Below are 92,531 nucleotides of genomic sequence, written 5' to 3'. Positions count from 1 at the left end.
GGAGGGAGCGCCGTCGTCTGGAGGAGGAGCGACGCAGGAGCGACGGGGGAAGACGGCGGCATAGGGCGACCGAGCCGCCTCACGAAGTGAGGCCGTGAACACTGCGAGGGAGCGCCGTCGTCTGGAGGAGGAGCGACGCAGGAGCGACGGGGGAAGACGGCGGCATAGGGCGACCGAGCCGCCTCACGAAGTGAGGCCGTCACTGCGCTGTCGGGGTTTTGGAGACGGTGTGCGATCATCGACGGGTGTTGCGGCGTCTTGGTGTGCTCGACTGGATCAGGATCGGGCTGCTGGTTCTGGGTCTGGTCTTCGTGGCGACCGGGTTACTGCCGTGGGACGACGCGGTGGCGAGCATCGACGAGATCGGGCCGCTGCTGATCTTCCTCGTCGCGATCATCGTGGTGGCCGAGCTCACCAAGGAAGCCCAGGTCTTCGACGCCATCGCGGCGCGGATGGCGGTGCTGGGCCGCGGCAATTACGCCGCGCTGTTCTTTCTTTGTGTAGCTTTCGCGTCTTTTATCACGATATTTCTGAATTTGGACACCACGGCGGTGCTCCTCACCCCCGTCATGCTCGCCCTCGCCCCCAAGGCGCGCATCGCCGCCCTGCCCCTGGCCATGACCACGATCTGGCTGGCGAACACCGCGAGCCTGCTGCTGCCGGTCTCCAACCTGACGAACCTCCTCGGCATGGACAAGATCGGCCTTGACGCCCAGGAGTTCGCCGCCCGCATGTGGGCGCCCCAGATCGCGTCCATCGCGGTGACGATGGTCTTCCTGTGGGTGTTCTTCTGGCGGCGCGGGGAGCGGCGCGACCTGCGCTACACGCCGCCGGTGCTGGAGCCGGTCGCCGACCGCGTGCTGTTCGGCGCCGCGGCGGCCGGGTGCCTGCTGTTCATCGCCCTGCTGCTGCTCAAGGCGCACGTCGCCGTGGCCGCCACCGCGGCCGCCGCGATCGTGGTGGGCGCGTTCCTGCTGCGTGCCCGCGAGCGGCTGACCTGGGGCCTGATCCCCTGGCAGCTGGTGGTCTTCGTGACCGGGCTGTTCCTGGTGGTGCCGACGCTGAGCCGGCACGGCCTGTCGGATCTGATGACGTGGATGATCGGCGTCGAGGGCGATCCCTACCGGACGGCCGCCGTGGGCGCCGGGCTGTCCAACGCGATCAACAACCTGCCCGCCTATCAGGCGGTCGAGACGGTCATCCCGGCCGCCGACCAGGACCGCCTGCTGGCCCTGCTGGTCGGGACCAACGTGGGCCCGGTCGTGACGCCGTGGGCGTCGCTGGCCACGCTGCTGTGGTTCGAGTCGTGCCGCCGCCACGAGGTCAAGGTGCCGATGCGCCGGTTCCTGCTCACCGGCACCGGGCTGGCCGTCGTGGGGGTGGTGGTCACGGTATGGGCGCTGTGATGGATCCGCAGCGCGGCGCTCACGCGGCCAGCGCGGTGTCGTAGGCGCCCGCCACCGCGCCGAGCGCCCAGCGCATCCGCGCCACGTACGTCTCCGGGTGGTCGCCGGCCTCCTGCGCCACGAACGCCGCGCACCACGCCGGGTCGCCGCCGCACGCGCACAGCCGCTCGTCCACGGCCTCGCGGATCCGGTACGGGGACACGTCGTCGGACGGCTGGAGGGTGGTCGTGAAGAGCACCTGCGCCAGTTCGGTCGTGGTCATCATGTCGGGCTCCCATCGGCGTGTGCCGTTTCTCCGGCACCCTCTAAATAGACGTCGAACGGCGACAGAACTCATCGACAAAGGACACACATTTTCTGCGTACTTTTCCTCAGGGGACGAGGGAGAGGAGCCCGGCGATGGCCCGCGGATGGGCGGCGACGAAGCTGCGCCGCTCGGCCGGGGCGTCGATGCACGCCTCGAACGGACCGCCGTCCAGCGCCCTGATCTCGATGCCGGCCTCCCTGGCCAGCAGCGCGCCCGCCGGCAGGTCCACGGCCTCGGCCCGGTAGCCGACGATGCCGTCGATGTCGCCGCGGGCCAGCATCGCCCACGACAGCAGCGGCGCCCACAACTGCAGCACCCGGCGGGCGCCCCGCTCCAGCGCCGTCTTCAGCGCGTGCACGGTCGCGTCGTCCCTGGTCACGCCGTACCCCTGGGTCCAGGCCAGCAGCGGCCCGTGCGGGCTCGGCGCGTACGGCGGCGCCAGGCGCGCCCCCTGCGACGAGAGCGCGCCGCGTCCCCTGATGGCCGACCAGGTGCAGGCGGAGACGGGATCGTGCACCACGCCGACCACCGGACGTCCGTCCCGGCACAGCGCCACGCCCACCACGAACGCGGGCAGCCCGATCGCCACGTTGTTGGTGCCGTCCAGCGGGTCGACGAGCCACGTCCACTCGCCGCCCCCGTCGCCGACCAGCCCGGACTCCTCGGCGATCACCGCGTGCGAGGGGAAAGCCGTCAGGATGCGCTCCAGCAGCAGCTTCTCCGAGGCCAGGTCCAGATCGGTGACCACGTCGCCGGCGTCGCCCTTGGCCCGCACCCCGACCACGCCGCGCGTGCCCTCCCTGAGCAGCGCCCCGGCGGCCTCGGCGGCCTCGACGGCGACCGTGCGAGCGTGGTCCAGGTCCATCAGGTGCCCCTCAGGTCAGGTGCGCGGTGATCAGTCGTACGGCCAGGGCGGTCTCGCCTGCGTCCAGCGGCTGCCTGGACACGTGGTGCGGCCCGGCGCCGAGCGGGCCGAGCGACAGGTCGCGGCCGCCGGGGCGGCCCCTTCCCAGCGCGATCGTGGCCGCCTCCCCGCCCTCGGGGACGACGCTGCTGTGGAAGCGGTCGGCCGGAAGCGTGTACGTGTCCCCGGGACCGAACACCTCCACCAGCCCCGTCGCGTGCCGCACGGTGCGGCCGGTGGGCGAGATGCGGTCGCCGTCGGCCCCGCTGACCACCTCGAACACCCGGTGCGTGGCGTCCGCGCCGGCGTCGGTGACCACCGCGTGCACGTTGCGCACCTGGCCGTAGAGCACGTGGCTGACCAGGTCCCAGCTGTGGCAGTGGATCTGCGAGGTCGTGCTCTCGGCGTGCGCGAGCGAATCGGACCACAGGTGCAGGCATACCCCCTCGCCGCCGTCCCGCTCCAGCGGCAGGCACACGAATCCCAGCGGGTGACGCACGGCGCGCACGTCGCCCGAGAGCGCCTCCAGTGCCCACTCCCTGGCCTGGCCCTCCAGGACCCGGTGGTGGACGTCCAGGTAGCTCATGGTCGGTTCTTACGTTCCGTCTCGATGGAGAGCCGCTGGACGCGGCTCACCATAGGGATCCATGGCGCGCAGTGCCTTGCGGGCGATGTCCACGACGTCGCGGCCGTTGTAGGACTTGGGCAGAGGCATCCCGATGCGTTCGAACAGCTCCTGCACCTCCTCGATCGTGGGCTCGTCGCTCAGCGGCGCCTTCTTGTACATCTCCAGCGGCACCCGCCGCGCCTGTTCGAAGCTGAGCCGCAGCTCGGTGTCGCAGTTCTCGTAGTAGAACGTGCCCGCCAGCGCCGTCATCGCCATGTTCGGGTCCTCGACCGTCATGATCAGGCGGGTGGTCGACAGGTCCCAGCGGAACGTCGTCATCGTCCGCGACAGGCCGACCGCGATGTCGAGCAGGCCGTAGCGCTGGCGGTGCCAGAAGGCGGCCAGGATCGTCGCGTACGACTCCTTCCTGACCCGGTCGGTCGTCCACGTCTCGCCGGTGCCGTCGGGGACGTCGGACAGGGAGCGGCGGTAGTGGGCGTACGTCTCGCACACCTCGGCGTCGGCCGGGTCGATGACCTCGATCCTGACCGTGAGGTGGCGCTTGTCCCTGCGGGCGGCGGCGACGCACTCGGGCAGCGTGACCGCGCGCATGTAGGTGCCGGTGCCGCCCTTGAAGCTCCACCGGGCGGTGTCCTTGCGGGCCTCGGCGTGCGACTGGGCGATCTCCTGCCGGCTGCCCAGCACCCGGACGAGCTGCAGCGCGTCCAGGGCCCTGCGGGTGCTGTGGGCCAGGGTCTCGATCTGCTCCAGGCGGGCCAGCCGCACGGGCAGCTCGGCCAGGGCGCCCGAGGTGATCGTCTTCTCGACGGGGGCCTGGCGGGCGCGGTCGCGCAGCAGCGCGGTGGCCACCAGCGCCATGATGACCAGCGTCGCGGCGCTCACGAGCTGGCGCTGGATGTCCTCGCCCTGCGGGCCGAAGATCTTGTCGGGCATGATGCCGAGCACGCCGACCACGATCGCCAGGCAGAGCGCGATGGCGCCGTCGGCGTTCCGCGCCGCCCATGGGGCGACCCTCTTCACCGCCGCCGTGAACCGTGCCATCGTTCGCCCCGCCGTTCGACGATCGGTCAGTTCCCGAGATCATGGTAACGACCGAGCCAGGCGACCACCAGAGAGCGATCACCTGGCGAAAAGTGCCGGGGACTGTCGCGTCCGCGTCGCGACGGTCCCCGGACGGGGTCCCGCGGTCAGAACCAGCCGCGGTTGCGGGCCATCTGCTCCAGGCCGCGCTGCAGGGCCGCGTCCGCCGAGTTCGGCGGGTCGTCGTAGCGGAGGGTGAACCGGTTGTAGGAGTCGTGGCTGGAGGTCAGGAAGCCGCCCCGCTTGTCGGCCTCCAGGATGACGTCCATCTGCCGCGGCCCGGCGATGAACGTCAGCTCCAGCTCGTTGAAGTGCCGTCGCCACTGCCCGCCGGCGTAGTACTCGATCTCCTGGAAGAACGGCATGGTCGAGCCGTACAGCGTGCCGCGCTCCAGGTCGGCCTTCTTGAAGCGGAAGCCCATCCGGTCGAGCGCGCCGATGACGTGCTCCTGAACCGGCAGCGGGCTGACGAACAGCGGGTCGAGGTCGCCCTTGTCGAGCGCGCCCGCCAGCGCCAGCTCCGTCTGGACGCCCAGCCTCATCCCGTGCAGCGGGTGCCCGGCGATCGCGCTGATCGGCGTCTCCCACGGCATCATGATCTCGAACTGCTGCTGGTGCTGTGCGCCCGCAGCCAGCTGGAACGTCCCTGCGACCTGCTGGCGCAGGAAGCTGTAGGTCGTCTTGTACTCGTTGTCGCCCGACTCGACTTCGACCACCGCGGTCAGGTCGATGTAGATGCCTTCGACCTTGTAGTCGGAGCTGCCGCCCCGGAAGTGCACGACGCCACGCAGCGGCTCGCCCGGACGCACGCCCGTGTTCGTCAACACCGTGTCTACCTCGACGCCCGCGCCGAACGCGGCCATCAACTTGCGGAACACCATGGGGTTCTCCTATGCGGAAGGTGTGTGGCCGTTCACTTGACCTGTTCCCGTGCCCGAGATGCGGGGGAGCAACTGGGCCAGGAGGAGGGTGGAGAGCGCGGAGTCCGCCTGGCCCTGCTGGGTGCGTACGACCAGCGCCTGGGGGGCGTTCTCCGCCAGTTTGGCGCCCACGTCGAGGCGCCTGCGGGCCAGCTCGTACTGCAGCACGGCCCGGTTGTCCCGGTACGATTCGGCCAGCCGGCGCAGCGCCTTGGCCTCGTTCTCGGCGGAGGTCAGGTCGGCCCTGCCACGCGCCTCGATCTCCCATGTGACCCGCTGGGCCTCGGTCTCCTGCTCCTCCAGCATGCGCGCCACATTCTTGCGCGCGTTGTTGTGGGCGGCCTTGACCTCGACGACGCGGGCGTCACGGGTCTTCTTGGAGCGCTCGATCTCCATCAGCAGGGTGTCGATGCGGCGCTTGCGGGTCAGCTCCCACTCGCGCTCGTACGCCGACAGCTCCTTGGCCACCTTCTCGCGGGTGGCCAGGTGCTGCTGGTACTGGTCGGGCAGCTGCACGTCGGGGATGTTCGCGCCCGTGATGCGCACGCCGTAGCGGCCGAGCTGGCGGTTGAGCGCGTCCTGCATGTCGCCGACGTCGGAGCCGCGCAGGTCGTACGCGCGCTCGGTGTTGACCCGGCGGCTGCGCTGCCTGATCGCGTCCTGCACCGCGCTGGACAGCACGAGGTCGAAGTTGCCCGCGCCGATCGTGCGGACGAACGCGACCGGGTCCACGATCCTGAACTTCAGGAAGAACTCGATCGACTTCAGCGGCACGTTCTCGGCCGTGGGGCAGGCCACGATCGGCGCCGAGTACGGGATCTCGGTGGAGGTGTCGACGACCGCGTCCACCCGGTCCCACGGCAGCCACAGATAGTGGCGGCCCGGCGGGAGCGTGCCGGTGATGGCGCCCCAGCGGCTGCGCACGCCGGTGGTGCCCTCCTCGATCTCGATGATCGCCTTGCGCCACATCGTGAGCAGCGCCAGGAGCAGGAAGGCCAGCGCGGCCAGCGCCGCGATGATCGTGTAGTCGCCCAGCACCGCCATGCCGGCGAAATAGACCGCCAGGAACACCAGCGACATCCACGCGAAGCCGCGCCGGTCCTTGGGGATCACGACGGGCACGAGCTGGCCCTGCTCGCCGCCGCGCAGAAGCTGGCGGATCTCGCCCCAGGAGGCCAGGGATTCCTTGATCTTGGAGAACTCGCGGCTCATGTCAGATCTCCTCCTTGCCGGGCAGCAGGCGTTCGACGGTTCGCTCCAGGTCCGCGTCCGGCGCCGGCGTGGCCTGCGGCTCGGTCACGTCCGCGGCCGCCTTCTTGAGCAGGGCGGCGATCTCGGCCTCGCGGCCCTGGACACGTGCGCCGATGTCGTCGAGCCTGTCGCGGATGGCGGCCATGTCCTCGGCGGAGAACAGCGCCGCGCCCTTGCCGCCCACGAGCTGCTGGGCCAGGGCCAGGAAGTCGATGTCGGTCTGCTCGCCGACCTGCACCACCTGCGGCAGGCTGGTGGCGACGGACTCCAGTTTGTTCAGCAGGTCCTGCTGGAAGCGGTAGTCGAGGATCTCCGGCGCCTCGGCGGCCGACAGCGCCCTGATGTCCAGCGCCTGCGCCTCCAGGAGCGCGGAGTTGGCGTTGGCCGTGGACTCGGCCTCGACCAGGCGCTGCCTGGCCTGCGCCTTGGCCTGGTGGCTGGCGCGTTCGAGCGCGGTGTCCATGCGGGCCTGGTAGCCGGCGATCTCGGCCTGGATGGCGCTCAGCGTCTCCTGAAGGCCGGCCAGCTCCTTGACCAGGTCGCCTTCGTTCTGCTCCTTGCGCAGCTGGAGTTCATACTCGTACGTGTATGCCTCCTTGGCGACGCGGACCATCTCGGGGGCCGCCAGGTCCATGCGGTACTCCTGGCTGGACGGCTCAGCGTGGGTGATGTTCACGTCGGTGAGCCGGACGGCGGGCAGGAACTGCTGGTTGAGGCTCTCCAGCATGCCCAGCGTGCTCTCGCCCACCAGGTCGTAGATGTCCTCGGCCCGCTGGGCGTAGATGAGGGAGCGGGTGACCTCGCTGATGGCGTTCTGCAGCTTGGACTGGAAGCCGCTGACCGAGCCGAGCACGAAGATGAACTCCGCCGGGTTCTCGATCCTGAACTGCAGGAACAGGTCCACGCTCGCCTTGACGCCCTGCTGCGTCGGCGCCTCGCTGATCGGCGCGTTGAACGGGTACTCGCGGGTGGTGTTGACGATGTAGCTGACCCGCTTCCACGGGTTGAACAGCGTCACCCGGCCCGGGTCCGCGATGTGCACCAGCTTGCCGAACTTGGTGATCAGTGCCTTGCAGCCCTCGGGGACCATCACCACGCTGCGCCGCCACCACAGGAACACGGCGGCCAGGACCAGCACCACCCAGTAGTGCGGCCCGAAGATCACATCGGAGCCCGGCACGATGTTGCCGAGCGCGCCGATGAGGCCGAGCACCACGAGGATGCCCAGCGGCACGATCACCTTCGCCGTGGTGCCCTTGGGGATCACCACCGGCGAGATGACGTGCATGCCGTTCTCGGCGAAGCTGCGGTTGACGATCTCGCCCGCCTCGTTCAGCGACGCCGACCTGGCCTCGATGAGGGTGCCGACGGACACGCCGCCGTCGCGGGCCGCGGCGAAGTCGCGTGGGTTCAGCGTGAAGCCCGGGGCCTGGCCCGCGAGCTGCCCTGCTTGGTCGACGACCTGCCCCACGGCCTGCCCCATCGCCTGTCGTACGTCACCCCCTTGGGCGACCGCGTGGGCTATGCCCTGACCTGCCTGGATCAGTGCCTCTCTGGGTCGTGACATGGAACCTCTCTTTTCCGCTACAGGCGAATCCGACCGTATCGGGTGCGACTTACTATTCGCTTGCAATGCGGTGTCACAGGTCTATTGCTATTTGTAGTAGGTGTGCTATTGATGTAGTAGAGGTACTACTTGGAGGTCTCATGGGGGCAGTGAGAGAGCTTGTGGGCGGCCTCGATCAGGTGGATACGGAGGCCGCGATCGAGGTCCGCGACCTTCGGATGGCCTACGGGCCGAAGCAGGTGTTACAGGGCGTCGGCTTCACGGTTCGCGCCGGCGAGGTGATCGCCCTGCTCGGCCCGAACGGCGCGGGCAAGACCACGACGATCGAGATCCTGGAGGGCTTCCGCGCGCCCTCCGAAGGCCACGTGCGGGTGCTCGGCACCGAGCCTGTCCACGGCGGTGAGCGCTGGCGGGCCAGGCTCGGCGTGGTGCTGCAGTCGTGGCGCGACCACGGCCGCTGGCGGGTGCACCAGCTCCTTCAGCACCTCGGCCGCTACTACGAGCCTTACGCGGACGCGGACCGGCGGCCCTTCGACACCGGCGAGCTGATCGACGCGGTCGGCCTCACCGAGCAGGCCGGCCAGCGGGTCAGCCGGCTGTCCGGCGGTCAGCGGCGCCGGCTCGACGTCGCCATCGGCATCGTCGGCCGGCCCGAGGTGCTCTTCCTCGACGAGCCGACCGCCGGCTTCGACCCGCAGGCCAGGCGCGACTTCCACGACCTCGTCCACCGCCTGTCCGACCTCGACGAGACCACCATCCTGCTCACCACGCACGACCTCGACGAGGCGGAGAAGCTCGCCGACCGGATCCTCATCCTGACCGGCGGCAAGATCGTCGCCGACGGCAGCGCCGACCGGCTCTCCCGCGAGGTCTCGCGCGACGCCCAGGTGCGATGGAGCCGCGGCGGCGAGCACTTCGTGCACGCCACGGAGGACGCCACCGGCTTCGTGCGCGGCCTGTTCGAGCAGTACGGCACCGAGATCGGCGACCTCGAGGTGCGCCGGGCCACGCTCGAGGACACCTACATGGCGATCCTGAAGAGGGAGGAAGCATGAACCCGGCGCCGCACGCCGCGAGACTTGGTCTGGCCAGGGGCTGGATCGAGTTCAAGCACAGCCTGACCAACCCGCAGGACGTCACCTTCAACGTGGTCTCCACGGCGATCTTCGTGGCCGTGCTGTACTTCCAGCGCGACGCGACGGCGCCTGGCTCCACCATCCCCCTGGCCATGATCACCATGCCGGGCATCCTCGGCATGCTGGCGACCTTCAACGGGCTGATCGGCACGATCGGCGCGATGTCCGTCGAGCGCGAGGACGGCACCCTGCTGCGCGCGAAGGCCGTCCCGCAGGGCATGCTCGGCTATCTCGTCGGCCGGATCGTGCTGCTGACGCTGCAGGCCATGGGCAGTCTGGTCATCATGGTCGTGGCCGGGCTGATCCTGGTGCCGGGGGTGGCCGACGCCGGGATCGGCGGACTGCTCGCCGTGATCGGCCTCACGCTGCTCGGACTCGCGGCCACCATGCCGCTCGGCGCGGTCATCGGCTCGCTGGTCAACAGCCCGCAGGCGGGGACCGGTCTGTCGATGCTCGCCGTCGGCGGGCTCACCGCCATCTCGGGCATCTTCTACCCGATCTCCGCCCTTGCCGGCTGGGTGCAGGTGATCGCCCAGGTGTTCCCGCTGTACTGGCTGGGACTGGGCATGCGCTCGGCGCTCCTGCCGGACTCCTCGGCGGCGCTGGAGATCGGCGGGTCCTGGCGGCCGGTCGAGATGCTCCTGGTGCTCGTGGCCTGGGCGGTGGCGAGCCTGCTCCTCGCCCCGCCGATCCTGCGCAGGATGGCCCGGCGCGAGTCCGGCGCGGCGATGCAGCAGCGCAGGGACCGCGCGATGCAGCGGGTCGGCTGAGAAGATACGCGGTGATGAGCGAGACCGTCTTCAACCGCATCGCGCTGCTGCGCGCAGAGCGGAACGTGACCCGCAGGCAGCTGGCCGACGCCCTGGGGGTGCACTACCAGACCATCGGCTACCTGGAACGGGGAGAGTACAGCCCGAGCCTCTACCTGGCGCTGAAGATCGCCGAATACTTCGAGGTCCCGGTCGAGGTCGTCTTCTCCACCACGCCTTTTCCCCGGATCGGGGAGCGGTCGGCCTGACGGCCGATTCTGTCGGACCGGCCGCCTACAGTTGGCATTATGCGACCGGTCACAGATTTGCAGCGGAGGGTGGCGCCGTTCGAGGTCGTCACCGAGATGACTCCTTCCGGCGACCAGCCGACGGCCATCGCCGAGCTGGAGCGCCGCGTCAAGGCCGGAGAGAAGGACAATGTCCTGCTGGGCGCCACCGGCACCGGCAAGACGGCCACGATCGCCTGGCTGATCGAGCGGCTGCAGCGGCCCGCGCTGGTCATGCAGCCCAACAAGACGCTCGCCGCCCAGTTCGCCAACGAGCTGCGGGAAATGCTGCCCAACAACGCGGTGGAATACTTCGTCTCCTACTACGACTACTACCAGCCAGAGGCGTACGTCCCGCAGAGCGACACCTACATCGAGAAGGACTCCTCGATCAACGACGAGGTGGAGCGGCTGCGCCACTCGGCCACCAACTCGCTGCTCACCCGCCGGGACACGATCGTGGTCGCCTCCGTGTCCTGCATCTACGGCCTGGGCACGCCGCAGGAATACGTCGACCGGATGGCCAGGCTGCGCGTCGGCATGGACGTCGACCGCGACCAGCTGCTGCGCCGCCTGGTCGACATGCAGTACACACGCAACGACCTGGCCTTCACCCGGGGCACGTTCCGGGTGCGCGGCGACACGATCGAGATCATCCCGAAGTACGAAGAGCTGGCCGTGCGCATCGAGATGTTCGGCGACGAGATCGAGAAGCTCTCGACCATGCACCCGCTGACCGGCGAGGTCATCACCGATGACGAGGAGCTCTACATCTTCCCGGCCTCCCACTACGTCGCCGGCGAGGAGCGCATGACGGCCGCGGTGGCGGGCATCGAGGTGGAACTGGCCGAGCGGCTGTCGGAGCTGGAGCGGCAGGGCAAGCTTCTGGAGGCACAGCGGCTGCGGATGCGCACGACGTACGACATCGAGATGATGCGGCAGATCGGCACCTGCTCCGGCATCGAAAACTACTCGCGCCACATGGACGGGCGCGAGCCCGGCAGCGCGCCCAACACGCTGCTCGACTACTTCCCCGAGGACTTCCTGCTGGTCCTGGACGAGTCGCACCAGACCGTGCCGCAGATCGGCGCCATGTACGAAGGCGACGCCTCCCGCAAGCGCACGCTGGTCGAGCACGGCTTCCGGCTGCCGTCGGCGATGGACAACCGGCCGCTGAAGTGGGAGGAGTTCCTGGAGCGGATCGGCCAGACCGTCTACCTGTCCGCCACGCCGGGGTCCTACGAACTGGGGCGGGTCAAGGGCGAGGTCGTCGAGCAGGTCATCCGCCCGACCGGCCTGATCGACCCCGAGATCGTCGTCAAGCCCACCAAGGGGCAGATCGACGACCTCGTCCACGAGATCCGCGAGCGCGCCGACCGGGACGAGCGCGTGCTGGTCACGACGCTGACGAAGAAGATGTCCGAGGACCTCACCGACTACTTCCTGGAGCTCGGCATCCGGGTCCGCTACCTGCACAGCGAGGTCGACACGCTGCGCCGCATCGAGCTGCTGCGCGAGCTGCGCACCGGCGAGTTCGACGTGCTCGTCGGCATCAACCTGCTGCGCGAGGGCCTCGACCTGCCCGAGGTGTCGCTGGTGGCCATCCTCGACGCCGACAAGGAGGGCTTCCTGCGCTCCGAGACGTCGCTGATCCAGACCATCGGCCGCGCCGCGCGAAACGTGTCCGGCCAGGTCCACATGTACGCCGACAAGGTCACCCCGTCGATGGAGCGGGCCATCGACGAGACCAATCGGCGGCGGGCCAAGCAGATCGCCTACAACGAGGCCAACGGCATCGACCCGCAGCCGCTGCGCAAGAAGATCGCCGACATCCTCGACTCGCTGCAGCGCGAGGACGCCGACACCGACAAGCTGCTCGGCGGGGGCGGCCGGCAGCAGTCGCGCGGCAAGGCGCCTGTGCCGGGATTCGGCTCGCGGCAGGCCGGGCAGCACGCCAAGGCCATCGCGGGCGAGATGCCGCGGGCCCAGATGGAGTCGCTGGTCGAGTCGCTGACCGAGCAGATGCACCAGTCCGCGGCCGATCTGCAGTTCGAGGTGGCCGCCAGGCTGCGCGACGAGATCAAGGAGCTCAAGCGCGAGCTCAGGGACATGCGCGAGGCCGGCGTGCAGTAGGCGCACCGCGCCGACGTGGGTTCCCTAGGCGAGGAGGGTCCTCAGCGTACGGGCGAAGGCCTCCGGGTCGTCGAGCATGATGGTGTGGCCCGACTCCGGGATGGCGATCACCTGGACGCCTGCCGCGCTCAGGTCGCCGGCCGCCTCCGGCGCGTCGCCCTCCGGGTGCAGGAAGGCGCGGGGGATCGGCAGGGCCTTCAGCAGCTCACGTATCGCGGGCTGGGTGCCCTGGGCGAGGCTGACCGCCGTACGGTGCAGGCCACGCAGGTCCGCCAGCCGCATCGTCGACCACCAGTGCGGCCCCACCCGGTCACGGACCTCCTTCCACCCGTGCGCGACGAACTCCTCCTCCGTGTAGCCCGCGATGCCGCTGCTCCCCGGCCGTTCCGAGAGCGGGGGAGCTGGGTCGAGGTCGGCGTCGACGAGGACCAGGGCGGCGACGAGCTCCGGGTGGCGGTGGGCCAGCACGACGGACACCGCGCCGCCCATGCTGTGGGCGATCACCGACGCGCCCGCCACCCCCGCCTTGCGCAGCGCCTCGGCCAGCGTGTCGGCGTGAGCGTCGATCGTGTACGGGAAGTCCTGGGGCCGGTCGCTGATGCCGAAACCGAGCAGGTCGATGAGCAGGGAGCGGTGGCGCGGCAGCAGGGGATGTGCAGCGACCTCCGCGTAGTAGGGGGCCGAGGTGGCTCCGAGGCCGTGAACGTACACGCGGGCCGGATCCGCGCCCGGCAGCTCCACCCAGCGCATGCGAGCGCCGCCGGGATGAACGATGGCATCATGCATGACGGCCTCCTCTCATCTGTCGGGGTCCAGCATCACCGGTTGAGACCTGCATAAACGTGTGGCGGTCCGGATACGGTGCGGACCGCCACGCGTCTCATCGGACGAGTCCGGCCTCCGCGCTCAGGAGCGCGGCCAGGGACTCCGGGCCGGCGGCTGTGACGCCCTTGGCGGCGAACCAGGTGGCCACGTTGCGGGCGTCGCGGTCGAGGAACGACGGGCCGGCCGGGTGGGCGATCACGTCCACGATCTGCGGCAGATCGATGATCACCAGCCTGCCGTCGTGGACCAGCAGGTTGTCAGGGGACAGGTCGCCATGGGCCAGCCCCTCCCTGGCCAGCGCCACCATCGCCGCCACCAGTTGCTCCCACAGGTCGTCCAGGCCGTCGGAAACCTGGGCGAGCCGCGGGGCGGCATATCCGTCCGGCGTGCCGATGAACTCCTGCAGGATCTCCGTCCCCAGGATCTGCACCGGGTACGGCACCGGAACGCCCAGCTCCCACAGCCGGCACAGCGCCCCGAACTCGGCGACAGCCCACTGGGCGGCGATGACCTGCTTGCCGAAGGCGGTGCGGCTGGCCATGGCCCGGTTCATGCGGTCGTCGCGGGTCGTGCGGCCATCGGGATCGACCGTCCGGGCGTTCCGCCGGGGAACGAGCACGCGCTGCGGGTGAACGTGGCCGTGGCGCGCAGACCGTACGGGATCTCGGAATCAGAGGTGCTGCTGCGGCGGCTGTCGCCGCCTGTCCTCCTCGACGGCCTGCTCCCTACGACGGCGCAGGCCCAGGCCACCAAGGCGATGGCCGGCAACGGTGCCACGGAGGCCGAACTGGCAGCGGTCATCTACGCGGAGTGGGGCCGTGTCTAGTCCTACGGCTACTTCAACGTGAGATCGATGTCCACGTCGAAGCCGATGTCGGTCTGCAGGCGCTTGCGGTGGATGCCGGTAGGGACGTAAGCCTTGACTGCGGGTTCGAGCTCGAAGGTGTAAGCCACGGGGAGTCCGTCTTCCTCCTCCACGCGCCAGAAGTACTTGATTCCGGCGTTCGAGTATTTGATCGGCTTCGTGGTCCGGTCCCGCTCCCTGGACTCATCCGAGACGACTTCGACCACGAGGTGCACGTCCTCCGGCTTGAAGGAGGTGAGCTTCAGAGAAGTGGTCGCCGACCTCTTCACCACGAGGATGTCGGGCTCCGGCCGCTGGCGCAGGCCCAGAGTGACCGTCATTTCGCGAAGGACCTCCAGGTGCGCGGGCGGTTTGAGGGAGTGCTCAAACAGCCGGATCGTATACAGGTGAAAGAGTGTCTGCGGCGACATCATGATGAGTGACCCATCGATCAGCTCGACGTGCCGAGGCGCGTCAGGGGGGAGATGATCGAGCATGTCGGCTGTCCAGCCGCCAGGAGGGCCGGGATAGAACCACTCGGGAAAGGCCGTGGTCATGGAGCCGCCTCCTCGGTGCTCTCACGTGACGAATCCATTCTGCCACGTTGCGTAACCGTCAGGGGAGGTCTTTGCGTTCCTCCATCGAGCGTTCCTGCATCGAGCGGCGGTAGAGCTCGTCGATCTCGTCCAGCGGGTCCGGTGCGCGGCGGCGGGCCTCGATCTCCAGGTCCGTCCGCGAGCTGAGATCGGCGATCCCCGCGCTCGTGTGGCTGACCTGGTCGCCGAGGAGGTCGGCGCGGATGCGGGCGCACATGGCCGTCAGCTTGGCCTGGTGCTGGCGGAGCCGGTCCAGGGTGGCGTGGTCGACGTACGGCGACACGCGGCGCTGCTGGGCGTACATCCCCAGCTGGCCGTCGTGCACGTCGGCCTGCGCCTCCAGGTCGGCCAGGAGCCGCGGCAGGTCGCCCAGGCCCCAGCCGCGCTGCTGGGCCTGCTCGACGGCCTGGCGGGTCAGGGACACCTCGCGGCGCAGGTCGAGGCGGAGGCGCTCGACCTCGGCGGCGTCGCCGGTCCCCATGGCGTTGACGTGCGTGGTCAGCCGGGATGCCGCCTGCTTGGCCTTGCCTGCCGCCTTCCTGCCCAGCTTGACCAGCAGGTAGACGCCCACGCCGGTCAGCAGAAGGAGGAACGCCAGGATCACCAGCACGATGACAAGGACTTCGCCGATCTCCGCCACCTCCTGTTGGGGTTGATGTCTAGAGAATAGTCGGCCGCGGCGGACTTGGCGCGCACGCCCAAGCAAGCACTTGATCTATAGGGATGGCTGTGTTTCAGTGCACACATATTTGCGGAAGGGGTGTGGCGCGTGCTGGACGGCAAGGTTGTGATCATTACCGGCGGGGCACGGGGGATGGGGGCGGCCACGGCGCGGCGGTGCGTGGCGGCCGGCGCGCGGGTCGTGCTCACCGACGTGCTCGTGGAGGAGGGCACGGCAACCGCCAAGGAGCTGGGCGCCCGCTTCATCCCGCACGACGTGACGGACCAGGAGCAGTGGGCGGCGGTGGTCGCGCGGACGGTGGAGGAGCACGGGCGGCTCGACGGTCTCGTCAACAACGCCGGCATCGCCACGTCGCTGCTCATCGAGCAGCAGTCTCTGGAGGAGTTCGAACGCGTGCTCCAGGTGAATCTGGTGGGCGTCTTCCTGGGACTCAAGGCCGTGATCGGCGCCATGCGCGCATCGGGCGGCGGCGCCGTCGTGAACCTGTCGTCGGTCGCGGGACTCTTCGCGCTGCCGGGCACCGGCGGGTACGGCGCGTCCAAATGGGGCGTGCGCGGCCTCACCAAGATCGCCGCCCTGGAGTTCGGCCGGGACCGCATCCGGGTCAACTCCGTCCATCCAGGCATGATCGTCACGCCCATGACGCAGCAGTTCGGCGCCGTGTCGGGCGAGGGCACCTTCCCCTTCGCGCCGGCCGGGCGCTGGGGCGAGCCGGAGGAGGTCGCGGAGGCGATCGCGTTCCTGCTGTCCGACGCCGCCTCGTACGTCACCGGCGCCGAGCTCGCCATCGACGGCGGCTGGACGGCGGGGGAGTCGGGGCTGCTGGCCCGCCCGGTAGAGGGCCCGGCAGAGGACAGGGTGGGATGAGCCATGCCGTACGCGGACGTCGGCGGGGACATCAGGCTCTTCTACACCGACGACGGAAGCGGCGAGGGGCCGCCGCTGCTGCTCGTGCACGGCTGGGGGACCGACTCGCACCAGTGGTCCTGGCACATCGACGCGCTGACCACGGCCGGGCGCCGCGTGATCGCCGTCGACCTGCGCGGGCACGGCTACTCGTCGGTCCCGGAGACGGGCAACACGCCGCGCATGATGGCCGAGGACCTGAACGTCCTTCTCGACCGCCTCGCCATCCCTGAGGCGATCCCCGTCGGGCACTCCATGGGCGGCCAGGTCGTGTCCATCCTGGCCGTCGAGCACCCGGAGCGCGTACGCGCGCTCGTCGCCCTCGACCCCGGCTACGGCATCACGGACGACATCGCCCGGGGCTTCCCCAAGATGATCGCGGGGCTGCGCGGGGAGCGCCCCCACGCCATGGCGGAGGCGATCGACCAGTGGTGCACGAACGCCGCCACCCCCGCCGTGCTGCGCCGCTGGCACAAGCGCCGGCTGTACGGCATGCCGCCGCACGTCCTGGCCCAGGCGTTCGAGGCCATGTTCCTCGAGGACGGCGCCATCGGCCTGCGGCCGGCGACCGACGACTACCTGGCCCGCAGGCGGTGCCCGGTGCTGTCGATCTGGGCGGATCAGGAACGGGCGAACTGGGAGGCCGGGCTGCTCAAGGACCCGGCGTCCAAGGTCGTGTGCTGGGAGGGATCCAGTCATCGGCTGCACGAGGAGCGCCCGGCCGAGTTCGTGCACCTCCTGGGCGGCTGGCTCCGCAGCCTGCGAGTGTGAACCGTAAGGGCGCGCGGGCGCGGCGGCCGGATCAGCCTGCCGGCTGACCGCGGGCCGCTCTCCTGCGGGCGCGGAACCGGCGTACCTTCCTGATCAGCCACCACGCCAGCCCTGCGAGCAGCAGCAGGGCGACGATCACCAGGATCGGGGTGAACACCGCGATCAGGCTCATGCCGAGCGAGCCCGCGTCCTCCACCGTGCTCAGGACGGGAGCGCCCACGCCCGCCGTCCCCGCGTTGACCACCGGACGGGCCGCGGCCTTCACGGCGTGCACGGCCAGCGCCAGCACGATCCCCAGCAGCCATCCGGCCCAGGGGTTCTCGGTCATCCAGGTGGAGTTCTCCAGTTCGGCGGCCGCGCTCGTGGCGGAGAAGACCACGCCGCCGGAGGCGGGGCGGACCACGGTCTGGATGGCGTCGTTGACGCTGTCGACGGCGGGGACCTTGTCGAGGACCATCTCGGCGAGCAGGAGCACGGCGATCACCGCGAGCACGCCCCAGTTGGACAGCCATGCGTAGCCGTCGGGGAGTTTCACGGCGTCGGTGACGTTCGACAGGACACCCACGACCAGGAGCGGGATATAGGCGTTCAAACCGGCGGCCGTGGACAGGCCCGCGCCGGTCAATGCGGCGAGCATGCCACCCAGTCTGCCCGGCCTAGTCCGTACGCGCGGCTTCGTCCATGATGTCCGCGAGGCCCGATCCAGTGAACTCGGCCACGGCTCGCTCGTACTTCTCCATCCCCCACGACCAGAAGTCGAAGTCGATGCTGTCGTTGGCGCCGTCCTGGATCGAGGCCCACAGCGTCCAGCCGTACTTGGACATGAGGCCGAGCAGCCGGGCGCGGGCGATCTTGTGGCGGAGGCGGCGGCCGTAGTACGCCGTGACGAGCTCCTCCAGGTGGCCGAGCGGCAGGTCGGACTCGCTCCAGATGTTGCCGAGCTCGAAGCAGGGGTCGTTGTTGCCGGCGTACTCGTAGTCGATCAGCCAGAGGCGCTCGCCGTCGTCGATGATGTTGCCCGGGAGCAGGTCGTTGTTGCAGGGGACGGTGCCTTCGTCGCGTGCAGCCAGACATTTCTGGATTTTGGCGACGGTGGGCATGAAGTCGAGATATTTCGCAGGAAGTCGGAAGCCGCGGCTCTGGACGATGTCCAGATACCGCCGCTGGACGTCGAACATGTCGAAGTCGCTCACGAACCGGGGTCCGGCGTGGAGCCTGCGGCAGGCCTCGGCCACGCGGGGCAGGTTCGCCTGGTCCCGCAGATCCGCCTCCGTGAACGTCCGCCCCGGCAGGAATCCGACGACCAGCACACCCAGGCCGGGCAGGTAGTCGTGCACCGGCGCCCCCACCCCGGCCGCGGCCGCCGCGATCGAGTTCGCGTGCTCGGCGTCCCTGTCGATGGCCAGCAGCGCGCCGTCGCTGGCCCACACGCGCGCCACGTACGCCCCTCCGGGTGTGGTCACCTTGTAGTTGCGGTTGGTCAGCCCGCCCGGCAGCTCCTCGACGGTACGCCGCACGCCGGACAGCAGGGGGATACGATCGAGCACCTCGGGCACGGCCATGGTCGATGCTAAGGCGGTCCGCGCTAAACGGTCTAGACCTTTTAAACAACGGCGGCTAGCCTCGCGACCATGAGCGACTCGGCCCGCATCGTGATCATCGGCGGCGGCGTCGGCGGCGCGTCCGTCGCGTACCACCTCACCCAGCTCGGCGAGCGCGACGTCGTCGTGCTGGAGCGGGACGAGCTTACCAGCGGCTCGACCTTCCACTCCGCCGGGCTCGTCGGCCAGCTGCGTGCCGACCCCACGCTGACCAGGATGAACCAGTACTCCGTCGAGCTCTATCGCACCCTCGACGCCGGCTGGACGGAGTGCGGCGGCATCAAGCTGGCCTCCACGCCCGAGCGGATGGCGGAGATCCGCCGCCAGATCGGGTGGGCGCGCACCTTCGGGCTGCCGCTGGAGGAGATCTCCGTGGCCGAGGCCGTGACGTTGTTCCCGCTCATGGATCCCGAAGGCGTCGTCGGCGCCGCGTACCTGCCCACGGACGGGCAGATCGACCCGTCGCAGCTGTGCTACGCCCTCGCGACCCGCGCTCGCGAGGGCGGGGCCACGCTGCGCACCCGCACCCGCGTGCTCGGCATCGAAACCGCGGGCGGCCGGGTCACCGGCGTGCGCACCGACCAGGGCGACATCGACTGCGAGATCGTGGTCAACTGCGGCGGCATGTTCGCGGCCGAGATCGGCCGCATGGCCGGCGTGCGGGTCCCGATCGTGCCGATGTCGCACCAGTACGTGGTGACCGACGCCTTCCACGACCACGCCGGCCTGCCCACGCTGCGCGACCCCGACCTGCTCGTCTACTACCGGCAGGAGGTGCAGGGCCTGGTCATGGGCGGGTACGAGCGCACGTGCGCGCCCTGGACGGCCGGCGCCAACACGTACGACACGGTCCCCGGCGACTTCAACGGCCGGCTCCTGTCCGAGGATTGGCCCAGATTCGAGGAAATTTCCGACAACTCCAGGATTCGGGTGCCCGCGATGGCCGACGTCGGCATCCGCAAGCTGATCAACGGCCCGGAGGCGTTCACCCCTGACAACGAGTTCTGTCTCGGCGAGACGGAGGTCCGCGGGTTCTTCGTGGCCGCCGGGTTCTGCGCGCACGGCATCGCGGGCGCGGGCGGGATCGGCAAGGTGATGGCCGAGTGGATCGTCGAGGGCGAGCCGAGCATGGACCTGTGGCACATGGACGTCCGCCGGTTCGGCCGCCACTACCGCTCGCCGTCGTACACGCTCAAGCGGGCGGTCGAGAACTACGAGACCTACTACGACATCCGCTACCCCGGGCACGAGCGCTCGGCCGGGCGGCCGCTGCGGGTCTCGCCCGCCTACGCCTGGCACACCGCCCACGGGGCCGTCTTCGGGGAGAAATCGGGCTGGGAGCGGGTCAACTACTACGCCGCGAACGAGAACGGGGAAGGGGAGCGGCCGAAGGGGTGGGCCGGGCGGTCCTGGTCGCCCGCCATCGGCGTCGAGCACCGCGCCACCCGGACCGCGGCGGGGCTGTTCGACGAGAGCTCGTTCGCCAAGATCGAGGTCACCGGGCGCGACGCGGCCGCGCTGCTGGAGTGGGTGTGCGACAACCGGGTCGCCCGCGAGATCGGCGCCGTCACGTACACGCAGGCGCTCAACCGGCGCGGCGGCATCGAATGCGACTTCACCGTCACCCGGCGCGGCGAGGAGGAGTTCCTGATCGTCACCGGCACCGCGTTCGGCGCGCACGACCTGGGATGGCTGCGCAAGCAGGCCGCGCACACCGGCTCCACGGCCAGGATCGCCGACGTGACCGGCCAGTACGCCTGCTTCGCCCTGTGGGGGCCGAGGGCCGGCGACATCATGCGCGGGCTCACCCCGGACCCGATGGACTTCCCGTTCATGTCCTCGCGGGAGATCACCGTGGGGGACGTGCCGGTGCTGGCGCTGCGGGTGACGTTCGTGGGGGAGCACGGCTGGGAGTTGTACTGCTCCACCGAGTACGGGCTCGCGCTGTGGCAGGCCCTGTGGCGGGCGGGGGAGCCGTACGGGCTGGTGGCCGGCGGCTACCGGGCCGTCGACAGCCTCCGGCTGGAGAAGGGCTACCGGGTGTGGGGCGCGGACATCGGGCCTGAGACGACCCCGTACGAGGCGGGGCTCGGCTTCTGCGTCAAGCCGGACAAGGACTTCCTCGGCAGGGACGCGCTCGACCCCGCCCCGAAGCGGCGCCTGCGGTGCGTGACGCTGAGCGACCCGGGGGCCGTCGCGCTCGGCAACGAGCCCGTCCGGGTGGACGGCCGGGTGGTGGCCCGCGTGACCTCCGGCGGTTACGGCTACACCGTCCGCGAGTCCATCGCGTACGCCTACCTGCCGGCCGAGCCGGGGCCTGAGAACGAGCTCGCGGTCGAGATCGAGGTCGAGGGCGCCTGGGTGGCGGGCACGGTGGTCAAGAGCCCGCTGGTCCCGTGACGCCGCTGCGTACCGAGATCCGCACCCGGTCGGGGCGGAACAGGTCGCGGGCGAACTCCACCGGCGTCCCGTCCGCCGCGTACGCCGTGCGCTCGATCAGCATGAGCGGCGTGCCCGGTTCGATGCCCAGCTCGGCGGCCTCCTCGGGACGGGCGATCACCGGGGCGAGGTGCTCGACCGCGGTGCGCGGCTCCAGGTCGTACCGGCCGGCGAGCAGCGTGTAGAGGGAGCCGGTCAGGTCCTGGCCGAGGAAGCCGGGCAGCGAGGGGAAGAACGAGCGCTCCAGCGCCACCGGCCACCGGCCCGCCGACCGCACCCTCACCACCTCGTGCACCGGCGCGCCCGGCTCCACCCGCAGCGCCTCGGCCGCGGCGCGCGGCGCCGGCACCGTGGCGGCCACCAGGATCCTGGCCTCGGCCCGCAGATGTGCGCGGCGCATCTGCTCGGTGAACCCGGCCAGGCCCGTCAGATCGCACTCGATGCGCGGCTCGGCCACGAACGCCCCGCCCGCCCGGCCGGGCACCCTGACCAGGACGCCGTCGCGCTCCAGGGTGGCGAGGGCCTGCCGGAGCGTCATCCGGCTCACGCCGAGCCGCCCGGCCAGCTCCCGCTCGCCGGGCAGCCGGTCGCCCGGCGCCAGCTCGCCCCCGTCGATTGAATCGAGCAGCCACCGCTCGATCTGCACGTGCGCGGGGACGCCGGTGCCGCGCTCGAGCTCAGGCGGTGTCCCGACCACACGCGCATCTTGACACGGGCTTCGGCATGAATGCCAAAAAACCGGCTCCGGCCACCCTTTCGGCCGACCGAAGGGGCGGACCGGCCGACCGTGGCCGGGGTCCTTCGGGGAGGCGGAGCGGTGCGGTCAGCCCTTGATGGCGCCCTGGGTGATGCCGCTGACGAAGCTGCGCTGGAAGATGAGGTAGACGACGACGATCGGCGCGATGACGATCAAGCAGGCCGCCGCCAGCAACGGGATGTCCGTCGTGTACTCGCCGACGAAGAGTCCCAGGCCGCTCGGCGCGGTGCGCCGGTCCGGGTCCTGCATCATCACCAGGACCAGCATGAACTGATTCCAAGACCACATGAAGTACAGCACCGACAGCGTGGTGATCGCCGGCCACGAGATGGGCAGCAGCACCCGCACCAGCACGACGAGATCCCTGGCGCCGTCGATGCGGGCCGCCTCGACCAGTTCGCCGGGCACGCTCGAGAAGTGCGTCTGCATCCAGTACACCCCGAACGGCATGAACAGGGCCGCCTCGGCGAGGATGATGCCGGTGTAGGAGTTGGTGAGCCCGACCTCGCGCAGGTTGAAGTAAAGCGCCACCACGATGAGCTCGATCGGCAGCGTGAGCCCCATCACGAACCCGAACGACAGCGTCCGGTGGCCCCACACCTTGAGGATCTGCAGCCCATAGCCGGCGAGCGTGGCAAGCACCACCGCCAGCGGCACCACGAAGGCCGCGATCAGCAGGCTCGATTTCATGAGGGCGGTCATGTTGCCCCGCTCCCAGGCGAGCGCGAAGTTCTCCCATGACCACCGATCCGGGATGCTGAGCCCGTCGAGTTGCGAGCCGGGGGGATGCAGGGCGGCCAGGACGATGCCGACGAGCGGCACCAGCACCATGGCCGCCAGCAGGACGAGTACCCCGTATCGGAGGCTGACACCGCCGCGCATGCTCACTTCTCATCATCCCTGGTGACGTATCGGATGGCGCTGACGATGGCGATCACGAGCACGGTCAGCACCACGGCCAGCGCGCTGGCGCCGCCGATGTCGCCCTCGTTGAAGGCCAGCCGGTAGACCAGCAGGCCGGGCACGTTGGTCTGCCCCGCCGGGCCGCCGTTCGTGGTGGTGAAGACGAGGTCGAAGCTGGCCAGCGCGGCGATCGTGGTGATGACGCCGGCGACCGTGATCTCTCTGCGCACCCCGGGCAGGGTGACGTGGCGGAACTGTCGCACCGCCCCGGCGCCGTCGAGCTTGGCGGCCTCGTACAGGGAGGGGTCGATCTTCTGCGCGCCGGTCAGGAAGAGCATCATGCACAGACCGCTCATCACCCACGTCCCGATGAGCCCGAGCGCGACCAGTGCCAGACCGTAGTCGCCCAGCCAGGCGCGGGTGATCGACCCCAGCCCGACCAACTCGAGGAGCTGGTTGACGACGCCGGACTCGCTGTAGAGCCACCGCCAGGTGATGCCGACGGCGACCAGCGGCAGCACCTGGGGGAGGAAGAAGACGATCCGGAAGAACGTCATCCCCCGGCGCACCTTCCCCATGAGGAGGGCCGTCATGAGCAGCCCGACGGCGATGGGGATGAACGAGAAGAAGACGATCAGCACGAGGCTGTGCAGGATGGCCTCGTACAGCGCCGAATCACGAAAGATCTTGACGTAGTTGTCGAGGCCCGCCCAGGTGGCCGGAAGGATGCCGTCCCAGGTCAGAAGCGACAGGCGCAGCGTGTTGATCGCCGGCCAGATGGCGAATCCCAGGTACACCGCGAGCGCGGGCAGCACATACAGCCAGCCGCGCGCTTTCCGGCTTCGCCAGGCGGCGGGGCGGGCGCGCTCGTGGGTGGCCTGCCCCCCGCCGCGGGCCGTGGCGGCACGCGGCGGGGCGGCGGGCGAGCTCAGATCACGAGCCATGGTGTCCGTCCCACGACTCCTGCAGAGACTTCAGGTAGTCGTCGACGCTCGTCTTGCCGCTGATCACGCCCTGGATTCCCGGGGTCAGCTTGTCGATCATGCCGGGGGAGGCGTAGTCCGGGAACGGTACGATCCCGTTGCTCTGCGCCACCGGCGTGAAGACCTCCGCGATCTCACCGCGCAGGCCCTCGGCGCCCAGCTCGGCCTTGGTGTCGACCGGCATGAACCCGCCGTCGAACTCGATCTTCGCCGCCTCCGGCGAGCTCAGGTAGTCCAGGAACGCCGCGGCGACGTTCGGGTGCTTGCTCTTCGCCGAGATGGCGTACGCGACGCTCGCGCCCGAGGCCACCTTGGCGGGCTCGCCCGACGGCGTGGGCATGAGGAAGAAGCCGGCGTCGTCCCCGAGTTCCTTCTCCACAGCGGTGGCGCCCCAGTTGCCCGTCACCAGGAACGCGCTCTTGCCCTTGGCGAAGCTCGCCAGCGCGTCGGCGTCCGCCGTGGCGCTCGCCGACGCGGGGAAGAAGCCCTTCTTCGCCCAGTCGGCCATCATCTGGGTGGCCTTGCGCGCGCCGTCGTTCTCGATCGTCGCGCCCGGCTTGCCGTACACCCAGGACCGGTAGTCGGCGACGTTGCCCGTGACGTTGAGCAGCGCGTTCCACAGGTGGAAGCCGCCGACCTGGAGCGCTCCGAGCATCAGCGGGGTCTGGCCGGAGTCCTTCACCTTCTGCATCGCGGCCTCGAACTCGGCCAGCGTCTTCGGCGCCTCCTTCACCATCTTCTTGTTGTAGTAGACGCCGACCACGGACAGCCCGCCGGGCACGGCGTACAGGCCGCCGGTCCCGAACTGCTTGGCCGACTTGTCGGAGCTGAGGATCTCGAGGGTCGACGGCGGGAACTTGGTGGTCCAGCCGTAGGCCTTGGCCCACGGGCCCAGGTCCAGGATGAGGCCGGCCGGGACCAGGGAGTTCATCGCACCCGGGTTGTACTGGGCGATGTCCGGTGCCGCGTCGCCCGACATCGCGAGCTTGATCGACTTGATGTAGTCGTTGAACGGCGTCATCTGGGGCTTGATGGTGACGTTCGGGTGCTTCTTGGTGAAGCCGTCGATCAGCGTCTGGGTGGGCGGGTCATTGCTGTAGGCCAGGGTGAGCGTCACCGGGTCGCTGGGGATGGTCGTCGACACGTCGACTTTCGGCGCTGTGCCTCCGCCCGTGCTACCACTGGTGCCCGCGCAGGCCGTCAGAGTTAATGCCGCCGTGAGACCGAGCGCCACGAACGCTACGGGCCGCCGGGCTGGTGTCGTCATTCTCATGACCTTTCTCCTCTATCGGATGGGGGCGTCGGCCGGCGCGTTGGAGTCTTCAACGGGCCTCATGACGACCGCTTCTCACCAGGCCGAACCTGGTTCGCTCGACCTCGTCCAGCGAGTGGAGCAGCGCTCCGTGGACGACGGCGTCTTCCTGGAGCGTCGAGACCTCCAGGGCCGGCTGGTCCAGCGGCTCACCGGACAGATGCCGCCGGAGCGCCGCCGGCAGCGTCTCGCCGCACCTGGCCATGGGGCCGCCGATGACCACGAGCCGCGGGTTGAGGATCGCCCGGATCACGGCGATGCCCTTGGCGAAGCGGCGGGCCACCACGTCGATCGCCTCCAGGGCCGCCGGCCTGCCGTCGACGACGGCGTCCAGGACGGCCTCGAACGCGCGCTCTCCCGCGGCCTCGATCCGGGCCAGGAACGCGCTGTCGCCCGCGCGCTCCGCCGCCGCCGCGGCCTGGCGCACGATCTCCGCGCCGCCTACCCGGTCCTCGAACGGGCCGAGGCCGTGCGGGTGCCGCGACTCCGCGGGGCCGGCGCCCGCCTCGCCGGTGAACAGGTCGAGGAAGCCGACGTCGCCGGCGTCGTTGGAGGCGCCGCGGTAGAGCTCGCCGTTCAGCACGATCCCGGCGCCGACGCGCTCGCCCCAGTGGAGCATCACCAGGGAGTCCTCACGCCGCTCCGGGTCCCGCCAGCGCTCGCCCTGGGTGGCCAGCTTGACGTCGTTGTCCAGGTAGACCGGGCAGCCGAGCGCGTCCTTGAGCCGGCGGACGAGAGCGTCGCCGGCCAGGCCGGGCATGCTCGGGATGAGCTTGATGACCCCGGCCGCCGGGTCGACGATGCCGGGGGTGCCCACCGAGGCGAACCAGAGGTCGCCGGTCGTGATGCCCGTGGCGCGCATCGTCCGTTCCACCGTGGACAGGAGTGTCCGCACCACCTGGTCACCGCTCGGATCGGCGCCGAGCGGGACCGCGTCGGCCGCGGTGACCGTACCGGCCAGATCCGACACCGCCACGCGCACGTCCTGCGGGCTGATCGAGAGGCCCAGCACGTGGCCGGCCTCCGCCCGGAAGCGCACGAGCTGCGCGGGCCGCCCCGCCCGGGTGGAGTCGCGATCAAGGGGACCGAACTCGGCGAGTCCCTCCGCGGCAAGCGCGTTGAGCGAGCGAGTGACCGCCTGGCGGGAGAGCCCCACGGCCTTGGCCAGTGCGGACACGCTCATGCTGGTCTCGGTCCGCAGCGTCCGGAGGACGGCGGCGGCGTTGACCTCACGCATGAACTGCGTGCCGGCGGCGACCACCTGCTCCATGCTCTCTCCCTGGCATCGATTGGCGGTACGCTAGCATATTAATTATGGATCGTACGGAACTAATTCGTCGAGGGGTGTGACCTGCGATGTTGCCCGGTGACGGCGACCACGCACCGCTGTGGGCGGATACCGTCCACGGCCTCGCCCAGCGCGTTCTCGGGCCCGTCGCGGGGTCGGTCCGGTGGGCCGCGCGTGACGGCGGGGGACGCGCGTACGCGTACGAGGCGAAGGGCGGCGTGCTCACCGTCGCCGCGACGGACGGGGTGAGCGCGTCCGTCGCGCTCCACCACTATCTCCGGGAACAGTGCGGCATGTCCGTGGGCTGGGACACGGTGCTGCCCCTGCCGCTGACGTCCCTTCCCGACGCCCCGCTCCGCCAGGGCTCGGCCCGGGTCCGGGAGGGCTACTACTTCAATTTCTGCACCTTCAGCTACACGACGCCCTACTGGGACTGGGCCGACTGGGAGCGCGAGATCGACTGGATGGCCCTGCACGGCATCACCATGCCGCTCGCCGTCACCGGTCACGAGGCCGCGGTGCACGCCGCGTACTCCCTCTTCGGTCTCGACGACCGGCAGATCCGCCGCTTCCTCGGCGGGCCGGGTTACCTGCCGTTCCAGTTCATGGGATGCCTGGACGACTTCGCCGGTCCGCTTCCCGCGTCGTGGATCGACAGCCACCGCGAGCTGGGAGCGCGCATCCTCGAGCGCGAGCGCGCCTTCGGCATGACGCCCGTGCTCCCGGCCTTCACCGGGCACGTCCCCCGGGAGATCGCCTCGACGGCGCGTGCCGGCCGCCGCCAGTGGCAGGGATTCGAGACCTGGGTCCTCGACCCGGCCGACCCGCTGTACGAGCGGATCGGCGCCGAGATCGCCCGCGCCCAGATCAAGCTCTTCGGCACCGACCACCTCTACGCCGCCGACCCGTTCATCGAGATGATCCCCATCGACGCCGACCCGGCCTTTCCCGGGGCCGTGGCGGCGGCGACGCTGGCCGGATTGCGGGCCGCCGACCCGGAGGCGGTCTGGCTCATGCAGGCCTGGCCGTTCTCCTACCAGCGGGACTTCTGGAGCGAGGACCGCGTCACCGCCTTCCTCGACGCGATCGCGGACGACCGGATGCTCGTGGCGGACCTGTGGGCGGAGCACGACCCGCTGTGGGGCCGCTTCGAGGAGTTCTCCGGAAAACCCTGGCTCTGGTGCGCGCTGCTCAACTTCGGCGGCCGCACCGATCCGGGCGCCGACCTGCGCGGAGTCCCGGCCGGGATCGAGGCGGCCCTGGCGGCGCCGAGCCCGCCCACCGGCCTCGGCCTGTCCATGGAGGCCACCCGCAACAACCCCGTCTTCTTCGAGCTGGTCGCCGACCAGATCTGGAACCGGGTCCCTGACCTCGACGCCTGGCTGGACGCCTTCGTGACCCAGCGCTACGGAGGCCGGTGGACGGCCGAGCTGCGGGCGGCCTGGCGCGGGCTCCTGGACACTGTCTACGGCGCCCAGGGCGTGCCGATCCTCCCTCAGGAGTTCGAAGGCGTCATCACCGCGGTGCCCTCATACGAGCGCGGCCCGGCGGAGCTCCGTGCCGAGGCCGCCGGTGTCCTGTGGTACCGGCCGGAATCCCTCGCCGCGGCGTGGGAGCGCATGATCGAGGTGGCCGAGCGCGATCCCGGCCTGGCCGCGGGACCGCTCGGGCACGACCTCGTCGAGGCAGGCATCGCGTACATGGCCAGGGTCGCCGACCGCTTCTGCCTCGACGTCCTGGAGTCGGCGGGCGACCCGGCGCGTGTCGCCCGGTTCCTGAAGGTCTTCGAGGACCTCGACCGGATGCTGGCCTGCCGGCCCGAGTTCACCTTCCAGCACTGGGAGTCCAAGGCGCTGTCGTGGGCCGACGACCCGGCCGACCGCGACGTGCTGCTGGACAACGCCCGCCGCATCATCACCGTGTGGGGCACCGCGGACAGCCCGCTGCTCGACGACTACGCGGGCCGGCACTGGAGCGGGCTCGTCGGCGGCTACTACCGCGACCGCTGGGCGCTGTGGGCGGACGGGCTCGACCGCGCGCTCGCCACGCCCGGCGACGGCCCCGAGGCGGCCCTGCGGGAACGGCTGCGCGACCGCGCCGAGCTCTTCCTGCGGGAAGGCCCGGCGCCGGCGCCGCGGGACCTGGCCGGTCTGGCCACGGAGTCACGCCGGCTGTTCACCGCCTACGCGGGCCGGGCCGGCTCACTCGCCCAGCCGTACGAACACAATCCATGAGGCACGATCGATGAGGAGCACGATGCCCCAGGTGGCACCACCGACCGAGCGCCGCAACCCGCGCACCGCCGCCATCGACACCCTGGAGTCCGGCGACGTCCTCCGGCTGCTGCTGGACGAGGACGCCAGGGCGGTCGAGGCCGCCCGCGCCGCGACCGGGCCGCTCGCCCGGGCGGTGGACGCGGCGCATCTCCGGCTGTCCCGGGGCGGGCGCGTGCACTACTTCGGCGCCGGCGCGTCGGGGCGGCTGGCGGTGCTCGACGCCACCGAGATCACGCCGACGTTCGGGGTGGCGCGCGAGCTGTTCACCGCCCACTTCGCCGGCGGGGCGGCCGCCCTCACCGACTCGTCCATCGACCAGGAGGACGCCGAGCCGCTGGGGGCCGCCGACGCCCGGGACCTCGGAGAGGGGGACGTGGCGGTCGGGATCACGGCGTCCGGGTCCACCCGGTACGTCGCCGGCGCCCTCCGCGCGGCCCGGGCCGCCGGGGCGCTCACGGTGCTGGTCACCTGCAACCCGGACGCGCCGCTGCGCGACCTGGCCGAGATCGTCGTCGCCGCCGACACCGGGCCGGAGGCGCTGACCGGCTCCACCAGGCTCAAGGCGGGCACGGCGACCAAGGTGATCCTGAACGCGTTCTCCACGGCGCTCATGATCAAGGCCGGCCGGACGTACGGGAACCTCATGGTCGGGCTGGTGGCCACGAACGCCAAGCTGGCGGAGCGGGCGGTGACCGTGCTGGCGGAGGCGAGCGGCGCGGGCGCGGACGCCTGCCGCGCCGCCCTGGCCGCAGCGGACGGGAACATCCCCGAGGCGCTCGTACGGCTGCTCACCGGCTGCCCGCCCGAGCAGGCGCGGGCCGCGCTGGAGGCGCACCCGGGCGTCCGGGCGGCCGTCGCCGCGCTCTCTCGCCCTTCCCACCCCGGGCACGCCGGATGAGCAGGACCGGATTCGCCGGCGTGGACGTCGGCGGCGGGGGGATCAGGGTCCGCGTCGAGGCCGGAGAGACCGTCGCGCACGGCGCGGACACGGCTCCGGTGCCGCGCGAGCGGGGCCACGTCGACCTTGACCGGCTCGCCGCACGGATCGCCAAGGTCGTCGAGAACGCGACCCCGGCTCCAGACCGGATGGCCGGGACCGGCGGCGATGCGGCACCGATACCCGACCGGTTCGCCGGCATGGCGATCGGCGTGACCGGGCTGCCCGGCCTCGTCCGGGACCCCGGCACGCTGTGGGAGGCGCTGGGGGAGCGGTTCGGGCTGGACTCGCTCGTGGTCGCCGGCGACATGGTGACCACGCACGTGGGCGCGCTCGGGTTCCGGCCCGGAGTCGTGGTGGCCGCGGGCACCGGCGTCATCACGCTCGGCACCGACCTGGACGGCGTCTGGAACCAGTCCGACGGATGGGGGCACCTGCTCGGCGACCACGGCGGCGGCGCCTGGATCGGCACCCAGGGCCTGCACGCCGCCCTGCGCGCGCACGACGGCCGGGCCGGCGGCTCCGCGGCCCTGCTCGAACACCTGCTCGCCCGCTTCGGCGACCCCCTCGACCTCGTGGCGCTCGTCTACGAGTCGGACTCGGCGGCACACCACCTGGCGTCGTTCGCACCGCACGTCGCGGACGCGGCCCGCGCCGGCGACCCGGTCGCCCGGCGGATCTGGGACGAGGCCGGGCGGCAGCTCGGTCAGACCGCCGTCGCCGCCGCGGCCGGGCTCGACCCCGTCTTCTCCTGGGGCGGCCGCCTCTTCGACGCCGCCGACCTGCTGATGGAGCCGTTCCAGAGCACGGTGCGGGAGTCGCTGCCCGGCGCGAGGTTCACGCCGCCGCTCGGGACCTCCGCCGACGGCGCGCTCGCCCTGGCCAAGGCCGCCGCCGACGGCACCGCCCGCCCGCGCCACCCCTACCTGTACGTCTTCACTCGGACAGCCGGGACAGGCGCTCCACCGCCTCGCCGAACTCGCTGATCATGTCGTAGACCACCTGGCGGGCCGGCTTCACCTGATCGAGCTGGCCCACTACCTGCCCCACGTAGTAGTTGACCAGCTCCACCGCCCCCGGCTCGCCCTTCTCCGCCGCCGCGCCGATGCGCGCCATCGCCCCTTCGGACAGCAGGATCTGCAGCGGCATCCCCAGCGGGCCCGGGCTCTCCGGCCCGGAGTCCCACTCCTCCGTCCAGGCCGACTTGAGCTGCCGGGCCGGCTTACCCGTACGTGACCTCGACCGGACCGTGTCCAGCGACGACGCCGCCAGCATCTTGCGCTTGACCGCGGGCGTCGTCTCCGCCTCCTCCGTGGTCAGCCACACCGACCCGCACCACACGCCCTCCGCGCCGAGCGCCATGGCCGCCGCCATCTGCCGCCCCGACGCGATCCCGCCGGCCGCCAGCACCGGCACCGGGGCGACCGCGTCCACGACCTGCGGCACCAGCACCATCGTGGCGATCTCGCCGGTGTGCCCGCCCGCCTCGGTGCCCTGCGCCACGATCAGGTCCGCGCCCGCCGCCACCTGCCTGCGCGCGTGCTCCACCGTGCCGACCAGCGCGGCCACCGGCACACCGGCTTCCCTCGCCTTCGCCACCATCTCCGGCGGAGGCGGGCCGAGGGCGCTGGCGATCAGCCCGATCGGGTGCTTCAGCGCCACGTCGATCAGCCCTGTCGCCCCGGCCGCCGTCACCCGCCTGCCGAGCTCGTCCGCCGCCGCGGTCAGCGGCTGCGCCGGCGCGCTCACGCCGTACTTGCCCAGCAGGTGCGTGACGAAGTCGCGGTGCCTATCGGGGATGAATTCCAGGAGATGCGCGCGCCGGTCCAGCGCCGAGTCGTCGATCTTGCCCGGCACGAGCACGTCCACGCCGTACGGCCGGCCGCCCACGTGCTCGTCGATCCACGTCAGCTCGGTGTCGAGCTCCTCCGGTGAGTACGCGATCGCGCCCAGCACCCCGAACCCGCCCGCGTTCGTGACGGCCGCCACCACGTCCCGGCAGTGGCTGAAGGCGAACAGGGGGAACTCGATGCCAAGGCGCTCGCAAATGGCGGTCCGCATGACACGACGCTAACGGTCAGAAGGATGTTCGGTCCATCCCCGAACACACGATCGTGACCCGCTCCCCGCCGGCGCGCCGTCCGGTGGCCGTGTCCGGCAGGTGGTGCTCCATGCCGGGCACCGGCCGGGGGAAGGCGCGTCCGGCCGTGTCGCAAGTGTGGTCTGGGAGGCGGGGGCGGGCCGGACGAGTGGATGCGGCCAGGTGAGCGGGGTGGGCCGGACGGAGAGGTCAGGAGGCGGTGGGTTGCGGGGTGATGGGGGCGCCGCCGTTGGGGACGCCGCCGTTGGGGGCGCCGCCGTTGGGGGCGCTGCCGTTGGGGGCGCTGCCGTTGGGGGTGTGCCAGCCCAGCTCAGGCGTATACCCGCGGACCCGCCTGGCCGGCACCCCCGCGACCACGCTGTGGTCGGGGAACTCGCCGCGCACCACCGCCCCGCCCGCCACCACGCAGTGCCGCCCCAGCGTGGTGCCCGGCAGGATGATCGCGCCGGTGCCCAGCCAGGAGCCCGAGCCGATCGAGACCGGGCTGTTGCGCGGCCACTGCCGGCCGATGGGGACGTCAGGGTCGTCGTAGACGTGGTTCTGGTCGGTGATGTACACGTACGGGCCGGTGAAGACGTCGTCGCCGATGTCGATCGACTGGTGGGCCACCACGTGCGTGCCCCGGCCGATCGCGCAGCCGCGGCCGATGCGCAGGATCGCGTCAGGGCCGAGTTCCAGCCCCGGGTTCATGCCGCACGAGATCGACACGCGCTCGCCGATCAGCGTGTGGTCGCCGATCTCGATCCACTGCTCGCCGAAGATCGCGCCCGGGGGGAACGCGATGCTGACTCCGTCGCCGATCCGGCGGAACCGGTACCCGGCGGGAGAACCCGGTGTGATCGCCCCGGCGTGACGGATCGCCCTATAGGCACGGTGAATCAGCGTGCCCACGGTCCGCCGTACTAATGACATAGGGACCAAAGTTACCGCTAGGTCATAACTGTTCGGGCATGTGAGGGGCGTTGTTTGATATCCTGAGAGCCCGTGGACACTTCGACCACACCTCGAGCCACGGGAGCCCCTTTGCGCAGCGCATCGCAAACCAAGCATCTGTTCGTCACCGGCGGTGTCGCCTCCAGTCTCGGCAAGGGGCTCACGGCATCCAGCCTCGGTCGCCTCCTCAAGGCACGCGGTCTCCGGGTCACCATGCAGAAGCTCGACCCGTACCTCAACGTCGACCCCGGAACCATGAACCCGTTCCAGCACGGCGAGGTCTTCGTCACCGACGACGGCGCCGAGACCGACCTCGACGTCGGCCACTACGAGCGGTTCCTCGACACCGATCTGCACGGCTCGGCCAACGTGACCACCGGGCAGATCTACTCCAACGTCATCGCCAAGGAGCGGCGGGGCGAATACCTGGGCGACACCGTCCAGGTCATCCCGCACATCACCAACGAGATCAAGGACCGGATCAGGGGCATGGCCGGTCCTGAGGTGGACGTGGTCATCACCGAGGTCGGCGGCACGGTCGGCGACATCGAGTCGCTGCCGTTCCTGGAGGCCGTGCGGCAGATCAGGCACGAGGTGGGCCGGGACAACGTGTTCTTCCTGCACGTGTCGCTGCTGCCGTACATCGGCCCCTCCGGGGAGCTCAAGACCAAGCCGACGCAGCACAGCGTGGCGGCGCTGCGCAGCATCGGCATCCAGCCGGACGCGATCGTGCTGCGGTCCGACCGGCCCGTGCAGACGGCGATCAAGCGCAAGATCAGCCTGATGTGCGACGTGGACGAGGACGCGGTGGTCTCCGCCGTGGACGCGGCCTCCATCTACGACATCCCGAAGGTGCTCCACTCCGAAGGGCTCGACGCGTACGTCGTACGGCGGCTCGGCCTGCCGTTCAGGGACGTCGACTGGAAGGAGTGGGAGCAGCTCCTGCGCCGCGTGCACCGCCCGGCCAAGGAGGTCACGATCGCGCTCGTCGGGAAGTACATCGACCTGCCCGACGCGTACCTGTCGGTGACCGAGGCCCTGCGGGCCGGCGGGTTCGCCAACGACGCGCGGATCAACATCCGCTGGGTCAAGAGCGACGACTGCGAGACCCCCGACGGCGCCGAGCGCGAGCTCGACGGCGTGGACGGCGTGCTCATCCCCGGCGGGTTCGGCGTACGCGGCATCGAGGGCAAGATCGGCGCCATCCGCCACGCCCGGGAGAACAAGATCCCGCTGCTCGGCATCTGCCTCGGCATGCAGGGCATGGTCATCGAGGCCGCCCGCAACATGGCCGGCATCGCCGACGCCAACTCCGCCGAGTTCGACCCCGACACCAAGCACCCGGTCATCTCCACCATGGCCGACCAGGAGGACGTCGTCGCCGGCGAGCGCGACATGGGCGGCACGATGCGCCTGGGCAGCTACACCGCCAAGCTCGGCGAGGGGACGCTCGCCCGCCGGCTGTACGCGGGCAAGGCCAAGGCCGACGAGCGGCACCGCCACCGCTACGAGGTCAACAACGCCTACCGCGAGCAGCTGGAGAAGGTCGGCCTGGTCTTCTCCGGGCTGTCCCCGGACGGCCGCCTGGTCGAATACACCGAACTGCCCGCCGACACCCACCCGTTCTTCATCGGCACCCAGGCCCACCCGGAGTTCCGCTCCCGCCCCACCCGCGCCAACCCGATGTTCAAGGGCCTCATCAGCGCCGCCCTGATGTACGCCGACAGCCGGCTCGGTGCGAAGGTGGGCCCGTGAGGATCACCGGAGCGGCGAGCCTGGGGCGGAGAGCGGTGGCTTGTGTGACCGACGAGGACCGGAAGCGAGTGCGGCCATGATCGCAGACACGCCCGAGGCGTGGAACGTCGTCGAGACGAAGGAACGGTTCGAGGGCCACGTCATCCGCGTGGTCACCGACACCGTCAAGATGCCCCGCGACGAGGTCGCCGACCGCGACTACGTGGTGCATCCCGGCTCCGTCGCCGTCCTCGCGCTCGACGACCGCGACCGCGTCCTGATGATCAGGCAGTACCGCCATCCGACCCGGCAGCTCATGTGGGAGCTGCCGGCCGGGATCCGCGACGTGGAAGGCGAACCGCTGGTCGAAGGGGCTGCCCGGGAGCTCGCCGAGGAGGCCGGCTACCGGGCGGGTGCCTGGTGGACGCTCGTCGACCTGCGCTCCTCGCCCGGCATGAGCGACGAGCGCATCCGGGTCTTCCTCGCCCGTGACCTGACCAAGATCCCCGAGGAGGAGAACGGCTTCGTTCACCGGCACGAGGAAATCGACATGCCGGTCGAATGGGTCCCCCTGACCGACGCGGTCGAGAAGGCGCTCATGGGAATGATCCACAATTCCCCGGCCGTGGCCGGTATCCTCGCCGCATATGCGGCTTCGGTCGAGGGATTCGCAACGCTGCGCCCCGCCGACGCCCCGGAGGCGTGAACGGAAGGACCGGTTCGTGGAGGCAGTGCTCTCCAGCTACCTCGCCCATCTGGCGGTGGAGCGGGGCCTGGCTGCCAACACGCTCGCGTCCTACCGCCGTGACCTGCGCCGATACTTCGAGCACCTGCAGGCGCGCGGCCGCGCCGAGCTCGACGAGGTGGGGGAGGCCGACGTCCAGGCCTTCCTCGCCGCGTTGCGCGAGGGCGACGGCGAGCACCCGGCGCTCGTCGCCAGCTCGGCCGCCCGCGCCGTCTCCGCCGTGCGCGGCCTGCACCGCTTCGCCCTGCGCGAAGGCGTGACCGCTCACGACCCCGCCCACCAGGTACGCCCGCCGCGCCAGCTCCGCAGGCTCCCCAAGGCGATCGCCGTGGACGAGGTCGAGCGGCTCATCGCCGCCTCCGGCCCCGACGGCGCGCCCCTGACGCTGCGCAACCGCGCCCTGCTGGAGGTCCTGTACGGCACCGGAGCCCGCATCTCCGAGGCCGTCGGCCTGGCCGTGGACGACTTCGAGGACGACCAGGTACGCCTGCGCGGCAAGGGCGGCCGCACCCGGGTCGTGCCCCTGGGGCGCTACGCCCGCTCCGCCCTGGACGCCTATCTGGTGCGGGCCCGCTCCGGTCTGCTGGCCCATGGACGGGGCACCCCGGCCGTGTTCCTGAACGCCCGGGGCGGCCGGTTGACCAGGCAGGGCGCCTGGGAAGTGCTCCAGGCCGCCGCCGAACGCGCCGGACTCCACGGGATAAGCCCGCACGTACTCCGGCATTCCTTCGCAACCCACCTCTTGGACGGCGGCGCGGACGTTAGGGTGGTCCAGGAACTGCTCGGCCACGCCTCGGTGACGACCACGCAGGTCTACACCCTGGTCACGGTCGACAAGCTCCGCGAGGTCTATGCCGCGGCGCATCCCCGCGCCCGGCAGTGATCTATAGTCTTTTGCGACGTGCGGCACCCACGGCGTGCCGCCTTGCCGCGTTAAGTGGTGACGCCATAGTGTCCGTCCGGACGGTCCGGTTCGGGATCGTCAGGGAGGTTCGAGCTGGTGACTGTGACGACCAAGGGTTCGACCCCGGGGACCCCCGACAACCCCTGGGGCGGCACGAAGAGCAACGCGCCTTCCAACGGCGTCAATCTTGGGCCCACACGGCGGCCCAGACCGGTGTTCCCCGAACCGGTCCCGCCCGCCGTGCACGGCCCGGCGCGCGTGGTCGCGATGGTCAATCAGAAGGGCGGGGTCGGCAAGACCACGACCACCATCAACCTGGGCGCCGCGCTGGTCGAATACGGCCTCAAGGTGCTGCTGGTCGACTTCGACCCGCAGGGCGCGCTCTCCGTCGGCCTGGGCATCAACCCGCTCCAGCTCGACCTGACCGTCTACAACCTGCTGATGGAGCGCGGCGTCACCGCCGAGGACGTGCTGCTGGAGACCGGCGTCGAGGGCCTCGACCTGCTGCCGAGCAACATCGACCTGTCGGCCGCCGAAGTCCAGCTGGTCACCGAGGTCGCCCGCGAGCAGGTGCTCGGCCGCGTCATCAAGCCGTTGCTGCCGCACTACGACGTGTGCCTCATCGACTGCCAGCCGTCGCTGGGCCTGCTCACGATCAACGCGCTGACCTGCGCCCACGGGGTGATGGTGCCGCTGGAGTGCGAGTTCTTCGCACTGCGCGGCGTGGCCCTGCTCATGGACACGATCTCCAAGGTGCAGGAGCGCCTCAACGAGGACCTCGAGATCGAGGGACTGCTCGCCACCATGTACGACGCCCGCACCCTGCACGGGCGGGAGGTGCTGGCCCGCGTGGTGGAGGCGTTCGGCGACAAGGTGTTCCACACCGTGATCAACCGGACCGTCCGCTTCCCCGACGCGACCGTCGCCGGCGAGCCGATCACCACGTTCGACCCGTCGTCCCTCGGTGCCAACGCCTACCGCGAGCTGGCCCGCGAGGTGCTGGCACGCTGGCCGGAGCCTGCCACAATGGCCAGGTGACCACCGCCGAGGAGACCGAGCCGCAAGGATTCCAGGTCCACCTGGACGTCTTCGAGGGCCCGTTCGATCTGCTCCTCGGCCTCATCGCCAAGCACAAGCTGGACATCACCGAGGTCTCGCTCTCCAAGGTCACCGACGAGTTCATCTCCTACATCCGCTCGCGTGGCCCCGAGTGGGACCTCGACCAGACCAGCCACTTCCTGCTGGTCGCGGCCACGCTGCTGGACCTGAAGGCGGCCCGGCTGCTGCCGTCCGGCGAGGTGGAGGACGAGGAGGACCTGGCGCTGCTGGAGGCCAGGGACCTGCTGTTCGCGCGGTTGCTGCAGTACAAGGCGTACAAAGAGGTGGCGAAGATCTTCGCGGGGCGGATGGCGGAAGAGGCGCTGCGGTTTCCGCGTACCGTGCCGATGGAGCCGCAGTTCGCCAACCTGCTGCCCGAGCTGATCCTGGGCATCGGGCCCGAGCAGCTCGCCAGGATCGCCGCCCGCGCGTTCACCCCCAAGCTGCCGCCCACCGTCAACGTCGCGCACATTTACCAGCCGCTGGCCAGCGTCAAGGAGCAGGCGGCCATCCTCGTCATGCACCTGCGCCGGATGCGCCGGGCCACCTTCCGCGCCCTGGTGGCCGACTGCGACGGGACCTTCGAGGTCATCGCGCGCTTCCTGGCCGTGCTGGAGTTGTTCCGGGAGTCGGCGGTCTCGTTCGATCAGATCGAGCCCCTGGGGGAGTTGCACGTGACCTGGACGGGGTCTGCCGACGGGGACGTGGCGGTGGGGGACGACTACGAAGAATCCGCGGAGAAACCACGTAATGAATGACAACCCCAACCCCCTGCCCAACCCTCGCAGGTCCCCGGACTCCGAGCCGCCGCTGCCCGCCTGGATGATCCTGCCCGGCTCCCTTGTCCAGCCGTCCGCGCCGGCACTGGAGGATGTGGAGGCTTCGGAGGACGACGACACGCCGGGCGGCACGGTCGCCGGTGCGGCGCCGGAGGGCGGGGCGGGCGTGGCGGATGACGCGGCGTCCGAGCACACGTCCGGTGTGGCGGATGGTGCGGCGGCTGAGGATGCGAAGGGTGTCGCGGATGGCGTGGCGTCCGAGGACGAGGCGGATGGCGCGGTGTCCGAGGACGAGGCGGATGGCGCGGCGTCGGCGGACATGCCGGGCGCGAGCGGTGGCACGGCGTCGCGCGAAGCGGCGAGCGTGGAGCGGGGCGCCACGTCGGCCGACGTACGGGGCGCGTCCGGGGGTGCCGATGCCGGTGACGACGGGGTTGGCGCGACCGATGCGGGCGACGAGCCACAGAAGAGCGATGGGGGGCCGACGCTTGAGGCGGCCTTGGAGGCTATCCTTCTCATAGTTGACGAGCCTGTGGCCGAGGTGACTCTGGCGCAGGTGCTGGAGCGGCCCACCCATGAGGTGGCCGCGGCGTTGCGAGGGCTGGCGGCGGAATACACGGCCGCCGGCCGGGGTTTTGACTTGCGGGAGGTCGCAGGCGGTTGGCGGTTTTACACCCGCTCCGACTGCGCGCCGCTGGTCGAACGATTCGTACGGGACGGCCAGCAGACGCGGCTGACCCAGGCCGCGCTCGAAACGCTCGCGGTCGTGGCTTACCGGCAGCCGGTGAGCCGTGCCCGCGTCGCCGCCGTACGCGGCGTCAACAGCGACGGCGTCATGCGGACGCTCGTCGCCAGGGGGCTGGTCGAAGAGGCCGGCACCGACCCGGAGAGCCAGGCAATGCTCTACCGGACAACGTCATACTTCCTTGAACGTCTGGGACTGCGGGATCTCAGCGAGCTCCCCGAGCTCGCTCCCCTCCTCCCCGACGACGTGGAAAATCTCGAGGAGACAACAAAGTGATCAACAGGCGAAGCACCCCGTCCGGTGATGGACGCGGTCGTGGACGCACCGGCGGCGCGGGCCGTAGTGCCGGCCGCGGTGGACGTCCCGCCTTCCGCTCCGACCGCGACGACTTCCGCGGTGACTCGCGCGGCGACTCCCGGGGCGCCTCTCAACGCGACGACCGCGGCAGTGGCCACGGCCGCGACTCCGTGAGCGACGCCCGCCCCTCCCGCGACTCCCTCCGCGCCGACCGCGGCGGGACTCGCGCCCGGTACGGCAGGCCCGGCGGGCGCGACGGCGACGCCCAAGGCCGTGACTCCCGTGGCGGAGATCGTGAGGAGCGCTACTCCCGCAATGATCGGGACGACCGTAACGCCCGCGACGATCGGTACGCGGGCGGCGGTGACCGTGGCTCCTCGTCCCGCGGGGACCGAGACGACCGGAACGCGCGCGGGGACCGCTCCGAGCGTCCCCGCGGCGACCGGGACGGCTACCGTTCCGACCGCCGGGACGACCGTGGTGGTTACAGCGCCGCGCGTCGTGATGACCGTGGTGGCGGTGGTTACAGCGCTGGGCGTCGTGATGAGCGTGGTGCTGGTGGTTACAGCGCTGGGCGTCGTGATGACCGTGGCGCTGGTGGTTACAGCGCTGGGCGTCGTGATGACCGTGGCGCTGGTGGTTACAGCGCTGGGCGTCGTGATGAGCGTGGTGCTGGTGGTTACAGCGCTGGGCGTCGTGATGAGCGTGGCGCTGGTGGTTACAGCGCTGGGCGTCGTGACGAGCGCGGTGGCTTCGGTGGCGAGCGGCGTGATGACCGTTCCGCGTTCCGGGCCGACCGTAGCGGGCGCAGGGAGGCCGACCGCCCCACGCGGGGCCCCAGGCAGGACGTCGCCCCCGGCGCCGCCTCCTCCGGCCGGTCCCGCTACGGCAAGCGCGACGGCGACGCCCGTCCCGCTCGTACGGACCGCGCGCCCAAGCGCGACGACGTGCAGACGGTCGGCAAGAGCTACGGCAGCCCGCAGCGGGACCGGATCAAGGCGGCCCGCCAGCCCATCCGCGACCGCGACCTCTACCCCGAGGGCTACACCGACGAGCGCGACACCACCGAGGTGCCCGACGGCGTGCGGCTGCAGAAGGTGCTCGCGCAGGCGGGCGTGGCCAGCCGCAGGGCCTGCGAAGAGATGATCGGCGACGGCCGGGTCACTGTGAACGGGCAGGTCGTACGCCGGTTCGGCGCCAAGGTCGACCCCGCCAAGCAGGTCATCCACGTGGACGGCAAGCGCATCCCCACCGCCCCCGACCTGGTTTACTACGCGCTGAACAAGCCCATCGGCGTCGTGTCCACCATGGACGACCCGCAGGGCCGGCCGTGCCTGGCCGACTACGTGCAGGAGCTGGCGCCGCGCCTGTTCCACGTGGGCAGGCTCGACACCGAGACCGAAGGCCTGCTGCTGCTCACCAACGACGGCGAGCTGGCCAACAGGCTGACGCACCCCAGCTACGGCGTGCAGAAGAAGTACTGGGCCAAGGTGCCCGGTCCGATCCCCAGGGACCTGGGGCGCCGGCTCAAGCAGGGCATCGAGCTGGAGGACGGCCTCGCCAGGGCCGACGGCTTCAGCATCGTGCAGGAGCATGGCCAGCAGGCGCTGATCGAGATCGTGCTGCACGAGGGGCGCAAGCACATCGTCCGGCGCATGCTGGAGGAGGCCGGGCACCGGGTGATCGACCTGGCCAGGATCGAGTTCGGCCCCGTGAAGCTGGGCCGTACCAAGCCCGGAACCGTCCGCGCGCTGAGCCTGAAAGAGGTCGGCGAGCTGTACGCGGCCGTAAAGCTGTAATCTGGCCGGAACGTAGGAGCCCGTGCGAATCTCCGCACGGGCTCTCCCGCTTATCAGAAGGGGACGAAACCACATGGTGCGGGCGATCCGTGGGGCGATTCAGGTGGGCGCCAACGATCGTGACTCGATCATCGAGGGCACGACCGAGCTGGTCAGCGCGATCATGGAGCGCAACGAACTGACCACGGACGACGTGATCAGCGTGCTGTTCACGGCCACGCCTGACCTGACGGCCGAGTTCCCCGCGCTGGCGGCGCGGAAGCTGGGCTTCCACGAGGTGCCGCTGATCTGCTGCACCGAGATCGACGTGCCCGGTGCGCTGCCCCGCGTCGTACGCCTCATGGCCCACGTCGAGACCGACCGCTCCCGGGCCGAGATCCAGCACGTTTACCTGCGTGGCGCCGTGGCGCTGCGGCAGGACATCGCGCAGTAAGCGGACGGCAAGCACGACCAGAGACACTCACCACCCCAACGGCCCGACAAATCAGGACATCGAGATGGAACTTCGCACCGTGCTCGTCGTGGGCACCGGTCTCATCGGCACCTCAGCGGCGCTGGCGCTGCGCAAGCGCGGCGTACGAGTCCTGCTCGCCGACCGGGACCAGGGAGCCGTACGGCTGGCGCGGGAACTCGGCGCGGGCGAGGAGTGGGTCCCCGGCACCCTGCCCCCCGAGGGCGTGGACCTGGCGATCATCGCGGTGCCCCCCGCCCACGTGGCGAGCGAGCTGCTGGAGCTGCAGCGGCACGGCACGGCCCGCTTCTACACCGACGTGGCCAGCGTGAAGGCCGAGCCCATCGACCGGGCCGCGCAGCTGGGCTGCGACCTGGCCACATACGTCGCCTCCCACCCCCTCGCCGGGCGCGAGAAGTCGGGTCCCGGCGCGGCGCGGCACGACCTGTTCCTGGGCCGCCCGTGGGCGCTGTGCCCCACCGAGCAGGCAGCTCCGGACGCCAAGGCGGCCGTGCTGCGGCTGATCGAGTTGTGCGGGGCCAACCCGGTCGAGGTGGACGCCGACGACCACGACCGCGCGGTGGCCGTCGTCTCCCACGCGCCCCACGTGACCGCCTCCGCCGTGGCCGCGCGCCTGGCCGACGCCACGGACGTCGCGCTCGGCCTGGCCGGGCAGGGCATACGCGACGTCACGCGGATCGCCGGCAGCGACCCCGGGCTGTGGCTCGGCATCCTGTCCGGCAACGCGGCACCGGTCGCCGAGGTTCTCGAGGCCGTCGCGCGCGACCTGGCCGAGGCCGCGAGCGCACTGCGGGCCATGGCCGAGGGCGACGGCACGGCCACCGGCGAGATCACCCACCTGCTCAAGCGCGGCGTCGCCGGCCACGACCGCATCCCCGGCAAGCACGGCGGGCCGGCCTCCGCGTACGCCGTCGTCCAGGTCGTCATCGGCGACCGGCCCGGCCAGCTGGCGCGGCTGTTCCAGGTGTGCGACGAGGTCGGGGTCAACGTCGAGGACGTGCGTCTGGAGCACGCCCCCGGGCTGCCCCTGGGCATCGCCGAGTTGTCGGTGCAGCCGGACGCCGCCGCCCCGCTCACCGACGCTTTGCGCGAACGCGGCTGGCAGGTTCCCTGAGGGTCCGCCTCGCGCCTACCGGCGATCGGGCGTCTCGACGGCTGTCGGCGTCCCTGCTTCCCTGCGTCCCTCGCTTACCGGCCGCGGTGCGGTCGTTCACGGCATCGCCACCAACCTGATCGCCCTGCACCGGCGTGCCGAGACACGCCGTGAGCGCGCAGGGACGGCTCGCGGCGGAGCGTCCGCATGCGGTGGGTGGGCACCGGCTACCGCTGCCGGTCAGCCAAGCCGCCGTTCCCGCGGCACGCTGAGCCCGGGATGTCACATCCGCGCCTCCTCGATACGTCCTCTGCTGTGAATCGAGGAGGTAAGGAAAATGACCGACATTCTCGTACTGGGCGGCGGTTACACCGGCATCGCGGCGGCCATCAGGGCCGCGGTCAGGACCCGTCGCGCCGGGGGCAAGGTCACGCTGGTGAACGCCTCGGCGCGGTTCACCGAGCGGCTCAGACTGCACCAGACGGCGGCCGGTGAGCCGCTGGCGGACTACTCGATCGAGGAGGTGCTGGCGGGCACCGGAGTCCGGTTCGTGCGGGGCCGGGTGGCCGGGCTGGACGCCGGGCGGCGCGAGGTGCGGCTGGACGACGGGCGGGTGCTCGGCTACGACAAGCTGATCTACGCGCTCGGCACCGTCACCGACACCTCGGTGCCCGGCGTGGCCGGCCACGCGTACACGTACGACGACCACGCGAGTGCCGTGCGGCTCTCCGAGCGCCTTGACGCGCTGGCCGGCGGCGGCACGGTGGTCGTGGCCGGCGGCGGGCTGACCGGCGTCGAGTCGGCGGCCGAGCTGGCCGAGGCCCGCCCGCACCTGCGGGTCGTCCTCGTCACCAGGGGCCGGCCCGGCTCCATGATGGGGGAGCGGGCCCGCGCCCACCTGGACAAGGCGCTGGCGCGGCTCGGCGTCGAGGTGCGCACGGGCGTGGACATCACCAAGGTCCTGCCCGACGCGGTGGAAGCGGCCGGAGGCGAGCTGATCCACTCCGACGCGACGCTCTGGACCGCCGGGACGAAGGGCCTCCCCCTGGCAGGCGAGTCGGGGCTGACCGTGGACGCCCGCGGCAGGATCGTCGTGGACTCAGCGCTCCGCTCGTCCCACCCCGACGTGTACGCCGTCGGCGACGCCGCCGCGGTCAGCCGGCCGTTCGGCGTGCTGCACGGCACCTGCCAGAGCGGCATCCCCACCGGGCTGCACGCGGCGGACTCGCTGGCCGCCACGCTGCGCGGCAGGATCCCCAAGCCCTTCAGGTTCGGGTACATCCATCAGCCCGTCAGCCTCGGGCGCGGGGACGCGGTCATCCAGTTCACCCGGCCGGACGACAGCCCGCGCAGGGGGTATCTGGCCGGGCGGGCGGCCGTGATCTACAAGGAGATGGTGTCCAGCAGCCCGATGCCGACGTTCAAGCTGCTCAAGCGCGGCTTGGCGCCGGTCTGGGCGCTGGCGTTGACCGCCGGGCTGAAGTGAACGGAAAAGCGCGGCGGACGAGCCGGCGATCTCGTCCGCCGCGCCACCACGTCACAGCCCGGCGACCGCCTGGCTGACGGCGTTGGGGCCGTCGTACTCGCGGTCCGGCAGGGACTCGAGGGCCTTGACGATATCGTCGCCCGCGCCGTGGTCGCGGGCGACCTTGACAAGATCGTCCTTTCTGGCCGGGTAATCCACGCCGCCCAGGTGTTTTTGCAGGTCGATCGGGTTCGGTAGCGTACTCATACCTGCCTGCTGCCCCACGCTCAGGAGACGTAACGACGGGCCCGGGAGCGGGCCTGCGACGCCTCCAGGCTCGCCAGCCTGGCCTCCACCCGCGGCGGCACGGGCCGCCGCTCGGCCAGCACCCACGGCAGGCCGCGCAGCGCGTCCAGCGCCGCCAGCGCCGAGATCCGGTCGCGCGGCACGGTCCTGGCCAGATAGGCGGTGCGCCGCAGCGCGGCCCCCACAGGCCGGCGCAGCCAGGTGAACCAGAGCGTGTTCCGCAGCCCGACCCGGCGCCTGGCGTGCGCGTCCCTGCTGCGCGACGCCTGGTGGTGCACGGTCAGCGCGCCGAGGTAGCACAGCTCCCATCCGGCCGTGGCCAGGTCCACGGCCAGCAACTCCTCCTCGCCGCCCAGCCACAGCCGCCGGTTGAAGCCCCCGCACTCCAGGAACGCATCCCGCCGCAGCACCGACGCCCCGGCCAGGAAGCTGCCCAGCGCGGGCCCGGGAAGCCAGGCGGGGCCGGGTACTGGCGAGTCGCGCAGTTCCTCCACGATCGGGTCGTCGCGGCCGCCGGGCTCGGCCAGGATGCGGGCCGTGACGACGGCCAGGCGGGGATGCGCGTCCAGCACGTCGGCGGCCCGCGACAGCGAGCCCGGCGCCCACCACGTGTCGTCGTCGGCGAAGGCCACGTACGGGGTACGCAGCCGGGCCACGCCCACGTTGCGCCCCACGGCCCCCAGGTTCTCCCGCAGCGCGACCACGTCCACCTCGGGGTAGGCGGCGGCGACGGCCTCGGCGGTGCCGTCCACGGAGCCGTTGTCGACGAGGACGACATGCGGGCGCTCGGGCAGCGCGACGAGCCTGCCGACCGAGGTCAGCGCCTCCTCACGGCGGTTCCACGTGATCATGACCGCCCCGACGCGCGGGTCACCCATCGACCAGCCCCCGCCGGTGTTCATCCATCGGCCCGCTCCAGTGTGCGACGGGCGCGTTCCACCGCCACGGGGAGCTCGCGGCGTTCGGCGAGCGCGCGGGGCAGCCGCCGCACCGCCGTACGCAGCCCCTCCCACCCGGCCGGGCCGCCGCGCAGGGCGTCGAACGAGCGCCGCGCCACCACCCGCCACGGCCGGCGCAGCACGGCGGTCAGCACGGCGTTGCGCGCGGCCAGCACCTGCCTGCCGCGCGGGTCCCGGGCGGGGGAGGGATGGTGGTGGGCCACGACGTCGTCCACGTACGCCAGTCCCCACCCCCGGGCGGCCAGGTCCACGGCCAGCCGCTCCTCCTCGCCGAAGAAGAAGATCACGTCGTCGAAGCCGCCCGCCTCCAGGAACGCGTCCCTGCGGACCACCGCCCCGCACGCCAGGAATCCCAGCACGCTCGGCCCCGGCAGATCCGGCTCGACGCCGAGCGGCGAGCGGCGCATCTGCTCCGACACGGGGTCCAGCCGCTCCTCGGGCCCCACCAGCACGCGCGCCCCCAGTACGGCCAGCCGCGGATGGGCATCCAGCACGTCGGCGGCCCGCTCCAGCGCTCCGGGCGCCCACCAGGAGTCGTCGTCGGCGAAGGCCACGTACGGCGTCTCGGCCAGCCGCACGCCGACGTTGCGGGCCGGCGCCCCCAGGTTCGCGCCCGCCTCGACCACCTCGACGCCGGGGAAGTGCCGCCGGACGAAGGCCGCGGTCCCGTCGGTCGAGCCGTTGTCGACGAGGATCACCGGACGCGGGTGCAGCGGGAGGGAGCGGGCCAGCGCCCGCAGCCGGTCCTTGCTCGCCACGACGACCGTGACCCGGGCTCCGTCTGTCCTCGTCACACGAGGTCACTTACCGGCACGACCGCGCTTAGTCCTTCCGCAGGGCATTGACGTGCGGTCCAGGCCGGAGTACAAAGGCGGTAACAGCGTTACCTAGAAGAAACGGCGTTACCGACATGGCGGTCACCGCGTACCAGCAAGCGCAGCGGGAGGGGCAGGAGGTCGTCCGGGCGGCGATCCTCGACGCCGCTTTCCGCCTCCTCGTCTCCGAGGGCCCGGCGGCGCTCACCGTACGGCGCATCTCCGGCGAGGTCGGCTGCTCCACGAAAGTGATCTACACGCTCTTCGGCGGCAAGGAGGGGCTCGGGGAGGCGCTCTGGCGTGAGGGGTTCGGCAGGTTCGAGCGACGGCTGCTCGCCGTGCCCTGCCAGGACGATCCGCTGGCCGACCTGCGCGCGGGCCTGGGGGCCTACCGCGACTACGCGCTGGCCGAGCCCGACTACTACCGCGTCATGTTCATGGGTGCCATGCCGGGGTTCAAGCCGGGGCCCGAGGCCGCGCAGGCGGCCAAGCGGACCCTGGAGATCCTGGTCGTGGCCGTGCGGAACTGCCTGGAGCCGGGCCTGCTGCGCGGCGGCACCGCCGAGGAGATCGCCGAACTGCTGTGGATGGCCGTTCACGGCGCCGTGAGCCTGGAGATCTCCGGCTTCTTCGATCCCGCCGAGGCGGAACGGCGCTACCGGGCGCTCTGCTCCTCGGTGCTCACGCCCTACCTTTTCCCTCCGGACGAGAGGAACGAACCGTGACCACGACCCCCTTCAGAGGCGGATTCGCGCCGGTGGCCGAGGAGGTCACCGCCTTCGACCTCGAGGTCACCGGCCGCATCCCGGCCGAGCTCAACGGCCGCTACCTGCGCAACGGCCCCAATCCGCTCAGCCTCGACGACCCGAGCGCCGGTCACCTGTTCCTGGGCCAGGGCATGGTGCACGGCGTGCGGCTGCGCGACGGCCGCGCCGAGTGGTACCGCAACCGCTGGGTGCGCAACGCCGAGGTCGCCCGGCGGCTCGGCGAGGAGCCCAGGCCCGGGCCCGTGCACGGCGGCATGGACTTCTCGGCCAACACGCACGTCATCGGGCTGGCCGGGCGCACGTTCGCCACCGTCGAGGCGGGCCCGCTGCCGTACGAGCTGAGCTACGACCTCGACACCGTCGGCGCGTGCGACTTCGACGGCGGCCTGCCCGGCGGGTTCGCCGCACACACCCACACCGACCCGGCCACGGGCGAGCTGCACGCCATGGCCTACTTCTTCGGCTGGGACCACCACCAGCACATCGTGATCGACGCCAAGGGCGCGGTCACACAGGTCAGGGACATCCCGATCGCCGACGCGCCGATGCTGCACGACTTCGCCCTCACCGAGCGGTACGTCGTGATCTACGACCTGCCCGTCACGTTCAGCATGCCCCACGCCGAGAAGGGCGTCCTGCTCCCGTACGCGTGGAACGACGCCCACGCCGCCAGAATCGGCCTCATGTCCCGCCAGACCGGCGACGTGCGGTGGTTCGAGGTGGAGCCGTGCTGGGTGTTCCACACGCTCAACGCCTACGACGACGGCCACGAGGTCGTCGTGGACGCGGTCCGCTACCCGAAGCGGTTCGTGGACGCGCGGCTCGACCTGGGCGGCACGCCCACGCTCGACCGGTGGCGGATCGACCTCCGCTCGGGCAAGGTCACCGAGACGCGGCTGGACGACCGGGCGCAGGAGTTCCCGCGCATGGACGAGCGGCGCACCGGCCGGGCGTACCGGTACGGCTACACCGCCGCGACCAGGGATCTCGCCGACGTCATCTGGCCGAAGGACACCGAGCTGGAGGACTTGCCGGACGAGGCGTTCGACAACACGCTCATCAAGCACGACCTGGAGCGGGGCACGCAGGAACAACGGCAGTTCGGGCTTGGCGCGTACGTGGCCGAGCCGGTCTTCATCGCCTCCGGCGACGCCGAGGACGACGGTTACGTGATCACGTACGTCAACAACCCGGCCAGGGGAGCGGCCGACCTGGTGATCCTTTCCGCGCAGGACTTCACCGGCCGGCCGGTCGCCACCGTGCACCTGCCCGCCCGGGTTCCGCTCGGCTTCCACGGGAGCTGGATCGCCGACTGAGCCGGGGCGGTGGCGCTTCCCCGGTGCGTCGCCGGCAGGCGGTGGGCCGGTGTCCGAGGCGTCCGGCTCGTACGGTGACTGGATAACCGACCGGCCCGGAGGCGGTAACCTCTTCAGGTTGGACAAACGTGAAGAGGGAGAGGCCGTGACCGGTCTGGTCGTCGCCATGGACGGCCCTTCGGGGTCGGGTAAGTCGAGCGTGTCGCGCGGAGTCGCCCGCGCGCTGGGCCTGCGTTACCTCGACACCGGGGCCATGTACCGCGCGATGACCTGGTGGATGCTCCAGCAGGACGTCGACCTCGCCGACCCCGCCGCGATCGCGGCCCGCTGCGGCGAGCCTCGGATCGTCTCCGGCACCGACCCCGACGGCCCCTCCATCCATGTCGACGGCGTCGACGTGGCGGGGCCGATCCGGCAGACCGAGGTGACCGGCGCGGTGTCCGTCGTCGCCGCCGTCCCCGAGGTGCGGGCGCGCCTGGTCGCGCTCCAGCGGGAGATCATCGGCGCGGGCGGCATCGTGGTCGAGGGCCGCGACATCGGCAACGTCGTCTGGCCCGAGGCCACCGTCAAGGTCTACCTGACGGCCAGCGCGGAGGCCCGTGCCATGCGGCGCAGCGCCGAGCTGGCGGGCACCACGGTCGAGGCGCAGCGCGAGGCCATGGCCAAGCGGGACACCCTGGACTCAACACGTAAGACTGACCCACTCTCGATGGCGGATGGCGCCGTCGAGCTCGACACCACCGCGCTGAGCCTCGACGAGGTCATCGCGGAGGTGCTGAGGCTGGTCAAGGAGCGCACCTGAGCGGTGCGGTACTCACATGAAGGATGAAATTTCGTGTCAACGGGGGACTGGGTCGAGGCTGAGCTCGACGACCTTGAGATCACCGAGCACGGCGACAGCACGCCGCTGCCCGTCGTCGCCATCGTAGGACGGCCGAACGTCGGCAAGTCCACGCTGGTCAACCGCATCATCGGCCGCCGGGAGGCGGTCGTCGAGGACGTGCCGGGCGTCACCCGCGACCGCGTCACGTACGACGCCAACTGGCGTGGCCGCCGCTTCACCGTGGTCGACACGGGCGGCTGGGACCCCGACGCCACCGGCATGAACCTGCGCATCGCCGAGCAGGCCCAGATCGCGGCCGAGCTGGCCGACGTGATCGTGTTCGTGGTCGACGCCACCGTGGGCGCGACCGACGCCGACGAGATCGTGGGCTCGATCCTGCGGCAGTCCGGCAAGCCGGTCATCCTGACCGCCAACAAGGTCGACAACCAGCAGCTGGAGCTGGAGGCCGCCGCGCTGTGGTCGCTCGGCCTGGGCGAGCCGTACGTCGTCTCCGCCCTGCACGGCCGCGCCAGCGGCGACCTGCTCGACGTGGTGCTCGACGCGCTGCCCGAGACCCCGCAGCTCACGTTCGAGGCCCAGCGCGGCCCGGCCAGGGTGGCGCTGCTGGGCAAGCCCAATGTCGGCAAGTCATCGCTGCTCAACAAGCTCGCGGGGGAGGAGCGCGTGCTGGTCGACCCGATGGCGGGCACCACGCGCGACCCCGTCGACGAGCTGATCGAGCTGGGCGGGCGCACCTGGCGCTTCGTCGACACGGCCGGCATCCGGCGGCGCGACCGCGAGCTGCAGGGCGCCGACTTCTACGCCTCCGTGCGCACCCGCTCCGCGCTGGAGCGCTCGGAGGTGGCGGTCGTGCTCGTCGACGCCAGCGAGCCGCTCACGGAGCAGGACCTGCGCATCATCGGCCTGGTCATCGAGTCGGGGCGGGCCATGGTGGTCGCGTTCAACAAGTGGGACCTGGTCGACGAGGACCGCCGCTACTACCTGGAGAAGGAGATCGACCGCCAGCTCGTCCGCACGCCGTGGGCGCTGCGCGTCAACATCTCCGCCAAGACCGGGCGGCACGTGGACCGGCTGGTCCCGGCGCTGGAAAAGGCGCTCGACTCCTGGTCCACGCGGGTGCCGACGGCCCGGCTCAACGCGTTCCTGACCGAGCTGGTGCAGCAGACGCCGCCGCCGGTGCGGGGCGGCAAGCAGCCGAAGATCCTCTTCGCCACGCAGGCGTCGATCGAGCCGCCCAAGTTCGTGCTGTTCACCTCGGGCTGGCTGGAGGACACCTACCGGCGCTTCATCGAGCGGCGCATCCGCGAGGAGTTCGGCTTCGCCGGCTCGCCGATCGAGGTCACGATGAAGATCAGGGAAAAGCGGTCCAAGAAGGACAAGTAAGTGCTTGGCAGGCGTTCCGTCCACGGCGGCGAGTGGCCGCCGGCTACGCCGCGGAGCCTGGCTCGCCGTCCGAGGCCGTGCTCGGGCTGCCCAGGAGCGCGGCCTCCCCGGCCTGAGTCCGGCTGCGGGGCATGAGGAGCGCGACCGCCGCGCCGAGCAGGCAGATGAACGCCGTGACCAGGAACATCTCGGTGTACTCGGTGTGCAGCGCCGCCTGCACCTTCGCCGTGTAGTCGGCCAGCCGCCGCTGGTAGGTCTCCGGGTCCACGCCGAACGGCAGCGGCGTGTCCAGGTGGGCGGTCAGCGACTGGAACCGGTAGAAACCCCACGCGGACACGGCCGCGATGCCGATCAGCATGCCCATCATCCTGGCGACCACGATCGCCGCCGACGCCACGCCGTGCTGGGCCGCCGGACTCACCCGCAGCACCGCGGACGACACCGGGGCGATGACCACGCCGAGGCCCAAGCCCGCCACCACCAGGGCCACGTCCACGACGAGCCCCGCGCCGGCCAGGTCGAGCGGCCAGCGGCTCATCAGCCAATAGCCGGCCGCCGCCACGGCCATGCCCGCCACCGCCACGGTCCGCTCGCCCAGCCTGCGGGCCGGCAGGCCGCCGAGCAGGGCGCCGACGGTCAGCGCGGCCAGGAACCTGGCCAGGACGAGCGCCGCGTCCAGCTCCTCCTTGCCCAGCAGGGTCTGCGCGGTGAACTGGACGAACACCATGGTGATCAGGAGCGCCGCGCCCGCCAGGAAGCTCACGCCCAGAGTCGCCAGCAGCGGGCCCTTGCGTGTGCCGGACAGGTCGAGCAGGCGTACGGGGGAGCGGATCTCCCACCAGACGAAGACTCCGGCCGCCACCGCTCCCGCCGCGATCACGGGCAGGCCCCACGGCGGCAGGACGGCCTTGGCCGGATCGGGGTTGTAGAGCCCGACGACCAGGAGCGCGAGCGCCAGCGCCAGCAACGCCCCGCCGGTCACGTCCACCCGCGCCACCGCCCCGCGGGAGGCCGCGGGCCGGCCCGTCGCGCCGCGTCCCGGGACCGTGAGCTGGACCGCCACCGCCGCCAGCGCCGCCAGCGGCACGTTGATCCAGAAGATGGCGTGCCAGCCGCCCAGCTCCACCCCCGCCACCATGACGCTGGAGATCTGCGCCACCAGCCCGCCGTACAGCGGCCCCAGCGCGCTCCCCAGCTCCTGAGCCGCTCCCACGGCCCCCAGCGCCAGGGGCCGCTCGCGCTCGTCCCAGAGGTCGCCGATGAGCGCCATCGTGATCGGCAGCAGCGCCCCGCCCGCCACCCCCTGCACGGTACGCCCGGCGACCACCATCACCTCGTTCGCCGCCAGCGCCGTCAGCACCGAACCGAGCGCGAACGCCGCCAGGCAGGCGTGGATGAGCGGCCGCCGCCCGTACCGGTCCGAGAGCTGGCCGAGCAGCGGCATCGCCGCGACGTACCCGAGCAGGAACCCGGTCACGATAGGCGTGGCGCGCTCCAGATGGTTCAGCGGGACGCCCACGTCGCCGGCGATGTCGATGAGGACGGTCACCACCACGTACGCGTCGAGCGCGGCCAGCAGCACCACCGCGCCCCCCGCGCCGAGCGCGATCCGGCGGGCGCGCCTCATCCGGCGGCGGGCGGCGTGATCGTGATCGGCGCGTCGTAGTCGCTGAACGACACCGTGACCGTGCCGTTCTGCAACGGCAGGCTGGCCTTGGTGAGCCTGCTGCTGGCCTGATCGAGCCAGACCTTGCCGTTGACGCCCTGCGTGACGCCCGGCACGATCTGCCCGACCACCTGGCCGGGGAACGTCGTGGCGACCCGGTACGAGCCGTCCTCCACGCCCTCGACCTTCGGGTCCGTGGCCGAGGACAGCAACTGCGCGATGCCCTTGGTCGGCTCCAGGATCACCGACGGGTCATAGAACTGCGCCAGCTGCTGCCTGGTCATCTTCTGGAACCCGCCCGTCGGGCCCTTGAAGTGCACGGTGTCCCCGATCAGGGCGAAGGTGACCTCCTGCAGAGTGCCCAGGATGTCGAGCGTGATCGTGCCGTCCGCGTCCCCGGCGGCGGTGAGCCGTCCGTCGGCCTTCTTGACCGGCACGTTCGGCTTGCCGTCGGTGGCGATCGAGAAGCTGGCCGACTTGACCGTCTTCATGGCCTCCGCGGACTTTTTCATCAGGTCGGGACCGGCGGGCAGTTCGGTCCCGCCGCCCCCTGACGAGCACGCCGACACCAGCGCGAGAACCGCCAAGACGAGCAGCTTTCTGAGCATGACCGGATCGTAGCGAGCGCTTGGGACGTCCGTGAGCCGTCGCCGATATCAGTTGGATGTCAGCGCAGCTTCTTCAGGTGCTCGACGATCGGCGCGAACGCCGCCTCGAACGCGTTGAGCTGGTCGTCGGTGAGCCGGTCGACGAAGTGCTCGCGCACGCTCCCCACATGGAACGGCGCCACCCGCTGGATCGTCTCCCAGCCCTCGTCGGTCAGCACCGCGAACGTGCCCCGCCGGTCGTCCCGGCAGTCCTCCCTGGTCACCAGGCCCTTGGCCTCCATGCGGGAGATCTGGTGCGACAGGCGGCTGCGCGACTGGATCGTCGCGTCCGCCAGGTCGCTCATGCGCATACGCCGCCCCTGGCTCTCCGACAGGTTGACCAGGATCTCGTAGTCGTTCAGCGAGAGGGAGTGCTCCTGCAGCTCGCGGTCGAGCCGGTGCATGAGCAGCTTGTTCAGCGCCAGATGCGTACGCCAGGCACGCTGTTCGGCGGGAGATAGCCAGCGAGGCGCGCTCATGATCTCCAATCTAGCGCACGCGGGGTGAACGGCCCGGCCTCAGTCAGGTCTTCCGCGGCCCGCCACGCTACGAGAACTCCATCACGATCGCGAGCCCGACGACGTGCATGAGCACGACCGCCACGATCAAGGAGACGAACACGAACTTGGCCGGGCCGTGCTCGAAGGTCTTGCCCTCCTCGAGCGGCCGGCGCTTGGCCATACGATCGGCGATCCGCTCCTCGACCGATTTCCGGTAGAACATGCCATCAGCCTATCCGCGGGATGGGCGCCCTTTGCGCGGGAGCGTCCGTGATGACGGCCACTCTGATGTCCGGCCCGGCGGTCCACTCCAGCAGATGACGGCCCGCCAGGTCGTCGTCGACCGAGCCGAGCCGGTCGAGCGACAGCTCGCCGCGCTTGACCAGCGCCTCCTTGCGCGTCCAGTGCCGGATCAGCTCGTCGTTCCCGGTGACCAGCGCGCGTTCGCGCGGGGTGAGGACCCGGTCGGCCAGCAGCTCGTCCAGCGGTCCCCGCGGCACGTGCTCGGCGTCCACGCCGACCTTGCCGGGGCCTGCGGCGGCGCACACGTACCCGCGCGTGTGACTGAGGCTCACGCCGAGGCCGGGGGACTGCTCGACGTACGGCTTGCCGTGGCCGGGGCCGTGCAGGTGGCAGCGCTGCAGGAGCGTCAGCCCGCCGGGGTCGGCGTCGAGCGCGGCGGCGGCGCAGAGCCGCACCAGGAGATGGGCGGCGACGAAGGCGGCGCGGTCATGCTCGAACCTGAACCGCGCGGCCCGCTCCCGCTCCACCTCGGTGAGCCATTCCTCGGGGGCGCGCACCTCGTCGGGGCGGCCGCCCATCGCTATGGGGCCGATCGTCAGTCCTTCTTCTTGCTGTCGCCGCCGTCGAGGGTGTACTGGTCCTCGGAGGCCGCGCCGAGCACGGTCACGTCGTGGACCTTCCAGATGCCCTTTTCCTTCACAAGAGCGATCTTAAGGTGCGAATCCTTCACCGAGCGGATCGCCTCCGAAGTGTTCACCTGCTGGTCGACGACGACGATGGCGTGCGCGGTGGCCTCGTCGACGTCGGCCAGGTACACCTCGCGCACGGTGGCCTGCGAGGTGGCCTTGAGCTTCACGATCACCTGCGCCATCGCGCCGCCGAACGCGGTGTCGTACGTGGCCAGGAAGTCGCCCGTGGCCTGGGCGGTGAGGGTGGCGCGGGTGGTCTGGAGGTCCCGGTAGTCGTAGCTGAGCAGGGCCTTGCTGAAGGCGCTCGCCGCACCGGACACCTCCAGGCGCAGGGCACGCTCGGTCTCCAGCCTGGCCCGGGCGTCCTCGGCCTGGGCGGCGCCGATGCCCTGCAGCACGGCGGTCGCGGCCACGGCGGCCACCAGCATCGCGGCCACCGTCCAGACGATCCGGGCCCGCGTGACCCGCCTCCGCCCGGGGTGCTCACCCCCGGAAGGCGTGCCGGTGCCCTCCGGTCGCGTGCCGTCGGAGGACACACCGGCGTCCTTCGGCCGCGCGTCACCGGCGGGAGCGTCGCCGGACGCCGGTGGCGCGCCGGACGCCGTGTCTGCTCGCGGCTGCTCGTCGTCGGGCGTGGCGTCCGTGGGCGGTTGCTCGCCGTCGGGCGTGGCGTCCGTGGTCGGCTGCTCGTCGTCGGTGGTCGCGTCCGCCGGCTGGGCGTCGGCCCGATGGGGCGGGGGCGCGGCGGCGGGGTCCTGCTCGGGGATCATGGCGACTCCTCACGGCGGCGGGCGGCCCGGCCCGCCGCGATCCAGCCCACGATGCCACCACTCGCCACGACGGCAAGAAATATCGCGACAATCAGCGGGACGGGGTTCGGTGTGGTGCGGGACGACGCGGCGCCGGTGGCGGCCACGCCACTGGGCGACGTCTCGGCTTCTTTCGGGTTGTCGGTCTGCTTGCCCGCGGGACGCGGGGACGCGGCGGCCTGCTGGGGCCGGTCGGCCGTGGCGGTCTCCCGGGGCCGGTCGGACGTGGCGGTCTCCCGGGGCCGGTCGCTCTCGCGGCCTCGCACGTCGTCGGCGGGATCCGCGGCGGGCGCACGATCGGGACAGGCCCGCAGCCGGGGCACCGTCGGCGGCCCCACCGGCCCGGCGTACTCCTCGGCCGGCGTCGGCCCGCCCGGCACGCTGAACACGAACGCCGCCTTCCCGTACACGGTCCCGTTCCGCCGGTCGCTGATGTCGTCGGCCAGGCTCAGCGCGGTCGGCACGATGCTCAGCAGGCGGTGCGCGTTCCGCTCGGTCTCCGGCGAGAACGCCGGCCGGTGCGGCAGGCCCGCCGCCGTCAGCAGGCACGAGAATCCCGGCCTGGACGCCCTGACAGCCGAGTCGAGCTGCCCGAACACTCCGGGCCCCTGGTCGAGGAAGGTGTTCAGGTCGGTACGGGACGCGCGTAGCGTCGCCGTCACCGTGCTCAGGTCCGTGATCCCGGAGGCGAGCTGGTCTTTCTTCCCGGCCAGCGTGTGCGTGAGCTGAGTGAGCTGCACCGACAGGTCGTCGAGCACGTCGGCGTTGTCGGCCAGCGTGCCGGTCAGGGAGTGCGCGTCGTCGATGAGGTTCCTGATCGACGGCGCCCGGCCGTCCAGCGCCACCGCCAGCTCATGGGTGATCGTCTTGGCGTCCTGAGGCGGGACGGCGTTCAGGAGCTTGCCGACGCCCTCGAAGAGTTTCTTGTAGTCGAGCGGCACCGACGTCTTGGTCAGCGGGATCGTGTCTCCCGCGGCCAGAGTGGGGCCCCGGACGCCGGTGGCGGCCGGCGAGAGCTCCACGTACGGCTCACCGATGGCGGACTTGCGCCGCACCTCGGCCGTGACGTTCTTCGGCAGCCTGATCTCCCTGTCGATGTCCAGGCCCACGACGATCTTGCCGGGCGCCAGCCGCACATCGCCGATCTTGCCGACCCGTACCCCGAGATAGGCCACGTCGAAGCCGCGTACGAGGCCGGGCGAGGAGACGAACTCCGCCGACACCCGGTACGGCCGCTCGATCGCGTCCAGCCGGATGATCGTGCTGAACGCCCAGATCGTCATGACGATCCCCAGCGCCACGAAGAACCCCAGGTTCAGATAGATCCGGTTCTTCATCGCGGCGGCTCCAGCAGCAGGCGGAAGTCCTCGACCCGGTTGGGCCGCGGCCCGCTGTCCGACCTCTGGGGCAGCATCACGCCCTTCAGCCAGACGTAGATCAGGACCTGGCCGTTGGCCGTGATCGGCGGCGCGTCGAGGAACTTCTGGATCTTCGCCACCAGCGCCTTCAGGTCCTCCTTGCCGCGCTGCATCGCGGAGGAGATGGCCGCCAGTTCGCGCAGCAGCGTGCGCAGCCGGGCGGCGTGGCGCGGGTAGACGGTGAGGTTGGCCTCCCTGGCCAGGTTCGTCAGCGCGACGATGGCTTTCTTGATGTGCTTGCGCCCGTGCGCGACGCGCGAGGTGGCCGACGCCAGCGTCCCCGGGAGCCGGTCCAGCTCGGCGCTGCCCTTGGCCAGGTCGTCACCCAGCCTCGCCAGCGCGTCGATGCTGGTGGCCAGGTCGCCGCGGGCCGCGGAGTACGCGTCGGTGACCTCGGCCGTCTGCTTGATCAGCTTGTTGACCTCGTCTCCCTGTCCGGCGAACGCGGTCGAGGCGGCGTCCAGGATGGCGTTGACGTCCTGCGCGCCGAGCGCCTCGATGAGCGGCCCGGCCTTGGCGGTGACCTGCTCGATGTCCGGCTCGACCGACGTGTCGGCGATCGTGGCGCCGCCGGCCAGGTAAGGGCCCGTGGACAGGTCCTTGCCCTCCGGCGGGGTGAGCAGCACGTAGTTCTCGCCCAGGACCGACGTCTTGGCCACCGTGGCGGTGCTGCCCTGCGGCACCCGGTGTTCGGACTTGATCGACATCGTCACCCTGGCCCGGTAACCCTGCAGCCGGATGCCGGTGACCGTGCCCACCCGTACGTCGGCGATCTGCACGCTGTGCCCGGCCACCAGGCTCTGCACGTCGTCGAAGACCGCGTGCAGCGTCAGGCCGCCGGTGGGCGCGCCGAGCGTCTGCAGCGAGCACGACGCGGTGAGGAGCAGGGCGAGGCAACCGGCCACGATCCTCATCGGCGCCTCCCTCGCTGCTCGAAGGGGCAGTTGCTGAGCCCGCCGGGCAGGCAAGGCACCCGTCCCAGGTTCAGCGACTCGAACAGCGGCGTCAGCCAGGCCCTGGTCATCGCGTTGAGCACGACGCGGATCTTCAGCACGTGCTGCTTCCTGTCCCACGCCTCGATGATCACGTCCGCGAAGTCGGCCGCGCCCTTGACCGCCTGCGCCATGGACGCGCTGTTGGCCCGTACCGTCAGCAGCAACTCGGCCAGCGTCCCCGTGGCCTGCGGCAGCCGCTCCGAGTACTGCTCGATGAGCACGTCGCCGCGCCGGACGAAGTCCGCCATGCTGGACACGAAGCCGCGCAGCCGCCGCCGCTCCTCGGCCAGGACCGCGCTGGCCTCGGAGAACGCGTCGATCGCGCCCGTCACCTGGCTCTCCCGCTCGTTGAGCGTGGTGGCGAGCCGGTTCAGGCCCTTGGCCAGGTCGATGAGCTGCTGGTCCTGCTTGGCCAGGGTGCCGGTGAGCTCGGCGGTGTCGGCGATCGCGTTGTTGATCGTCTTGCCGCGGCCCCTGACCCCGTCGGCCAGGTCGCCGGCCACGTCGCCCAGCTTCTCGTCGTCCAGCGCGTCGGTCAGTTTGGTGAACGCGTCGAGCGCGTCGTCGATCTCCACCGGGAGGTCGGTGCGCTCCAGCGGGATGGTCGTCCCCGGTGCGATCTTCCGGTCGCCGGGTTTCCACGGGGGGTAGAGGACGACGTTCCGCTCGCCGAGGGTGTTCTGCGGCGCGACCACGGCCTTCACGCCGGCCGGGAGCGGCACGTCCCGGTCCACCCGCAGTCCTACCCGCACCTTGTCGCCGTCGATACGGATGCTGTCCACGTACCCGGCGTCCAGGCCCATGACCTTGATCCGCGCCTCCTCGTACAGGGAGGGCGCCTTGCTGAAGACCGCCACGAGCCGGTACGGCTCCGCCCCCAGCACGGAGCATCCGGACGCCAGGAACACCCCGGCGGCCAGCACCGCCACGAGCCGCCTCATCCGCGCTCCTCTCCGCCGGCCGGCCGGGCGGGGCAGGGCGCGTCCACCGCGAGGGCAACGGCCCATCCCCGGTCCCGCCGATGGCGCACGCACCGGCCTTCGTGCCGGGGACGGCGCCCTCGCCACGGGCGCCGCGGATGCGCCGCGCATGCCCAGTGCGGGGTGGCCGGGTGGTGTGCGCCGGCGGGTGGGACGGACTGGTGATCGGGGTGGGGGGTCAACGCTCGTTCCTCCTGTCCTTGGCGATGGCCGTCAGCACCTCCGGGTCGATGGGGCCCAGGCCCGTGGCTATGGCCTCGAGCCACGGGCCCTGGCCGCCCATCGTGGACAGGCCGGTGAACGTCGGCCCCGCCCACGCCAGGAGCGAGTTGAGCTGCTCGTTGCCGCCCTCGAGCCGGGTGGTGATGGCCGCGTTGTCGTCGAGGACCTGGACGAGCGAGCGCTCGTGCTCGTTGATCAGCCGGGTGGTGCTCCGCACCAGGTCGCTGCCGTCGCCGAGCAGGACGCGCAGCTCGTTCCTGCGTTTGCGCAGCTCACTCAGCATGATCTCGATGCCGTCGATGAGCCGGACGAGCTGCTTGTCCTTCTTCTCCAGGATTTGCATGATCTTGGTGCCGTTGTCGAGGAGCCGCTGGAGCTGCGGCTCGCTCTTGCTGATCGTGTCCGACAGGTCGCCGATGTTCCTCATCAGCCGGGTGATCCGCCCGCGCTTGGCGAGGTCGACCTTGCCGAGCTCGGTGAGCAGGTCGTCCACGGCGTCGGTGTCCAGGCGCTCCACCAGGCGGGTCGCGTCCTTGATGGCGTCGTTGATCAGCGTGGGCACGCCGGTCCGGTCCATCGGGACGCGCCGCTGCGCCTCGGGGATCTGGTCCATGTACGGGGCCGCCACGGCGCCGGTCAGCTTCAGGTAGCGGCCGCCGAGCAGGTTGGACAGGGCGACGTCGGCGCGGGTGCCGCGGCCGAGCCGCACACCGTCGTCCACCCGCCACGTCACGATCACGTGCCCCTGCGCGTAGTCGGCGCGCACCTCGGTGACCTCGCCCACACGTACCCCGGCGACCCTGACGTCGTTGCCGGTACGCAGGCCGCCGGAGTCGGCGAACACCCCCGACATGGTGTAGCCGCCCTCCAGCAGGCCGAGGTTGCCGACCAGGAACGTGGCGACGAGGATCGCGGCGAGCGTGGCCATCGACACCAGGCCCACGGCGTACTTGTTGCGGTCACGGAAGGACTTGAGCGCCATCACCGGCCACCCACCATGAGCTTGCGCAGGTCCTCGGTGCTCTGGACCCGGGTGTTGCGCAGCGGTGGCGGCGTCTTCATCCCGTACGGGCAAGGCGCCGGGCCCAGGGCCAGGCAGGGGACCGCGGTGATGAAGTAGTGGCCCCGGTTGACGGTGGAGTAGCCGCGGGCGAGCGAAGGCTGCAGCGTGCCGACCGCCTTCTCGATCTTGCCGACGTTCCGCCGGATGCCGCCGGTCAGCCCGGTCAGGTTGTCGACGAGCGCGCCGAGCTCGCCGGCGTTCTTGCCGAGCACCTCGTTCTGGGTGTGAATCGTGGTGGACAGCTCCACCAGCGACTCGTCGATCAGCTTCCGGTTGCCGGCGAAGGCGTCCGACAGCGTGACGAGGTTGTCCACGAGCTGTTCGATCTGCTTGTCCCGCCGGGCGACCACGCCGGTCACGGTGGCGTAGTCCTCCAGCAGCTGCTCGATGGTCTTTCTGCGGTCGTTGACCGTCGTGGTGATGGCGTTGACGTTGTCCAGGAGTCGCGGGATGTTGCGCTGGTTGCCCTTGAGCGACTTGGCGGCGGCCGTGAGGAGCTGGTTGATCTGCTCGGGGTCCAGGCTCCGGGTGAGCGGCCCGAGGTCGCTGACCAGCTCGCCGATGTCCACCACGGAGGAGGTGCGCGTGATGCGGCCGCCGGCCGGCAGCCGGTCCGGCGCGGTGCCGGGCAGCAGGTAGACCACGCGCTGCCCGACGGCGTTGCGCCAGCGGATGGCGGCCTCGGTGTCGGCGGGCACCCTGACCGCGTCCTGCACCTCCATGGCCACCTCGGCCCGGCCGTCGACGACCCTGATGCCGGAGACCTGCCCGACCGGCGCCCCGGCGATCTTGACCTGGTCGCCCTCGGTCAGCCCGGACACGTCGTCGAACGTGGCCACGATCCGGTAGCCGCCTCCCGTGCCGATCCGCTCGATCTGCACGCTGATCAGCACGATCAGCGTCAGCGTCAGCCCGATGAACAGGGCGAACCTGGCGAACAGCCATCCCCGGCGGGCCATGTCACCGCCTCCCGTCGGTGGGGCCGCAGACGCCGACGATCAGCTCGCACACGTCGGTGGCGACGAACGCCTCGACCTGGAGCTGGCGGGTGTTGCCCGGGCCCTGCGCCTCGATCAGCTCGTTGAGCAGGTCGACGAGGCGGTTGAGCCCGCGTACGCCGTCGCCGGCCAGGCCGAGCTGGGCGTAGATGAGGGCGGCCACCCGCTCGCCGGAGCGCACGCCGGCCCGCAGGTTCTGCCGGTGCTTGCGCAGGCCGTGCGCCGTCTGGCCGGAGACGGAGGTGACCTCCTGGAGCAGGACGCGGACCTTGTCGGCGCGTTTCAGCAGGTCGGGGGTGATGACGTTGACGTCGGACGAGATCGACACGATCTCGTCGCCCTTGTCCGACAGGGCCGTGCCGAGCGTGGCGGCGTCGCGCAGGAACTGCCTGGCCCGCCCGCGCTGCCGGTGCGCGACGCCGACGACGGTGCCGGCGTCGCCGATCAGCTCGCGCAGGTGCTTGCCCTCGCCGTCGAGTCCTCTGGCGAGGGTGTGCACGATCACCGTGACCTCGCGCGGATCGACGGCGTCCAGGCCGCGGTAGGCGTCGCCGAGCGTGTCGGACAGGTCGATCGGCCCCTTGGTCGCGGTGATGACCGCGCCGCTGGCCAGGTAGGGGCCGGTGGTCTCGCCCGTGCCCGGCGTGAGCGCGACGAACTTGGGGCCGAACACCGACGACGGTTCGATGGAGGCGACCGCGGACTCGGGCACCTTGACGCCGGGCTCGATGTGCATGGTCACCACGGCCCTGCCCTTGGGATCGAGTGTGACGGCCGTCACGTCGCCGACCGTGATGCCGCGGATCTTGACCGGCGAGTTGGTGTCCAGGCCCTGCCCGGAGCGGGCGAACACGGCGTCGATCCGCGTCCCGCTGATCTCGGTGGCCGTGCGCACCACGAATACCGTCGCCGCCGCCAGCAGGGCGAGCATGGCGAACGCGATGCCCACCCGGGCGGCGAGGGAGAGTTCGAATCGGCCCACCGGCTCACCCCGTCAGCGGTATGTTGCCGCCGCCGCCCCAGAACAGGTACGACAGCAGCAGGTTGAGCAGCACGATCGTGACGATCGACTGCCGGATGGCGCGGCCCGCCGCCACGCCCACGCCGACCGGGCCGCCGGTGGCGTGGAAGCCGTGGTAGCAGTGGATCACGACGACCGCGAACGCGAACACGCCCACCTTGGCGACGCTGAACAGGATGTCGCTGACCGGCAGGTACAGGTAGAAGTAGTAGTCGTAGACCCCGGGCGCCAGCCCGAACAGCGCCGTGCACATCAGCCGCGTGGCGAAGAAGCTGGCGAACAACGCGATCAGGTAGATCGGCATGAGCGCCAGCAGCGCCGCCACGACGCGGGTGCAGATCAGGTAGGTGAAGGCGTTGATGCCCATCACCTCGAGCGCGTCGATCTCCTCGGAGATCCGCATCGCGCCCAGCTCCGCCGTGAACGACGAGCCGACCTGCGCCGCCAGCGCGGTGGCCGCGATGATCGGGGTGATCTCGCGGACGTTGGCGAAGCTGCCCACCAGGCCCATGAACGACTCCGCGCCGATCGCCTGCAGGCCCTGGTAGCCCTGCAGCCCGACGGTCGCGCCCACGACGAACGCCATCGTGAACACCACGAAGATCATGCCGCCGCCGATGACGGTCGCCCCGACACCCACCACGACGTCGCTGACCTGCCGCAGGACGACCTTGAAGTACCGCAGCCGCAGCACGACGTCGCGGACGGAGTAGTAGAGCACCTTCCACACGAACAGCGGCCAGTCGGACAGCGTCGCGAACCGCTCGGCGAGATCCCGCCCCCGGTAGGCGAGCTGAAGCCCGGCCGACCGTGTCAGCATGGTGTCACCATCACAGGGACCTCGGCGGATAGGCGAGGAAGTAGACCGCGGAGATCACATAGTTGAACGTGAACACCAGCATGAACGTCACCACGGTCGACTGGTTGACCGCCCGCCCGACGCCGACCGGGCTGGTCGCGCAGGTCATGCCCTTGTAGCAGGCGACCGCCGCCGCGATGAACCCGAAGATCCACGCCTTGAACAGCGTGACGTACAGGTCGGAGGCCGCGACCAGGGACAGCGCCCCGTCGAAGTACGCGCCCGGGGTGACGCCCTGCACGACCACGTTGAAGAAGTAGCCGCCGCTCGCGCCCGCCACGATGACCAGCGGGCACAGGCACACGGCGATCGTGCTGGCCGCCCACATGCGCGGTGTGACCAGGCGGTGGATCGGGTTGACCGACATGACCTCCATGGCGCTCAGCTCGTCGCGGATGTGCCGCGCGCCGATGTCGGAGGTCATGGCGCTGCCGCCGGCCCCGGCGATGAGCAGCGCGCTGGCCAGCGGCGCCACCTCGCGGATCAGTCCGACGAAGACCGCGCTGCCGGTGGCCGAGCCGGCGCCGAGCTGCCAGGCCAGCTCGCCCACCTGTAACGCCACGGTGGCGCCCAGCGGCAGTGAGACGAGCAGGACGGGCACGCTGGTGACGCGGGCGAGGAACCAGCACTGGTCGACGAACTCCCACCACCAGCTCTTGACGTCCCAGCTGCGGCGCAGCCCCTCCAGGGCGATGACGAACAGGTCGCCGACCTGTCCGAGCACCGACCCGGCCTTGCGTCCGACGTATCCGGACAAGGCCATGAGCTGACCACCTCCGCCGCCTACGGATCAGTCACCCTACTGACGCCTTGTCCAGTAGTCGACGCGTTCGGAGGAATTTGAGGAAAAGGTATGAGACCCAGCTCACACCTTGTCAGCCCAGCACTAAACGTGACCGCTTCGTTACGACAGGGCATCCATCCAAGACTCGATCTCGTCCGCGCGGCGCGGCAGCCCGCCGGACATCATGGCGGCGCCATCGGCGGTGACGACCAGATCGTCCTCGATGCGGATGCCCATGCCGCGCAGCTCCTCGGGCAGCGTCAGGTCGTCCGGCTGGAAGTAGAGCCCCGGCTCGACCGTGAGCACGTGGCCCTGCTCCAGGACGCCGTCCAGGTAGACCTCCGCCCGCGAGCGCGCGCAGTCGTGCACGTCCAGGCCGAGCATGTGGCCGCTGCTGCACAGCGTGTAGCGCCGGTACAGGCCCGTCTCCATGAGCTCGTCCGACGAGCCCTTCAGCAGGCCCCAGTCGCGCAGGCCGTCGCAGATGACGCGCATGGCCGCCAGGTGGAAGTCGCGGAAGCGGGCGCCCGGCCGGAGCGTGGCGATGGCCGCCGTCTGCGCCTCGTACACCAGCTCGTACGCCTGCCGCTGCACCGCGCTGAACCGCCCCGACAGCGGGAACGTCCGGGTCACGTCGGCCGTGTAGAGCGTGTCGGACTCGACGCCCGCGTCCAGCAGCAGCAGGTCGCCGGCGCTCAGCGCGCCGTCGTTGCGGATCCAGTGCAGCACGCACGCGTGCGCCCCGGAGGCCACGATGCTCTCGTAGCCGACCGTGTTGCCCTCCAGCCGCGACCGCAGCCCGAACACGCCCTCCAGGTACCGCTCGCCGCGCGGATGCCCGAGCGCCCGCGGCAGTGCGCGCACGACGTCCTCGAAGCCGCGCACGGTGGCGTCCACGGCGGATCGCAGCTCGCCGAGCTCCCACTCGTCTTTGACCAGCCGCATCTCCGACAGGAACGACTCGAACTCGGCGTCGTCCCCGTCGCGGGGCGCCCGGGCGTCGACCGAGGCGTCCACGCCGCGCAGCACCCGGGCGGGCCCCTTCAGGTCCAGGTCGCGGATGTGCCGGCACTCCACCTGGTACAGCTCCGCCGCCTCCGTCAGGTCCGGGCGGCGGCCGGCCCAGAACTCGCCGTAGCGGCGGTCGCGGTAGAACTCCTGGCCCTCCTCCCGCGGCGAGCGCGGCCGCACGTACAGGACGCTCTCCCCGGACGGCTCGACCACCAGCACGTCGTCCGGTTCGCTCGCGCCGGTCAGGTACGAGTACGCGCTGTGCGGCCGGAATCGGTAGTCGGCGTCGTTGCTGCGGACCTTCAGCGTGCCCGCCGGGATCACCAGCCGCTCGCCCGGGAAGCGGGCGGCCAGCGCGGCGCGCCGCTTGGCCGCCCAGGGCGCGATCGGCAGCGCCGTCACATCGAGGCGCCGGGTGTCCGCCCACCCGGTCCGCATGAACGCGGCCAGCTCGTCGGTGACGGGCAGGTCGTGGCTTCCGATGTTGAGCGGCTCGGTCATCTGGCGGCATCCCCGATCTGCTGTTCATGGCTTTTGTGTGGGATTTAGTACGGCAGCAGCCTATGTGACGGTTGACGCCGTCCCTATGGGCTTGTTTGCCTGGGCCTAGCTTTGGAACACTGAGGGCAGAGGTGGTGCACATGCTCATCGGAACGATCCTTCGCAACAAGGGCAGCGACGTGACGACCGTGGCACCGGAGTCGTCCGTCCGGGAGCTGCTCGCCGAGCTCGCCGAGCACAACATCGGCGCCGTGGTGGTGTCCACCGACGGCGTCACCATCGCGGGGATCGTCTCCGAGCGCGACGTCGTGCGCCACTTGCACGACCGCGGCGCGGCGGTCCTCGAGGAGCCGGTCTCCGCGATCATGACGACGGACGTCCGCACGGTCGGCCCGGGTGACAACGTCGACGCGCTGCGGCAGATCATGACCACGCAGCGCTTCCGCCACATGCCCGTGGTCCAGAACGGCCGGCTGGTCGGCATCGTCAGCATCGGCGACGTGGTGAAGAGCGCCATCGAGGAGCTGGAGACGGAGAAGGCGTCCCTCGTGGACTACCTCCACCGTTGACAGGGATGGCACGCTTGGGTCCGTGATGTACGGGCCCCCTCCTGGATACCCGCCCGAATACCCGCGGGCGACGAGCAGTCCGCCGATCATCCTGCTCGTCTCCGGGCTCGCCGCGGTGCTGGGCTTCCTGCTGGGCATCTTCGTGGGGTTCGGCGCGGGGTCGACGTCGTCGGAGTCGCCCGACCCCCGGGTCACGGTGACGGTCGACGACACCGAGCCGCCTCCTGACCAGCAGACCACCGAGCAGCCCCAGGCCACGCCGTCGCAGCCCGCCACCGGCCAGCCGGGCGCCACCCAGCCCGGGGCCACGGAGCCGGGCCCCACGCAGTCAGGAGTCACCCAGCCCGGTGCCACGCAGCCCGGTGCCACGCAGCCCGGTGCCACTCAGCCCGGCGCCACCGGAAGTGGCTCTCCCGGGGGGACGGGCACCGACCCCGCCCTGCGCATGCTCGTCGTCGGCAAGGACATCCAGCCGGGGATGTACCGGACGACCGGGCCGGTCGCCGGGTCCACCGCGTGCTTCTGGGCCCGCATGAAGGGCACCTCCGCCAGCCCGGCCGATGTGATCACCTCCGGCATGCCGACGGGTCCCGCCACCGTGGTCATCCTGGCCACCGACAAGGCCTTCTCGACCGGCGGATGCGCGGAGTGGACCCGGGCATGAGCTTCTCCCGCTTGAAGGAGCCCGTGGGGGAAGAGAGGATGCGCTCAGCCAACCGAGGAGGATGCCATGTCGGTATTGAAGAGCTTCGTGGACCACGTGCGCAGCGGTGCCATTGAGGTGATCGACCTCACCGCGCCCCTCTCGTCCGACACGCCGATCCTCCAACTGCCCGCGCCGTTCGGCAACACGATCCCGTTCCGGCTGGAGGAGATCAGCCGGTACGACGACCGCGGCCCCGCCTGGTACTGGAACGACATCCACACCGGCGAACACACGGGCACCCATTTCGACGCCCCCATCCACTGGGTCACCGCCCGCGACGGCGAGGACGTCTCCCAGGTGCCCGCGGGCAGGCTGATCGCGCCCGCCGTCGTCCTCGACTTCTCCGCCGAGGCCTCCAAGGACCCCGACTTCCTCCTCCAGATCGACCACGTCAAGGAGTGGGAGCGCGCCAACGGGCCGCTGCCCGACGGCGGCTGGCTCCTCTACCGCACCGGCTGGGACGCCCGCTCCTCCGACCAGGCCGCCTTCCTGAACGCCGACGAGACCGGCCCTCACACGCCCGGCATCTCGGTCGAGTGCGCCTCGTGGCTGGCCTCCGCCACCCCGATCATCGGGGTGGGCGTCGAGACCGTCGGCACCGACGCCGGCGCCGCCCACTCCTTCGACCCCGCCTTCCCCTGCCACTCCTTCCTGCTCGGCGCCGGCAAGTACGGCCTGACCCAGCTCCGCAACCTCGACCGCCTGCCCGCGACCGGCGCCGTCGTGGTCGCCCCGCCCCTGCCCATCGTGGGCGGCTCGGGCAGCCCCGTCCGCGTGCTCGCCCTGGTCGAACGTTGATCGTCGCGGAGGCCGTGGGCCGCGCCCTGGCCGCCTGCGGCGCCGGGACCGCCTTCGGCGTGGTCGGCAGCGGCAACTTCCACGTCACGAACGCCCTCGTGGCCGGTGGCGTGCGGTTCGTCGCGGCACGGCACGAGGGCGGGGCCGCCACCATGGCCGACGCCTACGCCCGGATGAGCGGGCGGGCCGGGATCGTGTCCGTGCACCAAGGGCCCGGGCTCACGAACGCCATGACCGGCATCGCCGAGGCCGCCAAGAGCCGCACTCCGCTGATCGTCCTCGCCGGGGAGGCCACCGACGCCCGTTCCAACTTCCACATCGACCAGGACGCTCTCGTGGCGGCGGTGGGCGGGGTGCCCATGAGGGTCACGTCCGCGGAGGGGGCGTGGGAGCGGGCGGTGGAGGCGTACCGCGTGGCCGTGGAGGAAGGCCGCACCGTCCTGCTCAATCTCCCGCTCGACATCCAAGCCCTGCCTACCGCCTCCCTGCCCACCGCCTCCGTGACCACCGCCTACGGGCCCGCCAGCGCCCGGACCTCGAGCGCGTCGCCACTCCGGGGCGGTGAGCCCGGCCTTTCACCCGCAGCCGATGGCGGGGTGAAGGAGCTGGCGCGCCTGCTGGCGGAGTCTCGACGGCCCGTGTTCATCGCGGGGCGCGGCGCCCGGCACGCGCGGACGGAGCTGGAGGCCCTGGCCGGCCGCGTGGGGGCCCTGCTCGCCACCTCGGCGGTCGCCAAAGGGCTGTTCCGCGGCGACCCGTGGGACCTGGACGTGAGCGGCGGCTTCGCGACCCCGCTGGCGGCCGAGCTGATCCGCGGCGCGGACCTGGTCGTCGGGTGGGGCTGCGCGCTGAACATGTGGACCACCCGCCACGGCTCCCTGATCCCACCGGGGGGAAAGGTCGCCCAGGTGGACCTCGACCAGGCGGCACTCGGCGCCCACGTGCCCATCGCCCTGGGCGTGACCGGCGACGTGGCGGCCGTCGCGACCGCCCTCACCGACCACTCCGCCGCGGCGGGTGCCGGAACCGTCCCCGGGTACCGGTCGGCGGAGGTCGCGCGGCGGATCCAGGCCGAGGGCCGGTGGCGGGACGTGCCGTACCAGGACGAGAGCGGCGGCGGCCGGATCGACCCCAGGACGCTCTCCATCGGCCTGGACGACCTGCTGCCCATCGAGCGAATTGTGTCCATCGATTCCGGAAATTTCATGGGATATCCGTCGATGTTCATGGATGTACCGGACGAGGGCGGGTTCTGCTTCACGCAGGCGTTCCAGTCGATCGGGCTGGGCCTGGCCACGGCGATCGGCGCCGCCGTCGCCCGGCCGGACCGGCTTCCGGTGGCCGCCCTCGGAGACGGCGGCGCGCTCATGGGCGCCGCCGAGCTGGAGACCGTCGTCCGGCTGGGGCTGCCGATGGTGATCGTGGTGTACGACGACGAGGCGTACGGCGCCGAGGTCCACCACTTCGGACCCCACGGCCACCCCCTGGACACGGTCACGTTCCCGTCCGCCGACCTCGCCGCCATTGCCCGGGGGCACGGCTTCGCCGCCGTGACCGTCACCGAGACGGCCGATCTGGCGGGCGTGGCCGACTGGCTCAAGGGCCCGCGGGACCGGCCGCTTCTCGTGCACGCCAAGGTCACGAGGGACCGCGGCTCCTGGTGGCTGGAGGAGGCGTTCAAGGGCCACTGACCCCGGCGCTCGGACCCGAGCTTCTAGAGCTTGCGGAAGGCACGGGCTTCCTCGGCGGCGGCCAGCACGTCGGCCAGCGGCGCGCCGGTGCCCGCCATCACCGCCGCCGCGATCGCGCCCTCCACGAACGGCACATCCGCCACCACGACCCTGCCGGCCTCCTCCACCAGGCAGGCGGTCAGCACCGAACTGCCGAGATCGGGCACGAGCAGCACCCCGTCGCCCTGATCGACCGCCCGCAGCGCCGCCTCGATGAGATCCAGGCTGGTGCCCAGGCCACCGTCTTCCGTCCCACCGGCCGCCGCCACCGGCACGTCGTCACCGGCGATGCCCCGGACCAGCGCCACCGCCTCCGCCGCCAGCCCCGCACTGTGCGACACCAGCACCAGCCCCACCATCACCCGGCCGCCACGGTGGCCAGAGCCGCCATGAACAGCGCCGCCGAGGCCGCGCCCGGGTCCTCGTGCCCGATGCTGCGCTCGCCCAGGTAGCTGGCCCGGCCCTTGCGCGCCTGCATGGGGATCGTGGCCTTCGCGCCCTCCGCGGCCGCGCGCGCCGCCTGCTCGAACGCCTCTCGTACTCCCACCCCATCCCGTACGGCCAGTGCCAGCGCACGGGACGCGGGAGCCAGCGCGTCCACCATGGTCTTGTCGCCGAGGGCCGCCTTCCCCAGCCTCTCCAGCGCCACAACCCCTTCCTCGAACGCCGCCGCGAACCCCGCCAGCCTCACCGGAGGCTCCAGCGCCTTGCTGATCTGCCGGAACACCGACCCGTACAACGGCCCGGAGGCCCCGCCCACACGGCGGATCAGCGTCGCGCCCGCAGAGCTCAGCGCCTGCACCGGCGAGCTCGGCGGCCACTCGGCCAGAACCTTGGTGACCTCGGTGAGCCCGCGGTCGAGGTTCGTGCCGTGGTCGGCGTCGCCGATCGCGGCGTCCAGGTCCGTCAGCCGGTCGCGATCCCGCCGCACCAGCCTGGCCGCCTCCTCGAACCACGCCACGAAGAAGGCGGTGTCCAAGGTGTCCAAGGTGTCCATCACCGCCCCCAGCGCAGCCCCGGCGTCTCGACCGGAGCGTCCCACAGGCGCGTCAGCGCGTCGTCAAGCCGGCAGACCGTCACGGAGAAGCCCTGCATGTCCAGGCTCGTCACATAATTGCCGACGAGCGACCGGGACACACGCGCCCCCTTCCCCTTGACGAACGACGCCACCTCGGCGAACACCACGTACAGCTCCATGAGCGGCGTCCCGCCCATGCCGTTCACCATGACCAGCAGGTCGCCGTGGAGCGGCATGTCCCCGTGGATCGCCTCCATCGCGATCCCGGCCAGCTCGCGCGCCGACGCCATCGGCGCCCGCGTGCGCCCCGGCTCGCCGTGGATGCCGATCCCCAGCTCCACCTCGTTGTCCGGCAGGTCGAAGGTCGGCTTGCCGGCGTGCGGCGTCGTACACGAGCTCAGCGCGATCCCGAACGACCGGCTGCGCTCGTCCACCTCGCCCGCCACCCGGGCCACCTCCGCCAGCGGCGCGCCCTCCTCGGCCAGCGCCCCCGCGATCTTCTCCACGAACAGCGTGGCCCCCGTGCCGCGGCGGCCCGCCGTGTAGAGGGAGTCCTGTACGGCCACGTCGTCGTCGACCAGCACGCTCGCCACCTCGACGCCCTCGACCAGTTCGGCGGCCATCTCGAAGTTCAGCACGTCGCCGGTGTAGTTCTTGACGATGTGCAGGACGCCCGCCCCGCCGTCCACCGCCTTCGTCGCGTCGATGATCTGGTCGGGCACCGGCGAGGTGAAGACCTCGCCCGGGCAGGCGGCATCGAGCATGCCGAACCCGACGAAACCCGCGTGCAGCGGCTCGTGCCCGGAGCCGCCGCCCGAGACCAGGCCGACCTTGCCGGGGCGCGGTCCCTCGGCCCGGTAGACCACCTGATCGTGGATCCGCAGCGAGGGGTGGGCCGCGGCCATGCCGTTCATCGCGTCCTCAACGACGGAATTGGCCGTGTTGATGAGCTTCTTCATGGTCACAAGATCTGCCCGTTCTCACGATGGCGCAAGCGTCGTAGCGTGGACGGGGTGGATGTCGTCTGCACACCCTTCGATCCGTCGATCAACGACGATCCGTACCCCGTCTACGCGCGGTTACGCCGGGAAGCACCGATCTATCACAACCCGGACCTCGACTTCTGGGCGCTGTCCCGGCACGCCGACGTCTCCGCCGCGTTCACCGACAGCGCCCGTTACTCCAGCGACCACGGCCCCATGCTCGACCGGGGCGCGTGGGGGCCGCAGGCGCGGACGTACCTGTCGTTCGTGGCCATGGACCCGCCCGAGCACACCCGCATGCGGGCGATCGTGTCGCGGGCCTTCACCCCGCGCCGGGTGGCCGCGCTCGAACCCCTGATCAGGAAGCTCGCACGGGGCTACATCGAGCAGGGACTGGAGCGGGGCACGTTCGACTTCGCCCGCGACCTGTCCGCCAAGCTGCCGCTCGACGTGATCTCCGAGCTGATGGGCGTGCCGCCGGCCGACCGGGCCGACGTGCGCCGCAAGTCCGTCACCCTGGTCAGCTACAACCCGCAGGGCAAGATGGCGGACGACGCGCTCCAGGGCATCATGTCGCTCGGCGAGTACTACACCTCGATCGTCGACGACCGCCGGGTCGCCTTGCGCGACGACCTCGTCTCCGCACTCGTCGCCGACGGCGGGCTGACCGCCGAGGAGATCGTGGCGTTCATCTTCCTGCTGATCGGCGCGGGCTCGGAGACCACGACGCACCTGCTCAGCGCCGCCTGGTACTGGGCGTGGCGCAACCCGGACCAGCGCGCCGCCGCCTTCGGCGGGGCGATCACGCCGTGGGTGGAGGAATCCCTCCGGTACGACACCCCGGCCCACGGCCTGGCCCGCCGCCTCACCGAGCCCACCGAGCTGCACGGCACGCTCGTCCCCGAACACGCCAAGATCTGGCTCCTGATCGGCTCCGCCAACCGGGACGAGTCCGTCTTCCCCGACCCCGACGTCTACGACCTGACCCGCGACACCTCCCGGGGCATCAGCTTCGGCGTCGGCCGCCACTACTGCCTCGGCGGGCCGCTGGCCAGGCTGGAGGCGAGGGTGACGCTGGAGGAGCTGACGAAGGCGGTCTCACCCGGCTACGAGATCCACGAGGGGATCAGGCGCACCGCCCACGGCAACGTCCGGGGGATGGTGAGCCTCCCCGCTACCGTCACAGCCGGCTGAATAAGCTACGTTCTGCACATGGCTGAGATTGTGTACCCGCCGGTGATCGCCGCCGCGCGGACCTTCTTTCGCGCGCTCGACATCCGTTTCCACCTGGAGGGGACCGAGCACGTGCCGCGGTCCGGAGGAGCGGTGCTGGTGAGTAACCACATCAGCTACCTCGACTTCATCTTCGCCGGGTTCGCCACGCTGCCGTCGAAGCGGCTCGTCCGGTTCATGGCCAAGCAGGACGTGTTCGACCATCGGATCTCGGGGCCGCTGATGCGCGGCATGCACCACATTCCGGTCGACCGGGGGGCGGGTGCGGGCTCGTACGCGACGGCGCTGCGGATGCTCAAGGCCGGCGAGGTGGTGGGCGTCTTCGCGGAGGCCACGATCAGCCGCTCGTTCACCGTCAAGGACATCAAGAACGGCGCGATCAGGATGGCGCAGGCCACGAACGTGCCGCTGATCCCGGTGGGGTTGTGGGGCAGCCAGCGGCTCTGGACCAAGGGGCGGCCGAGGAAACTGCTGCAGCGTCACGTGCCCTTGACCATCCTGGTGGGCGAGCCGATGTACCCGAAGCGGGGCGAGGACGTCAACCAGCACACCGCGGATCTGCACACGCGCCTGTCGGAGCTGGTCGACCGGGCGCAGCGCACGTATCCGGAGGTGCCGCCGGGGGTGTGGTGGCAGCCCGCCCACCTGGGCGGCTCGGCCCCGACCCCGGAGGAGGCGGCCGCCATGGACGCGGCCGAGGCGGAGGCCAGGGCGAAGAAGGTCTGACCGTCTGGAGAGTGCAGGGGCGGATGCCCAGGTGTTCGGGTCAGATGGCGGTCTGGTAGGTGCTGGCGCGCATCCCGGCCAGCAGGCCCGCCGTCTGCTCCGGTGTGAAGCGGCGTACCGGGTCGTGATGCAGCAGCCCTTCGATGAGCGGCCGCATCACACCGGCCCGGCGGGGCGGCGGGTAAGGGCCGCTCCGTGCCATGCCGAGGACCGTGGCGGCGTCCTGGCCCGGGTAGGGCGGCTGGCCCTCCACGGCGCTGTAGAGCGTGGCGCCGAAGGACCACATGTCGGCCTCCTTGCTGGCCGGCCCGCCGTGCAGGCGCTCGGGCGCCATGAAGGCGGGCGTGCCGCGCAGCCGCCGCGAGGTCGTCATCCGGATGTCGCCCTCGGCCGTGGCGATGCCGAAGTCGGTCAGCACCACCCGGTCACCGGTCAGCATGACGTTGGCCGGCTTCACGTCGCGGTGCAGCACCCCGGCCTGGTGGGCCGTGCGCAGCGCGGCGAGCAGGTGCTGCCCGATTGCGGCCACCGACTGCGCCGGTAGCGTGCCCACCTGGGAGAGCAACTGGTGCAAGGAGAGCCCGTCCAGGTATTCCATCACGATCCAGAGCTTGCCGCCCTCTTCGATCAGGTCGTGCACCGTGACGATGTTGGGATGCGTCAGCCCGGCGGCCATTCTGGCCTCGCGCAGCACTCGGCGGCGCACCATCTCGACCTCACCGGCCAAGGTCAGCTCCTTCAGCGCCACCGTACGGTGGAGGAGCTGATCGAAGGCGCGCCAGACGACTCCCATACCCCCACGACCGGCCTCCTCGTTCAGGAGGTACCGTCCGCCGATCTCCCGCATACCATCCCCTCATGCTCGGGGATAATCATGTCACTTCAGCACAGGCTCTTGGGTGCCTAACGTTGCTTGGATATGTCGGAAAGTGCGGCTTCGCTGGTCAGCGGCCTAGAAATTCGATCCGGTAACGTGCGCCACACCAGCCCGACCGCCGCCAAACACACTCCTGCGGCGCCCGTGAGGACGGCTCCGATGCCCGCGAACTCCGCCACCACGCCCCCGAGTGCCGCCCCCAGCGGCATGCCGCCCATCCCGACGAGGCGGTATGCCGAATTGACCCGCCCGAGCAGCTCCGCCGGGATCAGCCGCTGCCGCGCGGAGATCACGAGCACGTTGCCCGCCGCGCCGACCACGCCCCACAGCACGGCCGTCGGGTAGAGGGTCCACGGAGACGGTGCGGCCACCGGCACGAGGAGCAGGAGGCTGCTGATCAGCCACGCGCCCGCCAGCGTGCGGTACTCCCCGAAGATCCCCGCGGCGCGCCCGGACAGCAGCGACCCGAGCACCGCCCCGGCACCGAACGCCGTCAGCATCAGGCCGTAGTGGCCCGGCTCCAGCCCGATCATCGACCCGTCGCCCACGGCCCACAGCACCAGGACGGCGAAGTAGGCGGCGTTGGCGAGATTGAGCAGGCCCGCCGTGATTGCCAGGCTCCGGAGTATCCGGTGAGACCGCAGGTAACGCAGCGCCTCGCCGATCTCCCGCCGCAGCGGCCGGCGCTCGGAGCGGGGGTCGGGTAACCGGTAGGCGCCGCGCATGCCCAGCAGGAGCAGCCCCGCGGCGCCGTACAGCAGGGCCGGGGCGCCGAAGACCGCGGCGGGGAGCACGCCGACGAGGAGCCCGGCCACGGGTGCGCCGGCGAAGTCGTTGCCGACCAACTGGGCGCTGGACACCCGGCCGTTCGCCCTGGTCAGGTGGTCTGCGGGCACGGTCATCGGCAGGACCGCCTGCGCCGAGACGTCGGCGAAGACCTCCGTCACGCCGGCCGCCAGCACGGCCGCGAGCAGGATCCACAGGTCGAGCAGGCCGAGCGACGCCAGGAGCGTGACCGCGGCGAGGATCGCGGCCCGGGCGGCGTTGGCCGCCACCATGACGCGGCGGCGGTCGGCCCGGTCGGCGATCGCGCCCGCGGGCAGCGCCAGCAACAGCCACGGCAGCGTCGCGGCGGCGCCCACCAGGGAGACCAGGGTGGGCGAGCGGGTCATCGACACCGCCAGCAGGGGTGCGCCGATCTTCAGCACGCCGTCCGCGAGGTTCGACAACGCGGTGGACGACCACAGGAAGGCGAAAGAGCGCCCGAGACCTGACACGGCCGGCTCCCTTAGGATAGAAGCGTACAAGGAAAAGTGTGCATGGATTTCTTTGCAAAGATAGGCTTGCACAGTGAAGCGAAGCAAGAGCTTCTCCGCGCGTACGCTCGACGCGAACGCGCTGAAGTCGTTCGCCCACCCCCTGCGACTGCGCATCTACGAGTTGCTGGACGAGCGGGGCCCGTCCACCGCGACCGGGCTCGCCGGCCTGCTGGCGCAGAACACCGGGGCGACGAGCTACCACCTGAGGGAGCTGGCCAGGCACGGCATGATCGAGGTCGTGCCGGAGATGGGACGCGGGAAGGAGAAATACTGGCGCGTCGTTCCCGGCGGCTTCACGTACGGCGAGACCCCGCCCGACGCCCAAGCGGCGAGCGCCCTGGAGTTCCTGCTCGACGACGTCGTGCGGCAGCGGGGTGCGGAGCTGGCCAGATGGCGCGAGGGGACGTCACGGGCGCCGGAGGAGTGGGTGCAGGCGAGCGGGTTCGGGCGGCGGTCGCTGCGGCTCACCGCGACGGAGACGGCCGAGTTGCGGGATGAGGTGCTGGAGGTGCTGGAGAGATACCGCACGGTGTCGGACCGCAGGCAACGCGAGTCCCCGGACGCCCGCGGTCACGCCACCGGCCACGTGGTCATTCACTTCGACGTCCTCCCGCTGGGGGCCGTCGGCGAGGACCAGGAGTGACCGGCCGGGAGACATCCTGGGGATTTCCCTGGGTCTCACCCTGACGTCAGGGCCGCACCGCCGCTCGTAGTCTCCTTCCGCACCGGCCCGTTTCCGGGCGGCGGCGAAGGAGAGTCCACATGACTTGTCGCGCGTGGCGGAACGTTCCAGTTTCATCCGCCTCGCTCTTCGCGGAGCCGTGGCGGGCGGAGGTGCTGGGCGCGGCGTCGCCGGCGGAGTGGGCGTCGTACGGCGGCGCCGCCGCCCTCAGCTTGTTTCACGGCTTCGGCGCGGCGGGTGAGCCGATGATGCGGCCGATCCCACGCGGTCGCGATCGCGCTGCCGTACCACGTCGTCTGGGTCGAGGTGGCCTGGTCGCCGGCCGTAGCGCATCCTCGCTCCGGCCGTAGGTGTGGCAGAACGAACGGCCCGGGCTGGTGGCCGCGTCGGCCGCAGCCGACGACAACTCGCCCATCGCCCGGCGCGGGAGGCTTTCAGGACCGGATTCTGGGACTCCCGTCACGCTGCGTGCCAGGATTGCCCCTCCGCCGGCAAGTGCCCAGACTGGGCGGCAGGTTCCCGGGACGAGCTGATCCTGGAGACGACACCGCATTTCCTGCCGGAATCGCTGTTCGCGTAGATCTCCCGAATGCTGCGGCCGGCGGACGGGTGGTGGTGGAGACCTATGTGGAGGCCCTCCGTGCCACAGGATTCGAGATCGAAGCCGTGGAAGACCTCACCGAGCACGCCAAGCCCTTCTACGCCGGATCCTTGTGCGGCTCGACCGCCGCCGGAACGAAGTCACCGCCGAGCACGGAGCGGAGGCCGTGGAACGAGTCGAGAGCGGAATCCTGAAATGTGCTGAAATATCCGAAATGGGAGCATCCTTATCACCGGCCCCAAGCCTGCGATCCCAGGCGGTCGGCGCCAATCTGGCCCCGCATGACACGAAAAGGCCATATTCCGCTCACAGCCTCGAATGTGAGAATCGGTGCCTGAGTGACTAGTCAGTCCTGAGTGACTGGTGTCACGGTTGTGGTTCGGGCAGGTAATTAGGTGGCGGGTCATTGGAAGCAGACGAGCAGTTCCAACTGTTCTTCGACAGGCATCATCGTGAACTGGGCAGGCTGGCGTACCTGCTGACGGACGATGCCGAAGCGGCGGACGGTCTGGCGGCAGCCGCCTTCGTAGCCGCCTGGGAACGCTGGGAGCATGTCCGCACCTCCGGATCTCCGACGGAGTACCTGTGGACTCTTCTGGTGAGACGGGCCACCACGGACGATCGCGACGCCGGCACACGCGGACTTCGCGACCGGGTGGAGCGGCCGGAATCTCGCACGGTGCGGGACGCCCTGGCCCTGCTGTCGGTTCGCAAACGCGCCTGCCTCGCGCTGCGGTACGCCTTCGGCCTGCCTGAAGAGAAGATCGCGGGGATGGTCGGCATCTCAGCCGACGCCGTCAGGTCCGAGTTGTCCAAGGCCGGTCCTCAACTGGAACGTGCCATGGGCATACGGCCTGACCTCGCGGCGGTGAGGTTCAACGACGCCGCGGCGTTAGAGGACCCCGACCGCGCCGAACGGCTGCGCATGCTCCTGAGCGAGGACGCCCGGCGGTACGAGCCCTCGCAGACCCGGATGCGGGTGCGGGTGCGGGTGCGGGCGCGGGCGCGGGCGACGCTCGACTCGGAGCCGAGGCGTCGCTGGAGCACTTCTCTGACGACAAGTCTGGCGAGCGCAGCGGCGGTGACGGCGGTCATCGTGGCCGTCGTCGCGTTCGCCGGCGCGGGGACCGAGCCTCCCGGGCACCAGGGCCTCCAGGCAACGGCCCTTCCGAGCGAGCCCCAGCCGAGCCCGGTCTTCACTGCGGAGACCTCCGTGTCGGCCTCGCCCTCACCGTCGCAACTGCGCGTCAGCGAGCCGGCCTTGATAGAGGCCATCGAGGCTTCTACGCCCAATCCGTTGTCCTCGCGGTCCAGGGGCACGAGCCCTTCCCCTTCAGGCTCCAGAAAGTCTCCTTCTTCCTCGGCGTCGCCCTCCCGAATCAGGTCCAGCCGGTCCTCGACCCCCGCACCGTCGCCGACTCGAAACAGCACCAGGCGGCGGACCTCGGCCCCCGCGCCGACGTCCTCCCGCGCCGACACCGCGCCCGCGGGCGTGGCTCTTGGGCCCGGCTCGGTCGTCAGTCTCGAGTCGGTCAACGTCCCCGGTTACCGGGTGCGGCACAGGAGCTTCCGCGGACGGCTCGACCCGATCAATGCGTCCAGCAGCAATCTGGACAGGGCGGACGCTACGTTCGCCGTGCGGCAGGGCCTGGCCAACCCCTCATGCGTCTCCTTCGAGTCGTCCAACTTTCCCGGCTACTACCTGCGGCACCGGAACTTCGAGATCTTCCTGCACCGCCGCGACAACAGCGGGTTGTTCGCCGCGGACGCCACCTTCTGCGGCACGGGCGGGCTGGCCGGCCAGGGCACCTCGCTGCGCTCGCACAACTATCCGACGCACTACCTGCGCCACCGCGGCGGGTTGCTGTACCTGGACTCCTTTCAGGACGCTCCGGGATTCCGAGTGGACGCCACCTTCGCCGTCCGCCCCGGGTTGTGACTCGACATACGCCACGCTTGGAGGAGACCGGGGAGGCCGGGCGATCAGCGGAGCAGGTCGAGCGCGCGCTGCCTCACCCCCTCCGGCGCCGTGCGGGGCGAGCCCGCGTCGAACGGCGGGTGCGGGTCGTACTCGATCGCGAGCTGCACCGCCTGCGCCGTCTCCGTGCCACTCGCCAGGGCCAGCAGCGTCAGGGCCATGTCGATGCCCGCCGACACCCCGGCCGCGGTCACGATCTTGCCTTCGACGACCACGCGCTCGCTCACCGGCTCGGCCCCGAACCCTTCCAGGAGCTCCAGGGCCGCCCAATGGGTGGTCGCCTTCAGGCCGTTCAGCAGTCCGGCCGCCCCGAGCAGGAGCGACCCCGTGCACACCGAGGTCGTCCACCGGGTGCCCTCGTGGGCCCGGCGGATCCAGCCAGTCAGGCCTCGTCGGACAGGGCGTCGAAGGTGCCCATCCCGCCGGGCACGACGACCACGTCGGGATCGGGCAGGTCGGCGTACGAGGCCGTGGCGGTGAGGGTGAGCGCGCCCTGGTCGTCGGTCACGGGCCCCGCCTGGGCCGCCACGAACGTGACCGTGCAGCCGGGCGCGAAGGCCAGCACGGTGTACGGCCCGACCGCGTCCAGCGCGGTGTACCGGGGGTAGAGCGGGATGGCCACGCGCATGTCATTTCTCCTTCGACTGGAACCTGCGGCGGTGATCGCCCGGTGAGATCCGCCAGTGGCGGCGGAAGACGCGGCAGAGCGTCTCCGCCGTGCGAGCCCCGGCCCGAGGTCCGCGCCGGTCGTCCAGCAGCGTGTCGATCGGCCCCGCGACCTCGCCGAGCGCGCCGGCCGTCACCGTGACGCCGTTCCCCGCGGGCACGCCGCCCGCGCGCACGGCGACGATCTCCACCCCGGTAGCCGCCGTCCCGAACACGTCGGCGGGCCCGGCCAGGTCGAGCGGTTGGAAGCCGGGGAAGACGACGATCACGACCCGTCGCTGCATGCCTTCATGGTGATCGCGGCCGTCTCATGGCGTCAACGACACGACCCTTGCGCATTGCGCCACGAGCCGGCTCCGGGATCGGGGTCAGCGCCCGCGCGGCGCCTGCGCCACGGTGACCCCGACGCCCTTGCGCCGCAGCCGCTCCACGTGCTCCGCCGGAGTCCGCCAGTCCACGATGACGTGGTCGAACTCCGTCAGCGGCGCGAGCGCGTGCAGGGCCCGGCGCTCGAACTTCGTGTGGTCCACGATCAGCAGCCGGGTGGCCGCCGAGTCGAACATGGCCCGTTTGGTGTCGACCGTCTCCTCGGTCTGGTGGAAGCAGATGTCGTCGGTGACGGCGGAGGTGGACATGATGAAGACGTCGGCGCGCACCTCCCGGATCGCCGCGACGGTCATGTGCCCCATGAACGAGTTCGCCCACGGGTGGAAGCGGCCGCCGAGCGCGATGAGGGTGATGTCCGGCTCGCCGGTCAGGTCCTCGATGACGGGCAGGAAGTTCGTGATCACCGTCAGGGGCGCCTTGTCGCCGAGCATCGGGATCAGGTGCAGGGTGGTGGTGGAGTCGTCGAGGATGACCGCGTGTCCCGGCTCGATCCACGCGCAGGCGGCCCGGGCGAGCGCCGCCTTCTCGGACTGCTGCCGGCCGCGGCGGAACAGGTCGCTGGCCTCGACGAGGCTGGACGGCAGCGCGGTGGCCACGCCGCGGGACTTGCGGACGATCCCCCGGGCGACCAGCGCGTCGAGGTCGCGGTGCGCGGTCATCAGGCTGATCCCGTGCTTCTCCGCGATCGCCTCGATGCGGACCGAGCCTTCCGTCATCACGTCCGCGGCGATCGCGCGCTGGCGGGCGCGCTGCCGTTCCATGCGGCCCTCCGCGGGCGGCTCCTTCATCCCACCTCCTGCTGGATCCGGATGTCCGGTCTCCGACTATCTCGCATCCGGCCGTCCCGCGTGACGGGCACGGGCCGCGATGCGGACCAGCGCCAGGAATTCCGCCACGTCCCACGCGGCCCGGCCGACGAACAGGCCGTCGGTCCCCGGCACGCCGAGCAGCGCCGCCGCGTTGCGCCGGTTGACGCTGCCCCCGTAGAGGACGGCCGCGGCCGCGAAACGGGCCGGCAGCATCCCCATGACGGGCGCGATCTCGTCCGGCAGCGGCTCGCGGCCGCCCTCGCCGATCGCCCAGACGGGCTCGTACGCGATCACGACCCGGCCCACGTCGTGCCCGGCGAGCCTGGACAGCCCCCGGCTCACCTGCCCGGCGACCCAGTCGATCTCCCCTCCTGCGGCACGCACCCCGGCCGGTTCGCCGACGCACAGCAGCGGCGTGAGACCCGCCGCGACGGCGGCCTCGACCTTGAGCGCGACGGTCTCGTCGGTCTCGCCGAAGTGCTCCCTGCGCTCGGAGTGGCCGATCTCGACGAGCGTGGCGCCCGCGTCGGCGACCATCCCCATGGACACCTCTCCGGTGTAGGCCCCGGCGGGCGCCCAGTGCGCGTTCTGGGCCCCGATCTCGACGGGGACGTGGGACGGCAGGCGCTCGCGTACGGCGGCGATCGCGGTGTGCGCCGGGATGACGAAGGCCCGGACCCCGTCGAACGCGCCGCGGGCGGCGACGAGCCCGTCCGCGAACGCGCGCGCCTCGGCCAGCGTCTTGTTCATCTTCCAGCTGGTGCCGATCCAGGTCATCCGAGCTCGGCCCATACGGCCGTCATCCTCTCCACGACCCGCTGGTAGCGCAGGTAGTTCTCCTCCTGCCGCGCCACGCCGGCGGGCGTCGGCTCGCGGACGGAGGGCGCCGTGCCTGCCGCCGCGGCGGCCTCCGGCAGGCCGGCGTACACGCCTGCCGCGATGCCGGCGAGCATGGCGCAGCCGAGCGCGCCCGCCTCCCGCACCGTGCTCACCCCCACCGGCGCGGCCAGGGCGTCGGCGAACATCTGCACCCACCGGGCGCTGTTGGCGGCCCCGCCGGTGAGCCGGATGCCGGTGACGTCGAACCCGTCCCGCAGCGCGTCCACGTGGTGGCGGTGGTTGAAGACCACCCCTTCCATCACCGCCCGCAGCAGGTGGCCGCGCTCGTGCCAGCCGCGCAGCCCGATGAAGGCCGCGCTCGCGTCCACCGGGTAGGGGGAGCCGTAGAGGAAGGGCAGGTACACCAGGTCGCTGCGGCTCGACTCGACCGCCCGGAGATCGTCCTCCACGAAGCCGAACGGGCGGGTCGCGTGCATGTCGGCGGCGGCGAGCCGGGTGGCGAACCATTCGAGGTTGGTCGCGCTCGACGGGGAGAGCGCCATGTTCATCCACTGGCCGGGTACGACGAACGCGCGGGCGTTCCACCGCTCGTCCACCCGGGCCGCGTCGGAGATGACCTCGTTGATGCTGAACGTCCCCGCGATGATCGCGAGCTGGCCGGGGAGCACCGTGCCCATGCCGATGGCCCCGCAGTCGACGTCGTGCGCGCCCGACGCGACCGGGGTGCCGGGGACGAGGCCGCACTGCTCCGCCGCCGCGCCGGTGACCTCGCCCGCGACCTCATCGGACCGGATCACCTCGGGCAGCAGGCGGAACAGCTCCTCGACGCCGAAGACGCGCAGCGTCTCGCGGTCGTACTCCTGCGTGCGCACGTTGGTGAACGACAGGCTCGACTCCGTCGGGTCGGTGGAGAAGACGCCGGTGAGCCGGTGTTTGATGACGTCCTTGCACGGCAGCGCGTACGCCGTCCTGTCCAGGACGTCCGGTTCGTTGCGCAGCAGCCAGGCGAGCACCGAGACCGGCGAGCCCGGCCAGGGCTTCTGCCCGCTGATCGGGAGCACGGCGGCGCTGCGGCCGGTGCGCTCCCACTCCGCGACCAGGCCGGCCGCGCGGGTGTCGAGCGACAGGATGCCCGGACGGGTGGCCCTGCCCCGCGCGTCGACCAGGTAGACCCCGTCGCCGTGTGAGGTGACCGCGACGCCCGCGACCTCCGCGGCCCGCACGCCGGCCGTGGCGACGACCTCCCTGATGACCGCGCAGGTCACCTCCCACAGCTCGTCCTGGTCGCGCTCGACGTGGTGGGGCCGCGGGTAGCTGTGCGGCACGCGCCGGGCGGCCTGGCCGGCCTCGGTGCCGTCCGCGTCGAAGAGCACGGCCTTGGTGACGGTGGATCCGGCGTCGACGCCGAGAAGGTAGCGCCCCATCTACACCACGGGTCCCGGTTCGAGCTCGCGGAAGCGCTGGAGATAGGCCAGGTAAGCAGCCTTCTGCCGGGCGGTCTCCGCGTCGTCCCAGCCGAGCTCGGCGGCGCAGGCGGCGGCGACCGCGTCCATGGCTCCCTGGCCGAGATCGGGCTCCAGGCCGATCATGGTACGGCGGGCGAGCACGTCGGCGAGCGTGACGGCCTCCTCCTCCCTGATCGCGAACACGACCTCCCCGGCCCGCAGCCCCGTCGCGGGCGCGACGGTCTGGGAGAGGGTTTCCGACGAGGCGATCAGGGCGGCGACGCGGCCGGCACGGGCGCCGTACACGCGGGCCAGCCTGCGTGCCTCGGCGGCCGGGAGCCCGTTCGAACGCTCGAACGCGAGGGCGTGCGCCTCGGGTCCTTCGGGCGGGCGGCCGGGCAGGTCGAGCCCGCGGGTCCGCGATCCGGCCTTCCTGCCCAGGCGCCGGCTCACCTCGTCGACGGCGTGCTCGGCGAGCGTGCGGAAGGTGGTCAGCTTGCCGCCGACGACCGAGATCAGCCCGTCGAGCCGCGGGCGGTGGTCGTGCAGGATGTGGCGGCGCGTGATGTCCCCCGGGTCGCCGTCCGGCGCGAACGGAAGCGGCCTGACCCCGGTGTAGGTGTACAGGATGTCGTCCTCCGTCAGGTTCGCGGCGGGGAACAGGCGGTTGGTCTCGGCGAGGATGTAGTCGATCTCCCCCTGGCCGGCCGCGGCCGTGCCGGGGTCCCCCTCGAACCGCTCGTCGGTGCTGCCGATGAGGTACCTGCCGAGCCACGGGATCACCATGAGCGGGCGGCCGTCGCTGAGCGCCTCGTAGTACATCGCGCAGGAGGGCGAGCCGGAGAACGGCTCCACGACGAGATGCGTGCCCTTGGTGCCGCCGATCAGCCGTTCGGGCGCGGGCTGCGCGCCGATGAGCACGGCGTCGGCCCACGGCCCGGCCACGTTGACGGTGCAGCGCGCCGTCACCTCGTGGACCGTGCCGGTGAGCACGTCGCGGACCGACGCCCCGGCCACGCGGCCCTCCTCGATCCGCAGCCGGGTGGACTCGGCGTAGTTGAGCGTCGTGGCTCCGGAGGCGCGCGCGGCGAGCATGATCTCGACGCAGAGCCGCTCGGCGTACTCGACCTGGGCGTCGTAGTAGACCGCCGCGCCCTGGAGCCCGTCCGGGGACAGGCCGGGCAGGAGGGCGGCGGTCCTGCGCCGCCCGTAGGCCCGGTGGAGCGGCAGCGACTTGTCGAAGGAGAGGACGTCGTAAAGCACCATCCCCGCGCGCAAGGCGAGCCGGTGGTGTTTGTTGCCGCGGTAGAACGGCAGCGCGAACGCCAGCGGCGCCACGAGGTGCGGCGCGCGGCGCAGCAGCCACTCCCGATCCCGCAACGACTCGCGGACGAGCGCCACCTCGAGCTTGTCGAGGTATTTGAGCCCGCCGTGGATCATCCGGGAAGACCACGACGACGTGCCGCCGCCCCAGTCTCCCTTGTCGATCACCAGCACCGACAGGCCGCGGTCGGCGGCGTCCCACGCGATGCCGAGCCCGTTCACGCCGCCACCGATGACGAGCAGGTCGAACACGTGCCGAAGGTGCTGGAGTGAGCGGTCTCGGTAGCTGCTCATCGCGCTCCTGAGTGATCGTCTCATGCTGAATGGGATCAATCGTGTTACTTATAACGCGACTTGTGTAGACGCTATCGCGAGCTGCGTGATAAATCTAGGCGACCGTGACCTGTGTCACAGTAGCTCCCCACCTTCTGTGGACATAACAGAAAAATCTTGATTGATAACGAATTAATCTGTTACGTTCACGTGAACGCGTGTTGCCGGAAAGGAGTCCCCCCGTCCGATGAGCACCGCAGCCGCCGTCCCGCCCCGCCTGCTCACGCGCCTCTTCTGGCCGGCCGTGATCGTGGCACTCCTCGTCGCCATGGTCCTGAACACCCGGTTTCTGTCCAGGCAAGAGGTGAGCGCGCTCAACCCCGCGGAGTTCAACGCCAAGGACTTCGCCGCCGCCGAATACCCCAAGATCGCGGCGGCGATCGAGGCGAAGGCCGTCGATCTCAAGGAGGTCGCCGCCGCGGTGGCCGCCGACCCCTCGGCCGCCGGCCAGAAGTACGGCAACGTCGCCGGCACCGACAAGTACGCGATCCCGGTGCGCTTCACCGGAAAGGTCGCCGAGGCCGACGCGGGTCTCCTCACCGTCGACGTGGCAGGGCTGCCCAAGAGCAGCGTGGTCCGCGTCGCGCTCGGCCAGGCCGCCAACGGCACCGCCCTGCGCGACGCCCCGGGAACGCTCAAGTTCAAGGACTTCCAGAACCAGACCGACTACCAGCAGACGGCCAACGAGTTGAAGACGAAGATGCTCGCGGACGTCGCCGCCAAGGTCGACCTCGCCGCGGCGAAGGGCGGGACCGCGACCGTGGTCGGCGTCTACGTCACCAACACCGGCCCGGAGGGCAGCTTCCTCGTCACGCCGGTCAAGGTCCAGGTGGCGGGCTGATGTTCCCCGACGCCGCGACCCCCGTCGTCCTGCGGGCCATCGACATCACCAAGCACTACGGCGCGACGCAGGCGCTCAAAGGCGTCAACTTCGAGGTGCACCGGGGCAAGGTCACCGCCCTGTTCGGCGAGAACGGCGCAGGCAAGTCGACGCTGATGAAGATCATCGCCGGTGTGGAGTCCCCGACCACCGGGCACCTGGAGCTCGACGGCGTGCCGATCGAGCTGCGCTCGCCCAATCAGGCCGTCGAGCACGGCATCTCGATCATCCACCAGGAGCTCAACCTCTGCCCGAACCTGAGCGTGCGCGACAACATCTTCATCGGCCGCGAGCGCACGGGAAGGTTCGGCACGGTCGACTACCGCGGCGAGCGCAAGGTCGTACGGGGGCTCATGGAGCGGCTCGAGGAGGACATCGACCCCGACGCCCTCGTCGCCGACCTGCGCATCGGGCAGCAGCAGATCGTCGAGATCGCCCGAGCCCTGGCGCTGGACGCCCGCATCCTCATCATGGACGAGCCCACCTCGGCGCTCAGCGCCCCGGAGGTCGAGGTCCTCTTCAAGGTCATCAAGGACCTCACCGCCAACGGCGTCGCGATCGTCTACATCTCCCACCACCTGGAGGAGGCCATCGCCATCGCCGACCACGCGGTCGTCTTCCGCGACGGCGAGCTGGTGGCCACCGAGGACGCGGAGAACATCGACCTGGCCTGGGTCGTCGGCAAGATGGTCGGCCGGGCCGCCGAGTACGACTTCCGCGACGCCGAACGCGACTTCGGAGACGTCGCGCTGCGCATCCGCGGCCTCAAGGTCGTCGACGCCATGGGCGAGGGCCGCCTGGCGGTCAACGACGTCTCGCTGGAGGTCAGGCACGGAGAGATCGTCTGCCTGTACGGGCTCATGGGCGCCGGCCGCACCGAGCTGGTCGAGGCGCTGGCCGGCCGTGGCGCGGTCGCCTCCGGCCGGGTCGAGCTCGGCGGCAGGGACCTGTCCGGCGCCTCCATCGCGGAGCGGATCGAGCTCGGCATCGGCCTCGTCCCGGAGGATCGGCAGCGCGACGGCCTGGTCCAATCCCTGTCGGTCGGCCAGAACCTGTCCCTGGCCGGCCTCCTGGAGCTGACCAGGTCCTTCGTCGTCGCCGGCTTCGTCTCCCGCAGGCGCGAGGCCGGACGGGTCCGGGAGGGGATCTCCGAGGTCCAAGTGAAGACCTCCGGCCCCGGCGCGCCGATCACTTCGCTGAGCGGCGGGAACCAGCAGAAGGTGGTGATCGGCAAGATGCTGCTCACCGGCCCCAAGGTGCTCCTGCTCGACGAGCCGGCCCGTGGCATCGACGTCGGCGCCAAGGGCGAGATCTTCTCGCTGCTCTTCCGCGAGGCGCGCAAGGGCCTCGCGGTCCTCTACGTGACCAGTGAGATCGGCGAGGCGATCACGGCGTCGCACCGCATCGTCGTCATGTCCAAGGGTCGCGTCGTGCGGGAGTTCGACCCGCGCACGGCCTCCCGTGAAGAGATCATGGCCGCCTCCGGGGAGTCCGAGGCCGGCGTCCACCCGATGGGAACCGCCAGTGAGTGAGCTGAGCCAGGCCGCCGTCAAGGCGACGGCGCCGCGCCCCCTCCGCAAGATCAACACCAGGGTCCTGATGATCGAGGGGCGCGCGCTGCTCGCGCTCGTCCTCATCGTGGTCGTCTTCTCGCTGCTGTCGCCCAACTTCCTCAGCGCGGACAACCTCATCGTCATGACCCGGCACGTCGCCATGAACGCGATCCTGGCGATCGGCATGCTCCTGGTGATCCTCAACGGCGGCATCGACCTGTCGGTCGGCTCGATCGTCGGTCTTTCCGGCGTCGTCGCCGGCCTGCTGCTCGAAGGACTCGAGATCAGCGGCCTCGACGTGTTCGTCTACCCGGCCGCCTGGGTCGTGATCGTCGTCTCCCTCGGCGTCGGCACCCTCCTCGGCTGGGTGAACGGGCTGGTGGTGGCCAGACTCAACGTCGCGCCGTTCATCGCCACCCTCGGCATGTTGTACGTCGCCCGCGGCATCGCGCTGCTCATCACCAACGGCACCCCGTTCTCCAAGCTCGGCGGGGAGGTGACGCTGGGCAACACCGGCTTCCTCACCTTCCTCAAGAGCGCCCCGCTCGGCCTGCCCATGCCCGTCTGGGCGATGATCCTCTTCGCCGTGGTGTTCGCGGTGGTGCTCAGCAAGAGCCCGTTCGGCCGCTGGCTCTACGCGACCGGCGGGAACGAACGCGCGGCCGAGCTGTCCGGCGTCCCGGTCAAGAAGGTCAAGACCCGCATCTACGTCCTGTCCGGGCTGTGCGCGGCCGCGGTCGGCCTGCTTCTGACGGCCGACCTGTCCTCGGCCACCCCGGCGGCCGGCGAGTTCTTCGAGCTCAACGCCATCGCCGCCGTCGTGATCGGCGGCGCCGCGCTCTCCGGCGGCCGCGGCACCATCCGCGGCACCCTCATCGGCGCCTTCGTCATCGGCTTCCTCGTGGACGGTCTCGTGCTCGTCGGGGTCTCCCAGTTCTGGCAGCAGATCATCAAAGGCGCTGTGATCATCGTCGCCGTCGCGCTGGACCAGCTCCAGCAGACCCTCCACAAGCGCCGGTCCGAGAAGGCCGCGCTGTCACCCCCCAAGCCGTCGGAGCACGTGCCCGCCCCGGTGTGATCCGACGAACCCGGACGGCCACGCGCCGTCTGCACCACCAGAAAGGCTCCCCATGTTCCGAAAGATCGCCGCCGTCACGGCCGCCGGCATGCTGGCACTCGGCCTCGCCTCCTGCGGATCGTCAGGCTCCGACCCGTCCGCCGCCGCCCCGAGCGCCGCGTCCTCCTCGGCCGCCGGAGCCCAGGGCGGGACCATCGCCGTGATCACGGTGGACCTCGCCAACTCTTACTGGCAGGCGGAGACGGACACCGCCAAGACCGAGATCGAGAAGGCCGGCTACGAGGCCACGGTCAACGCCCACGGCGCCGACCCCGACAAGCAGAACCAGCTGATCGACACCGCCATCAGCAACAAGGTCAAGGCCATCATCCTCGACCCGGCCGGCGCCGACGAGTCCGTGGCCGCCGTCCAGAAGGCGACCGACGCCGGCATCCCGGTCTTCCTGGTGAACGCCGAGATCGCCAAGCAGGGCGTCGCCAAGGCGCAGATCATCTCCAACAACGCCCAGGGCGCCACGATCGGCGCCGAGGCCTGGGTGAAGTCGATGGACGGCAAGGGCAAGTACGTCGAGCTGTTCGGCAACCCGACCGACAACAACGCCCAGGTCCGCTCCGACGGCTACGCCGCCGTCATCTCCGCCTACCCCGACCTCAAGAAGGCCGGCCAGGAGACCGCGAACTGGGATCGTGTCCAGGGCAAGGAGAAGATGGAGGGCCTCCTCGCCGCCCACCCCGACCTCAACGGCGTCATCGCCGGCAACGACGAGATGGCCCTCGGCGCGATCGAGGCCCTCACCGACGCCAAGAAGATCGACAAGGTGAAGGTGCTCGGCTTCGACGGCAACGCCGACGCGGTCGCGGCGGTCAAGGCCGGGACCATGGTGGCCACCGTGCTCCAACCCATCGTCCAGGGGACGACGAACGCCGTCGCGCAGGCCGTCGAATACCTCAAGACCGGCAAGACCGGCGTCGCCGACGAGAAGCAGAGCATCGACTGCGTGCTGATCACCAAGGACAACGCCGACAAGTACAAGGGTCCGTTCGTCCTGGACAAGTGAGCACGCCCTCCCGGCCAGGGGAGCGGGCGCCGACCTGCCCGGTGCCCGCTCCCCGCCTCCCGTGAAGAGTCTCAGCCCTCAGAAAGGTCCCGATAGCGAATGCCGAACGGCCAGCTCAGCCCGGCCGGGCGCGCCGCAGCGCTGGCGCGCCTCGCCGGCACCGAATACGACGTCCTCGTCGTCGGCGGCGGCGTCACCGGAGCCGGGGCCGCCCTGGACGCGGCCACGCGCGGGCTGGCCGTCGCCCTCGTCGAGATGCGCGACTACGCGGCCGGCACCTCCAGCCGGTCGGGCAAGCTCATCCACGGCGGCCTCCGCTATCTCGAGCAGTTCGACTTCGGGCTGGTCCGCGAGTCGCTGCGGGAGCGGCGGCTGCTCCTGAAGGACCTCGCGCCGCATCTCGTCAAGCCGATCCGCTTCCTCTACCCGCTGCGCCGGCGGCTCTGGGAACGCGCCTACGTGGGCGCCGGCCTCCTTCTCTACGACACCATCGGCGGCGCCGGCGCGCTGCCCCGCCACCGCCACCTGTCACTGCGCGCCGTGCGCCGCCTCGCGCCCGGCGTCCGGGGGAGCGGGCTGATCGGCGCGATCACGTTCTACGACGCCCAGATCGACGACTCGCGCCACACGCTGGAGCTCGTGCGCACCGCGGCCGCCCACGGCGCGGAGGTCGCCTCCGCGGTCAAGGTCGTCGGGCTGGAGACGTCCGGCGGCGCCGTGCGCGGAGCGCACGTACGGGACCTGGAGAGCGGGGAGCCGTTCACCATCCGCGCCAAGCACGTGGTCAACGCCACCGGCGTCTGGACGGACGGCGTACGCGGCCTCGCCGGCGGCCGGCCCGGCTTCACCGTGCAGGCGTCCAAGGGCGTGCACATCATGGTGCCGCGGGAGCGGATCCGCAGCGACGTCTCGCTCTTCGTCCGCGCCGAGGACAGCGTCCTGTTCGTACGGAGCTGGCGCCGCCACTGGCTGATCGGCACCACCGACACCGCGTGGACGGCCGGGCTCGACCACCCGGCGGCGACCTCGGCCGACATCGACTACCTGCTGCGCAACGTGAACGCCGCCCTGGAGACCGAGCTCACCAGGGACGACATCGACGGGGTGTTCGCCGGGCTGCGCCCGCTCATCCGCGACCGGGAGGCGACGGGGGCCGGCACGACCAGCCGGCTCAGCCGGGAGCACGCGGTGGAGACGTCCGTCCCCGGGCTCACCACGATCGCGGGCGGCAAGTACACCACGTACCGGATCATGGCCAGGGACGCCGTCGACGCGGCCGTGAAGGGGCTCGGCCGCGCGGCGCCCCCGTCGCGCACCGAGAGCGTGCCCCTGCTCGGCGCCGTCGGCTACGCCGAGACCCGGGCGCGAGCGGCCGGGCTCGCCGCGTCCGCCGGTCTCACCCCGGCCCGGATCGATCATCTTCTCGGCCGTTACGGGTCGCTGACCGAGGACCTGATCGCTATGATCATCGAGCGGCCGGAGCTCGGGCGGCCCATCGAGGGAGCGCCGGACTACCTCCTCGCCGAGGCGGTGTACGCGGTCACCCACGAGGGCGCGCTCCACCTCGACGACGTCCTCACCCGCCGCACGCACATCGCGATCGAGACCCGCGACCGGGGCGCCGCGGCCGCGCGCGCGATCGCCCCGGTGATCGGTGCGGAGCTCGGGTGGGACGGCGAGCGCGTGCGGCAGGAGCTCGGCTTCTGCCTCGCCCGCATCGAGGCGGAGCTGGCCGCCCAGCGCCTTCCCGACGACGAGTCGGCCATGGCGGCTCGCGACGCCGTCAGGGACCCCCGGCTCCGAGTGGCGGACGGTGAACGGCTGTGAGCAATCCCCCAACTGTCCCCGACGTCGAAAGAGTGCCCGTGCGAAAGAACAGGGCCCGGCAGAGCCAGATCGCCGACCTCATCCTGGGCCAGGGGTCGATGACGGCGCAGGAACTCGCGGAGATGTTCGGCGTCAGCGTCATGACCATCCATCGCGACCTCGACGAGCTGGAGCGGCAGGGGGTCCTGCGCAAGGCGCGCGGCGTCGCGACCGCCCAGCCGAGCGGCGTGTACGAGGCCCGCGTGGCGTTCCGCCACGCGGCCGCCGTCGAACAGAAGCGCCGGATCGCCCAGGCGGCGCTGCGCCGCGTCGAACCCGGCATGTCCGTGCTGCTCGACGACTCGACGACCGTCCTGCACATGGTCCCCGGCCTGGCGGAGGTCGCGCCGCTGCACGTCGCCACGAACTTCCTGGCCGCGATCAAGGAACTGGCCACCATGCCCGACGTCCGCGTCATCGGGATCGGCGGCGACTACGACCCGCTGCACGACTCCTTCCAGGGCATGCACGCCATCGAGATCATCCAGGCCATTCACGCCGACGTGCTGTTCATGTCCACGTCCGCGGTCGCGGCGGGCCACGCCTACCACCAGGAGGAGCGGATCGTGGCGTTCAAGCGCGCGATGATCGAGTCCGCCTCCACCCGCTACCTGCTGGTGGACAGCAGCAAGCTCGACAAGACCGCGCTGCACCGGCTGGCCTCCCTGTCCGTCTTCGACGTGATGATCACCGACTCCGACGCGAGCCCCAAGGCGCTCGACGCCTTGGAAGCGGCCGGAGTGACCGTGGAGGTGGCCCCATGACCGGCGCCCAGACCATCGAGGGGGTCGTCTTCGACCTCGACGGTGTGATCATCGAGAGCGAGCACCTCTGGGAGGAGGTCTGGCGCGACTTCTCCGAGTCCCGGGGGCGGCCGTGGGAGCTGTCCGACACGCTGGCCGTCCAGGGCATGAGCTCACTGGAGTGGGCCGGCTACCTGGCCGGCCACGTCGGCGCCCCCGGCGACGCGGACCTGGCCCGCGACCAGTGCGTGAGCGGGCTGGTCGGCCGCATCCGGCGCGGTGATGCCGGGCTGCTGCCCGGCGCGCGGGAGCTGATCACCAGCGTGAGCGCCCGGGTGCCCATCGCACTCGCGTCGTCGGCGGCCCGCCCGGCCATCGACGCGGTGCTCCAGCATCACGGCCTGACCGCGCTCTTCACCGCGGTCGTCTCCAGCGAGGAGGTGCCGCGCGGCAAGCCGAGCCCCGACGTCTACCTCGAGGCCGTCGCCCGGCTCGGGATCAGCCCGGGCAACGGTCTGGCCGTGGAGGACTCCAGCAACGGCATCCGGTCCGCGTACGCCGCCGGCCTGCTCGTCGTCGGGATTCCCAACGCGACGTACCCGCCCAAGGCGGATGCAGTGGCACTGGCGGACCATCTGGCCGCCGACCACGTCGACGCACGCGAGTTCATCCTCGCCCAGCTGCCGGAGGGAGTACACCAGTGACCAAGATCTACAACGACCCCGCGGAATTCAAGAACGAGGTCATCGACGGGTTCGCCCTCGCCTACCCCGACTACGTCATGCGGGTGCCCGGCGCCTCCGGCTTCATCAGGGCCGGCGGCCCGCGCGCGGGCAAGGTCAGCCTGGTCGTCGGCGGAGGCTCCGGCCACTACCCGTCGTACTCGGGCGTGACCGGCGCCGGATTCGCCGACGGCGCCGTGCTCGGCGACGTCTTCACCTCGCCCTCGGCCGAGCAGGTCCACCGGATCGCGCGTGCCGCGCACGGCGGCGCCGGCCTGGTGCTGGCCTTCGGCAACTACGCCGGAGACCGGCTCAACTTCGCCGCCGCCGCGGACCGCCTGCGCGCGGAGGGCGTCGACGTCCGCATCGTGTACGTGACCGACGACATCGCCTCCGCCCCCGCCGCCGAGGTCGACAAGCGGCGCGGCATCGCCGGCACGTTCACCGTGTACAAGATCGGCGGCGCCGCGGCCGAGCGGGGAGACGACCTCGACGCGGTGGAGCGGATCATGCGCGCGGCCAACGCCCGCACGTTCTCGTTCGGCGTCGCCTTCGCCGGCTGCACCTTCCCCGGGCAGTCCGGCCCGCTGTTCACCGTGCCCGAGCGGAGGATGGACTTCGGGCTGGGCATCCACGGCGAGCCGGGCGTGCGCTCCGACGCCTGGATGCCCGCCGCGAAGGTCGCCTCGGCGCTGGTGGAGCCGCTGCTCGCCGAGCGTCCCGAGGGCGCCCACCGCGCCGCCGCGCTGCTCAACGGCCTCGGAGCCACCAAGTACGAGGAGCTGTTCCTGCTCTGGGGCAACGTGCGGCCGCTGCTCGCCGACGCCGGCGTCGACCTGGTCATGCCGGAGGTCGGCGAGCTCGTCACGAGCCTGGACATGGCGGGCTGCTCGCTGTCGATCACCTGGCTGGACGACGAGCTGGAGGAGCTCTGGCGGGCCCCGGCGCAGACCCCCGCCTTCCGCCGGGGCGGCGTCCCCCCGGCGGCCTGCGAACGCCACGTCGCCCCGGAGAGTGCGGCCGTTGGCGTGGCCCCGGAGCAGGCCGTCGTGGACGGCGCCCCGGCGGGGGCCGCCAGGGCGGGCACGAGCGGGCAGGACGCCGCGGGGCAGGCGGTTCGAGAGCCGGCCGGCCCTGAGTCGGAGCGGGCCGCCGCCGTC

92 protein-coding genes (1 of these 92 only partly in view) are annotated in these 92,531 nt (G+C 71.2%); 42 read left to right on the top strand and 50 right to left on the bottom strand.

Annotation, left to right across the window (positions count from 1 at the left end):
- The first annotated feature begins 245 nt into the window (after positions 1-245).
- The gene (locus ACIBX3_RS37495) at positions 246-1,406 is read left to right on the top strand and encodes an SLC13 family permease (protein ID WP_397125273.1); all 1,161 of its coding nucleotides are present in this window, start codon (positions 246-248) and stop codon (positions 1,404-1,406) included.
- 19 nt (positions 1,407-1,425) lie between these two features.
- Here ACIBX3_RS37495 and ACIBX3_RS37490 read toward each other — a convergent pair whose 3' ends face one another.
- From ACIBX3_RS37490 to ACIBX3_RS37460, 7 genes are all read right to left on the bottom strand, one after another.
- Positions 1,426-1,671: a hypothetical protein gene (locus tag ACIBX3_RS37490; protein WP_397125272.1), complete on the bottom strand. Its 246-nt coding sequence runs from the start codon at positions 1,669-1,671 to the stop codon at positions 1,426-1,428.
- 106 nt (positions 1,672-1,777) lie between these two features.
- Positions 1,778-2,578 carry an inositol monophosphatase family protein gene (locus ACIBX3_RS37485; protein ID WP_397125271.1) on the bottom strand — a complete coding sequence of 267 codons (801 nt, stop codon included), beginning with the start codon at positions 2,576-2,578 and terminating at the stop codon, positions 1,778-1,780.
- A 10-nt stretch (positions 2,579-2,588) separates the two neighbouring features.
- Positions 2,589-3,203: a hypothetical protein gene (locus ACIBX3_RS37480; RefSeq protein ID WP_397125270.1), complete on the bottom strand. Its 615-nt coding sequence runs from the start codon at positions 3,201-3,203 to the stop codon at positions 2,589-2,591.
- Positions 3,204-3,212: 9 nt separating this feature from the next.
- Positions 3,213-4,286 carry a hypothetical protein gene (locus ACIBX3_RS37475; RefSeq protein WP_397125269.1) on the bottom strand — a complete coding sequence of 358 codons (1,074 nt, stop codon included), beginning with the start codon at positions 4,284-4,286 and terminating at the stop codon, positions 3,213-3,215.
- Positions 4,287-4,432: 146 nt separating this feature from the next.
- Positions 4,433-5,206, bottom strand: coding sequence for a sporulation protein (locus ACIBX3_RS37470; RefSeq protein WP_397125268.1), 774 nt, complete (start codon positions 5,204-5,206; stop codon positions 4,433-4,435).
- Between the two features lie 9 nt (positions 5,207-5,215).
- Positions 5,216-6,457, bottom strand: a complete 1,242-nt coding sequence (locus ACIBX3_RS37465; RefSeq protein ID WP_397125267.1) for an SPFH domain-containing protein — start codon at positions 6,455-6,457, stop codon at positions 5,216-5,218.
- A gap of 1 nt (position 6,458) precedes the next feature.
- Positions 6,459-8,063: an SPFH domain-containing protein gene (locus ACIBX3_RS37460; protein WP_397125266.1), complete on the bottom strand. Its 1,605-nt coding sequence runs from the start codon at positions 8,061-8,063 to the stop codon at positions 6,459-6,461.
- A gap of 140 nt (positions 8,064-8,203) precedes the next feature.
- On the opposite strand from ACIBX3_RS37460, the gene ACIBX3_RS37455 reads away from it, so the two are divergent.
- Genes ACIBX3_RS37455 through uvrB form a run of 4 tightly spaced genes read left to right on the top strand, consistent with a single transcriptional unit; the run spans position 8,204 to position 12,368 of the window.
- Positions 8,204-9,118: an ABC transporter ATP-binding protein gene (locus tag ACIBX3_RS37455; protein ID WP_397125265.1), complete on the top strand. Its 915-nt coding sequence runs from the start codon at positions 8,204-8,206 to the stop codon at positions 9,116-9,118.
- Positions 9,115-9,969, top strand: coding sequence for an ABC transporter permease (locus ACIBX3_RS37450; protein ID WP_397125264.1), 855 nt, complete (start codon positions 9,115-9,117; stop codon positions 9,967-9,969). The genes ACIBX3_RS37455 and ACIBX3_RS37450 overlap by 4 nt, the downstream gene beginning before the upstream one ends.
- A gap of 14 nt (positions 9,970-9,983) precedes the next feature.
- Positions 9,984-10,217, top strand: coding sequence for a helix-turn-helix transcriptional regulator (locus ACIBX3_RS37445; protein WP_397125263.1), 234 nt, complete (start codon positions 9,984-9,986; stop codon positions 10,215-10,217).
- A gap of 39 nt (positions 10,218-10,256) precedes the next feature.
- A complete protein-coding gene (gene uvrB, locus ACIBX3_RS37440; RefSeq protein ID WP_397125262.1) occupies positions 10,257-12,368 on the top strand; it encodes an excinuclease ABC subunit UvrB in 2,112 nt (703 codons plus the stop codon).
- A gap of 24 nt (positions 12,369-12,392) precedes the next feature.
- On the opposite strand, the gene ACIBX3_RS37435 is transcribed toward uvrB, so the two are convergent.
- Both ACIBX3_RS37435 and ACIBX3_RS37430 read right to left on the bottom strand, forming a co-directional pair.
- Positions 12,393-13,154, bottom strand: a complete 762-nt coding sequence (locus ACIBX3_RS37435) for an alpha/beta fold hydrolase (protein ID WP_397125261.1) — start codon at positions 13,152-13,154, stop codon at positions 12,393-12,395.
- A 94-nt stretch (positions 13,155-13,248) separates the two neighbouring features.
- Entirely contained in the window at positions 13,249-13,812 is a 564-nt protein-coding gene (locus ACIBX3_RS37430; protein WP_397125260.1) for an RIO1 family regulatory kinase/ATPase, read from the bottom strand.
- A 21-nt stretch (positions 13,813-13,833) separates the two neighbouring features.
- On the opposite strand from ACIBX3_RS37430, the gene ACIBX3_RS37425 reads away from it, so the two are divergent.
- Positions 13,834-14,019 (top strand): hypothetical protein, encoded by a 186-nt coding sequence (locus tag ACIBX3_RS37425; RefSeq protein ID WP_397125259.1) that lies wholly within the window; start codon positions 13,834-13,836, stop codon positions 14,017-14,019.
- 8 nt (positions 14,020-14,027) lie between these two features.
- On the opposite strand, the gene ACIBX3_RS37420 is transcribed toward ACIBX3_RS37425, so the two are convergent.
- Both ACIBX3_RS37420 and ACIBX3_RS37415 read right to left on the bottom strand, forming a co-directional pair.
- The gene (locus ACIBX3_RS37420; RefSeq protein WP_397125258.1) at positions 14,028-14,594 is read right to left on the bottom strand and encodes a Uma2 family endonuclease; all 567 of its coding nucleotides are present in this window, start codon (positions 14,592-14,594) and stop codon (positions 14,028-14,030) included.
- 58 nt (positions 14,595-14,652) lie between these two features.
- On the bottom strand, positions 14,653-15,273 hold the full coding sequence (locus ACIBX3_RS37415; RefSeq protein WP_397125257.1) for a hypothetical protein: 621 nt from the start codon (positions 15,271-15,273) through the stop codon (positions 14,653-14,655).
- Between the two features lie 129 nt (positions 15,274-15,402).
- On the opposite strand from ACIBX3_RS37415, the gene ACIBX3_RS37410 reads away from it, so the two are divergent.
- Entirely contained in the window at positions 15,403-16,182 is a 780-nt protein-coding gene (locus ACIBX3_RS37410) for a glucose 1-dehydrogenase (RefSeq protein ID WP_397125256.1), read from the top strand.
- Between the two features lie 3 nt (positions 16,183-16,185).
- The gene (locus ACIBX3_RS37405; RefSeq protein WP_397125255.1) at positions 16,186-16,992 is read left to right on the top strand and encodes an alpha/beta fold hydrolase; all 807 of its coding nucleotides are present in this window, start codon (positions 16,186-16,188) and stop codon (positions 16,990-16,992) included.
- 31 nt (positions 16,993-17,023) lie between these two features.
- Here the strand turns inward: ACIBX3_RS37405 and ACIBX3_RS37400 are convergent, their stop codons facing one another.
- Both ACIBX3_RS37400 and ACIBX3_RS37395 read right to left on the bottom strand, forming a co-directional pair.
- Entirely contained in the window at positions 17,024-17,629 is a 606-nt protein-coding gene (locus ACIBX3_RS37400; RefSeq protein WP_397125254.1) for a DUF4126 domain-containing protein, read from the bottom strand.
- 19 nt (positions 17,630-17,648) lie between these two features.
- The gene (locus ACIBX3_RS37395) at positions 17,649-18,554 is read right to left on the bottom strand and encodes a phosphotransferase (protein WP_397125253.1); all 906 of its coding nucleotides are present in this window, start codon (positions 18,552-18,554) and stop codon (positions 17,649-17,651) included.
- Between the two features lie 69 nt (positions 18,555-18,623).
- Here ACIBX3_RS37395 and ACIBX3_RS37390 point away from each other — a divergent pair, with 69 nt between their 5' ends.
- On the top strand, positions 18,624-20,993 hold the full coding sequence (locus tag ACIBX3_RS37390) for an FAD-dependent oxidoreductase (RefSeq protein WP_397125252.1): 2,370 nt from the start codon (positions 18,624-18,626) through the stop codon (positions 20,991-20,993).
- Here the strand turns inward: ACIBX3_RS37390 and ACIBX3_RS37385 are convergent.
- The 5 genes from ACIBX3_RS37385 to ACIBX3_RS37365 all read right to left on the bottom strand — a co-directional run bounded on the left by ACIBX3_RS37385 (position 20,971) and on the right by ACIBX3_RS37365 (position 26,257).
- A complete protein-coding gene (locus tag ACIBX3_RS37385) occupies positions 20,971-21,729 on the bottom strand; it encodes a GntR family transcriptional regulator (protein ID WP_397125251.1) in 759 nt (252 codons plus the stop codon). The genes ACIBX3_RS37390 and ACIBX3_RS37385 overlap by 23 nt on opposite strands.
- A 126-nt stretch (positions 21,730-21,855) precedes the next feature.
- Complete coding sequence (locus ACIBX3_RS37380; protein ID WP_397125250.1) at positions 21,856-22,671, bottom strand: carbohydrate ABC transporter permease; 816 nt, start codon at positions 22,669-22,671, stop codon at positions 21,856-21,858.
- A 2-nt stretch (positions 22,672-22,673) separates the two neighbouring features.
- Positions 22,674-23,636, bottom strand: coding sequence for a carbohydrate ABC transporter permease (locus tag ACIBX3_RS37375; protein WP_397125249.1), 963 nt, complete (start codon positions 23,634-23,636; stop codon positions 22,674-22,676).
- Positions 23,626-24,819 carry an ABC transporter substrate-binding protein gene (locus ACIBX3_RS37370; RefSeq protein WP_397125248.1) on the bottom strand — a complete coding sequence of 398 codons (1,194 nt, stop codon included), beginning with the start codon at positions 24,817-24,819 and terminating at the stop codon, positions 23,626-23,628. Before ACIBX3_RS37370 ends, ACIBX3_RS37375 begins: the two co-directional genes overlap by 11 nt.
- A 178-nt stretch (positions 24,820-24,997) precedes the next feature.
- On the bottom strand, positions 24,998-26,257 hold the full coding sequence (locus ACIBX3_RS37365; RefSeq protein WP_397125247.1) for an ROK family protein: 1,260 nt from the start codon (positions 26,255-26,257) through the stop codon (positions 24,998-25,000).
- An 86-nt stretch (positions 26,258-26,343) separates the two neighbouring features.
- On the opposite strand from ACIBX3_RS37365, the gene ACIBX3_RS37360 reads away from it, so the two are divergent.
- From ACIBX3_RS37360 to ACIBX3_RS37350, 3 genes are read left to right on the top strand one after another with little or no spacing between them, the layout of a single operon-like run.
- Positions 26,344-28,509, top strand: a complete 2,166-nt coding sequence (locus ACIBX3_RS37360; RefSeq protein WP_397125246.1) for an alpha-N-acetylglucosaminidase TIM-barrel domain-containing protein — start codon at positions 26,344-26,346, stop codon at positions 28,507-28,509.
- Positions 28,510-28,531: 22 nt separating this feature from the next.
- Positions 28,532-29,449, top strand: a complete 918-nt coding sequence (locus tag ACIBX3_RS37355) for an N-acetylmuramic acid 6-phosphate etherase (RefSeq protein WP_397125245.1) — start codon at positions 28,532-28,534, stop codon at positions 29,447-29,449.
- Positions 29,446-30,474, top strand: a complete 1,029-nt coding sequence (locus tag ACIBX3_RS37350) for an N-acetylglucosamine kinase (RefSeq protein WP_397125244.1) — start codon at positions 29,446-29,448, stop codon at positions 30,472-30,474. The genes ACIBX3_RS37355 and ACIBX3_RS37350 overlap by 4 nt, the downstream gene beginning before the upstream one ends.
- Here ACIBX3_RS37350 and ACIBX3_RS37345 read toward each other — a convergent pair.
- Entirely contained in the window at positions 30,425-31,549 is a 1,125-nt protein-coding gene (locus ACIBX3_RS37345) for a nitronate monooxygenase (RefSeq protein WP_397125243.1), read from the bottom strand. The genes ACIBX3_RS37350 and ACIBX3_RS37345 overlap by 50 nt on opposite strands.
- Before the next feature lie 229 nt (positions 31,550-31,778).
- Positions 31,779-32,501 carry an acyltransferase gene (locus ACIBX3_RS37340; RefSeq protein ID WP_397125242.1) on the bottom strand — a complete coding sequence of 241 codons (723 nt, stop codon included), beginning with the start codon at positions 32,499-32,501 and terminating at the stop codon, positions 31,779-31,781.
- Positions 32,502-32,612: 111 nt separating this feature from the next.
- Between ACIBX3_RS37340 and ACIBX3_RS37335 the strand changes: the two genes are divergently transcribed.
- The 10 genes from ACIBX3_RS37335 to ACIBX3_RS37290 all read left to right on the top strand — a co-directional run bounded on the left by ACIBX3_RS37335 (position 32,613) and on the right by ACIBX3_RS37290 (position 43,674).
- Positions 32,613-34,277, top strand: a complete 1,665-nt coding sequence (locus tag ACIBX3_RS37335; RefSeq protein ID WP_397125241.1) for a CTP synthase — start codon at positions 32,613-32,615, stop codon at positions 34,275-34,277.
- A 76-nt stretch (positions 34,278-34,353) separates the two neighbouring features.
- A complete protein-coding gene (locus ACIBX3_RS37330; RefSeq protein ID WP_397125240.1) occupies positions 34,354-34,962 on the top strand; it encodes an NUDIX domain-containing protein in 609 nt (202 codons plus the stop codon).
- Positions 34,963-34,978: 16 nt separating this feature from the next.
- On the top strand, positions 34,979-35,884 hold the full coding sequence (locus tag ACIBX3_RS37325) for a site-specific tyrosine recombinase XerD (RefSeq protein WP_397125239.1): 906 nt from the start codon (positions 34,979-34,981) through the stop codon (positions 35,882-35,884).
- 123 nt (positions 35,885-36,007) lie between these two features.
- The gene (locus tag ACIBX3_RS37320; protein ID WP_397125376.1) at positions 36,008-36,943 is read left to right on the top strand and encodes a ParA family protein; all 936 of its coding nucleotides are present in this window, start codon (positions 36,008-36,010) and stop codon (positions 36,941-36,943) included.
- A complete protein-coding gene (locus ACIBX3_RS37315) occupies positions 36,940-37,761 on the top strand; it encodes a segregation and condensation protein A (protein ID WP_397125238.1) in 822 nt (273 codons plus the stop codon). The genes ACIBX3_RS37320 and ACIBX3_RS37315 overlap by 4 nt, the downstream gene beginning before the upstream one ends.
- Before the next feature lie 340 nt (positions 37,762-38,101).
- The gene (gene scpB / locus ACIBX3_RS37310) at positions 38,102-38,803 is read left to right on the top strand and encodes an SMC-Scp complex subunit ScpB (RefSeq protein WP_397125375.1); all 702 of its coding nucleotides are present in this window, start codon (positions 38,102-38,104) and stop codon (positions 38,801-38,803) included.
- Positions 38,804-39,771: 968 nt separating this feature from the next.
- Positions 39,772-40,623: a pseudouridine synthase gene (locus ACIBX3_RS37305; RefSeq protein ID WP_397125237.1), complete on the top strand. Its 852-nt coding sequence runs from the start codon at positions 39,772-39,774 to the stop codon at positions 40,621-40,623.
- A gap of 73 nt (positions 40,624-40,696) precedes the next feature.
- The gene (aroH, locus tag ACIBX3_RS37300; RefSeq protein WP_397125236.1) at positions 40,697-41,056 is read left to right on the top strand and encodes a chorismate mutase; all 360 of its coding nucleotides are present in this window, start codon (positions 40,697-40,699) and stop codon (positions 41,054-41,056) included.
- Positions 41,057-41,120: 64 nt separating this feature from the next.
- Entirely contained in the window at positions 41,121-42,209 is a 1,089-nt protein-coding gene (locus ACIBX3_RS37295; protein WP_397125235.1) for a prephenate dehydrogenase, read from the top strand.
- 316 nt (positions 42,210-42,525) lie between these two features.
- The gene (locus tag ACIBX3_RS37290; protein WP_397125234.1) at positions 42,526-43,674 is read left to right on the top strand and encodes an NAD(P)/FAD-dependent oxidoreductase; all 1,149 of its coding nucleotides are present in this window, start codon (positions 42,526-42,528) and stop codon (positions 43,672-43,674) included.
- Positions 43,675-43,725: 51 nt separating this feature from the next.
- On the opposite strand, the gene ACIBX3_RS37285 is transcribed toward ACIBX3_RS37290, so the two are convergent.
- The 3 genes from ACIBX3_RS37285 to ACIBX3_RS37275 are packed head-to-tail and all read right to left on the bottom strand — an operon-like array spanning position 43,726 to position 45,712.
- Entirely contained in the window at positions 43,726-43,920 is a 195-nt protein-coding gene (locus tag ACIBX3_RS37285; RefSeq protein ID WP_397125233.1) for a DUF2795 domain-containing protein, read from the bottom strand.
- Positions 43,921-43,940: 20 nt separating this feature from the next.
- Positions 43,941-44,861, bottom strand: a complete 921-nt coding sequence (locus tag ACIBX3_RS37280; protein ID WP_397125232.1) for a glycosyltransferase family 2 protein — start codon at positions 44,859-44,861, stop codon at positions 43,941-43,943.
- Entirely contained in the window at positions 44,858-45,712 is an 855-nt protein-coding gene (locus tag ACIBX3_RS37275) for a glycosyltransferase family 2 protein (RefSeq protein WP_397125231.1), read from the bottom strand. Before ACIBX3_RS37275 ends, ACIBX3_RS37280 begins: the two co-directional genes overlap by 4 nt.
- Positions 45,713-45,828: 116 nt before the next feature.
- On the opposite strand from ACIBX3_RS37275, the gene ACIBX3_RS37270 reads away from it, so the two are divergent.
- The 4 genes from ACIBX3_RS37270 to der all read left to right on the top strand — a co-directional run bounded on the left by ACIBX3_RS37270 (position 45,829) and on the right by der (position 50,043).
- Positions 45,829-46,458: a TetR/AcrR family transcriptional regulator gene (locus ACIBX3_RS37270; RefSeq protein ID WP_397125230.1), complete on the top strand. Its 630-nt coding sequence runs from the start codon at positions 45,829-45,831 to the stop codon at positions 46,456-46,458.
- Complete coding sequence (locus ACIBX3_RS37265) at positions 46,455-47,816, top strand: carotenoid oxygenase family protein (RefSeq protein WP_397125229.1); 1,362 nt, start codon at positions 46,455-46,457, stop codon at positions 47,814-47,816. Before ACIBX3_RS37270 ends, ACIBX3_RS37265 begins: the two co-directional genes overlap by 4 nt.
- Positions 47,817-47,982: 166 nt before the next feature.
- Entirely contained in the window at positions 47,983-48,618 is a 636-nt protein-coding gene (cmk, locus tag ACIBX3_RS37260) for a (d)CMP kinase (protein ID WP_397125374.1), read from the top strand.
- Positions 48,619-48,651: 33 nt separating this feature from the next.
- The gene (der, locus tag ACIBX3_RS37255; protein ID WP_397125228.1) at positions 48,652-50,043 is read left to right on the top strand and encodes a ribosome biogenesis GTPase Der; all 1,392 of its coding nucleotides are present in this window, start codon (positions 48,652-48,654) and stop codon (positions 50,041-50,043) included.
- Between the two features lie 43 nt (positions 50,044-50,086).
- Here der and ACIBX3_RS37250 read toward each other — a convergent pair whose 3' ends face one another.
- The 15 genes from ACIBX3_RS37250 to ACIBX3_RS37180 form a co-directional block, all read right to left on the bottom strand.
- Complete coding sequence (locus tag ACIBX3_RS37250) at positions 50,087-51,670, bottom strand: MFS transporter (protein WP_397125227.1); 1,584 nt, start codon at positions 51,668-51,670, stop codon at positions 50,087-50,089.
- Positions 51,667-52,317, bottom strand: a complete 651-nt coding sequence (locus ACIBX3_RS37245; protein ID WP_397125226.1) for an LppX_LprAFG lipoprotein — start codon at positions 52,315-52,317, stop codon at positions 51,667-51,669. Before ACIBX3_RS37245 ends, ACIBX3_RS37250 begins: the two co-directional genes overlap by 4 nt.
- 59 nt (positions 52,318-52,376) lie before the next feature.
- Complete coding sequence (locus ACIBX3_RS37240; protein WP_397125225.1) at positions 52,377-52,835, bottom strand: MarR family winged helix-turn-helix transcriptional regulator; 459 nt, start codon at positions 52,833-52,835, stop codon at positions 52,377-52,379.
- Positions 52,836-52,902: 67 nt separating this feature from the next.
- A complete protein-coding gene (locus ACIBX3_RS37235) occupies positions 52,903-53,079 on the bottom strand; it encodes a hypothetical protein (protein ID WP_397125224.1) in 177 nt (58 codons plus the stop codon).
- Positions 53,080-53,083: 4 nt separating this feature from the next.
- On the bottom strand, positions 53,084-53,677 hold the full coding sequence (locus ACIBX3_RS37230; RefSeq protein ID WP_397125223.1) for a 4'-phosphopantetheinyl transferase family protein: 594 nt from the start codon (positions 53,675-53,677) through the stop codon (positions 53,084-53,086).
- A gap of 17 nt (positions 53,678-53,694) precedes the next feature.
- Positions 53,695-54,558, bottom strand: a complete 864-nt coding sequence (locus ACIBX3_RS37225) for a hypothetical protein (protein WP_397125222.1) — start codon at positions 54,556-54,558, stop codon at positions 53,695-53,697.
- Positions 54,555-55,934 carry an MCE family protein gene (locus ACIBX3_RS37220; RefSeq protein WP_397125221.1) on the bottom strand — a complete coding sequence of 460 codons (1,380 nt, stop codon included), beginning with the start codon at positions 55,932-55,934 and terminating at the stop codon, positions 54,555-54,557. The genes ACIBX3_RS37225 and ACIBX3_RS37220 overlap by 4 nt, the downstream gene beginning before the upstream one ends.
- Positions 55,931-56,929 (bottom strand): MCE family protein, encoded by a 999-nt coding sequence (locus ACIBX3_RS37215; protein WP_397125220.1) that lies wholly within the window; start codon positions 56,927-56,929, stop codon positions 55,931-55,933. Before ACIBX3_RS37215 ends, ACIBX3_RS37220 begins: the two co-directional genes overlap by 4 nt.
- Positions 56,926-57,951 (bottom strand): MCE family protein, encoded by a 1,026-nt coding sequence (locus tag ACIBX3_RS37210; RefSeq protein ID WP_397125219.1) that lies wholly within the window; start codon positions 57,949-57,951, stop codon positions 56,926-56,928. Before ACIBX3_RS37210 ends, ACIBX3_RS37215 begins: the two co-directional genes overlap by 4 nt.
- 217 nt (positions 57,952-58,168) lie before the next feature.
- Positions 58,169-59,194, bottom strand: coding sequence for an MlaD family protein (locus ACIBX3_RS37205; RefSeq protein ID WP_397125218.1), 1,026 nt, complete (start codon positions 59,192-59,194; stop codon positions 58,169-58,171).
- A complete protein-coding gene (locus ACIBX3_RS37200; RefSeq protein WP_397125217.1) occupies positions 59,194-60,234 on the bottom strand; it encodes an MCE family protein in 1,041 nt (346 codons plus the stop codon). Before ACIBX3_RS37200 ends, ACIBX3_RS37205 begins: the two co-directional genes overlap by 1 nt.
- 1 nt (position 60,235) lies before the next feature.
- A complete protein-coding gene (locus ACIBX3_RS37195) occupies positions 60,236-61,255 on the bottom strand; it encodes an MCE family protein (protein ID WP_397125216.1) in 1,020 nt (339 codons plus the stop codon).
- A gap of 4 nt (positions 61,256-61,259) precedes the next feature.
- Positions 61,260-62,114, bottom strand: coding sequence for an ABC transporter permease (locus tag ACIBX3_RS37190; protein ID WP_397125215.1), 855 nt, complete (start codon positions 62,112-62,114; stop codon positions 61,260-61,262).
- Between the two features lie 10 nt (positions 62,115-62,124).
- Positions 62,125-62,916: an MlaE family ABC transporter permease gene (locus ACIBX3_RS37185; protein ID WP_397125214.1), complete on the bottom strand. Its 792-nt coding sequence runs from the start codon at positions 62,914-62,916 to the stop codon at positions 62,125-62,127.
- Positions 62,917-63,057: 141 nt separating this feature from the next.
- On the bottom strand, positions 63,058-64,449 hold the full coding sequence (locus tag ACIBX3_RS37180) for an aminopeptidase P family protein (protein WP_397125213.1): 1,392 nt from the start codon (positions 64,447-64,449) through the stop codon (positions 63,058-63,060).
- A 140-nt stretch (positions 64,450-64,589) separates the two neighbouring features.
- Here ACIBX3_RS37180 and ACIBX3_RS37175 point away from each other — a divergent pair, with 140 nt between their 5' ends.
- The 4 genes from ACIBX3_RS37175 (at position 64,590) to ACIBX3_RS37160 (ending at position 68,213) form a co-directional block, all read left to right on the top strand.
- A complete protein-coding gene (locus ACIBX3_RS37175) occupies positions 64,590-65,018 on the top strand; it encodes a CBS domain-containing protein (RefSeq protein ID WP_397125212.1) in 429 nt (142 codons plus the stop codon).
- Positions 65,019-65,040: 22 nt separating this feature from the next.
- Positions 65,041-65,682 carry a hypothetical protein gene (locus tag ACIBX3_RS37170; protein ID WP_397125211.1) on the top strand — a complete coding sequence of 214 codons (642 nt, stop codon included), beginning with the start codon at positions 65,041-65,043 and terminating at the stop codon, positions 65,680-65,682.
- 66 nt (positions 65,683-65,748) lie between these two features.
- Complete coding sequence (locus ACIBX3_RS37165; protein ID WP_397125210.1) at positions 65,749-66,522, top strand: cyclase family protein; 774 nt, start codon at positions 65,749-65,751, stop codon at positions 66,520-66,522.
- Positions 66,519-68,213, top strand: a complete 1,695-nt coding sequence (locus tag ACIBX3_RS37160; RefSeq protein WP_397125209.1) for a thiamine pyrophosphate-binding protein — start codon at positions 66,519-66,521, stop codon at positions 68,211-68,213. Before ACIBX3_RS37165 ends, ACIBX3_RS37160 begins: the two co-directional genes overlap by 4 nt.
- Positions 68,214-68,236: 23 nt before the next feature.
- Here the strand turns inward: ACIBX3_RS37160 and ACIBX3_RS37155 are convergent, their stop codons facing one another.
- From ACIBX3_RS37155 to dhaK, 3 genes are read right to left on the bottom strand one after another with little or no spacing between them, the layout of a single operon-like run.
- Complete coding sequence (locus ACIBX3_RS37155) at positions 68,237-68,599, bottom strand: PTS-dependent dihydroxyacetone kinase phosphotransferase subunit DhaM (protein ID WP_397125208.1); 363 nt, start codon at positions 68,597-68,599, stop codon at positions 68,237-68,239.
- Between the two features lie 11 nt (positions 68,600-68,610).
- Positions 68,611-69,249, bottom strand: a complete 639-nt coding sequence (gene dhaL, locus ACIBX3_RS37150; protein ID WP_397125207.1) for a dihydroxyacetone kinase subunit DhaL — start codon at positions 69,247-69,249, stop codon at positions 68,611-68,613.
- The gene (gene dhaK, locus ACIBX3_RS37145) at positions 69,249-70,229 is read right to left on the bottom strand and encodes a dihydroxyacetone kinase subunit DhaK (protein ID WP_397125206.1); all 981 of its coding nucleotides are present in this window, start codon (positions 70,227-70,229) and stop codon (positions 69,249-69,251) included. Before dhaK ends, dhaL begins: the two co-directional genes overlap by 1 nt.
- 45 nt (positions 70,230-70,274) lie before the next feature.
- On the opposite strand from dhaK, the gene ACIBX3_RS37140 reads away from it, so the two are divergent.
- Together ACIBX3_RS37140 and ACIBX3_RS37135 are read left to right on the top strand one after the other, a co-directional pair.
- The gene (locus tag ACIBX3_RS37140) at positions 70,275-71,447 is read left to right on the top strand and encodes a cytochrome P450 (protein WP_397125205.1); all 1,173 of its coding nucleotides are present in this window, start codon (positions 70,275-70,277) and stop codon (positions 71,445-71,447) included.
- Between the two features lie 18 nt (positions 71,448-71,465).
- The gene (locus tag ACIBX3_RS37135; protein WP_397125204.1) at positions 71,466-72,212 is read left to right on the top strand and encodes a lysophospholipid acyltransferase family protein; all 747 of its coding nucleotides are present in this window, start codon (positions 71,466-71,468) and stop codon (positions 72,210-72,212) included.
- A gap of 40 nt (positions 72,213-72,252) precedes the next feature.
- On the opposite strand, the gene ACIBX3_RS37130 is transcribed toward ACIBX3_RS37135, so the two are convergent.
- Complete coding sequence (locus ACIBX3_RS37130) at positions 72,253-73,059, bottom strand: serine/threonine-protein kinase (protein ID WP_188195087.1); 807 nt, start codon at positions 73,057-73,059, stop codon at positions 72,253-72,255.
- 56 nt (positions 73,060-73,115) lie between these two features.
- Positions 73,116-74,366, bottom strand: a complete 1,251-nt coding sequence (locus tag ACIBX3_RS37125; RefSeq protein WP_397125203.1) for an MFS transporter — start codon at positions 74,364-74,366, stop codon at positions 73,116-73,118.
- Positions 74,367-74,439: 73 nt separating this feature from the next.
- Between ACIBX3_RS37125 and ACIBX3_RS37120 the strand changes: the two genes are divergently transcribed.
- Together ACIBX3_RS37120 and ACIBX3_RS37115 are read left to right on the top strand one after the other, a co-directional pair.
- Positions 74,440-75,051 carry an ArsR/SmtB family transcription factor gene (locus tag ACIBX3_RS37120; RefSeq protein ID WP_397125202.1) on the top strand — a complete coding sequence of 204 codons (612 nt, stop codon included), beginning with the start codon at positions 74,440-74,442 and terminating at the stop codon, positions 75,049-75,051.
- 1,046 nt (positions 75,052-76,097) lie between these two features.
- Entirely contained in the window at positions 76,098-77,630 is a 1,533-nt protein-coding gene (locus ACIBX3_RS37115; protein WP_397125201.1) for an AbfB domain-containing protein, read from the top strand.
- A 44-nt stretch (positions 77,631-77,674) separates the two neighbouring features.
- Here the strand turns inward: ACIBX3_RS37115 and ACIBX3_RS37110 are convergent, their stop codons facing one another.
- The 7 genes from ACIBX3_RS37110 to ACIBX3_RS37080 all read right to left on the bottom strand — a co-directional run bounded on the left by ACIBX3_RS37110 (position 77,675) and on the right by ACIBX3_RS37080 (position 83,433).
- Complete coding sequence (locus ACIBX3_RS37110) at positions 77,675-78,004, bottom strand: DJ-1/PfpI family protein (protein ID WP_397125200.1); 330 nt, start codon at positions 78,002-78,004, stop codon at positions 77,675-77,677.
- A 47-nt stretch (positions 78,005-78,051) separates the two neighbouring features.
- Complete coding sequence (locus ACIBX3_RS37105) at positions 78,052-78,297, bottom strand: DJ-1/PfpI family protein (RefSeq protein WP_397125199.1); 246 nt, start codon at positions 78,295-78,297, stop codon at positions 78,052-78,054.
- Between the two features lies 1 nt (position 78,298).
- On the bottom strand, positions 78,299-78,619 hold the full coding sequence (locus ACIBX3_RS37100) for a hypothetical protein (RefSeq protein ID WP_397125198.1): 321 nt from the start codon (positions 78,617-78,619) through the stop codon (positions 78,299-78,301).
- Between the two features lie 84 nt (positions 78,620-78,703).
- On the bottom strand, positions 78,704-79,510 hold the full coding sequence (locus tag ACIBX3_RS37095) for a DeoR/GlpR family DNA-binding transcription regulator (protein WP_397125197.1): 807 nt from the start codon (positions 79,508-79,510) through the stop codon (positions 78,704-78,706).
- Between the two features lie 36 nt (positions 79,511-79,546).
- On the bottom strand, positions 79,547-80,323 hold the full coding sequence (locus ACIBX3_RS37090; protein WP_397125196.1) for a triose-phosphate isomerase: 777 nt from the start codon (positions 80,321-80,323) through the stop codon (positions 79,547-79,549).
- A complete protein-coding gene (locus tag ACIBX3_RS37085) occupies positions 80,305-81,795 on the bottom strand; it encodes an FGGY-family carbohydrate kinase (protein WP_397125195.1) in 1,491 nt (496 codons plus the stop codon). The genes ACIBX3_RS37090 and ACIBX3_RS37085 overlap by 19 nt, the downstream gene beginning before the upstream one ends.
- A complete protein-coding gene (locus tag ACIBX3_RS37080) occupies positions 81,796-83,433 on the bottom strand; it encodes a glycerol-3-phosphate dehydrogenase/oxidase (protein WP_397125194.1) in 1,638 nt (545 codons plus the stop codon).
- 226 nt (positions 83,434-83,659) lie between these two features.
- On the opposite strand from ACIBX3_RS37080, the gene ACIBX3_RS37075 reads away from it, so the two are divergent.
- The 8 genes from ACIBX3_RS37075 to ACIBX3_RS37040 form a co-directional block, all read left to right on the top strand.
- The gene (locus ACIBX3_RS37075; RefSeq protein ID WP_397125193.1) at positions 83,660-84,313 is read left to right on the top strand and encodes a DUF2291 family protein; all 654 of its coding nucleotides are present in this window, start codon (positions 83,660-83,662) and stop codon (positions 84,311-84,313) included.
- Positions 84,313-85,884, top strand: coding sequence for a sugar ABC transporter ATP-binding protein (locus tag ACIBX3_RS37070; protein WP_397125192.1), 1,572 nt, complete (start codon positions 84,313-84,315; stop codon positions 85,882-85,884). Before ACIBX3_RS37075 ends, ACIBX3_RS37070 begins: the two co-directional genes overlap by 1 nt.
- On the top strand, positions 85,877-86,983 hold the full coding sequence (locus ACIBX3_RS37065; protein ID WP_397125191.1) for an ABC transporter permease: 1,107 nt from the start codon (positions 85,877-85,879) through the stop codon (positions 86,981-86,983). Before ACIBX3_RS37070 ends, ACIBX3_RS37065 begins: the two co-directional genes overlap by 8 nt.
- 52 nt (positions 86,984-87,035) lie before the next feature.
- The gene (locus ACIBX3_RS37060; protein ID WP_397125190.1) at positions 87,036-88,040 is read left to right on the top strand and encodes a D-ribose ABC transporter substrate-binding protein; all 1,005 of its coding nucleotides are present in this window, start codon (positions 87,036-87,038) and stop codon (positions 88,038-88,040) included.
- 99 nt (positions 88,041-88,139) lie between these two features.
- Positions 88,140-89,867 (top strand): glycerol-3-phosphate dehydrogenase/oxidase, encoded by a 1,728-nt coding sequence (locus tag ACIBX3_RS37055; RefSeq protein ID WP_397125189.1) that lies wholly within the window; start codon positions 88,140-88,142, stop codon positions 89,865-89,867.
- A 38-nt stretch (positions 89,868-89,905) separates the two neighbouring features.
- Positions 89,906-90,670 (top strand): DeoR/GlpR family DNA-binding transcription regulator, encoded by a 765-nt coding sequence (locus ACIBX3_RS37050; RefSeq protein WP_397125188.1) that lies wholly within the window; start codon positions 89,906-89,908, stop codon positions 90,668-90,670.
- Positions 90,667-91,353, top strand: a complete 687-nt coding sequence (locus ACIBX3_RS37045; RefSeq protein WP_397125187.1) for an HAD family hydrolase — start codon at positions 90,667-90,669, stop codon at positions 91,351-91,353. Before ACIBX3_RS37050 ends, ACIBX3_RS37045 begins: the two co-directional genes overlap by 4 nt.
- Positions 91,350-92,531, top strand: partial view of a dihydroxyacetone kinase family protein gene (locus ACIBX3_RS37040; RefSeq protein WP_397125186.1) — the 5' portion only. It continues 618 nt past the right edge of the window; 1,182 of the gene's 1,800 nt are visible here — the first part of the coding sequence; the start codon lies at positions 91,350-91,352; the stop codon falls past the right edge of the window. Before ACIBX3_RS37045 ends, ACIBX3_RS37040 begins: the two co-directional genes overlap by 4 nt.

It is taken from the genome of Nonomuraea sp. NPDC049480, from assembly GCF_044465905.1.
Lineage (GTDB): Bacteria > Actinomycetota > Actinomycetes > Streptosporangiales > Streptosporangiaceae > Nonomuraea.
Note: the sequence above shows the minus strand (reverse complement) of the source record. Positions and strands in the feature narration are given on the sequence as shown.

Excerpts from the sequence above, each read along its gene's own strand:
- ACIBX3_RS37490 (WP_397125272.1), bottom strand. The coding sequence starts at position 1,671 with ATGATGACCACGACCGAACTGGCGCAGGTGCTCTTCACGACCACCCTC.
- ACIBX3_RS37485 (WP_397125271.1), bottom strand. The coding sequence starts at position 2,578 with ATGGACCTGGACCACGCTCGCACGGTCGCCGTCGAGGCCGCCGAGGCC.
- ACIBX3_RS37480 (WP_397125270.1), bottom strand. The coding sequence starts at position 3,203 with ATGAGCTACCTGGACGTCCACCACCGGGTCCTGGAGGGCCAGGCCAGG.
- ACIBX3_RS37475 (WP_397125269.1), bottom strand. The coding sequence starts at position 4,286 with ATGGCACGGTTCACGGCGGCGGTGAAGAGGGTCGCCCCATGGGCGGCG.
- ACIBX3_RS37470 (WP_397125268.1), bottom strand. The coding sequence starts at position 5,206 with ATGGTGTTCCGCAAGTTGATGGCCGCGTTCGGCGCGGGCGTCGAGGTA.
- ACIBX3_RS37465 (WP_397125267.1), bottom strand. The coding sequence starts at position 6,457 with ATGAGCCGCGAGTTCTCCAAGATCAAGGAATCCCTGGCCTCCTGGGGC.
- ACIBX3_RS37460 (WP_397125266.1), bottom strand. The coding sequence starts at position 8,063 with ATGTCACGACCCAGAGAGGCACTGATCCAGGCAGGTCAGGGCATAGCC.
- ACIBX3_RS37455 (WP_397125265.1), top strand. The coding sequence starts at position 8,204 with ATGGGGGCAGTGAGAGAGCTTGTGGGCGGCCTCGATCAGGTGGATACG.
- ACIBX3_RS37450 (WP_397125264.1), top strand. The coding sequence starts at position 9,115 with ATGAACCCGGCGCCGCACGCCGCGAGACTTGGTCTGGCCAGGGGCTGG.
- ACIBX3_RS37445 (WP_397125263.1), top strand. The coding sequence starts at position 9,984 with ATGAGCGAGACCGTCTTCAACCGCATCGCGCTGCTGCGCGCAGAGCGG.
- uvrB (WP_397125262.1), top strand. The coding sequence starts at position 10,257 with ATGCGACCGGTCACAGATTTGCAGCGGAGGGTGGCGCCGTTCGAGGTC.
- ACIBX3_RS37435 (WP_397125261.1), bottom strand. The coding sequence starts at position 13,154 with ATGCATGATGCCATCGTTCATCCCGGCGGCGCTCGCATGCGCTGGGTG.
- ACIBX3_RS37420 (WP_397125258.1), bottom strand. The coding sequence starts at position 14,594 with ATGACCACGGCCTTTCCCGAGTGGTTCTATCCCGGCCCTCCTGGCGGC.
- ACIBX3_RS37405 (WP_397125255.1), top strand. The coding sequence starts at position 16,186 with ATGCCGTACGCGGACGTCGGCGGGGACATCAGGCTCTTCTACACCGAC.
- ACIBX3_RS37400 (WP_397125254.1), bottom strand. The coding sequence starts at position 17,629 with ATGCTCGCCGCATTGACCGGCGCGGGCCTGTCCACGGCCGCCGGTTTG.
- ACIBX3_RS37395 (WP_397125253.1), bottom strand. The coding sequence starts at position 18,554 with ATGGCCGTGCCCGAGGTGCTCGATCGTATCCCCCTGCTGTCCGGCGTG.
- ACIBX3_RS37390 (WP_397125252.1), top strand. The coding sequence starts at position 18,624 with ATGAGCGACTCGGCCCGCATCGTGATCATCGGCGGCGGCGTCGGCGGC.
- ACIBX3_RS37380 (WP_397125250.1), bottom strand. The coding sequence starts at position 22,671 with ATGCGCGGCGGTGTCAGCCTCCGATACGGGGTACTCGTCCTGCTGGCG.
- ACIBX3_RS37375 (WP_397125249.1), bottom strand. The coding sequence starts at position 23,636 with ATGGCTCGTGATCTGAGCTCGCCCGCCGCCCCGCCGCGTGCCGCCACG.
- ACIBX3_RS37365 (WP_397125247.1), bottom strand. The coding sequence starts at position 26,257 with ATGGAGCAGGTGGTCGCCGCCGGCACGCAGTTCATGCGTGAGGTCAAC.
- ACIBX3_RS37360 (WP_397125246.1), top strand. The coding sequence starts at position 26,344 with ATGTTGCCCGGTGACGGCGACCACGCACCGCTGTGGGCGGATACCGTC.
- ACIBX3_RS37355 (WP_397125245.1), top strand. The coding sequence starts at position 28,532 with ATGCCCCAGGTGGCACCACCGACCGAGCGCCGCAACCCGCGCACCGCC.
- ACIBX3_RS37350 (WP_397125244.1), top strand. The coding sequence starts at position 29,446 with ATGAGCAGGACCGGATTCGCCGGCGTGGACGTCGGCGGCGGGGGGATC.
- ACIBX3_RS37345 (WP_397125243.1), bottom strand. The coding sequence starts at position 31,549 with ATGCGGACCGCCATTTGCGAGCGCCTTGGCATCGAGTTCCCCCTGTTC.
- ACIBX3_RS37340 (WP_397125242.1), bottom strand. The coding sequence starts at position 32,501 with ATGTCATTAGTACGGCGGACCGTGGGCACGCTGATTCACCGTGCCTAT.
- ACIBX3_RS37330 (WP_397125240.1), top strand. The coding sequence starts at position 34,354 with ATGATCGCAGACACGCCCGAGGCGTGGAACGTCGTCGAGACGAAGGAA.
- scpB (WP_397125375.1), top strand. The coding sequence starts at position 38,102 with ATGCCGGGCGCGAGCGGTGGCACGGCGTCGCGCGAAGCGGCGAGCGTG.
- aroH (WP_397125236.1), top strand. The coding sequence starts at position 40,697 with ATGGTGCGGGCGATCCGTGGGGCGATTCAGGTGGGCGCCAACGATCGT.
- ACIBX3_RS37295 (WP_397125235.1), top strand. The coding sequence starts at position 41,121 with ATGGAACTTCGCACCGTGCTCGTCGTGGGCACCGGTCTCATCGGCACC.
- ACIBX3_RS37290 (WP_397125234.1), top strand. The coding sequence starts at position 42,526 with ATGACCGACATTCTCGTACTGGGCGGCGGTTACACCGGCATCGCGGCG.
- ACIBX3_RS37285 (WP_397125233.1), bottom strand. The coding sequence starts at position 43,920 with ATGAGTACGCTACCGAACCCGATCGACCTGCAAAAACACCTGGGCGGC.
- ACIBX3_RS37280 (WP_397125232.1), bottom strand. The coding sequence starts at position 44,861 with ATGAACACCGGCGGGGGCTGGTCGATGGGTGACCCGCGCGTCGGGGCG.
- ACIBX3_RS37270 (WP_397125230.1), top strand. The coding sequence starts at position 45,829 with ATGGCGGTCACCGCGTACCAGCAAGCGCAGCGGGAGGGGCAGGAGGTC.
- cmk (WP_397125374.1), top strand. The coding sequence starts at position 47,983 with ATGGACGGCCCTTCGGGGTCGGGTAAGTCGAGCGTGTCGCGCGGAGTC.
- ACIBX3_RS37250 (WP_397125227.1), bottom strand. The coding sequence starts at position 51,670 with ATGAGGCGCGCCCGCCGGATCGCGCTCGGCGCGGGGGGCGCGGTGGTG.
- ACIBX3_RS37245 (WP_397125226.1), bottom strand. The coding sequence starts at position 52,317 with ATGCTCAGAAAGCTGCTCGTCTTGGCGGTTCTCGCGCTGGTGTCGGCG.
- ACIBX3_RS37240 (WP_397125225.1), bottom strand. The coding sequence starts at position 52,835 with ATGAGCGCGCCTCGCTGGCTATCTCCCGCCGAACAGCGTGCCTGGCGT.
- ACIBX3_RS37235 (WP_397125224.1), bottom strand. The coding sequence starts at position 53,079 with ATGTTCTACCGGAAATCGGTCGAGGAGCGGATCGCCGATCGTATGGCC.
- ACIBX3_RS37230 (WP_397125223.1), bottom strand. The coding sequence starts at position 53,677 with ATGGGCGGCCGCCCCGACGAGGTGCGCGCCCCCGAGGAATGGCTCACC.
- ACIBX3_RS37225 (WP_397125222.1), bottom strand. The coding sequence starts at position 54,558 with ATGATCCCCGAGCAGGACCCCGCCGCCGCGCCCCCGCCCCATCGGGCC.
- ACIBX3_RS37220 (WP_397125221.1), bottom strand. The coding sequence starts at position 55,934 with ATGAAGAACCGGATCTATCTGAACCTGGGGTTCTTCGTGGCGCTGGGG.
- ACIBX3_RS37215 (WP_397125220.1), bottom strand. The coding sequence starts at position 56,929 with ATGAGGATCGTGGCCGGTTGCCTCGCCCTGCTCCTCACCGCGTCGTGC.
- ACIBX3_RS37210 (WP_397125219.1), bottom strand. The coding sequence starts at position 57,951 with ATGAGGCGGCTCGTGGCGGTGCTGGCCGCCGGGGTGTTCCTGGCGTCC.
- ACIBX3_RS37205 (WP_397125218.1), bottom strand. The coding sequence starts at position 59,194 with ATGGCGCTCAAGTCCTTCCGTGACCGCAACAAGTACGCCGTGGGCCTG.
- ACIBX3_RS37200 (WP_397125217.1), bottom strand. The coding sequence starts at position 60,234 with ATGGCCCGCCGGGGATGGCTGTTCGCCAGGTTCGCCCTGTTCATCGGG.
- ACIBX3_RS37190 (WP_397125215.1), bottom strand. The coding sequence starts at position 62,114 with ATGCTGACACGGTCGGCCGGGCTTCAGCTCGCCTACCGGGGGCGGGAT.
- ACIBX3_RS37185 (WP_397125214.1), bottom strand. The coding sequence starts at position 62,916 with ATGGCCTTGTCCGGATACGTCGGACGCAAGGCCGGGTCGGTGCTCGGA.
- ACIBX3_RS37180 (WP_397125213.1), bottom strand. The coding sequence starts at position 64,449 with ATGACCGAGCCGCTCAACATCGGAAGCCACGACCTGCCCGTCACCGAC.
- ACIBX3_RS37175 (WP_397125212.1), top strand. The coding sequence starts at position 64,590 with ATGCTCATCGGAACGATCCTTCGCAACAAGGGCAGCGACGTGACGACC.
- ACIBX3_RS37165 (WP_397125210.1), top strand. The coding sequence starts at position 65,749 with ATGTCGGTATTGAAGAGCTTCGTGGACCACGTGCGCAGCGGTGCCATT.
- dhaL (WP_397125207.1), bottom strand. The coding sequence starts at position 69,249 with ATGGACACCTTGGACACCTTGGACACCGCCTTCTTCGTGGCGTGGTTC.
- dhaK (WP_397125206.1), bottom strand. The coding sequence starts at position 70,229 with ATGAAGAAGCTCATCAACACGGCCAATTCCGTCGTTGAGGACGCGATG.
- ACIBX3_RS37135 (WP_397125204.1), top strand. The coding sequence starts at position 71,466 with ATGGCTGAGATTGTGTACCCGCCGGTGATCGCCGCCGCGCGGACCTTC.
- ACIBX3_RS37130 (WP_188195087.1), bottom strand. The coding sequence starts at position 73,059 with ATGCGGGAGATCGGCGGACGGTACCTCCTGAACGAGGAGGCCGGTCGT.
- ACIBX3_RS37105 (WP_397125199.1), bottom strand. The coding sequence starts at position 78,297 with ATGCGCGTGGCCATCCCGCTCTACCCCCGGTACACCGCGCTGGACGCG.
- ACIBX3_RS37100 (WP_397125198.1), bottom strand. The coding sequence starts at position 78,619 with ATGCAGCGACGGGTCGTGATCGTCGTCTTCCCCGGCTTCCAACCGCTC.
- ACIBX3_RS37095 (WP_397125197.1), bottom strand. The coding sequence starts at position 79,510 with ATGAAGGAGCCGCCCGCGGAGGGCCGCATGGAACGGCAGCGCGCCCGC.
- ACIBX3_RS37090 (WP_397125196.1), bottom strand. The coding sequence starts at position 80,323 with ATGGGCCGAGCTCGGATGACCTGGATCGGCACCAGCTGGAAGATGAAC.
- ACIBX3_RS37085 (WP_397125195.1), bottom strand. The coding sequence starts at position 81,795 with ATGGGGCGCTACCTTCTCGGCGTCGACGCCGGATCCACCGTCACCAAG.
- ACIBX3_RS37080 (WP_397125194.1), bottom strand. The coding sequence starts at position 83,433 with ATGAGCAGCTACCGAGACCGCTCACTCCAGCACCTTCGGCACGTGTTC.
- ACIBX3_RS37075 (WP_397125193.1), top strand. The coding sequence starts at position 83,660 with ATGAGCACCGCAGCCGCCGTCCCGCCCCGCCTGCTCACGCGCCTCTTC.
- ACIBX3_RS37070 (WP_397125192.1), top strand. The coding sequence starts at position 84,313 with ATGTTCCCCGACGCCGCGACCCCCGTCGTCCTGCGGGCCATCGACATC.
- ACIBX3_RS37060 (WP_397125190.1), top strand. The coding sequence starts at position 87,036 with ATGTTCCGAAAGATCGCCGCCGTCACGGCCGCCGGCATGCTGGCACTC.
- ACIBX3_RS37055 (WP_397125189.1), top strand. The coding sequence starts at position 88,140 with ATGCCGAACGGCCAGCTCAGCCCGGCCGGGCGCGCCGCAGCGCTGGCG.
- ACIBX3_RS37045 (WP_397125187.1), top strand. The coding sequence starts at position 90,667 with ATGACCGGCGCCCAGACCATCGAGGGGGTCGTCTTCGACCTCGACGGT.